Below are 112,786 nucleotides of genomic sequence, written 5' to 3' on the forward strand. Positions count from 1 at the left end.
AACTGCCGAAATCCAACGTCGGGAAAATTTTGCGGCGAGAACTGCGTGACGAAGCGCGCGCTAAAGTGGACAATAAAGGCTGAGTAACGAATGAGTCGCCAGACGCCGGCTACGCCGGCGTTTTTTATGGGCGCAAGTTAAGAGAGTATGCTTTGAACTATCAGATGATCACCACCGACGATGGCCTGCGCGCTGTCTGCGAAGCGGCAAGCGCGGCCTCCGCCGTCGCTCTGGATACGGAATTTGTCCGTACCCGCACCTATTACCCGCAGCTGGGCCTGCTGCAGCTGTTCGACGGCCACCAGGTCTCTCTGATCGATCCCTTGACGATTAACGACTGGGCGCCGATGCGCGACCTGCTGCTCAATCCGGATGTGACCAAATATCTGCATGCCGGCAGCGAAGATTTAGAAGTCTTCCTCAACGCGTTCAACCTGATGCCGCAGCCGCTGATCGACACCCAGATCCTGGCGGCCTTCTGCGGTCGGCCGATGTCCTGGGGCTTTGCCTCGATGGTGGAAGAGTATTCCGGGGTCGCGCTGGACAAAAGCGAATCCCGCACCGACTGGCTGGCGCGACCGCTGACCGAGCGTCAGTGTGAATACGCTGCGGCCGACGTCTGGTACCTGCTGCCGATCGCCAGCCAATTAATGGCGGAGACCGATCGCGCGGGCTGGCTATCGGCGGCACTGGACGAATGTCGCCTGATGCAGCAGCGCCGTCAGGAGGTGGTCGACCCGGCCGAGGCCTGGCGCGATATCGGCAACGCCTGGCAGCTGCGTACCCGCCAGCTGGGCTGCCTGCAGCTGCTGGCGGAGTGGCGTCTGCGCAAAGCGCGTGAGCGCGACCTGGCGGTGAACTTTGTGGTGCGGGAAGAGCATCTGTGGAGCGTGGCGCGCTATATGCCCACCAGCCTCGGCGAGCTCGACAGCCTCGGGTTGTCCGGTAGCGAAATTCGCTTCCATGGCAAAACGCTGATCGGCCTGGTCGAGAAAGCCCAGGCGCTGCCGGAGTCGTCGCTGCCGGCGCCGCTGCAGAATCTGATCGACATGCCGGGCTACCGCAAAGCCTTTAAAGAGATTAAAGCGCTGGTGCAGGAAGTGAGCGCGGAGAAGGGCGTAAGCGCGGAGCTGCTGGCGTCGCGTCGACAGATCAACCAGCTGCTGAACTGGCACTGGCAGCTGAAAACGCAGGCCGCTGAACCTGAGCTGATTTCCGGTTGGCGTGGTGAGCTGATGGGCGAACGGCTGAAGAGGCTGTTAAACGACTATCCGCGCTAGCGGGCGGTCTGGTTCAGGCTGTAAAAAAACCGGCGGCGCGTGGCGTAGCCGGTTTTTTTTCGGGATGGAACAGCAGGTCAGGGTTTCGACTCTTCCGTTTCGGGTAGGGTCACGTTCAGCTCAAGAATGGAAATATCACCGTCCCGTTGCTCCAGCTGCACGCTGACCATCTCCGGGTCGATCTGCACGTATTTACAGATCACTTCCAGGATATCTTTGCGCAACTGCGGCAGGTAATGCGGCTCCGCGTCCCCGCGGCGGCGCTCGGCGACGATGATTTGCAGGCGTTCTTTCGCAATATTAGCCGTGTTCTTTTTTCGCGAGAGAAAAAAGTCGAGTAAAGCCATAATTTATCCTCCGAACAGGCGTTTGAGGAATCCTTTCTTCTCTTCTTCAATGAAGCGGAAAGGGCGTTCTTCTCCGAGCAGACGTTCAACGGTATCGGCATAGGCTTTGCCTGCGTCCGACGCGGCATCGAGGATCACGGGCTCACCCTGGTTGGATGCGCGCAGGACTGACTGGTCTTCCGGGATCACGCCCACCAGGTTGATGCGCAGAATCTCCAGCACGTCTTCCATGCTCAGCATATCGCCTTTATTGACGCGGCCTGGATTGTAGCGGGTCAGCAGCAGGTGCTCTTTGATCGGCTCTTCGCCATTTTCCGCGCGGCGGGATTTGGAGGCGAGAATGCCAAGGATACGGTCGGAGTCGCGAACGGAGGAGACTTCCGGGTTGGTGGTGATAATGGCTTCATCAGCGAAATAGAGCGCCATCAGCGCACCGGTTTCAATGCCTGCCGGGGAATCACAGACGATGAAATCGAACTCCATCTTCTTCAGTTCTTCGAGAACTTTGTCGACGCCTTCGCGGGTCAGGGCGTCTTTATCCCGGGTCTGGGAAGCCGGGAGAATGTAGAGGTTTTCCGTGCGCTTATCTTTGATCAGCGCTTGGTTCAATGTGGCATCGCCCTGGATGACGTTGACGAAATCATAAACGACGCGACGTTCGCAGCCCATAATCAGGTCGAGGTTACGCAGGCCGATGTCGAAGTCGATAACGACGGTTTTCTTTCCCTTCTGGGCCAAACCTGTAGCGATGGCCGCGCTGGAGGTGGTCTTGCCAACGCCCCCTTTACCCGAAGTCACAACAATAATGCGTGCCATAGAAATTCCTTGTTAAAAAGGGATTAATTTAACGGTTGAATTGTCAAAGCGCTTTCGCCTAAACGCAGGCGTGCCGCTTTGCCATAAAATTCGGCCGGGATGTTATCGCTCAGCCAATATTCCCCGGCGATGGAGACCAGCTCCGCCGCAAGGTGGGTACAAAATATCTGGGCGTCTCTGTCGCCACCGGCGCCTGCCAATGCGCGTCCTCGCATCATGCCATATACATGGATATTGCCGTCAGCGATAAGTTCCGCGCCGGCACTCACATGATTTGTAACAATAAGATCACAGTGTGGCGCATAAATGCGCTGACCGGAACGTACCGGCTGGTCAATCAAACGCGTTTTTGTGATCTGGTTAGCAACTGGCGGCGGCGGGGCAGGTTCGGACGGTGCCGGACGAGGGGCTTTTTCTTTCCCTTCGGTTAATAACGGGATACCGGCGCGGTCGATTTCGGTTTTCAGGCGCGGGATTTTGCATCCGCTGACGCCCATAATACGTAAACCGGTCGCGGCGATAGCCTCGTTGACGGCGCGCCATTCGACACTCTCCTCGACGCTGGCGATATTCACCACCACCGGAGCATGGCGTAAAAAGGCGGGAGCCTGGGCGATTTTGTCTTCTAACGCCTGACGAATAACCTCGGGATTTGCATCGTGCAAATGAACGACAGATAACGTGAAGCTACTGCCTTTAAGTTCGATTGGCGTATTTGACATCCTGGCCTTACTCAATTTGCTGTTTATCGACCGCCGAAGTGCGGTGATATTCCGAAGACTAAAAGGCATGTTATAGTCACTCATATATTGAGGCAAGTGACCACGGGTCTAATTCCGAGTAAAACTATGTTTTGTGTGATCTATCGAAGTACTAAACGTGAACAAACCTATTTATACGTCGAAAAAAAGGACGATTTCTCACGCGTTCCTGACGAGCTGATGCGCGGCTTCGGCACGCCGCAAATGGCGATGCTGCTGCCGCTGGATGGGCGCAAAAAACTGGTTAACGCCGACCTCGAAAAAGTGAAACAGGCGTTAAGCGAACAGGGCTATTACCTGCAACTTCCTCCGCCGTCTGAAAATCTACTAAAGAAACACCTGGCGGAACAGGGGAAACAATCCGATTAACCCACGAGGGAAAATAATGTACCAACATCATAACTGGCAGGGAGCGCTCCTGGATTATCCGGTGAGCAAAGTGGTTTGCGTCGGCAGTAATTATGCAAAGCACATCAAGGAAATGGGCAGTGCGACGCCGGAAGAGCCGGTGCTGTTTATTAAACCTGAGAGCGCGCTGTGCGATCTCCGTCAGCCGTTGGTGCTTCCTGAGGGGCTGGGCTCGGTGCATCACGAAGTCGAGCTGGCGGTGCTGATCGGCGGTACGCTGCGACAGGCGACGGAAGAGCATGTGCAGAAAGGGATTGCCGGCTATGGCGTCGCATTGGATCTCACCCTGCGCGACCTGCAGGCGAAGATGAAAAAGGCCGGGCAGCCGTGGGAAAAAGCCAAAGGCTTCGATAACGCCTGTCCGATCTCCGGCTTTATTCCGGCCGCCGAGTTCCACGGTGACCCGCAGAATACGCCGTTAAGCCTGAAGATTAACGGCGAGGTGCGCCAGCAGGGCACTACCGCCGACATGATCCATAAGATCGTGCCGCTGATCGCCTATATGTCGCGCTTCTTTACTCTCAAAGCCGGGGACGTGATCCTCACCGGCACCCCGGAAGGGGTAGGGCCGCTGCACAGCGGCGACGAGCTGGTGGTCGGCTTCAACGGCCTGTCGCTCACCACCCGGGTACTGTAAGCGTGGTTTGCCGCCTTTTGGGGCGGCAAAACTTGCATCGTCGTGCCAGACTGGTTATAAGGTGCACCCTTAACTGGCAACGACGGACACTTCGATGAGCGAACAACCTTTCTGGCAACAAAAAACCCTGGATGACATGACCGACGCGGAGTGGGAATCGCTGTGTGACGGTTGCGGCCAGTGCTGCCTGCATAAGCTGATGGATGAAGATACCGATGAGATCTACTTCACCAACGTCGCCTGCCGTCAGCTCAATATCAAAACCTGCCAGTGCCGTAACTACGAGCGTCGCTTCGAATATGAGCCGGACTGCATCAAGCTCACGCGCGAAAATCTGCCGACTTTCGAATGGCTGCCGCCGACCTGCGCCTATCGCCTGCTGGCGGAAGGCAAGCCTCTGCCGGCCTGGCACCCGCTGCTGACCGGCTCAAAAGCGGCGATGCACGGCGAACGCATCTCCGTCCGTCATATTGCGGTGCCCGAGTCCACCGTTGTCGACTGGCAGGACCACATCCTTAATCTGCCTGACAGGGCGCGGTAAGCGCCGTCACGCTTTTTTCGCGTGGAACAGCCCGTTTTCACCGTCGGTTTCATCCGCCACCCAGAAGTGAATATTGAAGCGGGCATCGTCGCTGAGTTCGACGCGGTGCCAGTACTGCGGCGGACTGGTGGCAAACTGCCCGGCATGAATGACGACTTTTTTCTCCGGCTCCGTCGCCTGTTCATTGGCAAAACCGTAATAGGTCACCGTACCTTCCATGACGCACAGCTGACCGAAGACGCCGGCTGCGGTGTTGTGGTGGCTCAGCAGGGCGGCGGGGACGTTCTCTTTGGTAAAGAACGGGGTGGAGCGTTTAACTTTCCAGTCTGCGGGGATCAGTAAAGATGACATGTGAGCTCCTGTGGGGCTATATAAGATGTATTTAATATGCATCTTTTGATGGCCGTGGTCAACCGCAGACAGGAAACGATTCAGCGATGAACAGCAGGCACAAAAAAACGCCCCGGAGGGCGTTTCATGATGCGCGGTACTCACAGCGGCTTAGCGGCCAAACAGATCGCGCTTTTTCGCTTTAAAAGGCTGAGCAACGATCACCAGGATAGCCACCACCAGATAGGCCGCGAAAATGCCCACCAGCCATTGCGGCATCTCCAGCGACAGGAACTGCCACTGGCGTACCGAACAGTCGCCGGACGCGACAAACACCTGCGGCAACCATTTATCCAGCGGCAGCCAGCTCGGGAAGCGGGCGGCGAAATCACAGGTCTGGAACGGCGATGGGTGCAACTGGATCATCGTATGTTCCCACGCCAGCTGCAGCCCACGTACCGCGCTGTACAGCCAAATCAGCATGGCGACATAGCGCAGCGGCGTTTTGGGGGCAATGGCGCCCACCAGCCCCGCGCCCATGATGCCAAACAGGGCGCAGCGTTCATAAATGCACATCACACACGGCTGCAGCAGCATCACGTGCTGGAACCACAGCGCGACGAGTTCGAGAATGAACGCGGTCAATGCCATCAGGAGCCAGGCGCCGCGTCCCCGCGAGCACTGGTTTAAATATTGCAACATAATCATTTCCCTGGAAGATGCTAAATCATGGCAGTGTAAACGAAAACCGAACCGACGCCAGCGGCCCGGCGGAAAATATTACGTAACTGGTTATTGAATCGCCCGGGCGAACCCGGGCGACGGGTGGATCAGGGCAGGGTGGGGGTAACCAGCCAGCCGTGAGCCAGCAACCATTCGGTGACCGGCATCAGGGTGAACTCGACGCACAGCAGGCCGACCAGCGTCAGCACGAGGGTGTAGGGCAGAGCCATCCACACCATGCGGCCATAGGAGAGCCGGATAAGCGGCGCCAGCGCGGAAGTCAGCAGGAAGAGGAATGCCGCCTGGCCGTTCGGGGTGGCCACTGACGGCAGGTTGGTGCCGGTATTGATCGCCACCGCCAGCATCTCAAACTGCTTCAGGCTGATGGCGCCATGCTCGAGGGCGGTTTTCGCTTCGTTGATGTAGACCGTACCGACAAAAACGTTATCCGAGATGGAAGACAGCAGGCCGTTAAACAGATAAAACAGTGACAGCTGCGCGTGCGGCGAGGCCTGCAGAACAAACTCGATGACCGGCGTGAACAGCTGCTGGTCGATGATCACCGCCACGACGGCAAAGAATACCGTCAACAGCGCGGTGAAGGGCAACGCCTCGGTGAACGCCTTGCCAATCGCATGTTCATCGGTCACGCCGGTAAAGGTGGTAGCGAGAATGATCACCGACAGGCCAATGAGGCCGACTTCGGCAAGGTGCAATGCGAGGGCTGCGATCAGCCAGACGCCAATCAGCGCCTGGGCAATCAGCCGCAGCCGTTCCTGACGACTGCGCTGCGCGCGGCTGCGATCGTCAAAGTCCTGCAGCACCTTTCGGACCGCTGGCGGCAGCGGCTCGCCGTAGCCAAACAGGCGATACTTTTCCACCAGCAGACAGGTCAGCAGCCCGCAGACCAGCACCGGCAGCGTGATGGGCGACATGCGAATGAAGAATTCGCCAAAATGCCAGCCCGCCGCTTTGGCGATAATCAAGTTTTGCGGCTCGCCGACCATGGTCATGACGCCGCCGAGCGCGGTACCGACGCCGGCGTGCATCATCAGGCTGCGCAGAAAACCGCGGAACTGCTCCAGCACCTCGCGGTAGTGCTGATCGATATGGCTGTCGTCCTGCACATCGCTATCGTCGGGGCGCGCCGAGGCGACGCGGTGATAGATGCCGTAAAACCCGACGGCGACGCTAATCACCACCGCCACCACGGTGAGCGCATCGAGAAAGGCGGAGAGGAAGGCGGCGGCCAGGCAGAAGGCCAGCGACAGCAGCATTTTGCTGCGGATGCCGAGCAGCAGGCGCGTAAAGACGAAGAGCAGCAGCTGCTTCATAAAGTAGATGCCCGCCACCATGAACATCAGCAGGAGCAGCACTTCCAGGTTGCTGGCGATCTCTTCCCGCACATGACCCGGGCTGGTCATGCCGATCAGCACCGCTTCAAATGCCAGCAGCCCCCCCGGCAGCAGTGGATAGCACTTCAGCGCCATGGCGAGGGTAAAGATAAACTCAACCACCAGCAGCCAGCCGGCGACAAACGGCGCTAAGGCGAACACCAGCGGATTGATGATTAAGAAAATAATTAATGCCAGCTTGTACCAGTCAGGCGACTGGCCAAGAAAATTGCGCCACAGCGCGCGGCCATAAGAAATTTCCACGACAGAATCCTTCCCCGTCAATTAGTACATGATTTTGTGCGTAACGATTGGCAAGAGTATCAGCTGAGCAAAATGAGAAGCAACTTTCTTCGCAGCGCGGCGGCGGTTACGGGCGAGAAGGAAAAGCGTAAAGTAAAAACGGAAAATGAAACGGCGATCCCTTTTTAATTCACTTGCGATGCTATCTGCGCTATAGCGGCTCTGGTATGATGAGTGCAATTGCAACAATGTGTAATGGAAATATTATTATGGTCATTAAGGCGCAGAGCCCTGCGGGTTTCGCGGAAGAGTATATCATTGAGAGCATCTGGAATAACCGCTTCCCACCTGGATCGATTCTCCCCGCTGAACGCGAGCTTTCTGAGCTGATCGGTGTCACCCGCACCACTCTGCGCGAAGTGTTGCAGCGTCTGGCGCGTGACGGCTGGTTGACCATTCAGCACGGCAAACCCACCAAAGTGAACAACTTCTGGGAGACCTCCGGGCTGAATATCCTTGAAACGCTGGCGCGTCTGGATCACGACAGCGTCCCGCAGCTGATTGATAACCTGCTCTCCGTGCGCACCAATATTTCCACGATTTTTATTCGCACCGCGTTCCGTCAGCATCCGGATAAAGCGCTGGCGGTGCTGGACAGCGCCCGGGAAGTGGAAGATCACGCCGACGCCTTCGCCGACCTCGATTACAACATTTTCCGCGGTCTGGCGTTCGCCTCCGGCAATCCGATCTATGGTCTGATCCTCAACGGCATGAAGGGGCTGTATACCCGCATTGGCCGCCACTATTTCTCCAGCCCGGAAGCGCGCAGCCTGGCGCTGGGCTTTTATCATCAGCTGGCGAAGGTGTGCGAAGGCGGCCTGCACGATCAGGTGTATGAGCTGGTTCGTCGCTACGGCCATGACAGCGGCGAGATCTGGCACCGGATGCAGAAATCGCTGCCCGGCGATTTAGCCATGAATGTGCGTTAAGCTGGCTTTTCGCCATCGATAAACACAATAAGGGGGCCGATGGCCCCCTTCGTCGTTTTATACGTCCCGTAAAGCTATAGCGCGTTCGGCCGCGCCGGGCAGCGGTCCAGTAGCTCAATGCTGCCGTCGGCGTTCTGCTGCTCCAGCAGCACATCGAACCCCCACAGACGATGCACATGTTTCAGCACTTCGCGCCGCCCTTTGTCCAGCGGGACGCGGTTGTGCGGCACATAGCGCAACGTCAGCGAGCGGTCGCCGCGCAGGTCAACGTTCCACACCTGGATATTCGGCTCAAGATTGCTGAGGTTATATTGCGCTGAGAGCTTGTTGCGGATCTCGCGATAGCCCTCTTCGTTGTGGATCGCCGAGATCTCGAGATAATTGTTGTGGTCGTCGTCGAGCACGGTGAAGAAGCGGAAATCGCGCATGATCTTCGGCGACAGGAACTGGCTGATAAAGCTCTCATCCTTGAAGTCGCGCATGGCGAAATGCAGCGTTTCCAGCCAGTCGGAACCGGCGATATCCGGGAACCAGTACTTGTCCTCTTCGGTGGGCGACTGGCAGATGCGCTTGATGTCCTGGAACATGGCGAAGCCCAGCGCGTAGGGGTTAATCCCACTGTACCACGGACTGTTGTATGGCGGCTGGAACACCACGTTCGTGTGGCTGTGGAGAAACTCCAGCATAAAGCGCTCGGTCACTTTCCCTTCGTCATAGAGATGATTGAGGATGGTGTAGTGCCAGAAGGTGGCCCACCCCTCGTTCATCACCTGGGTCTGTTTCTGCGGGTAGAAATACTGGCTGACTTTGCGCACGATGCGCAGGATCTCGCGCTGCCACGATTCCAGCAGCGGGGCGTTCTTCTCCATAAAGTACAGCAGGTTCTCCTGCGGTTCGGAAGGGTAGCGGCGGGCGGACTCAATCGCCTTCTCCTCTTCGCGCTTCGGCAGGGTGCGCCACAGCATATTCACCTGGCTCTGCAGATACTCTTCCCGGCTTTTCTGCCGCGCCTTCTCCTCCTGCAGAGAGATTTTTTGCGGACGTTTATAGCGGTCGACGCCGTAGTTCATCAGCGCATGGCAGGAGTCGAGCAGTTTCTCCACTTCGTCGACGCCATAGCGTTCTTCGCACTCGGTAATGTATTTGCGGGCGAAGATCAGGTAGTCGATGATTGAGCTGGCGTCGGTCCAGCTGCGAAACAGGTAATTGTTTTTAAAGAACGAATTATGCCCGTAGCAGGCGTGCGCCATCACCAGCGCCTGCATGGTGATGGTGTTTTCTTCCATCAGGTAGGCGATACAGGGGTTGGAGTTGATGACAATCTCATACGCCAGGCCCTGCTGGCCGTGCTTATAGGCCTGCTCGGTCTCAATGAATTTTTTGCCGAACGACCAGTGCGGATAGTTGATGGGCATGCCGACGCTGGAGTAGGCGTCCATCATCTGCTCGGAAGTAATGACTTCGATCTGGTGCGGGTAGGTGTCAAGACGATAGAGCTTAGCGACCCGGTCCACTTCGGCCAGGTAGGTCTCCAGTAACTCAAACGTCCAGTCGGGTCCATCGCTTAAACGGGTGGTGTCCCTGTTCATGGAATCAATCGTAGCCATTAGCGCGCCCTCGTTGTTGTTGGTTTTCTCTGAACGGAAAACCTCTAAACAAGCATAGAACACCGCACAGCAAACTGTGTTGTCAGCCAATCGCTTTTCTTCGCGATTTCCCCATCTCAAAGCCGTTTTTTGCGCTTATTTACAGAATATAATGCTGGGTAAAAATAAAGCGCAGCATGAGATCGTAAATCTCGCAGCGCAGGGCTGGTGCGGTTTGCTGTGAGTTAAGTCACCATAAATAAAGCGTATGTTGAATAATATTTTCATCTGAGTTATCAATTTGTAATTAGATGATTGTTCTTTAACTGTTACGGAGTCGCTATGCGTGTCGTCATACTGGGAAGTGGGGTGGTTGGGGTAGCCAGCGCGTGGTATTTGAGTCAGGCGGGTCATGAGGTGACGGTTATCGACCGTCAGCCCGGTCCGGCAGAGGAGACCAGCGCGGCCAACGCCGGGCAGATTTCTCCCGGCTATGCGGCGCCCTGGGCGGCGCCGGGGGTGCCGCTGAAGGCGATAAAATGGATGTTCCAGCGCCATGCGCCGCTGGCGATCGGCCTTGACGGCACGTCGTTCCAGCTGAAGTGGATGTGGCAGATGCTGCGCAACTGCGACACCCGCCACTATATGGAGAACAAAGGCCGGATGGTGCGCCTGGCGGAGTACAGCCGTGACTGCCTGAAGGCGCTGCGCGACACCACCGGCATTCAGTATGAAGGGCGTCAGGGCGGGACGCTGCAGCTGTTCCGTACCGCCAAACAGTATGAAAACGCCACCCGCGACATCGCGGTGCTGGAGGACGCCGGCGTGCCGTATCAGCTGCTGGAGGCGAAGCGGCTGGCGGAAGTGGAGCCCGCGCTGGCGGAGGTCAGCCACAAACTGACCGGCGGCCTGCGTCTGCCAAACGATGAAACCGGCGACTGCCAGCTGTTTACCACCCGTCTGGCGGCGATGGCGGAACAGGCCGGGGTCACCTTCCGCTTCAACACCCCGGTGGACGCCCTGCTGCAGGAGGGCGATCGCATTGCCGGGGTGAAATGCGGCGATGAGATTATCAAAGGCGACGCCTATGTGATGGCCTTCGGCTCCTACTCGACGGCGATGCTCAAGGGGCTGGTGGATATTCCGGTCTACCCGCTGAAAGGCTATTCGTTAACCATCCCGATTGCCCAGGAAGACGGCGCGCCGGTTTCCACTATCCTTGATGAGACGTATAAAATCGCCATCACCCGTTTCGATCAGCGTATTCGCGTCGGCGGTATGGCCGAGATCGTCGGTTTTAACAAAGCGCTGCTGCAGCCGCGTCGGGAAACTCTGGAGATGGTGGTGCGCGACCTGTTCCCGCGCGGCGGCCACGTTGAGCAGGCCACCTTCTGGACCGGCCTGCGGCCGATGACGCCGGACGGCACGCCGGTGGTCGGGCGCACGGCGTTTAAAAACCTGTGGCTCAACACCGGTCACGGTACCCTCGGCTGGACCATGGCCTGCGGCTCAGGGCAGCTGATCAGCGATTTGATCTCCGGCCGCACGCCGGCGATCCCTTACGACGATCTGGCGGTCGCCCGCTACAGCCCCGGGTTCACCCCGGCGCGTCCGCAGCATCTGCATGGCGCACACAACTAAGGAGCTTGCATGACCCGTCCGGTAGTGGCCAGCATCGACCTGCTGGCCTTGCGGCAGAATTTACAGATAGTGCGTCGCGCGGCCCCCGGGTCGCGCCTGTGGGCGGTGGTCAAAGCTAATGCTTATGGCCATGGCGTGGCGCGGGTATGGAGTGCGTTGAGCGCGGCGGATGGTTTCGCCTTGCTCAACCTGGAAGAGGCGATCCTGCTGCGCGAGCAGGGCTGGAAAGGTCCGATCCTGCTGCTGGAGGGCTTCTTCCATGCCGATGAGCTGGCGGTGCTGGATCAATATCGCTTAACCACCAGCGTTCACAGCAACTGGCAGATTAAGGCGCTGCAGCAGGCGAAGCTGCGCGCGCCGCTGGATATCTATCTCAAGGTGAACAGCGGCATGAACCGGCTGGGCTTTATGCCGGAGCGGGTGCATACCGTCTGGCAGCAGCTGCGGGCGATAAGCAATGTCGGCGAGATGACGCTGATGTCGCACTTCGCGGAGGCGGAGAACCCGCAGGGGATTGTCGAGCCGATGCGCCGTATTGAACAAGCGGCGGAGGGACTGGATTGCCCGCGCTCGCTGGCCAACTCGGCGGCGACCCTCTGGCATCCGGAAGCGCATTTTGACTGGGTTCGACCGGGCATCGTGCTGTATGGCGCGTCGCCCTCAGGGCAGTGGCAGGACATCGCGAACACCGGCCTGAAGCCGGTGATGGCCCTGCGCAGCGAAATCATCGCCGTGCAGAACCTGCGCCCCGGCGAGGCGATCGGCTATGGCGGCCTGTATCGCACCACTCAGGAGCAGCGGATCGGCATTGTCGCCTGCGGCTATGCCGACGGCTATCCGCGGGTGGCGCCGAGCGGCACGCCGGTGCTGGTGGACGGCGTGCGGACTACCACCGTCGGGCGCGTGTCGATGGATATGCTGGCGGTCGATTTAACCCCCTGTCCGCAGGCCGGGATTGGCGCGCCGGTCGAACTGTGGGGCAAAGAGATTAAAATCGACGACGTGGCGGCCAGCTGCGGCACCGTCGGCTATGAGCTGATGTGCGCCCTGGCGCCGCGGGTGCCGGTTGTGACCCTGTAACGTATTCCGGGGCGGATCACTCCGCCTCGTCTTCCGCGACCCGGACCCCTACCTTCAGCACGTGATCGTTCTCTTTTTCCGCTACTGTCCACACCATCCCGGCGAACTCCACCTGGTCGCCCACCACCGGCGCGGCGCCCAGCAGCTGCTGAACCACTTCCCCCAGCGACTGCTGATGTTCGCGGAACTCCTCTCCGCCGTCGATGCCGTAGATTTGCGCCACATCGGCGAAGCGGGCCTCGGCATCAAGGATAAAGTCGCCGAAAAAGCGCTGATCGAGCGCCACCGGCGGCGACTGGCTGAACATTTTGCCCAGCGCAGGCAGGTCGTGTTCCCGGCCAATGACGCACAGGATATCGCCTTCCCGCAGGCGGGTGCTGCCGGTGGGGTGCAGCAGGACATTGTTGCGAAACAGCGCGGCAATCCGCGTCTCCGGCGGCATATGCAGGTCGCGCAGCGCCGCGCCGATGCACCATTTATCGGCCCCCAGCTGGTAGACAAACTGCTCCCACGGGTTTTCCGGGTGAATATCCAGCCCGACGCGGGAGATGGGCCAGCTGACGGGCGGCACCACCACTTTGGCTTTTTTCGCCGCCCACGATAGCGAGGTGCCCTGCAGCAGCAGCGACACCAGCACCACGAAGAAGGCGACATTGAAGAACAGGCGGGCGTTGTCCAGGCCGGCCATCATCGGGAACACCGCGAGAATAATCGGCACCGCGCCGCGCAGGCCAACCCAGCTGATAAACACCCGTTCACGGAGGTTAAACCCGCGGAACGGCAGCAGACCGGCAAACACCGACAGCGGACGGGCAATGAAAATCATCCACATCGACAGCAGCAGCGCCGGGATAGCGATCGGCAGCAGGTCGGAGGGCGTCACCAGCAGGCCCAGCACCAGGAACATGGCGATTTGCGCCAGCCACGCCAGACCGTCGAAGTTCTGCAGGATACCGTGCCGGTTGCGGATCGGCCGGTTGCCCAACAAAAAGCCGCAGAGATAGACGGCGAGGATACCGCTGCCGTCGAGGGTGGTGGTGACGGCGAAAATCATGATCCCGCCGCTCAGCGCCAGCAGCGGATAGAGCCCGGCGGGCAGCACGATGCGGTTGATCATCTGCAGCAGCAGGTAGCCGCCGCCGAGGCCGATGGCGATCCCGAGGCCAAACTGTTGAATGATATGCACGGCGAACATCCAGCTGAGGCCGGTCTGGTGCTGCTGGATCATTTCGATCAGGGTGATGGTCAGGAAAACCGCCATCGGGTCGTTACTGCCTGACTCTATTTCCAGCGTCGAGCCGACGCGCTCGTTGAGCCCCTTGCCGCCGAGCAGCGAGAAGACCGCTGCGGCGTCGGTGGAGCCGACAATGGCGCCGATCAGCAGGCCTTCGATCATATCCAGTTTGAACAGCCAGGCCGCCATCATCCCGGTGAGCGCCGAAGTGATCAGCACCCCGACCGTCGCCAGCGACAGCGCCGGCCACAGCGCCACGCGAAAGGAGCTGGCCTGGGTGCGCATCCCGCCGTCCAGCAGGATCACCGCCAGCGCCAGGTTACTCACCATGTAGGCGAAGGGGTAGTTGTCGAAGGGGATGCCGCCGATGCCGTCAATGCCTGCCAGCATCCCGATAGCCAGAAAGATGACCAGAATCGGGATGCCAAGGCGAGAAGAAAAGGAGCTCAATAAGATACTGCAGGTTACTAAAACAGAACCCAGAATAAACAGACTAATGACCGCAGCGGCGTCCAATGTTCACGTACTCCCTGACTGGCGTGAAAAAATGGCTAAAAGTGACACTATTTTAACAATTCGCAGGGGATCCGCCTATGCGTCTGACAAATTTATTCTGCCAGCACCGGGTGGCCGCTGATTGTCAGGGTGGTGGCCGCCGCCTGATTCACCAGCCGCGCGCGCGCCCCCAGCGGCAGGGTCACCGTGCGCTGCTCGTGACCAAACTCCAGTCCGCTAATCATCGGTACAGAGAGCTGCTGGCGCAGGTAATCAAAGACCTGCGGCAGGTCGTATCCCGCGTCATAGACGTTCGGCGTGCCGCCGGTGAAGCTGCCGAAGATCACCGCCTTCTGCGCCGCCAGTACGCCGCTGTGCAACAGCTGAAGCAGCATGCGTTCGACGCGGAACGGGTGCTCATTGATATCCTCCACCACCAGGATGCCGTCGCGGATCGCCGGCAGCCACGGGGTGCCGATAAGCGAGGTCAGCATCGCCAGATTCCCGCCCCACAGGGTGCCTTCCACCCGGCAGTTCGGCCCTTCGCCCGGCCATTCGAGGGTGAATTCCGGCTGGCGCAGCGCCTGCCAGAAATGGTGTTCGGTAAACGGATCGAGGGTCTCCGCGCCGAAGTTGCCCGCGAGCATCGGCCCGCTGAAGGTGACGACATTGCCCAGGGCCAGCAGGCCCGACTGGATGGCGGTGAAATCGCTGTGGCCGCAAATCAGCAGCGGGTCGCGCTGCTGGCGGGCAATCAGCCCCTGCCAGTCGATATGCGGCAGCAGACGACTGGCGCCGTAGCCGCCGCGCACCGCGAGAACGATCCGGTTGCGCCCGGGCAGCTGGGCAAGCTGGTTAATATCGGCCAGCCGTTCATGTTCAGTCCCGGCGAAACGCTGCAGCCGGCGGGGAATGACCTGCTGGTGGGCCACCTCGTGTCCGGCCTGCTGCAGACGCTCGACGCCGCGGGCCGCCGCTTGCTGGTTGATGCAATAACCGGATGGCGCGACCAGATAAAACTGAGACATGATAATTCCTTGCTATGAATGAAAGGGTTATGATGCCGCCTGGAATGGCGATTGTCATCTCCAGGTGGCTAACTTCAATCCGCACCCGTCATCCATCAGGCTGTCGGCGGGCGGGGGTCGTACCGCTGCCGTCGTTCTGCAGCATGATGGCGTTTGGGTAGATAAGGATAGATGTGTGAAATTGAGATGGTTGCTTATTTTAGTCGTTTTTCTGGCCGGTTGTAGTTCGAAACATGATTACACCAATCCGCCGTGGAACCCCGAGGTCCCGGTGAAGCGGGCGATGCAGTGGATGCCGATCAGTGAAAAAGCCGGCGCCGCCTGGGGCGTGGATCCGCAGCTGATCACGGCGATTATCGCCATCGAGTCGGGCGGTAACCCTGCGGTAGTGAGTAAATCCGGCGCCGTCGGGCTGATGCAGCTTAAGCCGTCGACCTCCGGACGCGATGTCTATCGGCGGATGGGCTGGCGCGGCGAGCCGTCGGTCAGTGAGCTGAAAAACCCGGAACGGAATATCTCGATGGGGGCCGCCTATCTGAGCATTCTGGAAAACGGCCCGCTGGCGGGGATCAAAGACCCGCAGGTGATGCGCTATGCGGTGGTGGTCTCCTACGCCAACGGCGCGGGCGCGCTGTTGCGCACCTTCTCGTCAAGCCGGCAGGACGCCATCGACGAGATTAACGATCTCGACGCCGATGAGTTCTTCGAGCATGTGGTGAAAAAACACCCGGCTCCGCAGGCGCCGCGCTATATCTGGAAGCTGCAGAAAGCGCTGGATGCCATGTAATCCCTCGTTTGGCCTCCGGGAGTCTCCCGGAGGCCACGTCCTCAGAAATCGTAGCCGACGGTAGCCATCACGCTGCGCTCTGCTCCCCAGTAGCAGTTGCCGGTGCCGTAGCAGCCGGAAACGTATTCACGATTGCCGATATTGTTGGCGTTAACCTGCACATAAGCGCCTTTCAGCCCCGGCGACCAGACGCCGAGGTCGGCCCGCATCATGGCATCCATCAACGTCACCGACGGCAGCCGCGCGGTGTTGGCATCATCCGCCCACTGTTTGCCGATGTAGCGGACGCCGGCGCCCACCGAGATCCCCGCCGGGAACTGATAGCGCGCCCAGAAGGAGGCCATCTGATCCGGGGTCAGCTGCGGCGTGTTGTTGTCGGTACCGTCCTTAGTGTCCTGGAAGCGAAGACGATTCCAGGTATACGAGGCGATAGTGCTCAGCTGCGGCGTGATCTGATGGTGCGCTTCCAGTTCGACGCCCTGGGAATGCACTTTCCCCGCAGGAATATAGGTGGCGGTGGCGATGTTCGGGTCGCGGGTGGCGACATCCTTTTGCGTCAGGTCGTAAATCGCGATGCTGTAGAGGTCGCTGCTGCCCGGCGGCTGGAACTTCAGGCCGGCTTCAAACTGTTCGGCGGTGGTCGGTTTCAATGGTTTGCCATCCGCGCCGGGCAGCATCGCCGGGGTAATCGCCTGACTGTAGCTCAGATAGGGTGAAAGCCCGTTGTCCAGAGCGAACAACAGCGAGGCGCGGCCGCTGATATGATCGTCTGAACGGCGGTTCGAGGTGCCTTGGGTGTCGCTGACCTGCTGGGAAACGATGCGATCATAGCGGGCGGAAACATCCATATGCCAGCGGTCCCAGACCATCTCATCCTGCAGATACAGCCCGGTCTGGTAATAGCGGCGATTATTGTCATCGCTGTAGGTCACGGTATGCCCGGTCTGGGCGGTATAGCCGGTAAACGGGTTAAGCGGCGCCGCGCCGCCGGCGCCGGTCCACAGATCGTTGCGGAAGCGATGATATTCGGCGCCGAGGATCAGGGTATGCGCCAGATCGCCAGTGTTGAAATCGGCGCGCAGGCGGTTATCGGTTGACCAGCCGTCCAGCGAACCGCGCGAGCCGCTGTAGCCGCGGGCCAGCCTATCGCTGTCATCTATCCAGCCGACCTGGTAGACCTGATCGAGGGAGACGTTGGTGTGGGTGTAGCTCCCGGCGGAATAGACCGACCAGACGTCGGTGAACTGGTGGTCAAACTCATAGCTGTAGATCTGCTGACGGCGCTGATAGCCATCTCCCGGATCGCCCTCGTTGGTGCTGGTGGAGAGCTTACGGCCATTGTGCGCGTAGCGGGTGCCGTCCAGCGGCAAAGAGCCATGATAGCCGCCGGAAGGATCTTTTTGCAGATAGGCGCGCAGCAGCAGCGAGGTGTCGCTGTCCGGCTGCCACAGCAGGGAAGGCGAAATGGCGTAGCGCTCTTCGCGGGTATGGTCATACTGCGTGTCGCTGCTGCGGGTCATACCGATCAGCCGCCATGCCCACTGCTCATTGATGGCGTCGGTGTAATCGAAGGCCGCGCCTTTGGTATTTTGCGTTCCGCCAGTCAGGCGGACGTGGCCCTGCTGACTGAACTGCGGGCGCTTGGAGGTCAGGTTGACCACGCCGCCCGGCACGCTTTGCCCGTAGAGCGCGGAGGAAGGGCCGCGGATCACATCGACGCGTTCGATAAACCATGGGTCGATCTGCACAACGTTATGGCTGCCGCCGTCGCTCATCAGGCGCATGCCGTCGAGGAACAGGTTATCGACGTCGCCGCCGTGGTAGCCGCGCAGGGAGATGGCGTCAAACCGGGTGGCGCCGCCGCCGAAGCTGGAGTAGACCCCTGGGGTATATTCCAGCGCCTGGCTGATGGTATTCGCCCCCTGATCCGCCATCTGCTGGCGGGTGACAACCGACACCGACTGGGCGGTGGTGATTAACGGCTGGTCGGTTTTCGTCGCCCCGAGCGAGGTGCTGGCGCTATAGCCTTCAGTCGGCGCGCTGGCAGACGCCGGCGGGCTGGCCGTCACCACCACCGTCTCTTCGGCCTGCGCGGTGAAGGGAAGTGCGACCGCGAGGGCGTACAGCAGCCCCGGGCGTTTTCGAGAAATAGCCACGTTCATAAGATCATCCTGAACCAGCGCGGTCTGGTACTCCTGTACGCCGCCGCGGGAAAAACGAATCTGTCATTATTCGTTAAAAAGTAATGCGAATTATTATTGTTTGTATTTGTGCAATCAAGCGAAAAGGTGACCTGTTCAGCGCGAGGGGGTGGAGAGGTGTTTCCCGCGAGCCGCAGAATGGGCCTGCGCGGGAGGGTCGTGACCAGGGAGACCGCTTCACCCCTACCGATTTTGGTAGGGGGAAGCGGAACAGCGTCAGGAGCCGGTCTTTTGCGGTGCCGCAGGGGCGGGGTCGTTAGCGGCGGGTTTGTCCTGTAGTGAAGGCGTTGTCGCCGGACGGGTGGCGGGCAGCGCATCGCAGGGTTTCTCCTGCGGGCAGATCAGGTCCAGCATCTTAAGGGTGACGCCGTTGGTCCAGCCAAAACCGTCCTGCAGTGGATATTCCCCACCGCCGCCGCCGGTGCCGGTCGAACTCACATCATACTTCTCCACCAGCTTTTGTTTGCTGTCATAGGTATGCTGCACGTTGGTCAGGAAACGCCAGCTGACCTCCATGGCGATCTTCTGCTGGCCATAGTTTTGCAGCCCCTCGACGGCCACCCACTGCAGCGGCGCCCAGCCGTTGGGGGCGTCCCACTGCTGGCCGCTGTTGATGGTGGTGGTGGTCAGCCCGCCGGGTTTGAGCAGCCGCGACTCGGCGGCGGCCGCCACTTTCGTCGCCCGCTCGCGTGACGCGGCATTGACGTACAGCGGGAACAGCGCCGCGGCGGTCAGCTGATTGCGCACCTTGTGGCTTTTCAGATCGTAATCGGCGTACCACCCCTCTTTTTCATTCCACAGGTATTTCTCGATAGCCTGCTGGCGGGTGTTGGCCAGCGCATCGTACCGCGTAGCGCCGGCGCTGTCCCCCGCAGCTTTACTGGCGCGGGCGAGGGTTTTCTCCAGATGGAACATCAGGGCATTGAGATCGACCGGGACAATTGAGGTGGTGCGAATGGTGGCGAGCTGCTGCGGATTGTCCATCCAGCGGGAGCTGAAATCCCAGCCGGAAGCGGCGGCGGAGCGCAGGTCGCGATAGATCTCGGTGGCCGGACGATTCGGGTTGCTTTTGGCGGTTTTGACGTCGTCAAGCCAGGACTCGGGGCGCGGGGTGTCGTTATCGTCCCAGTAGCGGTTGAGCAGCGCGCCATCGGCCATCCGCACCGCCCGTTTGTCGGCGCTGCCGGGAGCCAGCGCGTCCGCCCCTGCCATCCAGTAGCGATACTCTTTCTCCAGCTGCGGCTGGTAGGTTTTCAGCACCTGGTCGCCATCGTGCGTCGCCAGCAGGCTTACCATAAAGGAGAAGAAGGGGGGCTGCGAACGGCTGAGGTAATAGGTGCGGTTACCGTTGGGGATATGGCCCCAGGTGTCAATTTCCGCGGCGAAGTTGGCGACCATATCTTCGACTTTATCCCAGTGACCGCTTTCGGCAAGACCCAGCATGGTGAAATAGCTGTCCCAGTAATAGACTTCGCGAAAGCGTCCTCCGGGGACCACGTAGGGCTTAGGCAGCGGCAGCAGCGAGTCCCACTTTTCCACCTCGACGGTGCTGCGGGTCAGGACCGGCCACAGGCCGTCGATATGCTGACGCAGGGTTTGCCCTTTGGGCGGCACATAGGTGTCGTTCTCTTTCGGCAGCGTGAAGTTCAGCTCGACGAAGTGGCGCAGGTCGAAGCTGGCCTGGTTTTTTTGCATCCGGTAATCGGCAAGGATCATCAGCGGATCGCTGTTAGGGATCGCGTCGGCGAAGGTTTTTTGATCGGCAAAGAGCTTCGCGCTCTGGATATCATTGAACAACGGGCCCAGCAGAATATCCGGCGAGGGTGGCGGCGCGGTTTTGCCGTCTTCCGCCTGGACATTCAGGCTCATCAGGGCGAGCAGGGCGCCGCCGATCGCCAGGCGCAGGGAACAGGGCAAAGCAGCGGGACGATGTGCATCAGTACTCGTCATGGGGAGTTCTCCTTATCATTATCGACTGCGGGCCACGACGTTTGGCCATCCAAAAACCTTAGACGAATATCTGCCGCTGCGCGTGTCAGGGGTAACATTTTGCGCGAAAACAGAGGATTTACCTGCCTGGTTTTCTGCTACAACCGCCGGCAAAGCGATTAGTCTTACAGACAAGCCAACGCGCCCGGGCCACTGGCCACGGCGCGCTGGCGGCGAATACCAGCGGATCGAGAAGGGTTGTGAGGCCCGGCCTGCGGCACACTGGCTGACGGCGCTGGCGTCCACCATGGCGCAAAAATCGCCGCCCTGCCTCACGACGGTGCAACCGCAGGCGGGCGCAGGCGGCCATTGTGGCGATTTTTTGCACAATCAGACGGCGGGTCAGAACCGATTTGCACAACGCCGCGGCGGCGGATGACCTGGCATAATTAATGCTTATCTCTTACCGGGATTACCACAAAGTGAGTACAACCGGAGGAGACGGCCATGATAAAAATAACGCTTCCTGACGGGCATTATTATGACGAGATGCTGACCGCCCAGGGTGAACAGCGGCCGCACTATAATGCCTGGTGGCAATGGTTTCGCAACACCGATCAATTCTCTATCCGGCAGAAAAAAGCGCAAGCGGAACTGCTCTTTCACCGTATCGGCATCACTTTTAACGTTTACGGCGAGGATGAAGGGACCGAGCGGCTGATCCCGTTTGACAGCGTGCCGCGGATCATCCCCGCCGGGGAGTGGCAGCGCATTGACCGCGGTATACGCCAGCGGGTGAAAGCGCTAAACGCTTTTCTCTATGACATCTATCATGAGCAGAATATCCTGCGTGCGGGGCTGATCCCGGCCGAACAGGTGCTGGCCAACGAGCAGTATCAGCCGTGCATGCAGGGCATCAACCTGCCAAACAACACCTATGCCCATATCACCGGCGTCGATATGGTGCGCAATAACGACGGACAGTACTACGTGCTGGAGGATAATCTGCGCACGCCGTCCGGCGTCTCCTACATGCTCGAAAACCGTAAGATGATGATGCGCCTCTATCCGGAGATGTTCGAGCAGCATCACATTGCGCCGGTGGAGCGCTACCCGAGCTACCTCCTGCAGACCCTGCGCGAAAGTTCGCTGGTGGATGATCCCTGCGTCGTGGTGATGACGCCGGGTCGCTTCAACAGCGCCTACTTCGAGCACAGCTTCCTGGCGCAGCAGATGGGGGTTGAGCTGGTGGAAAGCGCCGACCTGTTTATTAAAAACGGCGCGGTGTATATGCGCACCACCGAGGGGCCGCGGCGGGTGGATGTGATTTATCGCCGCATCGATGACGCCTGGCTCGACCCGCTGGCCTTCCGCGCCGATTCGATGCTCGGCGTACCGGGGCTGTTGTCCGTTTATCGCGCCGGCGGCGTGGTGCTGGCCAACGCCATCGGCACCGGGGTGGCCGACGACAAATCGATCTACCCGTACGTCCCGGAGATGATCCGCTTTTACCTCGGCGAACAGCCGATCCTCAGCAATATCCCCACCTGGCAGTGCCGGAAAGCGGAGGACCTGCGCTACGTGCTGAGCAATCTGGAGCTAATGGTGGTCAAGGAGGTCCATGGCGCCGGGGGCTACGGCATGCTGGTCGGCCCGCGTTCCACCAAAGAGGAGCGGGAGGCCTTCCGCCAGCGCCTGCTGGCCAATCCGGCCAACTATATCGCCCAGGACACCCTCGCGCTGTCGACCTGCCCGACCTTCGTTGATGAAGGGCTGTCGCCGCGGCATATCGATTTACGCCCCTACGTGCTGTCCGGGCAGGAGATGCGGCTGGTGCCTGGCGGCCTGACCCGCGTGGCGCTGACCGAAGGGTCGCTGGTGGTCAACTCGTCGCAGGGCGGCGGAACCAAGGATACCTGGGTGATGGAGGATGACGCATCATGCTAAGTCGTACGGCGAGTGAACTGTTCTGGATGGCCCGCTATCTTGAGCGGGCGGAGAGCTACGCCCGGGTGCTGGACGTGACCTGGAAATTATCAATGATCCCCCGCCACAGTCAGCAGTCGCGGGATCTGGCGCTGCCGCTGAATTTGTCGATGACCCACGAGCTGTTTCAGGCGCGCCACGCCCGCTTTACCATGAGCAATCTGCTCAACTTTTTTGCCCTCGATGGCAACAACCCCTGCAGTATTTACAGCTGCGTGGAGATGGCGTGGAACAACGCGCACGCGGTGCGCGGCAGTCTGTCGGCCGAAGTGTGGGAGAGCATCAATGCCACCCGCATCGAGCTGCGAACCCTCCGCCAGCAGGGGCTGGGCGAGCTGGGGAGCGACGGCTTTTTCGAGTGGGTGAAAGAGCGGGTGCATCTGTTTCGCGGGGCGGTGATTGGCACGCTGCTTCGCAACGACGCCCTGAGCTTTATCGGTATCGGCACGCTGATCGAGCGTGCGTTCGCCACCACCCAGCTGCTGCTGATTAAGGATCAACAGCTGACCAACGATCCGGACCCGGTGCGCGAATACTACCGGCTGGATACCCTGCTCAATGCGGTCAGCGCCCGCGAAGCTTACAACAGCCTCTACCGCCAGCCGGTCAGTCGCGAAACGGTGATGGAGCTGCTGATCCTGCGTAACGATATTCCACGTTCGCTGCGCGCCAGCATTGCCGACCTGGTGGGCGAACTGGAGAAGATCGCCAACGATCGCTCCTATCAGCCGCTGCGCCTCGCCCATCAGCTCAACGTTGACCTGCGCTTCAGCACCCGTGACGACCTGGCGCAGGCGGACCTGCAGACCACGCTTAACGGACTGCTGGCGAGAATTAACGCCCTGTCCGACAGCATCAGACAAACCTATCTGGAGGCCTTATGAAACTGGTCATCGATCATCTCACCCGCTACGGCTACGATGAAGAAGTGAAGTTTTCCACCCAGTATCTGCGCCTGACGCCGCGCAGCACCGGACGGCAGACCATCACCGCCTGGACGCTGACCCTGCCGGACGGCGCGGCGGTGACCACCACCGACGGCTGGGGCAATGTGCTGCATGTGCTGACGCTGGATAACCCGCACAAAGAGATCACCATCCGCGCCAGCGGGATTGTCGATATCGCCGACGAGGGGGAAGAGACGCGTGATGAAGAGGCCGAGCTGCTGTCGCCGCTGGTTTTTCTGCGCTCTACGCCGCTGACCCGCGCCGATACGGCGATCCGCGAGTTTGCCCAGCGCCTCTATCGTCCCGATGCGGCGGAAGAGAGTTTGAATCAACTGATGGCGGATCTGCTGTTAAGAATGCCATACTCCCCCGGCGCGACCCAGGTGCAGGACTCCGCTGCCGACGCCTTCGCCCGGGCGAAGGGAGTGTGCCAGGATCATACCCATGTTTTTCTCGCCTGCTGCCGGGCGCTGGATATCCCGGCGCGCTACGTCAGCGGCTATGTCTACAGCGATAACGCCCAGCATGTGGCGATGCATGCCTGGGCGGAAGTGTGGCTCGACGGCCGCTGGCTGTCGTTTGATATCACCAATAATACCCGTCGTCTGAATCAGCATCTGCGGCTGGCGACCGGGCTGGATTATCTCGACGCCTGCCCGGTACGGGGCACCCGGTTGGGCGGCGGCGGGGAGATTATGTTAACCAACGCTGAAGTGCGCGAACACAGCCAGCAGGCGCAGCAGCAATAATACGGGAATAACCGCAATGACCTACTGTGTGGCCATGTGCCTGGCGGATGGACTGGTGTTTGCTTCCGACTCCCGCACCAACGCGGGCGTCGACCATATTGCCACTTTTAAAAAGCTGCACGTTTTCCATCAGGAAGGGGAACGGGTGCTGGTGCTGCAATCCGCCGGCAACCTGGCCACCACCCAGAGCGTGATAAGCCTGCTCAGCGCGCGGATCCGTACCCAGCAGGAGCCGAACCTGATGCAGGTAACTTCCCTCTACGACGCCGCCATGCTGATCGGGAAAACGCTGCTGGAGGTGATCCAGCGCGACAGCAGCAACCAGCAAAACTGCAGTAACACCAACTTCAACTGCAACCTGCTGCTTGGCGGCCAGATCGCCGGTGAAACCCATCGTCTGTTCCATATTTATCCGGAGGGTAACTTTATTGAAGCCACCCGCGACACGCCTTATTTCCAGATTGGCGAAAGCAAGTACGGCAAGCCGATCATCGATCGGGTGCTGACCATCGATACGCCGCTGGAGCAGGCGATGTGCTGCGCGTTGATCTCCATTGACTCGACGCTGCGCAGTAATCTGTCCGTCGGTCTGCCGCTGGATACGCTGCTCTACCGCAGCGGCAGCCTGAGCAGCGCCGGGCAGCATCGCATCACCGACAGCGATCCCTACTTCAACCGCATCCGCAAGGCGTGGTCGGAAGGGCTGTTGCACACCTTCCGGACCCTGCCGACCTGGACCCCAGCGGAGCGGGAAGAGGAGTAGCCCTGGAACACGACCTCGCCCGGAGCCCGGCCACACGGATGATGACCGGCTCCCTTCGCCCTTAGCGCGTCTCCGCCAGCCGCTCGCCGCTGGCGGCATCAAACAGATGCAGGTTTTCGCGGCGGAGAGTCAGCCCCAACGTCTGCTGCGCCGCGACCGCCACCCTGCCGGCAACCTGCACATGCACCGGAAAACCCTGCCAGTCGAGATGCAGCAGGGTGGATTCCCCCGTCACCTCCATGATGTTTACCGTTGCCGGCGCGCCATGCGCATCCGGCAGAATATCCTGCGGGCGCAGACCGACAATCAGCGGGGCATCGCCCTGCTGCGCCACGGCCTGATGCCAGCGTTCGGCCAGCGGAAACCACAGCGCACCGCAGGCGACGCCGGGCTGGCCGTCGCGCACGGCGCGCTGACCGGGCAGGAGATTCATCGGCGGGGAGCCGATAAAGCGGGCGACGAAGGTATTGCAGGGCTGGTCGTAAATGGCCAGCGGCGCCCCCTGCTGGACGATCTGCCCGTCGCGCATCACCACAATCTGATCGGCAAGGGTCATCGCCTCCACCTGGTCATGGGTGACATAGATCATGGTGGTATTGATACGCTGGTGAAGGGATTTGATCTCCGCGCGCAGCTCCATCCGCAGCTGGGCGTCAAGGTTCGACAGCGGCTCATCGAACAGGAAAACCTGGGGGTTTCTGACCATGGCCCGGCCCATCGCCACCCGCTGGCGCTGGCCGCCGGAGAGCGCACGCGGATAGCGAGCCAGCAGTTTATCAATCCCCAGCAGGCTGGCGACCTGCTGCACTTTGCTTTTCTGTAACTGCTTATCCACCTTTTTGACCTGCATATGAAAGGCGAGATTTTCCGCCACCGTCAGGTGGGGGTAGAGCGCGTAGCTCTGAAAGACCATCGCCACATCGCGGTCGGCCGGATCCAGATCGTTGACCGGCCGCTTGTTCATCAGAATGGTGCCGCCGGAAAGCGTTTCGAGACCGGCCAGCAGGCGCAGCAGGGTCGACTTGCCGCAGCCGGAAGGGCCCACCAGTACGGTAAAGCTGCCGTCGGGGATGGTGAGGTCCAGAGGCTGGAGCACCGTCTGTTTGCCGTAGCGCTTGGCGACATCGATCAGTTCAACACTGGCCATCGGTGGCCTCCTCAAGGTGATGTTGCAGGGTATGCCAGTCGGGATAGCGGCGCGGGGAGGTGCCGATCGCCTGCGCGGCGACGGTATTTCCCCAGCGCAGCGCGGCCGCCGCAGGTTTGCCGCTCAGCAGTGCGGCAAGAAATCCTGCGTTAAAGCTGTCACCAGCGCCGATGGTATCGATCACGGTGACTGGCCGGGTCGGCGCATGGTGATGGCCGTCGGTCGTCCAGCAGTCCGCGCCGTCGGCGCCGCGCTTTACCACGCACCCGCCGCGGCCGCTGAGCCGTGCCGCCAGGACTGCGGCGGCTGCGGCGAGGGTCGGGTGGCCGGCCAGCTGCAGGGTTTCAACGTCGTTGAGCAACAGCCAGTCGCAGTCGCCCAGCCAGCGGTCGACCTCATGACGCAGCGGGTCGCTCCAGCCCTGAGGCGGCCAGCCGGTATCGACGGCAAGGGTAAACCCGCGCTGGCGGAGCGAGGCGAGCAGCTGCGGATAGTCGGACAGCAGCCCGGTACAGAGAAAGGTACCGCAGAGCAACACGATATCGCCCTCGCCAGCGGCGGCCGGCAGCTGGCTCAGCACATCCCCGGCGGTCAGGCGGGTAATATGTCCATGGTTGCTGAGGAAGGAGCGCTCTTTGTTGGGATGGGTGATCGCCACCGTCAGTGAGGTTTCACAGGGATACTGCGGCCAGCGATCGCTGCCGCCGGGAAACTGTGCCGCCAGCCACGGAGTAAACGCGTCGTCGCCCTGGCAGCCGACCGCGCAGTGCGGAAGCTGCATGGCGGCGGCGGCCAGCGCGCAGTTGCCGGCAGAGCCGCCGGGCCGCAGCGCGCTGTGCTCGAGCATCATCTCAGTCCCCTGGGCAGGCCAGTGGATCAGGGTTCCCATCACTAAATCAATATTGTAATTGCCCACGATATAGAGCACAGGTGTCCTGGTGTTATCCATAGTTATCCTTTACTTCCCCCGTTGGTGAGGCCGCTGACCAGCGATTTTTGCAACCAGATAGCAATCAACAGCGGAGGGACTGAGGCCAGTATGCCGACCGCCGCCACCAGCCCGTCATCGGTGGCGCGGCCAGCGGTGAAGCCGGCGATGGTCACCGGCAGCGTTTGGGCGGCGAGGTTGCTGGTGAACAGTAGCGCATAGAAAAACTCGTCCCACGCCAGCAGCCAGCCGAACAGCGCGGCGGCGCCAAGCATCGGTTTCGCCAGCGGTAGAGTAATGCGCAGCAGGACCTGCCAGATGCGCAGACCGTCAAGCCGGGCCGCCTGTTCGATATCCTGCGGCAGGGTATCGAACTGGTTTTTGACCATCCACGTCAGAAACGGCACGATCAGCGAGCAGTAGACCAGCACCAGCCCGCTGCGGGTGTTGAGCAGGCCAAAGTGTTCAAGAATAAAATAGAGCGGCAGCACAAAGGCCACGGGCGGCACCATATAGATGCCGAGGCCGGCGTACAGCCAGCCGTCGCGGCCGGGATAACGCGAAAAGCTGAAGGCGGCAGGGATCGCCAGCAACAACGACACCAGCGTCGCCCCGGCGGCCACCAGCAGGCTGTTGCCCAGCGCGGGAAGAAACAGCGCCCCGGGTTCGCCAGGGGCCAGCGACAGCAGATGGCCATAGCGGCTGAAGTCCCACTGCCGCGGGAGCCACTCCAGCGGGACGCGGGTGAGGTCCGCGGTGGTGCTGACGCTCATCAAAAACAGCCACAGCATCGGGGCGAGGATCGAGATCGCCACCGCCAGCGCCGCCAGGTAACGCAGTACGATGTACCCTTTACGCTTCATCATCAATACTCCGGCGCCGCTGACGCAGCAGCAAAAACAGATACAGGGCTATCAGCACGGCGCACATCAGGCTCATCAGCATGGCGTAGGCCGCGCCGCTGCCGGCGCGCAGGTAGCTGAAGGACTCCTGATAGACAAAAAAGCTCAGCGTTTTGGTGCTGTCGAGTGGGCCGCCGCGGGTCATAACATAGATAATGTCGAACACTTTGAAGGCATCGATGGTGCGTAGCACCAGCGCGACGCCAAGGGGACCCACAATGGCCGGAAAGGTAATGGCGCGAAAACGCCGCCAGGCCGAGGCGCCGTCGAGCCGCGCCGCCTCGTACAGATCGTCGGGAACAGACTGCAGGGCGGCCAGCACCAGCAGGGTGACCAGCGGGTAGTTTTTCCAGATATCCGCCAGCATCACCGCGTGCAGCGCAGAATCCGGCGAGCCCAGCCAGCTGCGATAGCTGTCAATCAGCCCCAGCTGGCTGAGCAGAGCATTAACGCTGCCGTAGTCGGGATTAAAGTTAAGCCGCCACATCATGGCGTTGACGATAGTCGGCAACGCCCACGGCAGGATTACCAGCACCCGCAGGACATTTCGCCCGACAAAACGCTGATTCAACAACAGCGCCACCAGTACGCCGATCGCACCCTCAATCGCCACCGAGACCACGGTGAAATAGAGCGTTCGCGCGAAGGCCGCGCGAAAGTCCGGGTCGGTCAGGGCATAAAGATAATTATCCAGCCAGACGTAGTGGGTCGCCTCGCCGCTTCCGGCCAGCGCGGTATCGGTAAAACTCAGCCACAGCGTGCGCGCCAGCGGCCATGCGGTGAGGATAAACATCGCGATAAGCATGGGCGCTAACAGCACCCATGCCTGACGATGCTCGCGTCGTTGCAGACTCAGCATCATGCCTCCTTAACGCAGACGGGCCGCGCTGGTGTCGACCACCTTGAGGGCGACGTCGGGCGAGGCTTTACCCTGCAGTACCGACTGAAGCTGCTGTTGCAGGGTGTTTGACAGGCGCGAGTAATCTGCCGTTTCGGGACGAGAGAGCATCACGTTCAACGACTTGTCGGCGGCGGCGATCAGGCTCTCCTGGCCTTTGGCAACGGCAGGATCCTGGTACGAGGCTTTCCACACCGGCAAGCTCAGTTTGGCATACTTGTCCTGTACCGGCTGGGAGGTCAGATAGTGAATATACTGCCAGGCCTCTTCCGGATGCTGACTGGCTTTGGCGATGCCCAGGCCCATTGAACCGTTGACGGCGCCGGGTTTATCCGGGGTATCGCCTGGGGCGGGGACAATGCCAACATCACCTGCGACTTTACTCTGTTTCGGATCGTTGGCCATGTTGTACATATAGGTCCAGTTGAGCGCAAAGGCGGCGTCGCCATTGGAGAAAGCCTTACGCACATCCTCCTCAAGGTATTCACGTGATGCCGGGTTGCTCAGCCCCTGATCGAGCGAGGTTTTCATCAGCGTGACCGCTTTCAGCGAGGCGGGCGTCGAAAAATCGAGCTTGCCGTTCTGGTAAAAGCTCCCGCCGAAGCCGGAGACGAGGGTGGTGTAATCGCAGACCAGCGCTTCCGCTTGCGACCAGCTCCAGACCAGAGGATATTTGACGATCCCTTTGTCCTTAAGCACTTTGGCGTCGTCCATCACCTGCTGCCAGCTGGCAGGCGGCGTTTTGATCCCCGCTTTGTCCAGCATGGCTTTGTTGTAGTACAGATATTTGGTGTCGAGGATCCACGGCATGCCGAGGGTTTTGCCTTGATACACCACGGTATTCATCGCCCCGGGGAAAATCTTCTCGCGCTCGTCGGCGGCAATCCGTGAGGAGACATCCTGCAGCAGATCGAAGCGGCTAAACTCCGCCGGCCAGATCGCGTCGAACAGCACCACGTCGTAGCCGTTACCCCCTGCGCCGCGGGCGGCGACGATCTTGTCGTGCAGCGCTTCATAGGGGACGAATTCGAGATTGACCTTCACGTCAGGGTGTTGCTTTTCGAAGTCACTGGTCATCGCGCGAATGTCGTTTTCGCTATAGGCCGCCTGGGTCATGAACAGGGCATTAATCTGGGTCGCTGCGCTGACGCTCCCGCTGATAACGAGCATCGCCAGCAGACAGGCGTTGACCCGTAGTGCGCTGTGGTATTTCATCTTTGCTCTCCGCTGTGCTGTACTGAAAGGGGTTATGATTTATTAAATCAATTTGATTGATTTAATCAGGGCGACAATATCGGCAACATCTCCCGAGTGGTCCCAGCACTAAGCGTAGCAAAGGGTATGCCATCGCGAAGACCCGCCTGCGCGGGTCGTTGTCAGATCTGTGATGCCGGCTAAAATTTCACCAGTCCAGCCTGGAAGGGAAACGATGAAAACATCAGGTACAAACCTTGAACATGCCCGGGTGCATAACCGCCGGGTGATCATTGAGGCGGTGCGTTTACATGGCGAGCTGACCCGCGCCGAGCTGGCGCGGCTGACCGCGCTGACCCCGCAGACCGTGTCGAATATTGTGGCGGAGCTGGAGCAGATGGATCTCCTGACCAGCCACCAACCGCGGCGCGCCAGCGGCCGTGGACAGCCAGCGGTGCCGGTGAGCCTCAATCCCGCCAGCGCCTGGTCAATTGGCATCCATCTCGATCATCAGACGTTGATTGTGGTGCTGGTGGATCTGGCCGGCGAGGTCCATTTTCGCCGACTCATTCTGGTGCAAAAGCCCCAGCCTGGTGCGACCTTTGCCCGCCTCGCTGAGGTGCTGGATGAGATCCGTGCGCTGCCGACGCTGGACTGGTCGCGGGTGCTGGGGATGGGGGTCGTGATGCCGGGGCCCTTTGGCGTGGAAGGGATCTCGTCGACGGGGCCCACGACACTCAACGGCTGGGAAGGAATCGACGTAGCGGCGGAGCTCGGGCGACTCAGCGGCCTGCCGGTGACTCTCGAAAACGACGCCACGGTGGCCGCCATTGGCGAACGCTTTCACGGCGTGGCGCGGCAGCTCAACTCTTTTGTCTATCTCTATATTGGCACCGGTCTGGGCGCCGGTATTTTTACCGATGGTCATGTGTATACCGGCCATGCCCATAACGCCGGTGAGGTCGGGCATATCGTGGTCGCGCCGAACGGTCGCCCTTGCTATTGCGGGAATGAGGGATGCCTTGAGCGCTATGTTTCGCTGCAGGCGGCCTATGAGTTTTGCGGCCTCGACCCTTATCGCGCGCTGCCGGAAGATCTGCTGTCGGTGGACGCTGCGCTTTTCGACCAGTGGATCACCAGCATCCTGGCGCCGTTGCGTCAGGCGATCAATTTGCTGGAGTGCGTCTTCGATGCCGAGACGGTGGTGGTGGGCGGTATGATGCCCGCCCCCTTGCTGGAGAAAGTGCTGGCGCGGCTGCCGCCGCTGTATCAGTCTGTGCGCGGGCGTTACCTGCCGGCGCAGCGTGTCAAAATGGGGATGACCGGCACCGATACCGCCGCGCTGGGCGCCGCTGCGCTGCCAATCTTTGATGAATTTAATCCGCAGTTTCAGGTGTTGATGAAAGCGGTGAATACAAACGCGCTTTTTGGCAAAGCTAAGTAAATTAAATACTTTGTTATTTAACGTGTTATCTCACATCTTCGAAGGGAATGAGGCAACACGGCAAGGTATGGGAAGTGACGGAAAAGAAGACGGCTGTCTATGTGGATGACCAACAGCGCATCCTGATCCGCCAGCTGGCGCGCAGCTGGCTGTGGCGCAGCGAGCTGCCGACCTGGCTGCTGATTGTGACGGTTTACGGCGGCTGGTTTGCCTGTGTGACGAGCTGGCGGACGCTGGGACTGTTTCCGGCCACGCTGCTGCTAATCTGGTTTACCGCCTGGTATATGTCCTTACAGCATGAGCTGATCCATGGGCATCCCACCCGGCTGGCATGGTTCAACCAGCTGCTGGGGACGCTGCCGCTGGCGGTCTGGTATCCCTACGGCGTCTACCGCGACAGCCATCTGGCGCACCATCGCAACCATCTGCTGACGCACCCCGAGGACGACCCCGAATCGTACTATGTGACGGCGGAAAGCTGGCAGCGCTTCTCTGCCTGGCAGCGCCGCCTTATCCACCTGCGCAATACCTTCTGGGGGCGTCTGCTGCTGGCGCCGCTGATGGATATCGTTCACACCCTGCGTAGCGCGCTGCGGGCTTTCCGCGCGGGCGACTGCCGCGCCATTGCCATGTGGAGCCTGCATCTGTTTCTGTTGACGGGTCTGCTGGCCTGGATGGCGGCGCAGGGTTTTTCCCCGCTGTGGTTTGTGCTGGCGGTGAGCTACCCGGCGCTGGCCCTGACCAAAGTGCGCTCTTTTCTCGAACACCGGGCCGCGGATGACCCGCTGGCCCGCTCGGTGATCAACGAGGCCGGGCTCCCCTGGCGGGTGCTGTTCCTCAATCTCAACTACCATGCGGTACATCATGACCTGCCAGGGGCCCCCTGGTACGCTTTACGTCGGCTGTATCTGCATCGCCAGACGGCTTATCTACAGCGTAATCAGGGGTTCCTGGTGCGCGGGTACGGTGAGTGGCGACGCCATTTTAGCCGCCGGGCGGTGGCGGTGAACGCCCATCCAGGCTTTGGCGAACAGGCGCAGGCGGGAGGAGAACATGGCTGAACGTATGACCTTTCCTATGTATGCCATCCACCGACAACAGACCCAGGCCCTGTGGCTGGCGGTGCAGTCGCTGCTGGCTGAACGCGGCGTGAGGGTGGCGGAGGACCCTCCGGCGGCCGATCCCGAGGATCTGCTGGCCCACTGGCGCCAGCCGGGGCTGTTGCTGAGCCAGACCTGTGGCTATCCGCTGGTGACCCAGCTGCCGGAGGTGCAGACGGTGGGCTGCTTCCACTACGCCGCGCCCGGTTGCGAGGGGCGCCGCTACCGCAGCCTGCTGGTGGTTCGCGAAGCGGATAGTCACCGGATGCTGGCGGACTTTTTTGGCCGCCGCGCGGTGTGCAATGCCGAGCACTCGCAGTCTGGCTACAACGTGCTGCGCAAAATGGTCGCGCCGCTCTCCCGGCAGGGGCGATTTTTTTCGGCGGTGGTGTTCAGCGGCAGCCATCGGCAGTCGCTGCGCGAGCTGCAGCAGGAAAACGCCGATATCGCCGCCATCGACTGCGTGACCTACGCTCTGCTGCAGCGCCATCAGCCGCAGGCCCTGGCAGGCCTGGCGGCGATCGGCTGGAGCCCGGCCGCGCCAGGGCTGCCGCTGATCACCGCCGGCGCCACCCCGGCGGCGACGCTGAACAGCCTGCGCGAGGCGCTCCAGCAGCTGGTGAGCGATGCGCGCTATCGTCCCCTGTGCGACGCCTTTCTGATCTGCGGCTATAGCGATATGTCGCGGGAGGCCTATGCTCCGCTGCTGGCGTGGCGGGATGAGGCCGTGGCGCTGGGGGTCAGTCAGCTGTAGGTAAAATGCCCCGGCCAGCGATCTGCGCCGGGGCGGGCCATGGCAAGCTACGGCGTCGGCGGTAACGCGGGGCGGGTCGGGGCGGTGAAGCGGTTTTCCACCGCCGGCAGACCGAGCTTTTCACGCAGGGTGCCGGGCGGATAGCGGTCGCGCATGACGCCGTTACGCTGCAGAAGCGGTACCACCTGGTCAATAAAGCGGTCAAAGTCTCCCGGCAGCAGCGGGAACATCAGGTTGAACCCATCGGCGGCGCCCGCCTGCCAGGTCTCCGTTAAGGTGGCGGCAATCTCCTCGGCGCTGCCCAGCAGCAGCCAGCTATCAGAACTCTGTAATAACAACTTCCCCAACTCCAGCAGGGTGAGCTGCGGATCGTACTGGCGGATAAGCTTCAGCGCGGTACGGATGCCGTCAAAGCTCTCCTCATCGGGGAGCGGCGGCAGAGGTTGGTCCCGCGGCAGGGCGCTGAGATCCATTCGAAGATAAGAGGAGAGCAGATCGATAGCCATCTGGTCGCTCATGAGCTGCTCGTTAAGCTGCTGGCGGGCCGCCTTCTCCTCGCCGGCGTTCACCACCACCGGCAGGACCCCGGCGATGATTTTGAAATGGGCCGGATCGCGCCCGTGCTGGCGCAGCCGCTGGTTCATCTCTTCGCGATAGGCCAGCCCCTCGGCGACCGAATGAATAAACACGAAGTGCATATCAGACCAGGCGGCGGCCAGCGCTTTTCCCGCCTCCGAAGAGCCGGCCTGCACCAGCAGCGGATGGCCCTGCGGCGGGCGAGGTACGTTGAGCGGGCCGCGGACACGGAAGTACTCGCCCTGATAGTCGAGGTGATGCACCTTGTCGGCATCGGCGAAGACTCCGCGCGCTTTATCAAAGATTGCCGCGCCATCTTCCCAGGAATCCCACAGGCGAGTGACCACGTCGATGAATTCATTGGCCCGCTGGTAGCGGGTGCCGTGGCGGGGAAGCTGCTCCAGACCGAAGTTTGCCGCTTCTTCTTCCAGCCATGACGTCACTACATTCCAGCTTGCCCGGCCATTGCTGAGGAAATCCAGCGAGGCAAAGTAACGGGCGAGATTATAGGGTTCGTTATAGGAGGTCGACGCGGTGGCCATCAGGCCGATATGCTCCGTTACCGCGGCGAGGGCGGAGAGCAGCGTCAGTGGTTCAAGCCGGGCGTTGGCATAGTGGCTCAGGCCGCTGGGCACCGTATCCCACACCGCGATATGGTCGGCGACAAAGATAGCGTCCAGGGTCGCCGCTTCGGCCTTACGCGCCAGGCTGGCGTAATAGTCGAGGGTAAATATGTCCGCTTCAGGCGCGTCAGGGTGGCGCCAGGAGAAACGGTAATCCCCCTGTGGGTTATAAAAGAAGAGGTTCAGGATCATGTGTCGGTTAGACATAGCGTAGACTCGCGGCTGAACGCCATCCGTGGCGGGGTGACGGTCAGTGTTGGGATAGGTTGGCATTAACCCACTGTTCGGCGACGGCCGCCGGATCTTTATGCTGGAGATCCACCTGCTGGTTGAGGGCAATCAGCGTGGCATTGTCCAGTTTGCCGGAGACCTCATTGAGCACGGCGCCTATCTCCGGCGTCAGACTGGCTTTGCGCACCAGCGGCACCACGTTCTGACTCGGTTGTTCATGTTTATCATCCTCGAGGACCACCCATTTCTCCTTCGCCAGATTGCCCTGGGTGGAGACGACCGTCGCGACGTCGATTTTGCCCGAATTGAGCGCCAGCCGTGTGAGCGGCCCACCCATGTCCAGCGATTTCACCGCTTTGAACTCAAGACCATAGACGCGCTTCAGCCCCGGCAGGCCCAGGGCACGTACCGCCAGCTCCGGCGGTCCGCCGATCACCAGCTGCGGGGCGACGGGCTTCAGGTCGGAGAGGGTGCGCAGATGGTATTTCTCCGCGGTCTCGGCACGTACCGCCCAGGCGGTGATCGAGGTGGCCGGGGCCGGGTTCAGCAGGGTGAAATCGGCGGGCAGGGCCTGGGCCAGCTCTGCGCTGACGTCCTGCTGGCTGGTGGCCTCGGTTTTGCCGTTATAGAAATTGAGCAGGGCGCCAAGATATTCCGGAACGATATCGATCTCACCGCTCTGCAGCGCCGGAATAATAATTTCCCGGTTGCCGAGGTTGAGACGGGTGTTGGCCTCAATATGATTTTTCTTTAGCGCGCTGGCGTAGATGTTGGCGAGAATGGAACTTTCGGTAAAGTTGGCCCCGCCCACGGTGACGCCGGCGGCAAAGGTGTTAACGCTCAGACTGAAGAGCCCGGCGGCCAGCAGCGAGAGACGAAATCGACGGGCGGTGACGGCCTTGCCAAATAATTGCTTCATAATACCTCTTGTATTTTCAGGTTAATCAGCGCCAGGCGCTGAGGGTAATGTCAGGTACACGCTAATAAGGCGCGGCAATTCGGCGGTGGGTCAGGCGTCCGGCGCAGCGGGCGAAAAGCAGTTCGCCGCCTATCGCCAGCAGGGAAACCACCAGCGAGCCGCCGATCACCTGCGGGATATCCCGCTGCCCGAGGCCATCGATCAGAAAACGTCCCAGCCCGCCCAGGCCAGCATAGGCTGCGACTACCGCCGTGGCGATAAGCTGGACCAGCGCGGTGCGCATCCCGGCGAGGATCAGCGGCGCCGCCAGCGGGATCCGCAGCTGCCACAGGCTTTGCCAGGGGGTCATACCCAGCGCGATGGCCGCATCGCACAGCGGGCGGTCGGCGTGATAAATCCCCACCCAGGTGTTAGTGAGAATGGGCGGAATAGAAAGCGCGATCAGCGCCGCCAGCACCGGGATATCGTTAAAGCCGAAAACGATGATGCATAATAAAATCAGCCCTAACGAAGGGATGGCGCGGCCAAGATTAAACAGGTTGATCACCACGAAGGCGCCTTTGCGCCAGTAACCCAGGGCGATGCCGAGCGGCAGGGCAATGGCGCAGGCAACAGCCATGCTGACCAGCACGTAATAAAGGTGTTGGCCCAGGCGCAGCAGGATGCCATCGTCGCCCAGCCAGTGCTCCGGCTGGGTTAACCAGTGAAAGGTGGCGAGAAGCAGCGTCATCATTTCGTCCACGGAGTTAGCCAGTCGCCGAGACGGGCAATCAGCCCGTCAAAGACCAGCGAAAGTACAAGACTGAGGACCAGGCTGACGACAATCGGCGTCAGAAAGTCCTGATTAAAGCCCGCCATCAGCAGCTGCCCGAGCCCGCCCTGACCGATCAGCGCGGTGACAGTGACCAGGCCGACCAGCGTCACCGAGGCAATGCGCAGTCCGGCAAACAGAGAGGGCAGCAGCAGCCACAGCTCGATATCGAAGAAGCGGAAACCGCGGGTGTAGCCGAGCGCCCGCGCCGACTCCAGCGCCGCCTGCGGCAGCTTCTCCATGCCGGCCAGCACGTTGCGCAGCAGGATCAACAGCGAGTACAGCGTCAGGCCAATCAGCGAGGTGGTCAGCGACAGCCCGGTAAACGGCAGCAATAAAATAAACAGCGCCAGTGAGGGAATGGTAAACAGCACGCCGCAGAGGGTGATGAGCGGCTGCGCCGTCGTGGGCCAGCGCAGGGTAATGGCTAACAGGCCGCCGGTGAGCAGGGAGCCGAAAAACAGCGCCAGCAGGACCATCCGCGCATGCTGCCAGAGAAGATCGCCGATCATCGCGCGGTTATCGATAACCCAGCCCCAGTCAATCATGAGGTCTCACCCCCACCGCGCCGTCGAGCACCTGCTGCAGCAGGGCGTGGGACACCGCCCCCTGGTATTGTCCTTCGCTATCCACATGCACCAGCACGCCGGTCGCCACGTCGAGCAGCGCGCTGTAGGCGAAACGCAGGCTGTGGCTGCTGGCGAGCGGGCGCTCCACCGGCAGGGTGAGACCGTGTTGCGGATCGAACCAGTGCAGCGGACGTCGCTGGCGGTCAAGCACCAGGCGCAGCGGGCTGGCCAGCGGTGGATGGGCGCTGGCGATCGGCGTCAGCGCTTCGTCGAGCAGGGGGACATCGTGACGCGGCAGCTGGCCGACCTGAATCATACCCAGCCGTTTCAGATTGGGCTCCGGGCCGATAAAGCGGCGCACGAACTCGCTCGCCGGGTGGGCCAGAATACGGTCTGGCGTATCAAACTGCGCCAGCACGCCGCCTTCCTGGAAAATGGCGATTTTATCGCCGAGGCGGATCGCTTCATTGATGTCGTGGGTCACTAATACAATGGTTTTCTGCAGCCGCTGCTGCAACAGCAACAGCTCGTCCTGGAGGCGTTCACGGACCACCGGGTCGATGGCGGCGAAGGGCTCATCCATCAGTAAAATCGGCGGATCGGCGGCGATGGCGCGGGCGATGGCCACGCGTCCCTGCTGGCCGCCGGAGAGCTGATGCGGATAGCGGTGCAGCAGATGGCTGTCGAGCGACATCAACGCTACCAGTTCCTCAATGCGCGCGTTGATGCGCGCTTTGCTCCAGCCCGCCAGCCGCGGCACAGTGGCGATATTTTGCGCCACGGTACGATGGGGAAAGAGCGCGGCGCTTTGCATCACGAAGCCGATCTGGCGGCGGACCTGGATAATATCAGCGTCAGCGAGGCGGACGCCCTGAATATAGACGTCGCCGCTGTCGGGAATATCCAGCTGGTTGATCATCCGCAGGATGGTGGTTTTTCCGCAGCCGCTCGGGCCGACGAAAGTGCAGAATTCGCCATGATCAATATCCAGGCTGAGGTCACGAATGGCCGGCTGGGCGCTGCCTGAATAGGTTTTGAAAAGATGCGCTAATTTTATCATGGCGAAATTCAACACTCTGAATAATAAAGTCCTGACCCGGAAAAAGTGGCGCCGGGATCCTGGCTCAAACTACAGAGCGCCTGCGGGGAGGGCAAATACGTTATTTGCATTTGCATAGTGAAAAGCTGGTTAATCAGTTGCGGTGGAAGAGAGGCCGGGAGGTTGTTTTATGGATTTGTGATCGGCAACACAAATGACTGCCTGCCAGGCGCCGCAAAAGATAAATTGCCAGAGTTGATTTTAATCAAAGTATGACCGCCTGCGATATGGCGGAAAAAGCCGCCCCCTCCGCCGCACAAGAAAAACAAGATTGTGAATTTAATGTTTCTTTGCTGTAAATAATGCCTGCGCCTTTTTCCCGCCCGCCGCCGATAAAATGTGATGCCAAACCGACTTGTCGTTAAATAATGGCGTTGATTACGTCCGCTTTTTATTCTTTACAGCATTAATTTAATTTTCGCCTTTTTTATCGCCCTGACGGAGCGGGTCAAATAGCGTACAAAAAGCGTATTTTTTATCGCCATTTTGCCGTCGATGTTATCGCCATCAATTATTTTTATCCCCGCATTCGGTTACGGCAATAAACGCGCAAACGACGTTCGCTATGATCTTAATGCGTTGATTTTAAATGGATTGTTCTGGGTGGAGAATCCTGCTAATCGGCCACGGCGGAGCCTTTGTGAGAGCTCTCACATAACCCGCTAATCGCGATTTGTTACACTTTCCGCCGTCAACAAAGGAATGAAAGTGAGACGTGATGAATACTTTTTCTCTGCCTAAAACTCAGCATCTGGTGGTTTTCCAGGAAGTGATCCGCAGCGGGTCTATCGGGGCCGGAGCAAAAGCGTTAGGACTCACACAGCCGGCGGTCAGTAAAATCATTGGCGACATGGAAAGCTATTTTGGCAGCGAATTAATCGTCCGGCGAAATACCGGCGTCTCGCTCACCGAGGCCGGGCAGGTATTTCTGAACTGGTCAGAGGCGATCACCCGGGAAATGAAAAATATGGTCAATGAAATGAATGCGTTGACCAACAGCACGGTGGTGGATGTCTCCTTTGGTTTTCCCTCGCTGGTGGGGTTTACCTTTATGTCGGAGATGGTGCATCAGTTCAAAATGACCTTCCCCAAGGCACGGGTATCGATGTATGAGGCGCAGCTCTCTGCCTTCTTGCCGGCGATCCGCGACGGGCGCTTCGACTTCGCCATCGGGACGCTGAGCGATGAGATGAAGCTGCAGGACCTACACGTCGAGCCGCTGTTTGAGTCTGAGTTTGTGCTGGTGGCGAACCGGGCGCGGATCGGCAACGGCACCGTCCGCCTGGCCTCGCTCCAGCACGAGCAGTGGGTGCTGCCGGAGACCAATATGGGCTACTACAGCGAACTGCTGACCACCCTGCAGCGCAGCGGCATCCGCCGTGAAAATATCGTCAATACCGATTCGGTGGTGACGATCTATAACCTGGTGCTCAATGCCGATTTTTTGACGGTCATTCCCTGCGACATGACCACGCCGTTCGGCTCGAGCCAGTTTGTCACCATCCCCATTAAAGAGGCCTTGCCGGTGGCGCGCTATGCGGCGGTGTGGTCGAAAAATTACCGGCTGAAAACCGCGGCGGCGTCGCTGGTGGAGATGGCGAAACAGTATTCATCGGGGCAGGGCAACCGCCACTGGCAGCCAATAGAAATTGCCTGACTGATATTAATTAAATAATCCAACAACCATCCTCGCTGTTGTCAGCAGGATGACGCCCGGTCATTGACTTTATATTAAGATACAGAGGCCATAATGCATATTACCTACGATCTTCCGGTATCCATTGACGATATTCTCGAAGCGAAGCAACGCCTGGCAGGAAAAATATATAAAACGGGTATGCCGCGGTCGAATTATTTTAGCGAACGCTGCAAGGGTGAAATATTTCTTAAATTCGAAAATATGCAGCGCACGGGTTCATTTAAAATTCGCGGCGCCTTTAATAAGCTCTGCGGCTTAACCGCAGCGGAAAAACGCAAAGGGGTGGTGGCCTGCTCAGCGGGCAACCACGCCCAGGGCGTCTCGCTCTCCTGCGCCATGCTCGGCATTGACGGGAAAGTGGTGATGCCGAAAGGGGCGCCGAAATCGAAAGTCGCCGCCACCTGCGATTATTCGGCGGAGGTGGTGCTGCATGGCGATAATTTTAACGATACCCTCGCCAAAGCCAGCGATATTGTTGAACTTGAAGGCCGTATCTTTATTCCCCCCTATGACGATCCCCAGGTTATTGCCGGGCAGGGCACCATCGGTCTCGAAATATTAGAAGATCTGTATGACGTGGATAATGTCATTGTGCCGATTGGCGGCGGGGGCTTAATTGCCGGCATCGCGATTGCGATTAAATCTATTAACCCGACGATCCGCATTATCGGCGTGCAGTCGGAGAATGTTCACGGCATGGCCGCCTCCTGGTACGCCGGAGAGATCACCAGCCATCGCCACGCCGGCACCTTAGCCGATGGCTGCGATGTCGCCCGCCCGGGAAAACTGACCTATGAAATCGCCCGCCAGCTGGTGGATGACATCGTCCTCGTCAGCGAGGACGACATTCGCCAGAGCATGGTCGCCTTAATTCAGCGCAATAAAGTGATCACCGAAGGGGCCGGAGCGTTGGCCTGCGCCGCGTTATTAAGCGGCAAATTAGACAGCTATATCCAGAACCGCAAAACGGTCAGCCTGATTTCCGGCGGCAATATCGATCTCTCGCGGGTATCGCAAATTACCGGTTTTGTTGACGCTTAATTCAATACATAAGTGAGGACAGGATATGAGTACGACTGAGAGCATTGCATCCAGCCAGACAAGCCTTTCGTCCTGGCGTAAATCCGACACCACCTGGACCCTGGGCCTGTTTGGCACCGCCATCGGCGCCGGGGTGCTGTTTTTCCCTATCCGCGCCGGCTTCGGCGGGCTGATCCCTATCCTGGTGATGCTGGTGCTGGCCTATCCCATCGCCTTCTATTGCCACCGAGCGCTGGCGCGGCTGTGCCTGTCGGGAGCTAACCCCTCCGGCAATATCACCGAAACGGTGGAAGAGCATTTTGGCAAAACCGGCGGAGTGGTGATCACCTTTCTGTACTTCTTCGCCATCTGCCCGCTGCTGTGGATTTATGGCGTGACGATCACCAATACCTTCATGACCTTCTGGGAGAACCAGCTGCAGATGCCGGCCCTCAACCGCGGAGTGGTGGCGCTGCTCCTGCTGCTGCTGATGGCGTTTGTCATCTGGTTTGGCAAAGACCTGATGGTCAAGGTGATGAGCTATCTGGTGTGGCCGTTTATCGCCAGCCTGGTGGTGATCTCCCTGTCTCTGATCCCTTACTGGAATAGCGCGGTGATTGATCAGGTGAACCTCAGCGATATCGCCTTAACCGGTCACGACGGCATTCTGGTGACAGTGTGGCTGGGCATCTCCATTATGGTGTTCTCCTTTAACTTCTCGCCGATCGTCTCCTCGTTTGTGGTCTCCAAACGCGAAGAGTATGAAGCGCAGTTTGGCCGGGAGTATACCGAACACAAATGCTCGCAGATCATCTCCCGGGCCAGCATGCTGATGGTGGCGGTGGTGATGTTCTTCGCCTTCAGCTGCCTGTTTACCCTCTCACCGCAGAACATGGCGGACGCCAAGGCGCAGAATATCCCGGTGCTCTCCTATCTGGCGAACCACTTTGCCTCGATGTCGGGCGCCAAATCCACCTTTGCCACCCTGCTGGAGTATGGCGCGTCGATCATCGCCCTGGTGGCCATCTTCAAATCGTTCTTCGGCCACTATCTCGGCACCCTCGAGGGGCTGAACGGTTTGATCCTGCGCTTCGGCTATAAAGGGGATAAAACCCGGGTCTCCAGCGGCAAGCTCAATACCCTGAGCATGGTGTTCATCATGGGCTCGACCTGGGTGGTGGCCTATGCCAACCCCAATATCCTCGACCTGATTGAGGCCATGGGCGCGCCGATTATCGCCTCGCTGCTGTGCCTGCTGCCGATGTACGCCATTCGTAAAGCGCCTTCGCTGGCCAAATACCGTGGCCGTCTCGATAACCTCTTTGTGACCGCCATTGGTCTGCTGACCATCCTCAATATCGTTTACAAACTGTTCTAATCCGGCTCAGGCCACGCGGAGTACAACATGACTGAATTTCCGGTAGTGCTGGTGATCAACTGCGGCTCGTCGTCGATCAAATTTTCCGTACTGGACGCCGCCAGCTGCGACTGCCTGCTCAACGGCGTAGCCGAGGGCATCAACGCGGACCAGGCGTCTCTCTCGCTCAACGGCGGCGAGCCGGTGGCGCTGGCGCCGCGCGGCTACGAAGGCGCCCTGCAGGCGATTGCCGGGGCATTAGCCCAACGCGATCTTATCGACAGCGTGGCCCTGATTGGCCACCGCGTCGCCCACGGCGGCGACCTCTTCACCGAGTCGGTCATTATCAGCGAGGAGGTTATCGACAATATTCGCCAGGTATCGTCCCTGGCCCCGCTGCATAACTACGCCAGCCTTAGCGGCATCGCCTCGGCGCAGCGGCTGTTCCCGGGGGTCATGCAGGTGGCGGTCTTTGATACCAGCTTTCACCAGACCCTGGCCCCGGAAGCCTTTCTCTATGGCCTGCCGTGGGAGTATTACCAGAACCTCGGGGTGCGCCGCTATGGCTTCCACGGAACCTCCCACCGCTATGTCTCCCGGCGCGCCCTGGCGCTGCTCGGGTTGCCGGAGCAGGAGAGCGGCCTGGTGATCGCCCACCTGGGCAATGGCGCCTCGATCTGCGCGGTGCGCAACGGCCGCAGCGTGGACACCTCGATGGGGATGACGCCCCTGGAGGGGCTGATGATGGGCACCCGCAGCGGCGATGTCGACTTCGGCGCCATGGCGTGGATTGCCACGGAAACCCGGCAGACCCTCAGCGACCTGGAGCGGGTGGCCAACACCGCCTCCGGCCTGCTGGGGATCTCCGGCCTTTCCTCCGACCTGCGGGTACTGGAGCAGGCCTGGCATGAGGGCCATGCCCGCGCCCGCCTGGCGATCAAAACCTTCGTCCATCGCATCGCCCGCCATATCGCCGGCCACGCCGCCGCGCTGCAGCGTCTCGACGGCATTATTTTCACCGGCGGGATTGGCGAAAACTCGGTGCTGATCCGTCGGCTGGTGAGCGAGCGGCTGGCGGTCTTTGGCCTTGAGATGGACGCTGCCCGCAACCAGCAGCCTAATTCGGCCGGCGAGCGCCTGATCTCCGCCGACGGCAGCCGGGTGCGCTGCGCGGTTATCCCCACCAATGAAGAGCGCATGATTGCCCTCGATGCGATCCGCTTAGGCCGGATCCACACCGCGGCGGCGCTGGCCTGATTTTTTTATTCTGTAGAGAGACGATGTTCATGAAAGTAGATATCGACACCCACGACGCACGATACGCCGACGCCTGGCAGGGCTTTCGCGGTACGGCGTGGCAAACGCAAATTAACGTTCGCGACTTTATTCAGCATAACTACACCCCTTACGAGGGCGATGAGTCCTTCCTCGCCGACGCGACGCCGGCCACCACCGCCCTCTGGGAGCAGGTGATGGCCGGGATCCGCGTCGAGAACGCCACCCATGCGCCGGTGGATTTCGACACCACTGTCGCCACCAGCATCACCGCCCACGCGGCGGGCTATATCAACCAGCCGCTGGAAAAGATCGTCGGCCTGCAAACGGACCGGCCGCTGAAGCGCGCCCTGCATCCCTTTGGCGGCATCAATATGATCAAAAGCGCCTTCGAGGCCTATGGCCGCGAAATGGACCCCGATTTTGAGTATCAGTTTACGGCGCTGCGCAAGACCCACAATCAGGGCGTATTTGACGTCTATTCCCCGGATATGCTGCGCTGCCGTAAGTCCGGGGTGCTGACCGGGCTACCGGACGGCTACGGTCGCGGACGGATCATCGGCGATTACCGCCGCGTGGCGCTGTACGGCATTCGCTACCTGGTCCGCGAACGTGAGCTGCAGTTTGCCGACCTGCAGCCGGCCCTTGAACGCGGCGAGGCGCTGGAGTCCACCCTGCGCCTGCGCGAAGAACTGGCCGAACAGCGGCGCGCGCTGCAGCAGATGCAGGAGATGGCGGCCCGTTACGGCTGCGATATCTCCCACCCGGCGCGCACCGCCCGGGAGGCGGTGCAGTGGCTCTACTTCGCCTACCTGGCGGCGGTGAAGTCGCAGAACGGCGGCGCCATGTCGCTGGGACGCACGGCCACCTTCCTCGACATCTATATTGAACGCGATCTGCGCGCCGGTTTACTCAATGAGGAGCAGGCCCAGGAGCTGATTGACCACTTCATCATGAAGATCCGCATGGTGCGTTTCCTGCGTACCCCGGAATTTGACTCGCTGTTCTCCGGGGATCCCATCTGGGCGACGGAAGTCCTGGGCGGTATGGGGCTGGATGGCCGCACCCTGGTCAGTAAAACCACCTTCCGCTATCTGCATACCCTGCACACCATGGGTCCGGCGCCGGAGCCGAACCTGACCGTGCTCTGGTCGCAGGCGCTGCCGGTGGCGTTTAAAAAATACGCCGCCCGGGTCTCTATCGCCACCTCGTCGCTGCAGTATGAGAACGACGATCTGATGCGCAGCGATTTTCACAGCGACGACTACGCCATCGCCTGCTGCGTCAGCCCGATGGTGATCGGCAAGCAGATGCAGTTCTTCGGCGCCCGCGCCAATCTCGCCAAAACGCTGCTCTACGCGATTAACGGCGGGGTGGATGAGAAACTGAAGATCCAGGTGGGGCCGAAAACCGCGCCGCTGCGCGATGAGGTGCTGGACTACGACAGCGTGATGGCCAGCCTCGACCACTTTATGGACTGGCTGGCGGTGCAGTACATCAGCGCGCTGAACATCATCCACTGCATGCATGATAAGTACAGTTACGAAGCGGCGCTGATGGCCCTGCACGACCGCGACGTTTACCGCACGATGGCCTGCGGCATCGCCGGCCTGTCGGTGGCGGCGGATTCGCTGTCGGCGATAAAGTACGCCCGGGTGAAGCCGGTGCGCGACCATCACGGGCTGGCGGTGGACTTTGTCATTGAGGGGGATTATCCGCAATATGGCAACAACGACGATCGCGTCGATGCCATCGCCTGCGACCTGGTGGAGCGCTTTATGCGCAAAATCCAGGCGCTGCCCACCTGGCGCCAGGCGGTGCCGACCCAGTCGATCCTGACCATTACCTCCAACGTGGTGTACGGGCAGAAAACCGGCAACACGCCGGACGGACGTCGGGCGGGGACGCCGTTCGCCCCGGGGGCCAATCCGATGCATGGCCGCGACCGCAAAGGGGCGGTGGCGTCGCTGACCTCGGTGGCGAAACTGCCGTTTACCTACGCCAAAGATGGCATCTCGTACACCTTCTCCATCGTGCCGGCGGCCCTCGGCAAAGCGCCGTCGGCGCAGGAAAACAACCTGGTGGGGCTGCTGGACGGCTACTTCCATCACGAGGAGACGGTGGAGGGGGGACAGCACCTCAACGTCAATGTACTGAACCGGGAAAAGCTGCTCGATGCGATAGAACATCCGGAGCAGTATCCGAATCTGACGATCCGCGTCTCCGGCTATGCGGTCCGCTTTAACGCGCTAACCCGCGAGCAGCAGCAGGATGTGATCTCGCGAACGTTCACCAGCCAGCTCTGAGCGGCTGCCGGGCCACAGGGGAGCCCTTAACGGGCTCTCCTGTTATCATCTTCACATTACCGCAACAAAATAATCACCACTGTTGATCATATTCGCATTTTTGCACCACGCTGGCGCGCAGCGACCGCTAACTGCATCTATGTTTAGCTCACGGGCCGGTACGGATACCGCGTTGTCCGGCTCGCCACGTGATGGCAACCGATCTCCTGACCTGAAAGGGAATGCGCCCTTGCCGGATGCGGCACGGGTTGTCGTCGCGTGCGCACCGACCGGGGCGTCCGCTCTCCGGCGCGATCTCTCTACCTGGCGGGATTTTTGCTTCTTCCACCCTGGCCGTCCTGGCGCTGCGCCTGCGTCGGTACCACACGGTAAGTGATATTTTCTGCGTCATTCCATGACGCCAGGCTCTAAATCGCTGAGGAATATCCGAATGTCTTTGAAACTGAAAACAATGACGCTTCATGTTGTGATAGCAGGTTGTATGAGCATGGCCTTTTACGCCCAGGCTGACGTGAAGATCGGCGTCGCCGGGCCCTTCACCGGCCCCAACGCCACCTACGGCGCCCAGTACTGGAAGGGGGCCTCGCAGGCGGTGGCTGATATCAATGCCGCCGGCGGCATCAAAGGCGAAAAGATTGTGCTGGTGCAGGGGGATGACGCGTGCGAACCGAAACAGGCGGTAGCGGTGGCCAACCGGCTGGTGGACGAAGCGAAAGTCTCCGCCGTGGTGGGGCACTTTTGCTCTTCCTCAACGATGCCGGCCTCCGAGGTGTATGACGAAGCCGGGATTCTGACCATTACTCCCGGCTCCACCAACCCGCAGATCACCGAGCGCGGCATGAAGGATCTCTTCCGCATGTGCGGCCGCGACGATCAGCAGGGGGCGATTGCCGCCAACTATATGCTGGACGTGCTGAAGGCGAAGAAAATTGCCGTCATCCACGATAAAGACACCTATGGCCAGGGGCTGGCCGATGCCACCCGCGCGGCGCTGGCGAAGCGGGGCACCAAAGAAGTGTTGTACGAAGGCCTCTCCCGCGGTGAAAAAGACTTTAACGCCCTGGTGACCAAGATCGGCGCCCTCAAGCCGGACGTGGTCTATTTTGGCGGCTGCCACCCTGAGGCGGGCCCGCTGGTGCGCCAGATGCGCGAGCAGGGAGTGCAGGCGAAATTCTTCTCCGGCGACTGTATTGTCACCGAGGAGCTGGTGACGGCCGCCGGCGGGCCGCAGTTCACCAACGGCGTGCTGATGACCTTTGGTCAGGACCCGCGCACTCTCCCGGAAGGCAAAGCGGTGATCGAGAAGTTCCGCGCCAGCGGCTTTGAGCCGGAAGGCTATACCCTCTACGCCTACGCCTCCATTCAGGCTATCGCCGCCGCCTGGAACGCCGTCGGCACCGATAACGCCAAAGCCAGCGACTGGCTGAAGAGCCACGACGTCGAGACGGTGATGGGCAAAAAAGGCTGGGATGGCAAAGGCGACCTCAAGGTGTCGGACTATGTGGTCTATCAGTGGGACGACAAGGGCAAATATCACCAGCTCTGATCGGCTACCACCCAGGAACTATCCGTTGTTTTGATTGGCTAATCGTCTCACGACGGCGGTCGACCGGGTACCAATCCCGGCGGCCGTCGGCCTGGCGGCTGGAGGGGCTATGACGGCGTTTTTTCTGCAACAACTGATCAATGGGCTGACGCTGGGCGCGGTGTACGGCTTAATCGCCATCGGCTACACCATGGTGTATGGGATCATCGGCATGATCAACTTCGCCCACGGCGAGGTGTATATGGTCTCCGCCTACCTGTGCGCCATCGGCCTGGCGCTGCTCTCCTTCTTCGGGATCCATTCGTTTCCGCTGCTGATTTTCGCCACCCTGGTATTCACCATTGTGGTCACCGGCGTGTACGGTTGGGCGATCGAGCGCATCGCCTACCGGCCGCTGCGCAACTCGACGCGCCTGGCGCCGCTGATCTCGGCTATTGGAATGTCGCTGATCCTGCAGAACTATGTTCAGCTGAGCCAGGGGCCAAACCAGCAGGGGATCCCGACGCTGCTCAGCGGCGCGCTGCGTATGACGGTGGGCGATGGGGTAGTGCAGATCACCTGGACCAAGGTGTTTATTCTCGTCGCCGCGCTGGTGGGGATGCTGATCCTGACCTGGATTATCCAGTACACCCGGCTGGGGCGCATCTGCCGCGCCACCCAGCAGGACCGGCGCATGGCGGCGATCCTCGGCATCAATACCGACCGGGTGATCTCCCTGGTGTTTGTCATCGGCGCGGCGATGGCCGGCCTGGCCGGGGTGCTGGTGACCATGAACTACGGCACCTTCGACTTCTACATCGGATTTATTATCGGCATCAAAGCCTTCACCGCCGCGGTGTTGGGCGGGATTGGCTCGCTGCCTGGCGCGATGCTGGGCGGACTGCTGCTCGGGGTGGCCGAGGCGCAGTTCGCCGGAATGGTGAATTCGGATTACAAAGACGTTTTTTCCTTTGCGCTGCTGGTGGCGATCCTGATTTTTCGCCCGCAGGGGCTGCTGGGTCGTCCGCTGGTGGCCAAGGTCTGAGGGGGCTCTATGGGTGAACTGACGCGCCAGCCTGCGCGGGATATCAAAAGCGCGCTGATCGACAGCGTGCTGGCCGGTCTTTGCGCGTTAATTGTCTTTGGCCCGATCGTCGGCGTGGTGCTCAAAGGCTATGGCTTTACCCTCGCGCCCGTGCGGGTGGCGATCCTGGTGGCGGTGGTGATGGCCGGCAGACTGGCGCTCAGCCTGCTGCTGCAGAGCCGGCGGGGCAAGGCCTTGGTTGCCCGCTTTGAGGGGGCGGATGACGGGGTGTACGTCCGGCCCCCGGGCTACCGCTCGCGGCTGCGCTGGATAATGCCGCTGCTGGTGGGCCTGGCTATCGCCTTTCCGTTTCTCGCCAGCAAATACCTGCTGACCGTGGCGATCCTCGGGCTGATCTACGTCCTGCTCGGTTTGGGGCTGAATATCGTGGTGGGTCTCGCGGGGCTGCTCGATCTGGGCTATGTGGCGTTCTATGCTATCGGCGCCTACGGCCTGGCGCTGGGCTACCAGTACCTGGGCCTCGGCTTCTGGGCGATGCTGCCGCTGGGGGCGGTGATGGCGGCCCTCGCCGGGGCGTTGCTGGGCTTTCCGGTGCTGCGCATGCACGGCGACTATCTGGCCATCGTCACCCTCGGCTTTGGCGAAATCATTCGCCTGGTGCTTAACAACTGGGTGAGCTTCACCGGCGGCCCCAACGGCGTCCCGGTGCCATCCCCGACGCTGTTTGGCCTCGAATTTACCCGCCGGGCAAAGGATGGCGGTATCCCCATCCATGAGTTCTTCCACGTCAGTTACAACCCCAACCTGAAATTCATCTTCCTCTACGCCGTGCTGTGCATGGTGGTGATACTGGTGCTGCTGGTGAAGCATCGCCTGACGCGGATGCCCATCGGCCGCGCCTGGGAGGCGCTGCGCGAGGATGAGATCGCCTGTCGGGCGATGGGGCTCAACCATGTGCTGGTTAAGCTCTCGGCGTTCATGCTCGGCGCGTCGACCGCCGGCATCGCCGGAGTGTTCTTCGCCAGCTATCAGGGATTTGTTAATCCGACGTCGTTCACCTTTTTTGAGTCGGCGCTGATCCTGGCGATTGTGGTGCTGGGGGGAATGGGCTCCACCCTTGGGGTGGTGCTGGCGGCGTTTGTCCTGACGGTCACCCCGGAGCTGCTGCGCGGGTTTGACGAATATCGCGTGTTGCTGTTTGGCGTGCTGATGGTGCTGATGATGATCTGGCGGCCGCGCGGCCTGGTGCGCACCAGCCGCAGCGGGGTCGCGTTGCGAAAAGGAGTCGCGCCATGAGCGACAGCATCTTACGCGTTGAGCATCTGATGATGCATTTCGGCGGCATCAAAGCGCTGAATGACGTCAATCTGGAGGTGGAGCGGGGGTCGATCACCGCCCTGATCGGCCCCAACGGCGCGGGCAAAACCACGGTATTTAACTGCCTGACCGGCTTTTACCGGGCGACGGGGGGGAGTATCGTGCTACGGGCGCGGGAAAAGGTCACCGATGTCATTCAGGTGCTGGGGCAAAAGCTTCACCCGGACGATTTCCTCCACCCGGCGCAGCTGGGGCGGCGGATCTATTACAAGATGTTCGGCGGCACCCATCTGGTGAACCGCGCCGGTCTGGCCCGCACCTTCCAGAATATTCGCCTGTTCCGCGAGATGTCGGTGATTGAGAACCTGCTGGTGGCCCAGCATACCCAGGTTAACCGCCATCTGCTGGCCGGGATCCTCAACACCCGCGGCTATCGGCAGGCGGAAAGTCAGGCGCTGGATCGCGCGTTTTACTGGCTGGAGGTAGTGGAGATGGTGGACTGCGCCAACCGTCTGGCGGGAACGCTTTCCTACGGACAGCAGCGGCGGCTGGAGATCGCCCGCGCCATGTGCACCCGTCCGGAGATGATCTGTCTGGACGAGCCGGCGGCCGGACTCAACCCGGTTGAAACCCAGGCGCTGAGCCGGATCATCCGCTTTCTGCGTCAGCAGCACGGCATCACGGTGCTATTGATCGAACATGATATGGGGATGGTGATGGAGATTTCGGATCATATCATCGTCCTCGATCACGGGGACGTCATCGCCCGCGGCGCGCCGCAGGCGATTCAGGCCAACGCCAGCGTGATTGCCGCCTATCTTGGCGCTGAGGAAGAGGAGACGCGTCGATGAGCCAGCCACTGCTTGCCTTTGATGAGGTGGATGTCTTCTACGGGCCGATCCAGGCCCTGAAGCAGGTCTCCCTGACCGTCAACGAGGGGGAGACGGTGGCGCTGATCGGCGCCAACGGCGCGGGTAAATCGACGCTGTTGATGTCGGTCTTCGGGCAGCCGCGTATTGCCGGCGGGGAGATTTTCTATCGCGGGGAGGCGATCAGCCGGAAATCGACCCACTTTATCGCCAGCAACGGCATCGCCCAGGCCCCGGAAGGGCGGCGCATCTTTCCCGATATGACCGTCGAGGAGAATCTGCTGATGGGGACCATTGCCATTGGCAACCGCTATCAGGCCGAGGACAAGGCCCGGATGTACCAGCTGTTCCCCCGGCTGGAAGAGCGGCGGGGACAGCGGGCGATGACCCTCTCCGGCGGCGAACAGCAGATGCTGGCCATCGCCAGGGCGCTGATGAGCCGGCCGCGCCTGCTGCTGCTGGATGAGCCGAGCCTGGGACTGGCGCCGCTGGTGGTGAAGCAGATATTTCAGATCCTGCGCGAGCTGACGGCCCAGGGGATGACGCTGTTTCTGGTGGAGCAGAACGCCCGCCATGCCCTCAACCTGTCGGACCGCGCCTACGTGATGGTGAACGGCCAGATCCGCCTGAGCGGTAGCGGCCAGGCGCTGCTCAACGACCCGGAGGTGCGTAAGGCGTATCTGGGGATCAGCGGCTGAGAGGGTTAATCCCGCGGTTGGTTACGGGTTTTAATGTGCTGCCAGAAACGTTCGGCGGCCTGGTTAAGCCGCGAGCCGGAGCGGTAGAGCCAGGCGCCGATCGGCAGCGACAGGCTCTCATCGAGGATCGTCAGTCGGCCTTCGTCCAGCTCGCGCTGAATGGAGTACTGCGGCAGCCAGCCCACGCCGTCGCCATTGAGGATCATGCGCTTGAGCAGCTCGCTCATGGAAGAGACAAAGGTGAGGGAGAAGGTGATCTCCGGCGTGCGGTCGATGACCTGGTTCACCTGGCGCCCCATATAGCTGTCGTTGGCGTATTTCATCAGCGGCAGCACGCCGCGATGTAAATGAAACAGCGGCCGGCCATGTTCGTCGCAGGGGGAGACCAGGTGCAGGTAAGAATCAAAAATTTTATGATTAATAAACGGATAGTTCATTAATTCTTCATTATAGAAGGAGAGGATAAAATCGCTTTTACCCTCTTTCAGGTTAAATACGGCGTCGTTGACGTTAATCGATTCAACATGAAAAGTCTTATTTTTACGGTCGGTGTAACCGGCGATAATTTCCGGCAGCAATAACACCGACAGCGACGGGGCGGCGTCGATTCTTATTTTCTGCGTGGTGTTATTTAAACCTTTAATTCGGCTGATCTGAAAATCCATGTCGTCGAGCATATTTCGCGCATAGCCGACAAAAATTTTCCCGCGGTTGGTCAACTGCAGGGGGTTGGCGCTGCGGTCGAAGATGCTGAATCCGAGGGAAGCCTCCAGCGACTGGATGCGTCGGCTGAACGAGGACTGGGAGATATTGCGGGCTTTGGCCGCCAGGGTAAAGCTGCGTGACTCCTCGAGAGCAATCACATCATACAGCCATTTAACTTCCAGATTTGCCAACACCGATCCAGTCCTCAAAAACGCAATAAAGGCTATGCAATTTTAGCATAGCGCATAGAAACTATGCAATTAACATAATTATCGACAGGTGTTAACATTTTTTGGAAAGTTGAGATTTATGAATACGTATCGGCGACCCTACATGAGCACGATATGAAATCGCGACTCACGGTTATTTATTGCTTTATTTCATTACCCAGGATTTATCTTATTAAATAGCTGGCGACGATGACGAAAGCAATGAATAACCCAGGCCTCTTACCTTAAATAGTTTGTCAGGAGTTCCATGTCACAACAAATTGAATCAGTAAAAATGGCTCTGCAGGAGCTGGGGATTAATGCAAGCGGCGAATTGTTTTACAACCCTGATTACGATTTGCTTATTGCACATGAAACCGCTCCTGAGCTGACCGGCGCGGCCCGCGGCGTAATGACCGACTCTGGCGCTGTGGCAGTGGATACCGGCATCTTCACCGGCCGCTCGCCGCGCGATAAATATATCGTCAGAGACGAGCAGACGCGCGACACCGTATGGTGGGCTGACTCCGGCCTCGGCCGCAATGACAATAAGCCGTTATCGCCAGAAGTGTGGCGCAGCCTGAAAAGCCTGGTCGCAGGCCAGCTGAGCGGCAAAAAACTGTACATCATCGACGCCTGGTGCGGCGCCAGCCCGGACACCCGCCTTGGCGTGCGCTTCGTCACCGAGGTGGCGTGGCAGGCCCACTTTGTCAAAAACATGTTTATCGTGCCGAGCGCCGACGAGCTGGCCAGCTTTACTCCGGACTTCGTGGTGCTCAACGGCGCCGGCTGCACCAATGCCAACTGGCAGGCGCAGGGCATGAACTCCGAGAACTTCGTCGCCTTTAACCTGAGCGAGCGTATTCAGCTCATCGGCGGCACCTGGTACGGCGGCGAAATGAAAAAAGGGCTGTTCTCGGTCATGAACTACCTGCTGCCGCAGAAAGGCATCGCGTCGATGCACTGCTCGGCCAACCGCGGCGAAGCAGGGGACGTCGCGCTGTTCTTCGGCCTCTCCGGTACCGGCAAAACCACGCTGTCCACCGATCCGCATCGTCAACTGATTGGCGATGACGAGCACGGCTGGGACGATGATGGGGTGTTTAACTTCGAAGGCGGCTGCTACGCCAAGACCATCAATCTCGACCCGCAGGCGGAGCCGGAGATTTATGGCGCCATCCGCCGCAATGCGCTGCTGGAAAACGTGGTGGTGCGCGCCGACGGCAGCGTGGATTACGCCGACGGCAGCAAAACCGAGAACACCCGCGTCTCCTATCCGCTGTCGCATATCGACAATATCGTCAAGCCGGTGTCCCGGGCGGGCCATCCGTCGAAGGTGATTTTCCTTGCCGCAGACGCGTTTGGCGTCCTGCCGCCGGTCTCCCGTCTGACCACCGAGCAGATGCAGTACCATTTCCTGTCGGGCTTCACCTCGAAGCTGGCGGGCACCGAGCGCGGCATTACCCAGCCGACGCCGACCTTCTCCGCCTGCTACGGCGCGGCGTTCCTGCTGCTTCACCCGACCCAGTACGCCAGCGTACTGGCGGCGAAGATGGCGGAATCCGGTGCGGAAGCCTGGCTGGTCAACACCGGCTGGAACGGCGAGGGCAAACGCCTGTCGCTGCGCGATACCCGCAGCATCATCAGCGCGATCCTCAATGGCACCACCGGCCCGCTGCGCGATGAAGCGATCCCGGTGTTCAATCTTGCGATCCCGCAGAGCATTCCGGGCGTCGACAGCGCGGTGCTGGATCCGCGTAATGGCTGGAGCTCAGCGGATAAGTGGCAGGAGAAGGCGGAAAGTCTGGCTCAGCTGTTTATGGATAACTTTAAGCAGTACAGCGATACCGAAGCGGGCGCGCGTCTGGCGCTGGCCGGTCCGCAGCTGCAGAATAGCGCGGTCGAAGCCTGATCCGCGGCCAGCAGGTCGACGCCTGGCGCCGACCTGCTGGCGAGCCGCTTTACTCCGCAAAGGCCTGCAGCGCATCGCCAGTGAGGCGATAACGCACCCACTCATCCTGCGGCTGCGCGCCAATGCTCAGATAGAAATCAATCGCCGGCTGGTTCCAGTCGAGCACGCTCCACTCCAGACGCCCGCACTGACGCTGTACAGCATATTGCGCGATGGTTTTCAGCAGCGCTTTTCCGGCGCCGATCCCGCGATAGTCGGGGGTTACGTACAGATCCTCCATATAGATGCCGTTACGGCCAAGCCAGGTGGAGTAGCTGGTGAAGAACACGGCGTAGCCCACCGCTTTGCCCGCCACCTCGCAGATCAGCGCCTCGGTTTTGCTGCTGCTGGCAAACAGCGTCTCTCTGATCTCCTCTGCCGTCGTCACCACCTCTTCGGGGGCTTTCTCGTAGACCGCGAGTTCATAAATCATGTCATAAATAGCGGTGGCGTCGTCCGGGGTGGCCTGGCGGATCGTGATGCTCATGGGTCGTCCTGTCTGAATGGTATGAAAGAAAGCAAAATTGCTGACCCAGAGCATAAGCGGTATTGTGAAAAGAATTAAGTGCAATGAAATCAGCAAACGATGAATATTATGCATCCTGTCCTGCGCCGTATCGACCTCAACCTGCTGCCGGTCTTTGACGCGGTCTATCGCTCCCGCTCGGTGCGCCTGGCGGCAGAAGAGCTGGCGATGAGCACCTCGGCGCTGAGCCATGCGCTCTCCCGGCTGCGCAGCGCCCTCAACGACCCGCTGTTCTATCGGGAAGGTCACCGGATGTGTCCCAGCGTCTATGCCAGCCAGCTGGCGCCCTCTATCGCTTCGGCGCTGAAATTTCTCAATCAGGAGCTGACGCCGCCGGCGGCGTTTGTGCCGGCCGCCAGCACCGACTGCATGCAGATTGCGATCACCGATTTCACCGCGTTCTGCGTCTTTCCGACGCTGATGCACCACCTGCAGCGTGAGGCGCCCGGGCTGCGGTTTGAGCTCCGTTATCTGCCCCACAGCCCGGCGCTGACCGAGCTGCTGGCGGGGGAGGTCGATCTGGCTCTCGGGTTCAATACCCCTGACGAGCCAGTTCATCCCGATCTCGAGGAGATTAACTGGCTGCGGGACGAATATGTGGTTATCAGCCAGGCCGACCGAACGGCGCTCACCCTGGACGCCTACCTTGCGGCCCGTCATCTGGTGGTGACCCCGTGGAATGAGCGGCAGGGGGTGCTGGACTGTGAGCTGGAGCGGCAGGGCTATTCGCGGCAGGTGGCGGTGAAAACGCCCTCGATGCTGAGCGCTCCCTTTATTATTGAGCAGAGCGATCTGCTGATGGCGCTGCCCCGGCGGGCGGCGGAGACGATGGCTCGCGCCGCCCGGCTGACCATTTTCCCGCTGCCGTTTCCGGTTCCCCCGTTTGACGTCAAGATTTACGCCCACAAACGCAGCGGGAAACGCGAGGCCACCCGCTGGCTGATCTCCCTGTTGCAGACGCTGGGGAACGCCGTCGCGGCGCCGGCGCCCTGAGGTCACGTCCGGATTATTAACATCTCGCCGCTCCGCGTCGCGTTAACCCTGCCGGGCCGGGTATGTCTTTTACCGCCTGGCGCCCGGGGCGCAGCGGCGTACCCTGGCCTCGGTCACAAAACGGAAAACTCACCTTTTCATCCCTGCCGCCGACGCTGATGGCGTAGAGAGTGTTAAATGATTGTATATAAAAGTAATGTTAATTAGTTAAATGTTATTTATGCGTGAATTGCATCAATGGATGCGTTTATTACGCTTATTTCATTCCCGGTTCTGTTTCAGTCTTCAGCAACAGGCGCGCGACAACGCGTGGATAACAAACTGGAGACCTGCATGCATTCGACAACCTCACTGATGAGTACCCGTGACCGGCTCGGCGCCATTCTGCGCGTCACGTCCGGTAACTTTCTCGAACAGTTCGACTTTTTCCTGTTCGGGTTTTATGCCACCTACATCGCACATACCTTTTTTCCGGCGAGCAGTGAATTCGCCTCGCTGATGATGACCTTCGCGGTCTTTGGCGCCGGCTTTCTGATGCGGCCCATCGGCGCCATCGTGCTTGGCGCCTATATCGACAAGGTAGGGCGGCGCAAAGGGCTGATTGTGACCCTGTCGATCATGGCCACCGGCACCTTCCTGATCGTGCTGATCCCCTCTTACCAGGCCATTGGCCTGTGGGCGCCGCTGCTGGTGCTGATCGGCCGCCTGCTGCAGGGCTTCTCCGCCGGCGCTGAGCTGGGCGGGGTATCCGTCTATCTGGCCGAGATCGCCACCCCGGGCCGCAAAGGGTTTTACACCAGCTGGCAGTCGGGCAGTCAGCAGGTCGCCATTATGGTGGCGGCCGCGATGGGCTTTGCCCTCAACGCCGTGCTGGAGCAGAGCGCCATCAGCGACTGGGGCTGGCGTATTCCGTTCCTTTTCGGCTGCCTGATCGTCCCGTTCATTTTTGTGCTGCGCCGTAAGCTGGAGGAGACCCAGGAGTTTACTGCCCGCCGCCATCATCTGGCGATGCGCCAGGTATTCGCCACCCTTCTGGCGAACTGGCAGGTGGTCATCGCCGGGATGATGATGGTGGCGATGACCACCACCGCGTTCTATCTGATCACCGTCTATGCGCCGACCTTTGGCAAAAAAGTGCTGATGCTCAGCGCCTCGGACAGCCTGCTGGTCACGCTGCTGGTGGCGATTTCCAACTTCTTCTGGCTGCCGGTGGGCGGGGCGCTGTCCGACCGCTTTGGCCGCCGGCCGGTGCTGATTGCCATGACCCTGCTGGCGCTGGCTACCGCGTGGCCTGCGCTGACCATGCTGGCGAACGCGCCGAGCTTTTTGATGATGCTGAGCGTGCTGCTGTGGTTGTCCTTTATCTACGGCATGTACAACGGGGCGATGATCCCGGCGCTGACCGAAATTATGCCCGCCGAAGTGCGCGTGGCAGGCTTCTCGCTGGCCTATAGCCTGGCGACCGCGGTGTTTGGCGGCTTCACGCCGGTGATTTCCACGGCGCTGATTGAATATACCGGTGATAAAGCTTCCCCAGGCTACTGGATGAGCTTTGCCGCCGTCTGCGGCCTGCTGGCCACTTGCTACCTCTATCGCCGCAGCGCCGTTACGCTGCAGACGGCACGTTAATCAGGGAGATGATGATGCGTAAAACGACAGGAACCCTGCTGGCCACGCTGCTGCTGGCCGCCACCGGCGGCAGCGCGCTGTCCGCTGAGGTCACCGTGATGATCTCCGGCGGCTTCAAAGCGGCGCTGGAAAAGCTGGCCCCGGCATGGGAAAAACAAAGCGGCAACCACCTCGTGGTGATCCCCGGGCCGTCGATGGGAAAAACGCCGCAGGCGATCCCTAACCGCCTGGCGCGGGGCGAACACGCGGACGTGGTGATTATGGTCGGCGACGCGCTGACCAGCCTCGAGAAAGCGGGCCGTACGCAACCGGATTCGCGCCGGGAGCTGGCCGACTCGCCCATCGGCGTGGTGGTGAAAGCGGGAACGCCGCTGCCGGCTATCCGCAGCGCAGACCAGCTGCGGGCGGCGCTGCTGGCTGCGCCGTCGGTCGCGTACTCCGACAGCGCCAGCGGACGCTATGTCAGCTCGACGCTGTTCCACCGCCTGGGCATTGATGAGGCGATGCAGAGCAAAGCGCAGATGGTGGAGCGTATTCCGGTAGCCTCGGAAGTGGCGAAGGGACGGTATGCGATCGGTTTTCAGCAGGTGAGCGAACTGCTGCCGGTGCCCGGCGTGACCTTTGTCGGCGAACTGCCGGATAACCTGCAGTACATCACCCGCTTTGCCGGGGCGGTGACCGTCAGCGCCGACCACCCGCAGGAAGGAAAGGCGCTGCTGACGTATCTGGCCTCACCGGCGGCGCAGGAGACCATCCACGCCACCGGTATGCGAAGCGTAGCTGCCGCCGCGCCGGTCAGCCAGAAGGATACTGTTCAATAATCAGCTTCTCCAGCTCTGCCGCCACGTAGGACTGAATACGGCCGCTGAGGCGGATCAGACCTACCGTACGGGTGACCACCGGGTCGGTAAGCGGTACGGCGCGGAGAACGGAATGCTCCCCGGCGGGCATCGACATCGCGGGCACGGCGGCAATGCCGATGCCCGCTTCCACCATCCCCAGCATCGTGGTGACGTGGCGGGTTTCGCAAATGCTTGGCCGCGCCGGCGTCAGATGCGCCAGCTCCCTGTCGAGCAGCGTCCGGTTGCCGGAGACCCGATCGAGGCCAATATAATCCTGTTCAAAGTATGCCTGCCAGCTGAGGTGCGTCCTGCTCGCCAGCGGATGGTCGTGCCGACAGGCGGCGACATAGCGGTCGTCGGCCAGCGGGGTGAATTCGATGCTGGCCGGCAGGTTTTTGGCAAAGCAGAGGCCAAAGTCAGCCTGTCCGCTGCTCACCGCCTCAATGACATTCCCGGCGCTGCTGTCGATCAGTCGAATACGCACCTGGGGAAAGCGCGCCTGAAAGCTGCGGATGATTTCCGGCATAAAGTAGTAGGCGGCGGAAGGTACCGTCGCCACTGTCACCAGCCCGGTACGCGCCTTGCTGACCTGGCTGATATCCGCCAGCACCGTCTCGACGTGGGCCAGCAGCTGCTCCGAACGTTCGGCAAAATTCTGTCCATACAGCGTAAGGGTCACGCGGCGGGTGGTGCGCTCGAACAGCCGGTTGCCTAACGCGGTCTCCAGTTTTTCGATGCGGCGGCTGAGGGCCGACTGCGACAGGCAAATGGATTCTGCGGCCAGCCGAAAGCTGCCATACTCCATCAGGGCGCGAAAGGCATAGAGATCGTTGAAGTCAAAATTTACGGGCATGGCGGCGGCATCCTTATCGGCTGTCTGGCGCCTCGCCCCGTCCGGTGAGGGGCGATGGCGACGAAAATCGGCTCGGCAGGTGACTGGGCGCGCGGCTGACCGCACGCCGGGTCGTCATACCTTGAGCAGTTTTACCGTGGCATCGATATCGATTTCGTCTTCCGAGAAGATCAGGGTTGTCCCCTGAAAGGTGGTGATCGCCAGCTTTTTCACCGAGCGCATCTCTCCCGGCTGCACCGCGGATTTTGGCCGGATGCTGTTCATCAGCAGCCCGACCGACAGCACCGCGTTTTCTTTATCCACGCGGGTCTCGACCGGCTCTTCTTCCCGGTAAACCACATAGGATTTGATGGAGGTCAGCTTCAGCCGCTCGCCGGCGATATAGATATATTTGCTTTCCGGAATGACCTTCACCGCGTAGGCCGACAGCCCTTTATTGTTGGTGGTAGGTTCAAAAGTCACCGCCGCGTCTTTCTTGATGAGATCGGGATTGGCGACCTTAATCACATGAAAATACCGGTTTTCGCCGTTTTCATCTTTGATAAATCCAAAACCTTTATCTTTAAACCACGTTGTGATTGTTCCGTTCATCGCCATTACCGTTCTTACTCGTTGGTTAACTCAAATTTTGCAGCGCGCAGTGTAAAGCACATTGCCTGCGCAGACCATGCCTTTGCGATAAGTGTGGGTGATAAATGACGCCGCCGCGAGGGCGGATCGTGCGCCAGCGTCGTACCGGCGGGCAAAATGGGGTACTATCGCCGCCCAATCCTTCTTCGGGCCGTCTGATGTCCACCATTATCGATACCTTTGTCGCTCCGCCGTGCCGCGAGCAGATAACCCTCCTGTATCAGGACGAACACCTGCTGCTGATCAATAAACCTGCCGGGCTGCTGAGCCTGTCAGGCAAAGATCCGCGTAACCTCGACTCCGTGCATCATCGACTGGTCCAGCGCTTTCCGGGCTGCACCCTGGTACACCGCCTTGATTTCGGCACTTCCGGTCTGATGGTGGTCGCCCGCAACAAGGTGATTAACGCCGCGCTGTGCCAGCAGTTCAGTCAGCGCACGGTGGGTAAGGTCTATACGGCGCTGCTGTGCGGCCATTTGCCGGAAGATGAAGGGATAGTGGAGGCGGCGATCGCCAAAGACCCGGCCCGTTTCCCGCGCATGTCGATCTGCGCCCGGCACGGCAAACCGGCGCGTTCGCGCTACCGGGTAATTGACCGTATGTACCAGACGCGGGAAGGGGAGAGGGCGCTGGCGCTGACGAGGGTGGCGCTCACCCCGGAGACCGGGCGCACCCATCAGCTGCGGATCCACTGTCAGCTGCTGGGCTATCCGATCCTTGGCTGCGATCTGTATGGCGGCCGGGAATTGCCGGGCACGGAACAGGCTCCGCGGCTGATGCTGCACGCCAGCGAACTGCGTTTTCGCCACCCCGTCAGTCGCGAGCCGATGCATATCCAGCAGGCAAGCTCGTTCTGATCGCCTGCCGCCGGAAGCCCGCGATCACCACATCAGGTCGTCGGGCACCTTAAAGTCGGCGTACGGATCGTCTTCATCCTGCTCATCCTGGCTCAGGGCGCTGTGCAACACGATGCTGCTGGCATCGCGCTGGGCAATTTTCTCAGCCACAATCGCCGGAATAATTGCATATTCCCCTTCAGGTTTGTTATCCACCGCCAGGCGGGCAATCGCCAGGCGACCGTTAATCAGCTGGGTTTGGGTGGTCTTGTCGACCATGATTTTTTTGATCAGATTATTATCGGTAAAGTTAAAGCCGATATCGCCCCGGGCGACGGTAATGCGGTTCATCTCAATCAGCTGCTTGACCTGAGCTTTATACTCTTTCGCCAGCACCGCCTGCTTTTGCTGCTCGCTGAGCTGTTTATCGCGCTCCAGCTGGGCTTTTTTATTCTCTTCCACCGCTTCCCGGGCCTCACGGGCCTGCACGCGGGATTTTTTCGCCGTTCTCTGGACTTTGGCCATTTTTTTGCTGCTGACCAGGCCGGCTTTGAGCATCTGCTCTTGTAAGGTAAGTTTTGTCATTTGCGTATCTGAAGCTTAGGAAACATCTGGCAAGTATACCTGCATTGGCGGAAACGACGCCAGACCCGCGGACGTACTGGGCCGCTGTGCCCGGTAGCGCGAAACTGGCCGGGGATTACTCCCGGGGCTGGAGCTGATAAATCCAGGCGCTGACCTGCTGTCCATCGTCGGTAGTCACCTCCACCGACACCCGATCGTACCCCTCCTCAAAGTCGTCCAGCATGGGCCAGTGCGCCGCCAGCCGGTCGGACAGGAACAGATAGCCGTTGACCCGCGGGCCGTTGGCATCGAGGACGATCCCCGGAAAATCAGCGGCTGCGCCCCAGCCGCGCGCGTAAAAGGTACCGGTAACGTAGCCCGGACGCCACTCGCCCCCGATCGCCTCCAGAATATGCGCATTGCTGCGACCGGGACAGAGCGTCCCATAGACAAATAGCGGTTTCATTTTCTCTCTCTCGTTCGCCCTGATACCCGCCCCCAGCGGAGCGGAAAACCAAAATACGGGGTAATTCAGCGCCTGGCAATGGCCGGGTGGGGGTTAGGCGTCTCTCTGATACCGGGGGAGATTCAGGCGCCGGCGCTGTCGAGGATATATCGACTAAAGTGAAATTTTTATTATTAATCATATTTAAGATGAATATAAATAAGTCTGATAGAGGGATTAATTCGCTAATTACCCTTTAACGGCAAATTATAAGAGGAGAATACAATGCCTGTCGTTTTCGCCGCCTTCACTTGGGGGATGAAAGATAGCGAGCCTTGAATTCAGATATTATTTACCCCCTGGCAGCACCTGGCGCTAATTTTTCCCTTTATGATAAGCAACCATTAAAAAATAACTTGAAGCTTTCATCTGACGCAAAACCGCTGGCGGCTGCTACTGACCCCGAAGGATCTTATCCCGGCGAGACCGCGCATTATCGAAGCCAGCCAAAATCAACTGACGCTGCACCCGCTTAAGGAGAAGTGAAATGCCTCGTCCCTCCCTGTACGACATCCTCTACGGCAATTTCGCCGGCGGGCTGGACCTGAACAACGTCAGCGAAACGGATCAGGTCATCCTGTCGGTGCTCGATAACATGCAGCGCATCCTCAACTGTCGGGCCGGAACGCTGGCGCATTTGCCGGACTACGGCCTGCCGGATATGACCGCTATCCTCCAGGGCATGCCGGCGTCGGCGCATCAGCTGATGAGTACGCTGTCGGCGGTGTTGCTGAAATACGAACCGCGCCTGCAGCGGATCGCGGTGGTGATGCTCGATCAGGATGCGCCCGGCGAACTGCGCTATGCCATTGATGCTGAGCTGAAGGATATCGGTCTGGTACGTTACGGCACAGAGTTTATGCCTGAAGGCAGGGTGTTGATCCGCCACCTTAAACGTCAGCAGTACCTTGACGCCCGCTCCGCCCTCTAATCTCTCGCTGAAAGACATCATGATGACAACACATAAAGACCGCCGCTATAAAACCGGTGGCGACCCACGCACGCTGGCTGATTTTATTGCCCTGCGTGCGGAAATGAACAAGCTCAGCCACCCGGCGCGGCCGGATATTAACTGGCCGTATGCCGAGCAGCTTGCCCGTGCGCTGCTGGAGCATCACGGCGCGGATCTGCAGACTGTCGCCTGGTATACGCTGGCCCGCGCCCGGCTGGACGGCCTGGCAGGGATCAACGAGGGGCTATCGCTGCTGGAAACGCTGCTGGCCCACCAGGGTAAAAACCTGTGGCCGCAGGCGCTCCCGGCCCGCACCGAAATCTTCCGCACCCTGAGCAAGCGGCTGCGGCAGGTGATCCGCACCCTGAACCTCACCCCGGACGATCTTGCGTCGCTTAGCCAGGCTGAGTGTTCGCTGCAAACCTTCGACGCGGTGCTCCAGCGCCTTGAGATCGCGCCTGAAAACCCGCTGAATGACCTGCGGGCGCTGCTGCGCAGCACGGCAACCCGCTTTGAGAACCTCGACCCTGCGCCAGCGCCTCCCGTCGCGCCGCCGGTGGCGATGTCTGAGGCGGCACTTCCCGACGCTCTGGTCAGCGAAGAGGATGCTGCGAAGGCTGAGCCAGCGCCAGAACGACAACGTAGACCAGAGGCTGAGCCGCCGGCTCCGTCTTCACCAGCAAAGCGGCCCGCGCCAGGGATAGCATCGACTCCGGTCGCCGCGTCGCGCTGGAAGCCATTTATCGCCGGAATGGTCACTATGCTGGCGGTGTCGGGCATCGCCGTCGGCGGATGGCTGGCGTTGCGCCAGACCGATTTGCCGCCGACTGTGATGACGCAACAGGCCGGGCCGCTAGCGGACCTTCCGGGGGCATCTCCCCACGCGCCGGTCGATCTGCGCCAGGCGCAGCGCCAGCTTGACGATCTCGCCCGCCTGGCGCCGGACTGGGCGATAAGCTACGGCGACCGGCTGGTCCAGCTTGCCCTGAGCCGCTGGCCAGAACAGGCAAAGCCCCTGGCGCAGCAGTGGCAGCGGCAGCTAAGCGCTGCGGCATTGCCCGCGGAAAACCTCACCGGCTGGGCGGAGGGCATGCGTCAGCTGCAACGGCTCGCCGGTCAGCTCAATGCCCTCGACGAGCAGAAGGGGAAGTACCTGACGGTGAGCGAACTGAAAACGGCGGTGTTTGCCATTATGCAGTCGCTTAACCGCGCCGTTCCGCTGGAAGAGCAGCTGCGTGAGCTGGCCGCGCTCCCCGCAGGTCAACCCTGGCCAGCCGCCCGCGGCAGTCTCGCCGAACTGCATCTGCAACAGCTGATCGTGGAGTATGCCCTGCTGAAGCGAAAACAGCCGGCGCCACCGCCCGCTGCGCGACCCGCAACCGGTGGGCCCTCGGTGAGTGAGGCGGTGAAATAAAGTGTGCGCATGGCAACATTTTCTTTACATCATGATTGCAAGAACTCTACGCCCTTCGTAGTCTGAAAATGATTTAAATATACCGTTTAATTTTATATTGAAAATTTTATTTCAAACTCTGAGGGCATGCTATGAAGCACTGTAACATCATCCTGTTAGTTGGCCTTCTGGCCAGTTCCGCTTCGGCATTGGCGGAAAAGATCGGCGTCTCGATGGCTTACTTCGATCAAAACTTTCTCACCATTATTCGTCAGTCCATTGAGAAAGAAGCTCATGCCCGCCAGGTCGAGGTGCAGTTCGAAGACGCCCGCGGCGACACCGGACGCCAGGCCGATCAGGTGCAGAGCTTCATTGCCTCCGGCGTGGACGCGATCATCGTTGACCCCGTGGACTCCGCCAGCACCCCGCAGCTGACGAAGATGGCGCAGCAGGCCAGGATGCCGCTGGTGTATGTGAACCGGACGCCGGGGGACAAAACGTTACCGCCTGGCGTGGTGTTTGTCGGTTCGGACGAGCGGGAGTCCGGCACATTGCAGATGGAAGCGCTGGCGAAGCTGGCGAACTACAAAGGCAACGTCGCCATCATGATTGGTAATCTCACCGATGCCGGCGCGCTGCAGCGCACCAGGGACGTAGAGCAGGTGGTGGCCAAATATCCGGCGATGAAAGTGGTGCAGAAACAGCCGGCCAACTATTCCCGCAGCGAGGGAATGGATCTGATGCAGAACTGGACAGGCAACGGGGAAGCGATTGATATTGTGGCGGCGAACAACGACGAGATGGCGATTGGCGCGGCGATGGCGCTGGAGAAGAGCCAGAAGAAGCTGCTGATCGGCGGCATCGACGCCACGCCGGATGGGCTGAAAGCGTTGGCCAGCGATAAGATCCAGGTAACGGTTTTCCAGGATGCCGTTGGTCAGGGCAAAACGGCCTTAGCGGTGGCATTGAAGCTGATTAAAGGAGAAAAAGTCGAGTCCCATGTCTGGATCCCGTTTGAGTTAGTGACCAAAGAAAACATGCAGACCTATGTGGAAAAGAGTCATTAACGGCAAGGCAGAAATGTTCGAACTTTGCTGATAAAACCGGGCTGAGAATATGACGCCCGGGCAACGAAACCGGAGGAAAAGAGATGGCAACGGCAAAAAGCGGCTACACGCTGCAGGTGATAAAGGCAGGGCAGCAGGGGCATGTTGAAATGAGGTGGGGGCATCTCGCGGAAGTTGATACGCGCGTGGCGGCGGCGACCATCGCGCAGCATATCGGGCGACCCTCGTCTGCGGCGGATCCGCAGGAGATCAGCCTGTCGCTGACCAATGCCGCCAGCGGCATCTCGGTGGAGCTTCATCACCCGGCCTCAGGGGAAAGCGCCACCCCGGCTTTTATTGAGGACGAGTTAAAAAAGATTGTGCAGATCGTTGATGGCTACGAGGCGGCAGAAGAGACCCATATCGTGGAGTAGCGCGCCGCCTTGCGCACAGGAAAAAAAATCCACGCCGGAGCGTGGATTTTTTATTACTCGATGGCGGCAGAAACGCCAGCCAGCGGGATTAGACGTTGAACAGGAAGTTCATCACATCGCCATCTTTCACGATGTAGTCTTTACCTTCAGCGCGCATTTTACCGGCTTCTTTCGCGCCCTGTTCGCCTTTGTAGGCGATAAAGTCTTCATAAGCGATGGTCTGCGCGCGGATAAAGCCTTTTTCGAAGTCGGTGTGGATCTTACCGGCTGCCTGCGGCGCGGTCGCCCCGACCGGGATGGTCCAGGCGCGAACTTCTTTCACCCCAGCGGTGAAGTAGGTCTGCAGGTTCAGCAGGGCGTAGCCAGCGCGGATCACGCGGTTCAGGCCCGGTTCTTCGAGACCCAGCTCAGCCATAAACTCATCACGCTCTTCATCGTCCAGTTCGGCGATGTCCGCTTCAACCGCGGCGCACACCGGCACCACTACAGACCCTTCCTGCTCGGCGATAGCGCGAACCTGATCGAGGTATGGGTTGTTCTCGAAACCGTCTTCATTGACGTTCGCGATGTACATGGTCGGCTTGAGGGTCAGGAAGCTCAGATAGCGGATGGCCTCTTTCTCTTCTTTGGTCAGATCCAGCGCGCGCAGCATACCGGCGTTTTCCAGCTGCGGCAGGCATTTCTCCAGCGCGGCCAGCTCAACTTTCGCGTCTTTATCGCCGCCTTTGGCTTTTTTGGAGACGCGGTGAATCGCGCGCTCGCAGGTATCAAGGTCAGACAGCGCCAGCTCGGTGTTGATAACGTCGATATCTTCCGCCGGGTTCACTTTACCTGCCACGTGAATGATATTGTCGTTTTCAAAGCAGCGAACCACATGGCCGATAGCTTCGGTTTCGCGGATGTTGGTCAGGAACTGGTTGCCGAGACCTTCGCCTTTGGACGCGCCTTTCACCAGGCCCGCGATATCAACGAACTCCATGGTGGTCGGCAGGATACGCTGCGGTTTGACGATTTCAGCCAGCTTGTCCAGACGCGGATCGGGCATCGGTACGACACCGGTGTTCGGCTCAATGGTACAGAAGGGGAAGTTGGCCGCTTCAATACCCGCTTTGGTGAGCGCATTGAACAGGGTGGATTTGCCGACGTTGGGCAAACCGACGATACCGCATTTGAATCCCATGATTTAAATCACCTTAATCTTTGGATAATCAATCTGTTATCAGGAACAGATTGCAGAAAATTGAATAGCTTTGCCTATTATACACGGTGCGCGGCAAAAATGCCGCACGACAACGGCTTATTGCGCCTTAAAGGCGTGTAAACGGTTGGTCGCTTTAGTGAGACCATCCTTTAACCAGATTTCCGTACAGCGCGCCGCTTCGTCGACGGCATCATCAATCAGTTTCTGCTCGCTGGCCGGTGGTTTGCCGAGGACAAAGCCGACAACCTTGTTTTTGTCGCCCGGATGGCCGATCCCGACGCGTAAGCGGTGAAAGTTCGGGTTATTGCCGAGCTTGCTGATGATGTCTTTCAGGCCGTTGTGGCCGCCATGGCCGCCGCCAAGCTTAAATTTCGCCACGCCCGGCGGTAAATCCAGCTCATCATGGGCAACCAGAATTTCGTCCGGGTTGATGCGATAAAAGGTCGCCATCGCGGCCACGGCTTTACCGCTAAGGTTCATAAAGGTGGTGGGCACCAGCAGGCGAACATCCTCGCCCGCCAGGTTGATGCGCGAGGTATAGCCGAAGAATTTGCTCTCTTCGCGCAGCGGCGCGCGATGGCGATCCGCCAGTAAATCCACATACCAGGCGCCAGCGTTGTGCCGGGTGGCGGCATATTCCGCACCGGGGTTGGCCAGGCCGACAATCAGTTTAATGGTCACGTTTTCTTTCCTGCATGGGGCATTCTCTGCCGCGTAGTGTACTGTCTACGGGCGCGCTTGACAAAGTTCTGGCCTCGAGACAATACCAGCATTGATGATTTACTCTCTAAACCATTAGAATTTGATATTGTTCATAGGCTTATTTGTAAATTTTTGTCTATTTGCTGTTCACTAATGTGATCGTGGGCGCACTCCACAGAAGAGACCTTGTCTATACTACACCTATAAGATTTGGGGACATTCCCTGGCAACCCAAAGTCCGGAGGTGACACATGAAACGCAAAAACGCTTCGTTACTCGGTAACGTACTCATGGGGTTAGGGTTGGTGGTGATGGTTGTGGGGGTGGGTTACTCCATTCTGAACCAGCTTCCGCAGCTTAACCTGCCACAATTCTTTGCGCATGGCGCAATCTTAAGCATCTTCGTTGGTGCGGTGCTCTGGCTGGCCGGTGCCCGTATTGGCGGCCACGAGCAGGTCAGCGACCGCTACTGGTGGGTGCGCCACTACGATAAACGCTGCCGTCGTAATCAGCATCGCCACAGCTAACCGTAGCATGATCCCCCGCATCGGTCCCTGAAGACCGATGCGTTTTACTGTGCCTCTCGTTATCTCTTCTTCTTTTTCCCGCCATATGACGACCCCCATTCCGACCTGAGCTTCGTGATGCTATGGTTGCCGCCAAAAGTGAATATCAAGCGCGTTTTTCGCTTGACCCTGACGTTACGTCAGGCAGCAGAGTAGCGGACCTGGCCACAGAGAGGAGCAGTCATGTTAATTCAGGTGGGAGAGCTGGCGAAGCGCGCCGGGCTGACGGTGCGTACGCTGCATCATTATGAACAGACGGGGCTGTTAACGCCTTCGGCCAGAAGCGAGGCGGGCTATCGGCTCTATAACCTGTCCGCGGTTCAGCGCCTGCATATGATCAAGGCGCTGGCGCAGACCGGGCTGACGCTCGCCACCATCAAGGACTATCTCGATCGGCGAACGCTGTCGCTACCCGAACTGCTGACGCAGCAGATAGAGACGCTTAATGACCAACTGCGCGATGTCGGCAGGCTGCGCGACCGGCTGTTGGCGCTGCGCGAGGCGCTGGCGAGCGGCAATGAACCCGATCTGGAGTCCTGGCTACAGACGCTGGAGTTAATGAAAATGTACGATCGTTGGTTTAGTCAACAGGAGTTAGCCGTGCTGCCGTTTGCGGCACAGGATGAACAGCGCGCGCAGGCGTGGCGCGAGCTAACAGAGGAGGTGCAGACGCTGATGGCGAGCGGCTGCCCGACGGACAGTCCGCAGGCGATGAGTCTGGCGACGCGCTGGATGGAGCGCCTGGAGCAGGATACGGCCGGGCGCCCGGAGTTTCTGACCCGCCTGAACGAGATGCATGCCGCCGAGCCGCAAATGGTTGAACAGACCGGCGTCACCCCGGCCATCATTGCCTTTATCACCGAAGCCTTTGCCGAAAGCAAACTGGCTATCTGGGCGCGGTATCTCGACGACGAGGAGATGGCGTTCACCCGCCGGCACTACTTCGACCGGCTACAGGAGTGGCCAGCGCTGGTGGCGAAGCTGCATCAGGCGTGCCGTGAGGGCGTAGCGCCGGACTCGGCGTCGGGTCAGGCGCTGGCCCGGGCGTGGCTTGAGCTGTTTCAGTCCTACGCCGGCACCCGGCCGCAGACGTTGCAGAAGTTTCGTCAGGCAATGGAGCAGGAGCCGCATTTGATGAAGGGCACCTGGATGACGCCGGCGGTGCTGAGCTGGCTGCAGCAGGCGACCGGAGCCTTGATGCGGCAGGCGCAGGGGCCTGCCGCCGGGTGATCACAGGTCAGCCAGCGCGGCCTGACGATCGGGGTAGAAGCTCAGGCGTCCGGGCAGCGGCTTGACGCCGGCGCGCGCTAACGTGCGTAGCGGCTGAAATTCGAGGTTAGATACGCGTAATTCACAGCCTTCCGGCAGCTTGTTCACAAAGCGCTGGAAGGCATCCAGACCGCCGGCGTCGAGAACCGGCACCGCGTCCCACTTCAGCACCACGATGCGCTTGCCGGCGATCCGGGTCTCCAGGTCGTTGAATAGACCTTCGGCGGCGGCAAAGAACAGCGGACCGATCACCCGCAGCACCAGCACGTCGTCTGGCACTTCGACGTTGACCGGCGCCAGATGGGTCATGCGCGCGATACGGCGCATAAACAACAGCGAAGCCAGCACGATCCCGACGCTGATGGCGATCACCATATCAAACAGCACCGTCAGCGACATGCACATCAGCATCACCACGATGTCGTCCTTCGGCGCGTGGCGTAGCAGATTGATGACTTTATGCGCCTCGCTCATGTTCCATGCCACCATCAGCAGCAGGGCGGCCATCGCCGACAGCGGCAGCCAGGAGAGCAGCGGGGCGAGGATCAGCAGCGCCATGATCACCAGCAGGGCGTGGATCACGGCGGCGATCGGCGATGTGGCGCCGGCGCGGACGTTCGCCGCCGAGCGGGCAATCGCCGCGGTGGCGGTGATCCCGCCGAAGAACGGCGCAACGATGTTGCCCAGCCCCTGGCCAATCAGCTCGCTGTTGGCTTTATGTTTGGTACCGGTCATGCCGTCGAGCACCACCGCGCACAGCAGAGATTCAATAGCGCCCAGCATCGCCATGGAGAAAGCCGCGGGCAGCAGCGCCTGCAGCGAAGCCCAGCTCAGGGTAAAGTTGGAACCCGGCATATCCCAGGGCAGCACCAGCTGCGGCAGCAGCTGCGGAATGCCGTTGCCCTGAGTGCCGTCCGCCAGCTGATAGTGGAACTGCGAGCCGATCGTCGCCACATCGCCGCCGAGCAAGTTGACGACCAGCATCACCCCACAGCCGGCCAGCAGCGCCGGGAGGTGGCCCGGCAGACGGATACCCAGCCGCGGCCAGAGGATCAGGGTGCCGAGGGTGACGACGCCGATGGCGGCGTCCCCGACGTTAATGGTCGGCAGGGCCATCGCCAGCGCCGCCACTTTCTGCAGATAATGCTCCGGCACATGGGGCATCTGCAGGCCGAGGAAATCTTTAATCTGCATGGTACCGATGGTGATACCGATCCCGGAGGTGAAGCCGAGGGTGACCGACAGCGGGATATATTCGATCAGGCGGCCAAAGCGCGCCAGGCCGAAAAGCATTAAAAAGATCCCCGACATCAGCGTCGCCACCAGCAGCCCCGCCAGGCCGAACTGCTGGGAAACCGGATAGAGGATCACCACAAAGGCGGCGGTCGGTCCGGAAACGCTAAAGCGCGATCCGCCGGTTAAGGCGATCACAATCCCTGCCACCGCTGAGGTATAGAGGCCGTACTGCGGCGGCACACCGCTGCCAATCGCCAGCGCCATCGCCAGCGGAATCGCAATGATCCCGACGGTGATCCCGGCGATCAGGTCGCGGGTAAAGCGGGCAGTGGTGTACTTTTCTTTCCAGCAAGCGTCGATGAGGGCGCGGAAAGGCATCACATGTGAGGAAAATAATCTGTTCACAATAATGTTTCATCCATGAGCGCATCATCTGTCAACTGAATGGCAGGTGAAGGAGGCATCGGTCATTGCCACATCATCCTTCGGGATGCCTCTGTGTTGGCTGCGTTCATTTATCCCGGTCACGTACTGCCTGTACGCTCCCGGGGATTCATTCACTTGCCGCCTTGACGCATGCCGAATGATTTTGTGGAAGAATTAAAAATTCAGAGACAAAAAAACCCGCCGCAGCGGGTTTTTGTGCTCGGCTCGATTAATGTTCGAACATAGCAGAGATTGATTCTTCATTGCTGATACGGCGAATAGCTTCAGCCAGCATACCGGAGAGCGTCAGAGTACGCACTTTATCCAGCGCTTTAATTTCTGGTGCCAGCGGAATGGTATCGCAGACGACAAATTCATCGATCACAGAGTTTTTAATGTTCTGGATAGCGTTGCCGGAGAAGATCGGGTGCGTCGCGTAGGCGAATACGCGTTTCGCGCCGCGCTCTTTCAGCGCTTCTGCCGCTTTACACAGGGTGCCGCCGGTGTCGATCATATCGTCGACCATCACGCAGTCACGACCCGCGACGTCGCCGATGATATGCATCACCTGGGAGACGTTGGCGCGCGGACGGCGCTTGTCGATGATAGCCATATCGGTATCGTTCAGCAGTTTAGCGATAGCGCGAGCACGAACCACGCCGCCGATGTCCGGAGAAACCACGATCGGGTTGTCCAGGTTCAGCTGCAGCATATCTTCCAGCAGGATTGGGCTGCCGAACACGTTATCAACTGGCACATCGAAGAAGCCCTGGATCTGTTCTGCGTGCAGGTCAACGGTCAGCACGCGGTCAACGCCGACGCTGGACAGGAAATCTGCCACCACTTTCGCGGTGATTGGCACACGAGCAGAACGAACACGACGGTCCTGACGAGCATAACCGAAGTAAGGGATAACGGCGGTGATACGACCTGCCGAAGCACGACGCAGAGCATCAACCATAACAACCAGTTCCATCAGGTTGTCATTGGTGGGAGCACAAGTGGACTGGATGATGAAAATATCACCACCGCGTACGTTTTCATTGATTTGTACGCTGACTTCGCCGTCGCTAAAACGACCTACAGCGGCGTCGCCAAGAGAAGTGTACAGGCGGTTGGCAATACGTTGTGCTAGTTCCGGGGTGGCGTTACCAGCAAAAAGCTTCATATCAGGCACGAGAAGAACCTCAGGCATGCGTCCAGTGGTGGATGAATGGGCCAATAATGTGCGGGCTGGCGCCATTCGATCCAGTCGGTGTATTTAAAGAGCACGATGCAACGTCTGGAACAGGGTGACGTTGTCACCGTAACTCAATTTCCCCGGCTGACTCATGAACGATGCGCCCTCACGGCGCAGGATTCAGAGCAGGGCCTGCTTGAGCGGCGAGAGGTTTACTCCGCGCGCCACAAAGCCATTTAGCCATGCCGGGGCAGTGTCCAGCACCTGACGGGCAGCGGATTCGGTGTTAAATTCAGCAAACACACAGGCCCCTGTGCCGGTCAGGCGTGACGGCGCATATTCTAACAGCCAGGAAAGCGCGGCATCAACCTCGCGAAAACGTTTTCTTGCGATAAGCTCGCAATCGTTGCTGAATTCACAATTTAATAACGTATTAATTGACCGGCGCGGGGTATTTCGTGGTAGCTCCGGGTCGCGAAAAATGATCGGCGTCGGAATACTGACGCCCGGATGGGCCACCAGGTACCATTTTTCCTCAGGCTCCACCGGCGTCAGAATTTCACCCACCCCCTCGGCAAAGGCGGCATGGCCGCGCACAAAGACCGGCACATCGGCCCCCAGCTGCAGGCCAAGGGTCGCCAGCTCATCTTCCGAGAGTCCGCAGCCCCAGAGATGGTTGAGCGCCACCAGCACGGTGGCGGCATTGGACGAGCCGCCCCCCAGACCGCCGCCCATCGGCAGGCGCTTATCGATACTGATATCGGCGCCGCTGCCCGCCGGCAGGCGGCCGCTTTCGCCGGCGGCGCGCATCAGCAGACGCGCGGCGCGAACGATCAGATTCTCTTCGTCCGGCACCCCGGCCACCGGCGTCAGCAGGCGCAGTTCGCCGTCAGCGCGCGGTTCGATGGTCAGCGTATCGCCGTAGTCGAGGAACTGAAACAGCGTCTGCAGGGTGTGGTAACCATCAGCCCGCTGGCCGGTGATATATAAAAACAGATTCAGTTTTGCAGGTGAGGGCCAGCGGCTCATCATTTCACGATCCAGTTATCCATCTTCAGCTTGATGCGCTGGGCGCCATTGTTCAGCTCGACATTAGACGGCAGGGCGGGCTGGGTATCGCTGGTGTAGCCGCCGTAGGTGACGTGCCAGGTTTTGCCGTTTTGCGTGTAGTTCAGTTCACGCAGACGGTACCGATCGTCCAGCGAATAGTCGGTGGCGTCGCCCGGCAGGCCGATGATCCACTGGCGCAGGCTGTTCAGCGGGATCGGCATCCCGGTCAGGCGGCCAATCATCTCTTCGGCATCGGTGGCGGTGTAGGTCTGGCCTTTGTTGTCGATCAACTGCACGCTGCCAGGCTGCGCGGTCAGCGACAGCTCGGTGCTGCCCAGTGGGTTGGTCAGCAGCAGGCGATAGCGGTCCTGGCCGGTCTGCTGCCAGAAGAAGCGGGCATAGACTTTTTGCTCATCGGAGAGATAGGCAAACGCCCCGCGGGTCTGGAACTGGTTGAGGCTGCGAACAGCCTGCTGGTGCTGGCGCCACTGCGGCGAATCCGGGCTTTTGCCAGGCCCCTCGGGGGTATGAACAGAACAAGCGGTCAGGACGAGGCTGGCCAGCGGCAGCAGGCGGAACAGTCGATTCATAATGATGACAAATCCTTGATGTCTACAGTGAAATTCGGCGGCAGGGGAACAGCGGGCCGATTTGTGTAGCAGGTTACATTTATAATCCTTAATGCTAGCGTCGCCGGGCGATAGCGTCTACGTTCAAGTTGTCTGAAATCAAAAAATTAACCTTAATGGCGGTCTTGCTTTGGCTATTACTCCAAAAGGGGAGCCTCTCTTTTATTGATTACGCGCATCCTGTATGATGCACTCAGACTAACCTTAGCAACGCTGGTACTACTCCCTCACAATGACCCTTTTAGCTCTTGGCATCAATCACAAAACAGCGCCGGTCGCCCTGCGAGAACGCGTTGCGTTTTCGCCGGAAACGCTCGATAAGGCGCTGGAGAGCTTGCTGGCTCAGCCGATGGTGCAGGGTGGGGTGGTGCTGTCGACCTGCAACCGCACGGAACTCTATCTCAGCGTAGAAGAGCAGGATAACCTGCAGGAAGCGCTGATCCGCTGGCTGTGCGATTACCACGGCCTCAATGAAGAAGACCTGCGTAAAAGCCTCTACTGGCACCAGGATAACGATGCCGTCAGCCATCTGATGCGCGTCGCCAGCGGCCTTGATTCGCTGGTGCTGGGCGAACCGCAGATCCTCGGTCAGGTGAAAAAAGCCTTCGCCGATTCCAGCCGCGGCCATCTTAACGTCAGCGAACTGGAGCGGATGTTCCAGAAATCGTTCTCGGTGGCCAAGCGCGTGCGTACCGAAACCGATATCGGCGCCAGCGCCGTTTCCGTCGCGTTCGCCGCCTGTACCCTGGCGCGGCAAATCTTTGAATCCCTGTCGAGCGTGACGGTGCTGCTGGTCGGCGCCGGTGAAACCATCGAACTGGTGGCGCGCCATCTTCGCGAACATCACGTGCGCAAAATGGTGATCGCCAACCGCACTCGTGAACGCGCCCAGGCGCTGGCGGAAGAAGTGGGCGCCGAGGTGATTGCCCTCAGCGATATCGACGAACGGCTGAAAGAGGCCGACATCATTATCAGCTCCACCGCCAGCCCGCTGCCGATCATCGGCAAAGGCATGGTGGAGCGTGCGCTCAAGGCGCGGCGCAACCAGCCGATGCTGCTGGTGGATATCGCCGTCCCGCGCGACGTCGAACCGGAGGTCGGCAAACTGGCTAACGCTTACCTCTACAGCGTCGACGATCTGCAAAACATCATTCAGCATAACCTGGCGCAGCGTAAGGCCGCGGCGGTGCAGGCGGAATCGATCGTCGAGCAGGAGACCAGCGAATTTATGGCCTGGCTGCGCGCGCAGAGCGCCAGCGAGACCATTCGCGAATACCGTTCTCAGTCCGAGCAGGTCCGTGAGGAGCTGACGGCGAAGGCGCTGGCCGCGCTGGAGCAGGGCGGTGATGCCCAGGAAATTATGCAGGATCTGGCGCGTAAGCTCACCAACCGCCTGATCCACGCGCCAACCAAATCACTTCAGCAGGCCGCCCGTGACGGGGACGACGAACGCCTGCATATTCTGCGCAACAGCCTCGGGCTGGAATAGCGCACCTTTCTCTTATTTTCAGGACAGGGTGAATTCACGCCTATGAAGTCTTCTATTGTTGCCAAACTGGAAGCGTTGTACGAGCGCCACGAAGAAGTGCAGGCGCTGCTCGGCGATGCCGCGACGATTGCCGATCAGGATAAATTCCGCGCGCTGTCGCGGGAGTATGCTCAACTAAGCGATGTGGCGCGCTGCTATACCGACTGGCGTCAGGTGCAGGAGGATATTGAAACCGCGCAGATGATGCTCGACGATCCGGAAATGCGCGAAATGGCGCAGGAAGAGCTGCGCGACGCCAAAGATAAAGGCGAACAGCTGGAGCAACAGCTACAGGTCCTGCTCCTGCCGAAAGATCCTGATGACGAGCGTAACGCCTTCGTGGAAGTGCGCGCCGGGACCGGCGGCGACGAAGCGGCGCTGTTTGCCGGCGATCTGTTCCGCATGTACACCCGTTACGCGGAATCGCGCCGCTGGCAGGTGGAGATCCTCAGCGCCAACGAAGGTGAACACGGCGGCTTTAAAGAGGTGATCGCCAAGATCAGCGGCGACGGCGTCTATGGCCGGCTCAAATTTGAATCCGGCGGCCATCGCGTGCAGCGCGTGCCGGCCACCGAGTCGCAGGGGCGTATCCACACCTCCGCCTGTACGGTGGCGGTGATGCCGGAGCTGCCGGAGGCGGAAATGCCGGATATCAACCCGGCGGATCTGCGCATCGATACGTTCCGTTCCTCCGGCGCGGGCGGTCAGCACGTTAACACCACCGACTCGGCGATCCGTATTACCCACCTGCCCACCGGCATCGTGGTGGAGTGTCAGGACGAACGTTCCCAGCATAAAAACAAAGCCAAGGCGCTGTCGGTGCTGGGGGCGCGGATCCGCGCCGCCGAAGTGGCCAAGCGTCAGCAGGCGGAAGCCTCCACGCGCCGCAACCTGCTGGGCAGCGGCGACCGCAGCGATCGCAACCGTACCTACAACTTCCCGCAGGGCCGCGTGACCGACCACCGCATCAACCTGACCCTTTACCGTCTCGATGAGGCGATGGAGGGCAAACTCGACATGCTGATTGAGCCGATTGTCCAGGAACACCAGGCCGATCAGCTGGCGGCGCTGTCCGAGCAGGAATGATGACCTTTCAGGCCTGGCTGCAGCAGGCAATCGCCCGCCTGGCGGAGAGCGACAGTCCGCGACGCGACGCCGAGATCCTGCTAGGACACGTCACCGGTCGGGCGCGCACCTGGATCCTGGCCTTCGGCGAAACGACGCTGTCCGCCGACGAGGCGACGACGCTGGAGGCGCTCCTGCAGCGACGCCAGCGCGGGGAGCCCATCGCCCATCTGGTCGGGCAGCGGGAGTTCTGGTCGCTGCCGCTGTTTGTCTCCCCGGCGACGCTGATCCCCCGCCCGGATACCGAATGTCTGGTGGAGCAGGCGCTGGCGCGTCTGCCCGTCGCGGCGTGCCGTATTCTCGACCTCGGCACCGGGACCGGCGCCATTGCCCTGGCGCTGGCCAGCGAACGTCCTGACTGTGAAGTGATCGCGGTGGACGTGATGCCGGACGCCGTGGCGCTGGCGTTGCGTAATGCCGCCCATCTGGGCATTGCTAACGTGACGATACGGCAAAGCGACTGGTTCAGTGCGCTGGCCGGGCAGCGCTTCGCCATGATCGTCAGCAATCCCCCCTATATCGACGCCGCCGACCCGCATCTTGCCGAAGGCGATGTGCGTTTTGAGCCGTTGACGGCGCTGGTGGCAGGCGACCAGGGGCTGGCCGATCTGGCGCAGATTATCCGCGAGGGGCGGCAGTATCTGCAGCCCGGCGGCTGGATGCTGCTGGAGCATGGCTGGACCCAGGGCGAAGCGGTACGCGCCCTGTTCCGCGAGGCGGGCTATCTGGATGTCGCGACCTGCCGCGACTACGGCGACAATGAGCGTCTGACCCTCGGACGTTTACCCGACATGGAGAACGTTGGCTGATGAACTTATTCACGGCTGTCCTCTACCTGCACATCGCCAGCGTGGTGGTGTCGGTAGGATTGTTCGTTTTACGTTACTGGTGGATGTATCACCAGAGCCCGCTGCTGAACCAGCGGTGGGTGCGAATTGCGCCGCACTGCAGCGATACGCTGCTGTTTCTCAGCGGTGCGGGATTAATGGCGATAACGCACTACCTGCCGTTCACAGAAGACGGCGCATGGCTGACTGAAAAGCTGTTTGGCGTTATCATTTACATCGCATTAGGTTTTATCGCGCTGGGCCGTCGTCGTCCGCGCAGCCAGCAGAGCCGCTTTATCGCGTTCCTGCTGGCGCTGGTGGTGTTGTTTATCATCATTCAACTCGCCATCACAAGAATACCGATACTGGGGTAGGTCATGGGGTCATTAGCGGATTTCGAATTTAACAAAGCGCCATTGTGTGATGGCATGGTCCTCATTTCTGAACAGGTCCGCGACGATTTTCCGACGCGTTTTGTCGAGGAAGAGCTGCAGCGGCTGCTGGGCCTCGCGCAGGAGGAGATTGCGCCCTCATGGGACCAGGAACGCCAGATAGAACGCCTGCTGGGGCTGTTTTACGAGGAGTGGGGCTTTGGCGCCTCGCAGGGCGTTTATCGTCTATCCGACGCGCTATGGCTCGATAAAGTGCTGGTCAACCGCCAGGGGAGCGCGGTGTCATTAGGCGCGATCCTGCTGTGGATCGCCCAGCGCCTGGGGCTGCCGGTAGTGCCGGTGATCTTCCCGACCCAGATGCTGCTGCGCGCGGACCCGGAAACCAGCGAAGAGATGTGGCTGATTAATCCGTTCAACGGCGAAACCCTCGACGAACATACCCTGGAGGTATGGCTGAAGGGCAACATCGGGCCGGTGGCGGAACTGTTTAATGAAGATCTCGACGAAGCGGATAACGCCGAGGTGATCCGCAAGCTACTGGACACCCTGAAGTCGGCGCTGATGGAAGAGCGGCAGATGGAGCTGGCCCTGCGCGCCAGCGAAGCGCTGCTGCAGTTTAACCCGGAAGATCCGTATGAGATCCGCGACCGCGGGCTGATATACGCCCAGCTGGATTGCGATCACGTGGCGCTGCTGGACCTGAGCTATTTTGTCGAACAGTGTCCGGAGGATCCGATCAGCGAGATGATCCGCGCACAAATCAACACGATTTCGCACAAACAAATTACATTGCATTAGTCTGGAACCATTCCGGTTACACCCTGATAAGGCGAATTTATGAAACAAAAAGTGGTTAGCATTGGTGATATCAACGTAGCGAACGACCTGCCGTTCGTGCTGTTCGGCGGGATGAACGTGCTGGAGTCACGCGATCTGGCGATGCGCATCTGCGAACATTACGTCACCGTTACGCAGAAGCTTGGCATCCCCTACGTCTTCAAAGCCTCCTTTGATAAAGCCAACCGTTCCTCCATTCACTCCTATCGTGGGCCGGGTCTGGAAGAAGGGATGAAGATTTTCCAGGAGCTGAAGCAGACCTTTGGCGTGAAAATCATCACCGACGTTCATGAAGCCAGCCAGGCGCAGCCGGTGGCTGACGTCGTGGACGTGATCCAGCTTCCCGCCTTCCTCGCGCGCCAGACTGACCTGGTGGAAGCGATGGCCAAAACCGGAGCGGTGATCAACGTCAAGAAACCGCAGTTCGTCAGCCCGGGCCAGATGGGCAACATCGTCGATAAATTCATCGAAGGTGGTAACGACAAAGTGATCCTCTGCGACCGCGGCGCGAACTTCGGTTACGACAACCTGGTGGTGGATATGCTCGGCTTCGGCGTGATGAAGAAAGCCTCCAACAACTCGCCGGTTATTTTCGATGTCACCCACGCGCTGCAGTGCCGCGACCCGTTTGGCGCTGCCTCCGGCGGTCGCCGCGCGCAGGTGAGCGAGCTGGCCCGCGCCGGTATGGCGGTGGGTATCGCCGGTCTGTTTATCGAAGCGCATCCGGATCCGGACCACGCGAAATGCGACGGCCCGTCCGCGCTGCCGCTGGATAAACTGGAGCCGTTCCTCAAGCAGATGAAAGCGATTGACGATCTGGTGAAAAGCTTCGACGAGCTGGATACCAGCAAGTAAGCCTGACCGCATCACTGAAAAAGCCTGCCGGCGTCAAAACCGGCAGGCTTTTTTTTTCGCCCGGACTCCGCCGGACGGGAAAGCGGGGTCAGGCGAAAATGGTCATCAGGTAGGCGGCGAACAGCGCCAGATGGGCCGCGCCGTTCAGCACATTGGTGCGTCCGGTGGAGAAGGAGATATGGCACAGCACCAGCGAGGCGACCATCACCACCATCTCCGGCGCGCCAAGGCCAAAGCGCAGCTCATTGCCGGTCAGGAAGGCGATGAGGGTGACCACCGGGACCGTCAGCGAGATGGTGGCCAGCACGGAGCCGAAGAACAGGTTCATCGCCCGCTGTACCTGATTGTTGAGCACCGCTTTGAGCGCGCCAAGGCCTTCCGGCGACAGGATCAGCAAGGCCACGAGGAAGCCGGTGAAGGCCACCGGGGCATTCATGCTGGTCAACAGCGTTTCCAACGGGTTGGCGTTCATTTTAGTGACGGCGATCACCGCCACCAGGTGCACCAGCAGCCAGGCGGTATGCCACCCGCTGCTGTGGGCGGACGGTTTACCGTGGTGCGGGTCGTCATCATCGCCGTCGTCTTCATGCTCATAAACAAACAGACTCTGATGGGTTTTGGTCTGAATAAGCAGGAAAACGCCGTACATGGCCGCCGAAATCACCGCCACCAGCAGCGATTGCCCGGTGCTGAAGTTCGCGCCCGGCAGCGCCATGGGAAACACCAGCACGATAATCGCCAGCGGAAACAGGGCGATAAGGTACTGCTTAATGCCGAACAGATTCATATATTGGGTGGCGAATTTACGCCCGCCCAGCAGCAGGGAGAAACCGACCAGACCGCCGGTGACGATCATAATGATGGAGTAGAGCGTATCACGCATCAGGGTCGGCGCAGCGTCGCCGGTGGCCATCAACGCGGAGATCAGACTGACCTCAAGGATAACCACCGACAGGCTGAGAATCAGGGAGCCGTAGGGTTCGCCCAGGCGGTGGGCGAGGACGTCGGCGTGGCGGACCACGCTGAAGGCGCTGCTTAAAATACCGACCAGCGCGAGGATATTAATCGCGATAACCACTGGCAGTGACTGGCTGCTGCCCCAGAAAAACAGCACTGCCAGCGCCAGCACCGGAAAGACGAGGGAAGACTCCTTATGGCGGGTTTTTACCGCCTCATGTGCATGGGTCATGAACCATCTCCATTTATGCAGGTGTTATAATTATAAAAACGCAGGGCGATAAAGTAACAGATTTCGCTAAATTTCTGCTGTATTTTTACTTAAGTTTACGGGTATCGAGAGATATCTTGATTAGTTTATTATAATTTGCGATTACGCTATTTTTATACTTACTATTCAGATAATTACTAAAATTCATTTTTAACTCATCATCGGCTTGATAGCCTGCCGCCTGCGTTCCAGACTTAAATTTTATGCTCAAACAGGAGGTCATTATGCCCTATAACAGTAAACAAGAGCTCCCCGACAGCGTTCAGCATGTTCTGCCTGCCCATGCGCAGGAAATTTATAAAGAAGCGTTTAACAGCGCCTGGGATCAATATAAAGATAAAGACGAGCGGCGCGATGACGCCAGCCGTGAAGAGACGGCGCACAAAGTCGCCTGGGCGGCGGTGAAGAACAGCTACGAGAAAGGCGATGACGATAAGTGGCATAAGAAAAAATAATTGCTGACGCCGCTTTTATGCTTGCCAGCGCCCCGCTGATTGCTTATTGAAAGATAAAGCTGGATAATATTTCAGCAATATTGACGGATGCATGAGACGAACGCCGGGAAGCGGGCAGTGGCGGAGGTAGTAAACAGTGTTAACTCGTGATTTCTTGATGAATGCGGATTGTAAGACAGCGTTTGGCGCTATTGAGGAATCGCTACTCTGGTCGGCAGAACAACGCGCAGCCTCGCTGGCGGCGACGCTGGCCTGCCGCCCGGATGATGGCTCAGTATGGATCTTTGGCTACGGTTCGCTTATCTGGAACCCGGCGCTCAATTATCGCGAGTCCTGCACTGGCACGCTGCCGGGCTGGCACCGCGCGTTTTGCCTGCGGTTGACCGCCGGGCGCGGGAGCGCCTGCCAGCCGGGACGCATGCTGGCCCTGAAAGAGGGCGGTCGAACCACCGGCGTCGCTTATCGTCTGCCGGACGACACGCTGGAAGAAGAGCTGACGCTGCTGTGGAAACGGGAGATGATTACCGGCTGCTATCTGCCCACCTGGTGCAAGCTGGAGCTGGACGACGGGCGGACGGTAAATGCGCTGGTGTTTATTATGGATCCGCGTCATCCGCTGTTTGAGCCGGATACCAGCGCCCAGGTCATTGCTCCGCTGATCGCCCGGGCCAGCGGGCCGCTCGGCACCAACGCCCAGTACCTGTTTTCGCTGGAGCAGGCGTTGAGTAAGCTCGGGATGCACGACGCCAGTCTTGATGATCTGGTGGCCAGCGTCCGCGCGCTGTTGGGCGACAGCCCGACGCCGGGCCTGGCCTGAGCGCGCGGAAAAGAAAAACGCCCGGCATGGCCGGGCGTGTGTTAAGGCAGTGACTGTCAGGCCGGAACGTAGCTGATGGAGTGCTCCAGTGACTGGCTGTGACTGTCGATAAGCACGTTCCAGGTGCCGCTGTAGGGCACCGTCAGATAGGCGCTGTCCCGATCCTGCACGCTCAGAATATCCGCATGGCTGTCGCCAGGAACCTTCGCGCTCATCAGATGAATATGGCAGCGCTCTGAGCACCGCACCACCAGTGTGTCACCGCCAAACAACGTCAAACTTGCTTTTACCATCGCCATTTTTGTACCCCGTTTCTGTCCCGCTACAGCATCCTGCCCACCCAGTCCTCGCGTGATATTGTTCACACTTTGCTCTGTGCATCACACCAAACGGCGCGGGTCGGGATGCTGATTTTGATCAAAAAAAAGGATAAAGATTAAACAAAAATGACGTTGTTCCTGAAAGCATTCAGCTAACGTTTTTTTCACCTCTTCAGGCGGCGAAACCTGATATTTCCTCCCGTTCGGCGGCGCAGATTTAGAAGGTCAGCACTTTATCTGCCGCCAGGGTCCACTGGGCCAGCTCAACGAGAGTGCCAACCTCCACCCCATCAACCAGCGGCAGTGCGCTGACCCCGCGGCCGTCCGCGCAGGTCTTGCACAGCTTCACGGGAACCTGCTGGGCGGTGAGGATCTCCAGCATCTGCTGCACATTATACCCTTCCGCCGGCTTCTGCCCGCGTAGCCCGGCGGTGACGGCGTCGGACATCAAAAACAGCTTGAGATCGAGGTCGGACTGCTGTTCGCGCAGGGCAATGGCCAGGCGCAGGCTGTTGAACAGGGATTCACTGCCGTAGGCGGCGCCGTTGGCGATAATCACAATACGTTGCATACAAACTCCTTCTTAAAGGCACGGTTATTGCTTTACCGCAGTATAAAGCGTTAACCCGGAGGAGGGGTATGAATAATACGACTGGTCACGCGGACGAGGCGACGGCCTGGCTGCAGCTGGCGCGCCGCCTGCAAAAACAACAGCTTCAGCAACTTTCCCGGCTGGGCGAGCTGGCAAGTCAGCTCAGCGCGCTGGTGCATATGCTGCAGTGCGAGCGCGGGGCGTCGAATATTTTTCTTTGCTCGGGCGGTCAGCTGTACGCGGCGGAGTGTCGGGCGGGCGGGGCGCTGGTTGATGAGCGGCTGGCCTTGTTCTATGCCGCCCTCGAACGGGCGCGCGCGGTCGCCGGCAGCGCGCTGTGCTGGCGCATCGCCCGGGCGGTCGGCGATCTGGCGCAGCTCCCGGCGCTGCGTGAGCAGGTCAGCCGCCGGCAGGTCGCCGCTGAAGCCGCGACGGAGCAGTTCAGCCGTATTATCCGCCATCTGCTGAATATCGTCCCGCAGCTCAATGACAGCATTGACGACCCGTCGGTAGCCGGGCGTATGGTCGCCCTGTACAGCTTTATGCAGGGAAAAGAGCTGGTGGGCCAGGAGCGCGCGCTGGGAGCATTGGGCTTTACCCGCGGCGAGTTCAGCGACAGCCTGCGCCAGCAGCTGGTGGACCGTATTGATGGTCAGCAGCCCTGCTTTGACAGCTTCCAGGCGCTGGGCAGTCCGGCGACGGTCCAGCTGTTTACGACCGAGTGCCAGGCCGGTCTGGACATCGAGCAACTGCGGCGGATCGCCTGCACCCGCCAGCCGGCGGCGGACGGCGGGGAAACGGCGCTGCGCTGGTTCGGCCTGCAAACCCAGCGGCTTGAGCAACTGCGCGAAGTGGAAGAGCAACTGATCGACGATCTGCTGGACGCCACCGACGCGCTGTTAGAAGACGACGCGCCTGGCTGGCTGGCTGGGGAGGAGAGCGACAGCGTGACGCCGCGGCTGGATAAACAGCTGCTGCCGCTGGTGCGCCAGCAGGCCTATGAGCTGCAACAGCTCTCCAGCCAGCTGGCTTCGCTGAAAGACGCGCTCGAGGAACGCAAGCTGATCGAAAAAGCGAAAAGCCTGCTGATGACTCATCAGGGGATGCCGGAGGAGCAGGCCTGGCAGACGCTGCGCAAGATGGCCATGGACAAGAATCAGCGGATGGTTGAGATAGCCCGCGCGCTGCTGATGGTGAAGGCGATCTGGCCATTAACCCCAAAGGAGTAGATGCACAATCGATGGGCATTCGCTGCCTGTCGGCGGTGCACTTTTGCCTGACAAACCGACCAGAGCGAAAGGAAAAGCCCGCCAGCGCGCCATAGCCAAAGCTGGCATCCCCTTTGCATTAGCATTAGTGAGTGAATAAAAGTCCGGGCGACGAACCAATGGCGGTTCGGGTGTCCGTGGATAAAGGCGTCCTGCAGTGCATATGCACTGTCGGGCGCTTTTTTTTTGCGCGTGTGGAGCGGATATGAGCGATAAGTTTTCAATTTCACGGCGGCGCTTGCTGCAGGCAGGGGCCGCGCTGGGCGGCGCGATGCTGCTGCCGGGCGTGATGCAGGCCGCATGGGCCGGCGGCTCGGACAGACCAGAGCAAACCACCGTGCGGGTAGGGTTTATTCCGCTGACCGACTGTGCGCCGCTGGCCATCGCCGCGGCGAAGGGGTTTGACAAAAAATATGGCATTACCCTGGCGCCGAGTAAGGAGGCCAGCTGGGCGGCGGTGCGCGACAAGCTGGTGGCCGGTGAACTGGACGCGGCGCATATTCTCTATGGCCTGCTGTACGGTCTTGAACTGGGGATCGCCAGCAAGCCGCAGGCGATGGCTAATCTGATGACCCTCAACCGCAATGGTCAGGCCATCACCCTCTCCAGCGAACTGCAGGAGAAAGGGGTGACCGACCTCGGCGGACTGAAGCGGCTGATCGACCGCAGCGCGCCGGGCAGCTACACCTTCGCCCATACCTTTCCCACCGGCACCCATGCCATGTGGCTTTACTACTGGCTGGCGAGCGCCGGCATCGATCCCTTTAACGATGTGCGCACCGTCGTGGTGCCGCCGCCGCAGATGGTGATGAACATGCGCATCGGCAATATGAGCGGCTTTTGCGTCGGTGAGCCGTGGAACGCCCGCGCCATTAACGACCGTATCGGCTTCACCGCGGCCACTTCCCAGGATATCTGGCCTGAGCATCCGGAAAAGGTGCTGGGCGCCCGTCGCGACTGGGTGGAACGCCACCCGAACACCGCCCGCGCGCTGGTGGCGGCCCTGATGGAGGCGCAGCGCTGGATCGCCGCCTCGGCGGAGAACACCCGGGAGACGGCCCGCCTGCTCGCCAGGCGCGGCTGGCTCAATACCAAAGAGCAGTACCTCACCGGCCGGATGCTTGGGGAGTATGACAACGGCCTCGGCCGCCGCTGGCAGGATGCCCATCCGATGCGTTTTTACGCCGAGGGAGAGGTGAGCTTTCCCTGGCTGTCGGACGGGATGTGGTTCCTCACCCAGTTTCGTCGCTGGGGGCTGCTGAAGCAGGCTCCGGATTACCTCGCGGTGGCGTCGCGCCTTAACCGCATCGACGTCTGGCAGGCGGCCGCCCAGGCGGTCGGCGGGGTCAGCACACCGGCAGCCACGATGCGCAGCAGCACACTGATGGACGGTACGGTCTGGAACGGGTCTGACCCGGAAGGCTACGCCCGCCATTTCGCTATTCAACGTAAGGGGGCATGAGATGAAGCAGGCACAACGTAAGCAACCGGTCGTCAGCGTGGAGAACGCGCCTGGCGAAGTCATTATCCTGCCGCCGGTGCAGGTCCGGCGCACCACGCCGACCGTCACGCGCTGGCTGCGTGAGCTCACCCAGCGCCTGCTGCCCCCGCTGCTGGGGCTGGGGGTGCTGCTGCTGGCCTGGCAGCTGGCGGCGATGCACAGCAAAGGCTTTCCCACCCCGCTGAGCACGCTGGACTCGGCGCTGACGCTGTTCGCCGATCCGTTCTATCAGGACGGGCCGAATGACATGGGGATCGGCTGGAACGTGCTGGCCTCCCTGCAGCGCGTGGCGGTGGGCTTCGGCCTGGCGGCGCTGGCGGGCATTCCGCTGGGGTTTTTGATCGGCCGCTCGCTGTTCTTCGCCCGCATGTTTAATCCGCTGATTGCTCTGCTGCGCCCGGTCAGCCCGCTGGCCTGGCTGCCGATTGGCCTGCTGCTGTTCCAGAAGGCGGAGCCAGCCTCCAGCTGGACCATTTTTATCTGCTCCATCTGGCCGATGGTGATCAACACCGCGGAAGGCGTGCGGCGGATCCCGCAGGACTATCTCAACGTCGCCCGCGTCCTCCAGCTCTCAGAGTGGACGGTGATGCGCAAAATTCTCTTTCCGGCGGTGCTGCCGGCGGTGCTCACCGGCGTGCGCCTCTCCATCGGCATCGCCTGGCTGGTGATCGTGGCGGCGGAAATGCTCACCGGCGGGCTGGGGATCGGCTTCTGGATCTGGAACGAGTGGAACAACCTCAATGTGGAAAACATCATCATTGCCATCGTCATTATCGGCGTCGTCGGCCTGCTGCTGGAGCAGGGCCTGATGCTGCTCGCCCGCCGCTTTAGCTGGCAGGACAAATAAGGAGCCAACATGAAACCATTAATTCAGGTGCAGGCCGTCAGCCAGCGCTTCAACACCGCCAGCGGCGAGTTTCTGGCGCTGCAGAATGTCTCCTTCGATATCGTCGAAGGGGAGACCATTAGCCTGATCGGCCACTCGGGTTGTGGAAAATCGACCCTGCTGAATCTGATCGCCGGGATCACGACCCCTACCGAGGGCGGACTGCTGTGCGATAACCGGGAAATCGCCGGGCCCGGGCCGGAGCGGGCGGTGGTTTTCCAGAACCACTCGCTGCTGCCGTGGCTGAGCTGTTTCGACAATGTGGCGCTGGCGGTGGATCAGGTGTTCCGTCGCACCATGAGCAAGCATGAGCGTCGGGAGTGGATTGAACACAACCTCGCGCGCGTGCAGATGGGTCATGCGCTGCATAAACGGCCCGGGGAGATCTCCGGCGGCATGAAGCAGCGGGTGGGTATCGCCCGGGCGCTGGCGATGAAGCCGAAAGTGCTGCTGCTTGATGAGCCCTTCGGCGCCCTGGACGCGCTGACCCGCGCTCACCTCCAGGACACGGTGATGCATATCCAGCAGGAGCTCAATACCACCATCGTCATGATCACCCACGACGTTGATGAAGCGGTGCTGCTTTCCGACCGGGTGCTGATGATGACCAACGGCCCGGCGGCGACGGTCGGCGAGATCCTCGCGGTCGATCTGCCGCGTCCGCGGCATCGCGTTCAGCTGGCGGACGACAGCCGGTACCACCATCTGCGCCAGCAGATCCTCCATTTCCTGTATGAAAAACAGCCGAAAGCGGCATAAGGAGGCGGTCATGACGCGGCGACTGGTGGTGATCGGTAACGGCATGGCGGCCACCCGGCTGGTGCAGCGGCTGGTTGAGCGCGACCCTGCGCGGTTTGCCATTACCGTCGTCGGCGACGAGCCGCACCCGGCCTATAACCGCATCCAGCTCTCGCCGCTGCTGGCTGGCGAAAAAACGGCATCGCAGATCCCGTTGCTGCCGGCGGAGTGGTACACCCGGCACGGGGTGTGTCTGCGGTCTGGCGAGGCAGTGGATGAAGTGGATGTTGCGCAACGGCGGCTGCGCATCGCTGACGCCTGGCTGCCGTGGGACGAGCTGGTTTTCGCCACCGGCTCGCGGCCCTTTATCCCGCCGCTGCCGGGTATTGAACGTCCGCAGGTTATGCCCTTCCGCACCCTGGCGGACGTGGAACGTATTCTGGCGATACCCGGCCCGGCGGTGGTGATTGGCGGTGGGGTTCTGGGCGTGGAAGCGGCGGCGGCGCTGCGTCGCCGCGGCGGGGAGGTCACACTCCTGCATCGCGGCAGCGGATTAATGGCGCCGCTGATCGACGCCTTTGCCGCCGATGAGCTCAGGCAGCAGCTTGAAGCGCGCGGTATTCGCTGCGTGCTGGAGTGCCGGATCGCCGCCATTGACGCCGACGGCGTGCGGCTGGCGGACGGGCGGGTATTCCGCGCCGCCAGAGTGGTGCTGGCGACCGGCGTGCAGCCCAACAGCCGTCTCGCGGCGCAGTCCGGCGTGCTGTGCCAGCAGGGGATCGTGGTTGACCGCCAGATGGCCGCCTCGCTGCCGGGGATCAGCGCCATTGGCGAGTGTTGCGAAATTGACGGCCAGACCTGGGGGCTGGTGGCTCCCTGCCTGCGCCAGGCCGAGGTGCTGGCGGATCGCCTGTGCGGCGCCCCCGGCGCGGGCTTTGTCTGGCAGGACGCCGGGACCCGCCTGAAGGTCACCGGCATTGAACTCTTTAGCGTCGGCGAACAGCAGGCCAGCGAACAGGATGACATCTATACCAGCTGGGATCCCATCGACCGGCACTATCGTCGCCTGCTGCTGCGCGACGGCCGCCTGCGCGGCGTGCTGCTGATGGGCGACTGTACCACCGCCGCCGCGCTCACCGCGCGCCTGGAAAGCGACGAGCCCGCCACCGCGGACTGGCTTTTTGACCCTTCTTCAACGCAGCCGCAGGCTGCAGGAATAATGACGATGACGAAACCTGTATTAGTGCTGGTGGGACATGGCATGGTCGGCCACCATTTTCTCGAACAATGCGTGAGCCGCAACCTGCATCAGCAATATCGTATCGTGGTGTTTGGCGAAGAGCGTTACGCCGCCTACGACCGGGTGCATCTCTCCGAATATTTCGCCGGACGCAGCGCCGAATCGCTGTCGCTGGTGGCCGATGATTTCTTTCACCAGCACGGCATCGAACTCCGCCTCGGCAAGGCGGTGGCGACGATCGACCGCGACGCCCGGCTGGTGCGGGACGCCGAGGGGCATGAAACCCACTGGGATAAACTGGTGCTGGCGACCGGCTCCTATCCCTTTGTTCCGCCGATCCCTGGCAACGATCTCGACGGGTGCTTTGTCTATCGTACCCTTGACGATCTCGACCGTATCGCCGCCCATGCCGCCGCGGCGAAGACCGGGGTGGTGATCGGGGGCGGCCTGCTCGGGCTGGAGGCCGCCAACGCCCTGAAACAGCTGGGGCTGGAGACGCACGTGGTGGAGTTTGCCCCGAACCTGATGGCCGTCCAGTTGGATAACGGCGGGGCGGCGATGCTGCGGGAGAAGATCGTCGCCCTCGGCGTGGGGGTGCATACCAGCAAAGCCACCACCGCCATCGTGCGCGAGGCCGATGGCCTGCGGCTGAACTTTGCCGACGGCGGCACGCTGGCGGCCGACATGGTGGTCTTCTCGGCAGGGATCCGCCCGCAGGACGCGCTGGCCCGCGGCTGCGCGCTGCAGGTTGGCGAGCGCGGGGGGATTGGCATCGACGGCCAGTGCCGCACCACTGACCCGGACGTGCTGGCGATAGGCGAATGCGCCCTGTGGGATAATAAAATTTACGGCCTGGTGGCGCCGGGTTATCAGATGGCGCGGATCGCCGCGGCCACCCTTGCAGGAGAGGACGCCTGCTTTAGCGGCGCCGACATGAGCACCAAACTGAAGCTGCTGGGGGTTGACGTAGCCTCGTTTGGCGATGCGCAGGGGCGCACGCCGGGCTGCCAGAGCTATCAATGGACCGACGGTCCGCAGCAGGTTTACAAAAAAATCGTCGTCAGTCAGGACGGCAAAGCCCTGCTTGGCGGCGTGTTGGTGGGGGACGCCAGCGACTACGCCACGCTGCTGCAGATGATGCTGAACGGCATGGCGCTGCCGCCGCGTCCGGAGAGCCTGATCCTGCCGGCGCTGGAGGGGGCCGCGCCGAAGGCGCTGGGGGTGGCGGCGCTGCCCGACAGTGCGCCGATCTGCTCCTGCCATAGCGTCAGCAAAGGCGATATCTGCCAGGCGGTGAACAATGGCGCGGGGGATATGGCGGCGATAAAAAGCTGCACCAGAGCGGCCACCGGCTGCGGCGGCTGCAGCGCGCTGGTGAAACAGGTGATGGAGTACCAGCTGGCGGCGCAGGGCGTCGAAGTGAAAAAAGACGTCTGCGAGCATTTCCCGTGGTCGCGTCAGGAGATCTACCATCTGGTGCGGGTCAACCATATCCATACCTTCGAGCAGCTGATTAGCCGCTACGGCCAGGGGCACGGCTGCGAGGTTTGTAAACCGCTGGTGGCCTCGGTGCTGGCCTCCTGCTGGAACGAATATCTGCTGAAGCCGGCGCACCTGCCGCTGCAGGATACCAATGACCGCTATTTCGCCAACATTCAGAAGGACGGCACCTATTCGGTGGTGCCGCGGATGGCGGCGGGGGAAGTGACGCCGGACGGGCTGATCGCCATCGGGCAGATCGCCAAACGTTACCAGCTCTACAGCAAAGTGACCGGCGGCCAGCGCATCGACCTGTTTGGCGCGCGGCTGGAACAGCTGCCGGCGATCTGGCGCGAGCTGGCCGACGCCGGGTTTGAAACCGGCCACGCCTATGGCAAGTCGCTGCGCACGGTGAAGTCCTGCGTCGGCGCAACCTGGTGTCGCTACGGCGTGCAGGACTCCACCGGGCTCGCGGTGCGGCTCGAGCATCGCTATAAAGGGCTGCGCGCCCCGCACAAAATCAAGATGGCGGTCTCCGGCTGCACCCGCGAATGCGCCGAAGCCCAGGGCAAAGACATCGGGGTGATTGCCACCGACAAAGGCTGGAATCTCTACGTCTGCGGCAACGGCGGAATGAAGCCGCGTCACGCCGACCTGTTTGCCAGCGACCTCGACGAAGCGACGCTGATCCGCAGCATCGATCGTCTGCTGATGTTCTATATCCGCACCGCCGATCGCCTGCAGCGGACCAGCACCTGGATGGACAACCTGGAGGGCGGCGTGGCCTACCTGCGGCAGGTGGTGCTGGAGGACAGCCTCGGCATTGGCGAGGAGCTGGAACAGGAGATGGCCCGCATCGTCGACAGCTACCAGTGCGAGTGGCAGACCACGCTCAACGATCCCCAGCGCCTGGCGCTGTTCCGCTCCTTCGTGAACAGCGACCAGCCCGACGAGGCGGTGCAGCGCCACGATCTGCGCGGTCAGCCGCAGCCGTTGCCTGCTGAAGCGTTGCCTGAAGGCGAACTCCCATCCCGGCCGTGGCAGGCGATTTGCGACCTTGACGCCATCCCGGCGCAGGCGGGGATCGGCGCCCGGTTAGGGGAGCGGCAGATCGCCCTGTTCCGCTTTGGCGATCGGGTGTATGCCCTGGACAACCGCGAGCCGGGCAGCGCGGCCAACGTGCTGTCGCGGGGGCTGTTAGGGGACGTCGGCGGGGAACCGGTGGTGATCTCCCCGCTGTACAAACAGCGGATTCGCCTGCGCGACGGCTGGCCGTGCGACGGCGGTGAACAGGCAGTGCGCGCCTGGCCGGTGAAAGTGGAAAACGGCAAAGTGTGGGTGGGCAGCCAGCAGCTGCTGGCGCGAGCGGAGGCCTCCTGATGAAGACCATCCGAACGACCTGTCCCTACTGCGGCGTAGGCTGCGGCGTGCTGGCGAGCGTGGATGACGCGGGTCAGGTGAGCGTGCGCGGCGACGATCAGCACCCGGCCAACCTCGGCCGCCTGTGCGTCAAAGGGGCGGCACTAGGGGAGACCACGGGCCTGGCGGGGCGGCTGCTGGCGCCGGAGGTGGACGGCCAGCCGGTGGCCTGGTCTCAGGCGCTGGCGGAGACCGCTTCCCGCCTGCAACAGGTTATCGACCAGCACGGTCCGCAGGCGGTGGCCTTCTACGCCTCCGGCCAGCTGTTAACGGAGGATTACTATGCCGCCAACAAGCTGATGAAGGGATTTATCGGCGCGGCGAACATCGACACCAATTCGCGGCTGTGCATGTCGTCGGCGGTAACCGGCTACAAGCGGGCCTTTGGCGCCGACGTGGTGCCCTGTAGCTATGAGGATGTGGAAAACAGCGATCTGGTGGTGCTGGTCGGCTCGAACGCCGCCTGGGCGCACCCGGTGCTGTACCAGCGTCTGGCGCAGGCGAAGCGGGATAATCCCCGGCTGCAGATCGTGGCGATAGACCCCCGGCGCACCGCCACCTGCGAGATCGCCGATCGCCATCTGGCGCTGGCGCCGGGAAGCGACGGCGGGCTGTTCGTGGGGTTGCTTAACGCCCTGGCGCAGGCCGGGGCCTGCGTCGACGGTTTTCGCGACGGCCCGCAGGCGCTGGCCGCCGCCCGCGGCTGGGACGTGGCGAAAGTGGCGGCTTTTTGCGGCCTGCCCGCCGATGAGGTGGCGGGTTTCTATCGCGATTTTATCGCCGCCCCGCGGGCCATCACCCTCTACACCATGGGAATTAACCAGTCAGCCAGCGGCAGCGACAAATGTAATGCCATCATCAACGTCCATCTGGCCAGCGGAAAGTATGGCCGCCGAGGCTGCGGCCCCTTTTCGCTGACCGGTCAACCCAACGCCATGGGCGGGCGCGAAGTCGGCGGGTTGGCGACGATGCTGGCGGCGCACATGGATTTTGTGCCAGACGATCTGCAGCGTCTGGCCCGCTTTTGGGGAACCGAGCGGCTGGCGCAGACCCCGGGGCTGACCGCCGTGGAGTTGTTTGCCGCCATCGGCCGCGGCGAGGTGAAAGCGGTGTGGATCATGGGCACCAACCCGGTGGTGTCGCTCCCCGACAGCCACGCGGTGAGCCAGGCGCTGGCCGGCTGTCCGCTGGTGATCGTCTCGGATGTCGCCGCTGAGACGGATACCGGACAATTCGCCCACATTCGCTTTCCGGCGCTGGCCTGGGGCGAGAAAAATGGCACGGTCACCAACTCGGAGCGGCGCATCTCCCGTCAGCGCAGCTTCCTGCCGCCGCCGGGGGAGGCGAAAGCGGACTGGTGGATCATCGCCAGAGTGGGGCAGGCGCTGGGGTATCGCGAGGCGTTTGCCTGGCAGCATCCGCATGACGTCTTCCGCGAGCATGCGGCGCTGTCCGGTTTCGAAAACGACGGCCAGCGGGCGTTTGATATCGGCGCGCTGGCGGATCTCAGCCGCGAGGCTTGGGACGCCATGGCGCCGGTACGCTGGCCGGTCAGCCGCCGCCGCGCCGCCTGGGATGTTACGCGCGGCTGGCATAGCGATGGCAGGCTGCGGATGGTGCCAGTGACGCCTCAGCCGACCCGGGCGGCAACCGATGTCTTTTATCCGCTGATCCTCAACAGCGGGCGGATCCGCGATCAGTGGCACACCATGACCCGCACCGGCGCCGTGCCGCGGCTGATGCAGCATATCGCGGAGCCGGTGGTGGAGGTGGCGCCGCAGGACGCCGTTCGCTACCAGCTTGTCGCCGGCGGGCTGGCGCGGATCTGGTCGCGCCATGGGGTGATGGTGGCGAAAGTGGCGATCAGCGAAGGCCAGCGCCCCGGCTCGCTGTTTGTCCCAATGCACTGGAACAATCAGTTCGCCCGCCAGGGGCGGGTGAATAATCTGCTGGCCGCCGTCACGGACCCGCATTCCGCCCAGCCGGAGAGTAAACAGGCGGCGGTGGCCATCGCCCCCTGGCAGCCTGCCTGGCATAGCGAACTGTTTTGTCGCGAACCGCTGCCGTTTCCTGCGGCCTGGCACTGGCGGCGGCGGGCGGCGGCGGGCGTATTGCACTACTCGCTGGCCGGGGAGGCGTCAGCCCGACAGTGGCTCAGCGTCTGGTGCGCGCAGCGCGGCTGGCAGCTGCAGATAGCAGACGGCGGCGCGGTGTGGAACCTGCTGGCGTGGCATCAGGGGAGGCTGATGCTGGGCTGGTGGAGCAATTCGCGCGAGCCGGCGGTGGATAGCGCAGGGATAAGCGCCGCCTTCGCCGCGCCGCCGTCCGACGCCGCCCGGCGCCATGCGTTGCTCAGCGGCCGACCGGACGCCGCCGCCGCGCCGCCGGGGCGGATCGTCTGCAGCTGTTTTGGGGTGGGGGAGCGGGCGATCGGCGAGGCCATCGCCAGCGGCTGCGCCAGCGTTGGGGCTTTGGGCGCCAGGCTTAAGTGCGGGACCAACTGCGGCTCCTGCGTGCCGGAGCTCAACGCGCTGCTGACGGCGCAACCGGCCCGCGCCGGGGCGTAACGGCGCGGCGGCACCCTCTGTGGTTGGGCGACTATTTGCCCAACCGGTTTCAGCATATTCCTGGAATTGTCCGCAGGGCTGCGGGAGAAGGGAAAAAACGATAAACTAAAACTATCTTCCAATTTTTTCTGCGAGCCCGCGCAAAACCTGTTGATGCCTGTGTCGTACCGTTTGCTGCCATCCCTGATCTTTCTCCTGCTGCTGCCGGGCGCTCCCGTCTGGGCGCTGACCACCAGCGACACCGCTCTCACGCCCCAGGGAGAAGATCCCTTGCCCGATTTGGGGATCGCCCCGCAGGTCGATGACGACGCCAGACACTTTGCCGAAGTGGCGAAGAAGTTCGGCGAGGCCAGCATGAGCGATAACGGACTGACGGCGGGCGAGCAGGCGCAGATGTTCGCCATCAACAAACTCGGCAATGAAGTGAGCCACCAGCTGGAGAGCTGGCTCTCGCCGTGGGGCAACGCCAATGTCGACCTGCTGGTCGATAAAGAGGGGAAGTTCACCGGCAGTAAAGGGAGCTGGTTCGTGCCATTGCAGGATAACGATCGCTACCTGACGTGGAACCAGTATTCGGTAACCCGGCGCGAGAACGATCTGGTGGGCAATATTGGGCTTGGCCAGCGCTGGCGGGTCGGCGGCTGGCTGCTGGGCTATAACTCGTTTTATGACAAGGTGCTGAGCGAAAGCCTGGCCCGCGGCAGCGTCGGCGCCGAGGCGTGGGGGGAATATCTCCGCCTGTCGGCGAACTACTATCATCCGCTGGGCGACTGGCAGCTGCGGGAGAATCAAACTCAGGAGCAGCGGATGGCCGCGGGGTATGACGTTACCGCCCAGGCGCGGCTGCCGTTTTATGAGCACATCAACACCAGCTTCAGCGTCGAACAGTACTTCGGCGACAGCGTCGATCTGTTTCACACCGGCACAGGCTACCATAACCCGGTGGCCGTCTCCGTCGGGCTCAATTATACCCCGGTCCCGCTGGTCACCGTGACCGCCAAGCATAAGCAAGGGGAAAATGGCGTCAGCCAGAACAACGTTGGCCTGAAGCTCAACTACCGCTTTGGCGTGCCGCTAAAGCAGCAGCTGGCGGCGGACGAGGTGGCGTTCAGTAACTCGCTGCGCGGCAGCCGCTTCGACAGCCCGGAGCGGGATAATCTGCCGGTGGTGGAGTATCGGCAGCGCAAAAATCTGACGGTCTACCTGGCCACGCCGCCCTGGGATCTACAGTCCGGGGAGACGGTGCAGCTGAAGCTGCAGATCCATAGTCTGCACGGCATCAAGTCGCTGCACTGGCAGGGCGACACCCAGGCGCTCAGCCTGACGCCGCCGGTGGATGCCAGCAGCCCCGATGGCTGGAGCGTGATTATGCCGGTGTGGAACAGTGAACCGGGCGCCGCGAACCGCTGGCGCCTGTCGGTGGTGGTAGAGGATAAACAGGGGCAGCGCGTCTCCTCCAATGAGATCGTCCTGACGCTGACCGAGCCGCTGATCAAGTTCACCGCGCCTGGCGTCTCGTGGACGGACTCGCCTTAAAAAATTCGCTCCTGGTGGACCCATACCGCGGCTTCCACCCGGGATTTGAGCTTCATTTTCTTCAGCATGTGCTTGACGTGCACTTTGACGGTGCTTTCGGTGATATCCAGCCGGCGGGCTATCATTTTGTTCGGCAGCCCCTGGGCGATCAGCTTGAGGATGTCGCGCTCGCGCGGGGTCAGCTGGCTGATGTCGCGATCGGAGGTGGCGCGGTTGGCGCGCAGGCTGGCGGCCAGCACCGGGGTTAACGCTTCGCTTAATACCATCTCGCCGGCGGCGGCCTGCTGCAGCGCTTTCAGCAGATCTTCCGGCTCCATGTCTTTCAACAGATAGCCATCGGCACCGCGCTTGAGGGCGGTAACAACGTCCTCTTCATGGTTAGAGACGCTGAAGACCACCACCCGGCCAGACAGCGATTTCTCACGCAGTTTGTCCAGCGTTTCCAGACCGTTCATGCCCGGCATATTGAGGTCCAGCAGGATCAGGTCCGGATCCAGCGACTCCGCCAGCTCGATACCTTGCGCGCCATTGCTGGCTTCGCCAATCACCTGGATGTCCGGCGCCATGCTGATCAGTTGTTTCACGCCGGTGCGCAGCATCGGATGGTCGTCAATGAGAAGGATGGTTGCCCGTTCCTGTTGACTCATGGGGGTCTCCTTATTGGATGGAAAACGTTTTTTCCGGGATAAACGTGACGATCACTTCGGTCCCGCCGGTTTCCCGGCGCCGAACCTGACAGTCGCCGCGCAGACTTTGCGCGCGATCCCGCATAATGATTAAACCGTAATGGTTACTCCGCTCGGCGTGGTCCGGCACGCCGCGGCCGTTATCCGCCACCACCAGACGGACCTGATTATCGCGTTGTGACACCGTCACGGTGACTTGGGTCGCGCTGGCATGCTTCAGGGCATTGCTTAACGCTTCGCGGGCGATCTGCAGCAGGTGAATGGCCTGATGCGACGGCACAAAGCGCGGCGGGAGCTGATAATCAAGCTGCACCGTGAAGCCGAAGTGGGCGCTGTACTCCTGACAGCTGGCCTCCAGCGCCGGGCGCAGGCCCGGCTCGGTCAGCTGCAGGCGGAAGGTGGTCAACAGCTCACGCAGCTGGGCCCAGGAGGTATTCAGCTCGTTACGTATCTGCCCCAGCAGCTGACGGCTCTCCGCCGGCAAGGCATCGCCCTGCATCTGCAGGCAGCTGACCTGCATCTTCATACAGGATAGCGACTGGGCGATGGAATCATGCAGCTCACGGGCGATAGTGGCCCGCTCTTCCATAACGATCAGCTGCTGCTGTTTCTCCTGATGGCGGTCCAGCGCCAGGGTGCTGGTCAGTTGTTCAACCACAGTATCCACCAGCTGCTGCTGATCGTGGCTGAGATGACGGCCAACCGGCAGCGTCGCCAGCAGGATGCCGTACTGATTATGCGCATCCGACAGCCGCCACTTCAGCGTCGTTCCGCCATCCGGCAGCGGCGGCAGGTTGCGTGGGCAGAGGTAGCAGCCCATGTCGTCACATTCATTATCCGAGTGGCAGGTAAACTCCTGATGGTTGTCTTCATCTTCCAGATCGTAGACCCGCACCTCGATATCGCGCAGCAGCGTCAGACCCTGCAGGCCGTTCAGCACCGGCGAAATGCGTTCACAGAGCGGGGCGTTGGCGTGCAGCCGGCGGTTGGCCTGCCATAAGAAGGCGAGGATCTCGTTCTTCTGTTCCAGCCCGGCGGTCTTCTCCTGCACCCGGCGCTCGAGCACGGCGTAGCTTTCCGCCAGCTCTTCCGACATGTTATTTAGCGCCATGCCGAGGGTCGCCATTTCGTTGCGTCCGCTGATGTGCGCCCGCTGGGTGAAATCACGCTGGCTCACCGCTCGCGCCATGCTCAGCAGCTGTTTCCATGGCCGCAGCAGGCGGGCGCGTAGCCAGATGATGGTGAAGATCAGCAGCAGCGCCATGCCGATGGCGAGGAGGCGATGGATCCAGACCACCCGTTCGATACGCTGCTCGGTGGTATGGTCGAATGCGGTGACCAGCTGGTCGATACGATCGACAAAGTCGGCGACATCCTGGGCGACCTCCGCCTGGTTGACCGCGCGCTGCATGCCGGGAGCCAGCGCCAGCTGCCAGTACTGCTGCAGGGCCTGCAGCTGGCGCTCCTGCCCGTCGCGGCGGGCGGAGTTTTGCAGCTCCGGACTGAAGACGGTGGCGGTCATATCATCGACCAGCTTTTGGTCGTGTTCATTCAGCGGGATCGCCGCCAGCAGCCGGTAGCTCTGCATGCGTAATGACCCGGCTTTGTTAATGGCGTGCGCGCTGCCCTGCACGCCGTTGACCAGGCGCGCGGAGATCGCCATACCGGCGACGCCAGTAAGGGTGGCAAGCAGGACGATCAACGCCAGTTGATTGACCAGCGTCAGCGGGGTAAAAAGACGTTTTAACATGGAATGCGTGGCTCCTGACCGGTCGTGTCCCCGGGAGTGGCGCTTATTCTCGGCTATCCCCTGGAGTATACCCATACCCACAAAGAGTTACTCCTTAATTGTCGGTGGTAGGCGCCGTTGGGAGAGGGGTTAGACGCATCCCGGCAGCCGTGTGAAAAACCACACTTTTTTTCCCACCATTCTCTACTCACTTCGGAGCATGGTTTATTTTCGCACAAATTAGCGCGCGCTTTTCCTTTGATTTATATCAACTTACCGCCCGGGGCAACCCCTAAGGTAGCGGCAGGAAAAATGAATAATCAGAGGTATCTATGAGTCAATCTTCCCTCCCGGAGAAGGCTAACCGCTCGGTCATTACCGACTGGCGGCCTGAAGATCCTGAATTCTGGCAACAGCGCGGCCACCATGTGGCGAGCCGCAATTTATGGATCTCCGTTCCCTGTCTGTTACTGGCGTTCTGCGTGTGGATGTTGTTCAGCGCCGTTGCCGTTAACCTCAACAAAGTGGGCTTTCAGTTTACGACCGATCAGCTGTTTATGCTGACCGCGCTGCCGGCGCTGTCAGGCGCTTTGTTGCGCGTGCCTTACGCTTTCATGGTACCGCTGTTCGGCGGCCGCCGCTGGACGGCGTTCAGTACCGGGATCATGATTGTGCCGTGCGTGTGGCTGGGCTTTGCGGTCCAGGATACCTCCACGCCGTTTAGCGTCTTCGTGATCATCTCTCTGCTGTGCGGCTTCGCCGGGGCCAACTTCGCCTCCAGTATGGCCAATATCAGCTTCTTCTTCCCGAAAGCGAAGCAGGGCGGGGCGCTGGGCGTCAACGGCGGCCTTGGTAATATGGGCGTCAGCGTGATGCAGCTGGTCGCGCCGCTGGTGGTGTCGGTCTCGGTGTTTGCCATTTTTGGCGGGACCGGCAGCGAGCAGCCGGACGGCTCAATGCTGTATCTGGAAAACGCCGCGTGGATCTGGGTACCTTTCCTGATTATTTTCACCCTGGCGGCGTGGTTCTTTATGAACGACCTGTCCGCTTCTAAAGCCTCGCTGAGCGAACAGCTGCCGGTGCTCAAACGCCTGCACCTGTGGATCATGGCGCTGCTCTATCTGGCGACCTTCGGCTCCTTTATCGGTTTCTCCGCCGGTTTCGCCATGCTGTCAAAGACCCAGTTCCCGGACGTGCAGATCCTGCACTACGCCTTCTTCGGTCCGTTTATTGGCGCGCTGGCGCGTTCGATGGGCGGGGCGATCTCCGACCGTCTCGGCGGTACCCGCGTGACGCTGGTCAACTTTGTGGTGATGGCTGTCTTCTGTGCGCTGCTGTTCCTGACCCTGCCGACCAACGGCCAGGGCGGTAACTTCATCGCCTTCTTCGCGGTGTTTATGGTGCTGTTCCTGACCGCCGGGCTGGGGAGCGCTTCCACCTTCCAGATGATCTCCGTGATCTTCCGTAAGCTGACCATGGACCGGGTGAAGGCCCAGGGCGGCAGCGAAGCCCAGGCGATGCGCGAGGCGGCGACCGATACCGCGGCGGCGCTGGGCTTTATCTCCGCCATTGGCGCCATCGGCGGCTTCTTTATTCCGAAGGCGTTCGGTATCTCGCTGGATCTGACCGGCTCGCCGGCCGGCGCGATGAAAGTCTTCCTGATCTTCTATATCGCCTGCGTGATCATCACCTGGGCGGTATACGGCCGTAAGCGTCAGTAATTCGCCATCGTCGATGTTGCTTCGTATAGGCGTACTCCCGGAGGAGGCGCCTTTTTTTACCGGCCTATTTAGTTACAACATACTAATGGGTGATAGGATACGTATTGGCCACTGAGCCGTGAAGGGACGGCTTGCCAGCGTCACTGCTCTACCCCTTAATACCTCCCTGGTGAACAATTCCGCGCCTGGCGACCCATTTTTCGATAAAAACCATTAAAAAACATGCAGTTAAAAAATCGAGATTACTACCACCTTGGTGGTAAATGCCAATTTCCGCCGCGATAACAAGCCAGTCCGTATTGATCGCTATCAATTCCCGTCCGCTTTCATAGCGTTACCTTCGCTGCAAATCCAGCAATGTCGATTTATCAGAGAGCCGTCAGGCTCCATATCAGGAGAAACCCGATGAGTAAATTCCTGGACCGGTTTCGCTACTTCAAACAGAAGGGTGAAACCTTTGCCGATGGGCACGGCCAGCTTCTAAACACCAACCGGGACTGGGAGGATGGATACCGTCAACGTTGGCAGCATGACAAAATTGTGCGTTCCACTCACGGTGTCAACTGCACCGGTTCATGCAGCTGGAAGATTTATGTCAAAAACGGACTGGTGACCTGGGAAACCCAGCAAACGGACTATCCGCGCACCCGTCCGGACCTGCCAAACCACGAACCACGCGGCTGCCCGCGCGGCGCCAGCTACTCCTGGTATCTGTACAGCGCGAACCGCCTGAAATACCCGCTGATGCGCAAACGCCTGATGAAGATGTGGCGGGAAGCGAAGGTCCAGCATAGCGATCCGGTTGAGGCATGGGCCTCGATCATCGAAGACGCCGACAAAGCGAAAAGCTTCAAGCAGGCTCGCGGTCGCGGCGGGTTTGTCCGCTCCTCCTGGCAGGAAGTAAATGAGCTGATTGCCGCCTCCAACGTCTATACCGTGAAAACTTACGGTCCGGATCGCGTGGCCGGCTTCTCGCCGATCCCGGCGATGTCGATGGTCTCCTACGCCTCCGGCGCTCGTTACCTGTCGCTGATCGGCGGTACCTGCCTGAGCTTCTACGACTGGTACTGCGACCTGCCGCCGGCCTCGCCGATGACCTGGGGCGAGCAGACCGACGTGCCGGAATCCGCCGACTGGTACAACTCCAGCTATATCATCGCCTGGGGCTCCAACGTGCCGCAGACCCGTACCCCGGATGCGCACTTCTTTACCGAAGTTCGCTATAAAGGGACCAAAACTGTCGCCATCACCCCGGACTACGCCGAAATCGCCAAGCTCTGCGATCTGTGGCTGGCGCCGAAGCAGGGTACCGATGCCGCGATGGCGCTGGCGATGGGCCACGTGATGCTGCGTGAGTTCCATCTTGATAAACCGAGCCAGTACTTCACCGATTACGTGCGTCGCTACACCGACATGCCGATGCTGGTGATGCTTGAGGAGCGCGACGGCTATTACGCCGCCGGCCGCACGCTGCGCGCGTCCGACCTCGTGGATTCCCTTGGTCAGGAGAAGAATCCGGAATGGAAAACCGTCGCCTTTGATGAGAAGGGCGATCTGACCGTGCCGAACGGTTCCCTCGGATTCCGCTGGGGCGACAAAGGCAAATGGAACCTCGAACAGCGCGACGGTAAAACCGGCGAAGAGATTGAGCTGCGTCTGAGCCTGCTGGGCAGCCATGACGAGGTCGCGGACGTCGGCTTCCCGTACTTCGGCGGCGAAGGTTCTGAACACTTCAACAAAGTCGCGCTGGAAAACATTCTGCTGCACAAACTGCCGGTTAAACGCCTGCAGCTGGCCGACGGCTCCACCGCCCTGGTGACCACCGTGTACGACCTGACCATGGCCAACTATGGCCTGGAGCGCGGTCTGAACGATGACAACTGCGCCGCCAGCTATGATGAAGTGAAAGCCTACACTCCGGCCTGGGCGGAGAAAATTACCGGCGTCTCCCGCGCGCATATTATCCGTACCGCCCGCGAGTTTGCCGATAACGCCGATAAAACCCATGGTCGGTCGATGATTATCGTCGGGGCGGGTCTCAACCACTGGTTCCACCTCGACATGAACTACCGCGGTCTGATCAACATGCTGATCTTCTGCGGTTGCGTCGGCCAGAGCGGCGGCGGTTGGGCGCACTATGTGGGCCAGGAAAAACTGCGTCCGCAGACCGGCTGGCAGCCGCTGGCGTTCGCCCTTGACTGGCAACGCCCGGCACGTCATATGAACAGCACCTCGTACTTCTATAACCACTCCAGCCAGTGGCGCTATGAAAGCGTGACCGCGCAGGAGCTGCTCTCGCCGATGGCGGATAAATCCCGCTACAGCGGCCATCTGATCGACTTCAACGTCCGCGCCGAGCGGATGGGCTGGCTGCCGTCGGCGCCGCAGCTGGGCGTAAACCCGCTGCGCATCGCCGATGAGGCGAAAAAAGCGGGCATGACGCCGGTGGATTACACCGTCAAATCTCTGAAGGAGGGATCGATTCGCTTTGCGGCAGAGCAGCCGGAAAACGGAAAAAACCATCCGCGTAACCTGTTTATCTGGCGTTCCAACCTGCTGGGCTCCTCCGGTAAAGGCCATGAGTACATGCTCAAGTACCTGTTGGGTACGGAGAACGGCATTCAGGGTAAAGACCTTGGCAAGCAGGGCGGCGTGAAGCCGGAAGAAGTCGAATGGCGCGATAACGGCCTCGACGGCAAACTGGACCTGGTGGTGACCCTCGACTTCCGTCTGTCGAGCACCTGTCTCTACTCCGACATCGTGCTGCCGACCGCCACCTGGTACGAAAAAGACGACATGAATACCTCGGATATGCATCCGTTTATTCATCCGCTGTCGGCGGCCGTTGACCCGGCCTGGGAATCGAAGAGCGACTGGGATATCTATAAAGGTATCGCGAAGAAATTCTCTGAAGTGTGCGTGGGCCACCTCGGTAAAGAAACCGACGTCGTTACGCTGCCGATCCAGCATGATTCCGCCGCGGAAATGGCGCAGCCGCTGGACGTCAAAGACTGGAAGAAGGGCGAATGTGACCTGATTCCGGGGAAAACCGCCCCGCATATTATTCCGGTCGAGCGTGATTATCCGGCGACCTATGAGCGCTTCACCTCCATTGGCCCGCTGCTGGAAACCATCGGCAACGGCGGGAAAGGCATCGCCTGGAATACCCAGAGCGAAATGGACCTGCTGCGTAAGCTCAACTACACCAAGGCCGAAGGCCCGGCGAAAGGTCAGCCGAAGCTGGAAACGGCCATCGACGCCGCGGAGATGATCCTCACCCTGGCGCCGGAAACGAACGGTCAGGTGGCGGTGAAGGCGTGGAAAGCGCTGAGCGAAATCACCGGCCGCGAGCATGCGCACCTGGCGCTGAACAAAGAAGACGAGAAGATCCGTTTCCGCGATATCCAGGCGCAGCCGCGGAAAATTATCTCCAGCCCGACCTGGTCCGGGCTGGAAGACGAACACGTCTCCTATAACGCCGGATACACCAACGTTCACGAGCTGATCCCATGGCGTACCCTGTCCGGTCGTCAGTCGCTGTATCAGGATCACCAGTGGATGCGCGACTTTGGCGAGAGCCTGCTGGTTTATCGTCCGCCGATTGACACCCGCTCGGTGAAAGCGGTGATGGGCGAGAAGTCCAACGGCAACCCGGAGAAGGCGCTGAACTTCCTGACGCCGCACCAGAAATGGGGTATCCACTCGACCTACAGCGATAACCTGCTGATGCTGACCCTGTCACGCGGCGGTCCGATCGTCTGGATGAGCGAGGCGGATGCGAAAGATCTGGGTATCGAAGATAACGACTGGATCGAAGTGTTCAACGCCAACGGCGCCCTGACGGCGCGCGCGGTGGTGAGCCAGCGCGTGCCGGCCGGGATGACCATGATGTATCACGCGCAGGAACGCATCGTGAACCTGCCTGGCTCTGAAGTCACCGGTCAGCGCGGCGGGATCCATAACTCGGTTACCCGTATTACGCCGAAACCGACCCATATGATCGGCGGCTATGGCCATCTGGCCTATGGCTTTAACTACTACGGCACCGTCGGCTCCAACCGCGATGAGTTTGTGGTGGTACGTAAGATGAAGAACATTAACTGGTTAGACGGCGAAGGCAATGACCAGGTACAGGAGAGCGTAAAATGAAAATTCGTTCACAAGTCGGCATGGTGCTGAATCTCGATAAATGCATCGGCTGCCACACCTGCTCGGTAACCTGTAAAAACGTCTGGACCAGCCGGGAAGGGATGGAGTACGCCTGGTTCAATAACGTGGAGAGTAAGCCTGGCGTCGGTTTTCCGAACGACTGGGAAAACCAGGAGAAATGGAAGGGCGGCTGGATCCGCAAAATCAACGGCAAGCTGCAGCCGCGCATGGGCAACCGCGCGATGCTGTTAGGTAAAATCTTCGCGAACCCGCATCTGCCGGGCATCGATGATTACTACGAGCCGTTCGATTACGACTACCAGAACCTGCATAACGCCCCGGAGAGTAAACACCAGCCGATCGCCCGTCCGCGCTCGCTGATCACCGGCCAGCGGATGGACAAGATCACCAGCGGTCCGAACTGGGAAGAGATCCTCGGCGGCGAGTTTGAAAAGCGCGCCAAAGACCAGAACTTCGACAACATGCAGAAGGCGATGTACGGCCAGTTCGAAAACACCTTCATGATGTATCTGCCGCGCCTGTGCGAGCACTGCCTGAATCCGGCGTGCGTCGCAACCTGCCCGAGCGGCGCCATCTATAAGCGTGAAGAAGACGGCATCGTGCTGATCGACCAGGACAAGTGCCGCGGCTGGCGGATGTGCATCACCGGCTGCCCGTACAAGAAGATCTACTTCAACTGGAAGAGCGGGAAATCTGAGAAGTGCATCTTCTGCTACCCGCGTATTGAATCCGGAATGCCGACGGTATGCTCCGAAACCTGCGTGGGCCGAATCCGCTACCTCGGCGTCCTGCTGTATGACGCGGACGCGATCGAAAATGCCGCCAGCACCGAGAACGAGAAAGATCTCTATCAGCGTCAACTGGACGTGTTCCTCGATCCGAACGACCCGAAAGTGATTGAGCAGGCGCTGAAAGATGGCGTGCCGCAGGGCGTGATTGAAGCCGCGCAGCAGTCGCCGGTCTGGAAAATGGCGATGGACTGGAAGCTGGCCCTGCCGCTGCACCCGGAATATCGCACCCTGCCGATGGTTTGGTACGTGCCGCCGCTGTCGCCGATTCAGTCCGCCGCCGATGCCGGCGAACTGGGCAGCAACGGGATCCTGCCGGACGTGGAAAGCCTGCGTATTCCGGTGCAGTATCTGGCGAACCTGCTAACCGCCGGCGATACCCAACCGGTCCTGTTGGCCCTGAAGCGGATGCTGGCGATGCGTCACTATAAGCGGGCGGAAACCGTTGACGGCGTTGTCGATACCCGCGCGCTGGAAGAGGTGGGCTTAAGCGAAGCGCAGGCTCAGGAGATGTACCGCTACCTGGCGATCGCCAACTACGAAGATCGTTTCGTGGTGCCGAGCAGCCATCGTGAACAGGCGCGGGAAGCGTTTCCGGAGAAAAATGGCTGCGGCTTTAGCTTTGGCGACGGCTGCCACGGCTCTGACAGCCAGTTCAACCTGTTCAACAGCCGTCGCATCGACGCCATCGACGTGACCAGCAAAACGGAGCCGCACGCATGATTGAACTTGTGATTGTATCGCGTTTGCTCGAATACCCTGACGCTGCCTTATGGCAGCATCAGCAGGAGATGTTCGAGGCGCTCGCGTCATCGGAGAAACTCAGCAAAGAAGATGCTCACGCGCTGGGCGTTTTTCTGCGCGATCTGCTGGCTCAGGATCCGCTGGATGCCCAGGCGGCCTACAGCGAACTGTTTGACCGCGGACGGGCCACCTCGCTGCTGCTGTTTGAACACGTGCACGGCGAATCCCGCGATCGCGGGCAGGCGATGGTTGACCTGATGGCGCAGTATGAGCGCCACGGTCTGCTGCTCGATAGCCATGAGCTGCCGGATCATCTGCCGCTGTATCTGGAGTATCTGGCGCAGCTGCCGGAAAAGGAAGCGCTTGGCGGCCTGCGGGACGTTGCGCCGATCCTCGGCCTGCTCAGCGCGCGCCTGCAGCAGCGCGAGAGCCGCTATGCGGTGCTGTTCGAGCTGCTGCTGAAGCTGGCCAACACTCAGGTCGACAGCCAGAAGGTGGCGGAGAAGATTGCCGACGAAGCCCGCGACGATACGCCGCAGGCGCTGGACGCAGTCTGGGAAGAAGAACAGGTTAAATTCTTTGCCGACCAGGGCTGCGGCGAGTCGGAGATTTCCGCTCACCAGCGTCGTTTTGCCGGAGCCGTGGCCCCGCAATATCTGAATATCTCTAACGGAGGACAGCAATAATGCACTTCCTGAATATGTTCTTCTTTGACATTTATCCGTACATTGCGGGCTCGGTGTTTCTGATCGGCAGTTGGCTGCGCTATGACTACGGTCAGTACACCTGGCGAGCGGCCTCCAGCCAGATGCTGGACCGTAAAGGGATGAATCTGGCGTCGAACCTGTTTCATATCGGCATCCTCGGCATTTTCGCCGGCCACTTCCTCGGCATGCTGACGCCGCACTGGATGTATGAATCCTTCCTGCCGATCGACGTCAAGCAGAAGATGGCGATGATCGCCGGCGGCGCCTGCGGCGTGATGACCCTGGTGGGCGGTTTACTGCTGCTCAAGCGCCGTCTGCTCAGCCCGCGCGTTCGCGCCACCACCACCGGCGCGGATATTCTGATCCTCTCCCTGCTGATGGTGCAGTGTGCGTTGGGCCTGCTGACGATCCCGTTCTCAGCCCAGCATATGGACGGCAGCGAAATGATGAAGCTGGTCGGCTGGGCGCAGTCGGTGGTCACCTTCCACGGCGGTGCGTCGCAGCACCTGGATGGCGTGGCGTTTATCTTCCGCGTCCACCTGGTGCTGGGTATGACCCTGTTCCTGCTGTTCCCGTTCTCCCGTCTGGTTCATATCTGGAGCGCGCCGGTAGAGTACCTGACGCGCAAATACCAGATTGTTCGCGCCCGTCGCTAACTGGCCCGCGACCGCTGACTGACCCCGCTCTGGCGGGGTTTTTTTTCGCCCCAGCCGAGGTTATTCCCCGCGGCGGCAAACAGAATCAGCATCCCGCCGCACCACTGCACAGGGGTTAACGCATGGTGGAAGACCAGATAGTCGACCCCCATCGCCACCAGTGGATAAATAAAGGAGAGTGAACCGGTAATGGGCGTTGGCAGCTTCTGTATCGCGCTATATAAAAGCTGATACATGATCCCGGTATGGACGACGCCGAGGATCAGCAGATAGCGCCAGGGAAAGCTGGCAGAAAACTCGGGCATTTGCACCAGCGGCAGCAGCATCACGACGCCGACCAGCACCTGAATAAAGGCAATATGCTGAGCAGGGAGCGGATGCAGTTTGCGGGCGATAATGGCGGTCAGAGCATAGAAAAATGCTGCGCCTAATGCCAGCAAAACGCCGGTCGCGAGACTATCGCCGTGCGCCGGGGCAAGCTCGCTTGACAGCAGGATCACCACGCCGCCGAAGGCCAGCAGTAACCATCCCCATTTTACGGCGCTGACCCGTTCCCCCAGCACCATGCCCATCAGTACCAGCATAAACGGCTGGGTGTTGTAGACCACCGTGGCCATGCCAATTGAAATACGCGAGTAGGCGGCAAAAAGCAGCAGCCAGTTGATGACCAGCGCAATGCCGCCAAGCACCGCGAGGGCGAGGGTGAAGCGCGTGAGGCGACTGAAGGGTTGGCGGCTGAGAACGATAAACAGCAGCAGGGTGAGCGCGCCAATCAGGCAGCGCCAGAACACCACATCAATTACCGGCAAACCAGAGAGCAGCACGAACGCGCCGATCGAGCCAGAAATGATCATCGCCAGGCTCATTTGCCAGACGCCGCGGGTAAGTTGCATATTTCACCTCCAGAAGTTTTCCATTATTGTGCGAAAAATCCTGACAGCCTGACATGGCTGAATTAAGGTAACCAGGGGGAAATTCCTTTCATAATTAGGTAAAAACCATGAATGACTTACTTGATGAAATTGACCGGGCGATCCTCGCTTGCCTGACTCAGGACGCCAGAGTCTCGTTGAAGGTATTGAGCGCGCGGGTGGGGCTGACTTCGCCGAGCACCGCCGAGCGTGTGAAGCGCCTGGAGGAGCGGGGGGTGATCCAGGGCTATGGGGCGCGGGTGAATCTCGCCGCGCTGGGCTACAGCCTGCAGGCGCTGGTGCGGGTCCGGCCGCTGCCTGGTCTGCTGCAGAAGGTGGATAAATATATCCAGGCGATGCCGGAGTGCATCGAAAGTGACAAAGTGACCGGAGAGGATTGTTTCGTGATGCGACTGGTGGTGCGTGATATTACCCAACTGGATACGCTGCTTGACGGCCTGGCTGAATTTGCTCAGTGCAATACCTCGGTGGTGAAAAGTTCGCCGGTGAAGAGACGACTGCCCCCGCTGTGAGTTTCCCGGAGGCGGTGCGGCGCACCAGTCCGGGCTGCCGGTCGGCACCACCTGTAGCCTCGCTAAGCGAAGCGCGAGCGAGGAGGTAGCAGTACAGGTGGTTGCAGAGAGCGCGAGAATGGTGGGGGAAGGATAACTCGGCGCTAAAGCGCCTCGCCCTTCGGGCCGTTGCCTGCGGCAACGTTCTCTCGCTACGCTCGAGTCGAACCTTGGTCGAAACTTCTCATCCTCCCCCGTAGGGGAGAATATAGCATGTAGCCTCGCTAAGCGAAGCGCGAGCGAGGAGATAGCAGCACAGGTGGCTGAAGAGAGTGCAACAGTAGTGGGGGAAGGATGACTCGGCGCTAAAGCGCCTCGCCCTTCGGGCCGTTGCCTGCGGCAACGTTCTCTCGCTACGCTCGAGTCGAACCTTAGTCGAAGCTTCTCATCCTTCCCCGTAGGGCAGAATATAAAAGATCGTCGAGTAGTCGAATTGGGAAGTTTTTTAAGAAGATGGTGGTGGGGGAAGGATTCGAACCTTCGAAGTCGATGACGGCAGATTTACAGTCTGCTCCCTTTGGCCGCTCGGGAACCCCACCAGGGGTAAAATCAAATTGTAGGCTATTCAGCAAAGTGAATGGTGGTGGGGGAAGGATAACTCGTCGCTATCGCTCCTCGCCCTTCGGGCCGTTGCCTGCGGCAACGTTCTCTCGCTGGCGCTTGAGTCGAACCTTAGTCGAAGGTTCTTACCCTTCCCGCTAAGTGCAAACATCGTTTACGCCTGCCGGGGAAACCCTATCACTGTAGTGAATAATGGTGGTGGGGGAAGGATTCGAACCTTCGAAGTCGATGACGGCAGATTTACAGTCTGCTCCCTTTGGCCGCTCGGGAACCCCACCACGGGGTAATGCTTAGTACTGGCCTGCTTCCTTCTCGGGAAGCGGGGCGCATCATACCAAATGATGCGCCCCTGTAAAGCATTCCTTTGACAAAAATAAACTGGTTGCCTGATTTTTACCCGTAACGCCGGAAAGCTAACCAATTCATTTCTCAGTCGATTAAAGAATAATCGTCCGGTTACCGTAGACGAAGACGCGCTGCGCCAGGACCTGATACAGCGCCCGGCTCAATACGTTTTTTTCGACATCGCGCCCGGCACGCATCATATCTTCTGCGGTATAAGTATGATCGACGTGAATGACGTCCTGCATAATGATGGGACCTTCGTCCAGGTTATCATTCACGTAGTGGGCGGTGGCGCCGATGATCTTCACACCGCGCTCATAGGCCTGATGATACGGACGCGCGCCGATAAACGCCGGCAGGAACGAGTGGTGAATATTAATGATCTTGTTCGGGAAACGAGCGACAAATTCCGGCGTAAGAACGCGCATATACTTGGCCAGCACCACGTAATCCGGTTCGTGGGCGGCAATCGCGTCGCCCATCTGCTTGTCGTGCTCTTCGCGGCTCAGCCCTTCATGGCTGACCAGTTCAAACGGGATGCCAAAACGTTCCACCAGCGGGCGCAGGGTGTCATGGTTGCCAATAACCGCGGCAATGTCGACATCCAGCCCGCCGTAGTTGGCTTTCATCAGCAGATCGCCGAGGCAGTGCGCCTCTTTCGTCACCAGAATCACTACCCGGCGGCGGCCTGCCGGATTGAGTTCACGAATCGAGCCTTCCGGCAGGGCGCTGTCCAGATCGGCCAGCAGAATAGCGTCGTTGAAGATGCCTTCCAGTTCGGTGCGCATAAAGAAACGACCGGTACGGTGGTCAACAAATTCGTTGTTCTGCACAATGTTAAGTTCGTGCTTGTAGCAGATATTGGTGATACGCGCGATGAGGCCTTTCTGATCAGGGCAAATAGTGCGTAGTACTTTACGTTGTAATGAATGCATCGCGAGGAAAATCCTGTAGTGTTTGCAAGCGCTGCGGTAGCGTTACTGGCCGCAGCATTTTTTAAATTTTTTACCTGAACCGCAAGGGCAGGGGTCGTTACGGCCAATCAGCGGCCGTGTCCCGTCGATATAGTACCACTGTCCATTTTCTTTTAAGAATCTGGAACGTTCAATAATGGCGCCCGGGCGGTTATTGTCATTAAAGCGGGCGATAAAGCTGACAAAGCCTTCATTGGCGGCTCGTCCATCATCGCTGGCGAACAGGGTTAAGCCCAGCCATTCGGTGTGGGCAAAGCCTTTCTCCAGTTCGGCGCGAAACTGCTGCGCCTGACAGGACGGATGCCAGGTTTTGATCAGATAGTCGGCATCTTTCATGACGAACGCGCTGTAACGGGAGCGCATAAGCTGTGACGGGCCTGGCGCAAGCTCAGCGCCGGACAGATATCGCTGGCAACATGAGCTATACTCCAGTGCGCTGCCACAGGGGCATAATTGCGACAAAATTGCCTCCATGGAAGAAAGAGTAACGGCGCTTCTACGCCAAAGGGCTTTATGTTAACTGAGCCGTGACAATGTTGCCACGCTCAGAGTGGAAGGATAGTTATCAGTACTAATGAGAAAGCTAAAAATTGGTCTGGCGTTAGGTGCGGGCGCCGCCCGCGGATGGTCGCATATTGGCGTCATCAACGCCCTCCAGCAGGCCGGCATTGAGATTGATATCGTGGCCGGTTGCTCTATCGGTTCGCTGGTAGGGGCGGCGTATGCCTGTAACCGACTCCCGGCCCTTGAGTCCTGGGTCTGCTCTTTCAGTAACTGGGACGTTCTGAAACTGATGGACCTCTCCTGGCGCCGCGGTGGACTATTGCGGGGTGAAAAGGTGTTCAATCATTATCGCCGCATCATGCCCGTGACCGATATCGAACACTGCGAACGGCGATTTGCCGCCGTCGCGACAAATTTAAGCACTGGCCGGGAGCTGTGGTTTACCGAAGGCGATCTGCACTTAGCGATTCGAGCCTCCTGCAGTATGCCGGGGTTAATGTCGCCGGTCAGGCATAACGGTTACTGGCTGGTCGATGGCGCGGTGGTCAATCCGGTTCCCGTATCGCTTACGCGGGCAATGGGGGCGGATATCGTGATTGCCGTGGATTTACAACATGATGCCCACCTTATGCAGCAGGATTTATTCTCCCTCGAAACGCCGCGGCGGGAAGCCGAAGCGAAGGAGGGGCCATGGCATACTCGTCTGCGCGCACGCTTGACGCAAATGAGTTCCCGCCGTACGGCCGTGACGCCGACGGCGATGGAGATCATGACCACCTCTATCCAGGTCCTGGAGAACCGTCTTAAACGCAATCGTATGGCGGGTGACCCGCCGGATATCCTGTTGCAACCGTACTGTCCGCAAGTCTCGACGCTTGATTTCCATCGCGCCGGCGAGGCGATTACCGCAGGGCAGTTGGCGGTAGAAAAGAAAATGGATGAATTATTACCCTTAGTGCGTACCGCGATTTGACGCACGAGTACCTGACTTAAGCAAATTCTGACAGGCGATAGTGAGAATAGCGTGCCACTATTGAATTATCGTCAGCCAGGGGAGATATCATGACGCAGCCATTGGCGGGAAAACAGATTCTGATAGTTGAAGACGAACCCGTTTTCCGCTCACTCTTGCATGGATGGCTGACCTCGCTGGGAGCAACAACCTTCCAGGCGGAAGATGGCAAGGATGCCCTGCATAAAATGACGGAGGTGCATCCGGACCTGATGATTTGCGACATTTCGATGCCGAGAATGAACGGTCTGGAGCTGGTGGAGACGTTGCGTAATCGCGGCGAGCAGCTACCGATCCTGATGATTTCCGCTACCGAAAACATGGCCGATATAGCCAAAGCGTTGCGGCTTGGCGTTCAGGACGTGTTGTTAAAGCCAGTAAAAGATTTCGATCGCCTGCGCGAAACCGTTTATGCCTGCCTCTATCCTGCGATGTTCAGTTCACGGGTGGAAGAGGAAGAGCGTTTATTTGAGGACTGGGACGCGCTGGTCAGTAATCCCACTGCGGCTTCACGATTACTGCAGGAATTACAGCCGCCGGTGCAACAGGAAATGTCGCACTGCCGCATTCATTATCGCCAGCTGGTGTCGGCGGATAAACCCGGTCTTGTACTCGATATCGCGCCGCTCTCGGACAATGATTTGGCCTTCTATTGTCTGGATGTCACACGGGCAGGAGATAATGGCGTCCTGGCCGCTTTATTATTGCGCGCGTTGTTCAATGGCTTGCTACAGGAGCAGCTGGCGCATCAGGGACAACGGCTACCAGAAATGGGGAGTCTGCTAAAACAGGTGAATCAACTCCTGCGTCAGGCAAACCTTCCCGGCCAGTTTCCTTTGTTAGTGGGGTATTACCACAGCGGACTGAAAAATTTAATTCTGGTGTCGGCGGGACTTAATGGCACGCTGAATACCGGTGAGCATCAAATTCAGATTAGCAATGGCGTTCCTTTGGGCACCCTGGGTGATGCTTACCTTAATCAAATTAGTCAACGCTGTACCTCATGGCAGTGCCAAATTTGGGGGGCGGGAGGCCGTTTACGCTTAATGTTGTCTGCGGAGTGAGCAATTGCGTTTATATCTAAGCAGACGGGATTACCCGTTGTCCTTTAGCGGTGGTAACATCGAGCAGTTTTATGCGTAAAAGTCCTAATTCGAGGCTATCGGAAGCTTTTCAGACCAGTGAATACGCGGTTGACTGATATACTCGACACGTTATTTGTAACGAGAAGTTTAAAAAACAAACAGTCCAGGAGATTTCAATGGCTGCCCTTAATTCTAAAGTCAGAAAAGCGGTTATCCCGGTTGCGGGATTAGGCACCAGGATGCTGCCGGCCACCAAAGCGATTCCAAAAGAAATGCTGCCGCTGGTAGATAAGCCGTTAATTCAGTACGTTGTTAATGAATGTATCGCTGCAGGAATTACTGAAATTGTTCTGGTAACGCACTCGTCCAAAAACTCTATCGAAAACCATTTCGATACCAGTTTTGAGCTGGAAGCGATGCTGGAAAAACGTGTGAAACGCCAGCTGCTGGAAGAAGTGCAGTCTATTTGTCCGCCGCACGTAA

105 protein-coding genes, 2 tRNA genes, 3 other RNA genes and 1 pseudogene (2 of these 111 only partly in view) are annotated in these 112,786 nt (G+C 60.2%); 63 read left to right on the forward strand and 48 right to left on the reverse strand.

All coding sequences use genetic code 11. The annotated features are described in order from the left end of the window. On the forward strand, positions 1 to 83 hold the end of the coding sequence (gene fadD / locus ACLH1U_RS01120; protein WP_085551111.1) for a long-chain-fatty-acid--CoA ligase FadD. Its footprint begins 1,603 nt before the window's first position; only the last 83 of its 1,686 coding nucleotides appear in the window; its start codon lies beyond the left edge, outside the window; it ends in the stop codon at positions 81 to 83. A gap of 81 nt (positions 84 to 164) precedes the next feature. Further along, the gene (gene rnd, locus ACLH1U_RS01125) at positions 165 to 1,280 is read left to right on the forward strand and encodes a ribonuclease D (RefSeq protein WP_023290210.1); all 1,116 of its coding nucleotides are present in this window, start codon (positions 165 to 167) and stop codon (positions 1,278 to 1,280) included. Positions 1,281 to 1,357: 77 nt separating this feature from the next. Here rnd and minE read toward each other — a convergent pair whose 3' ends face one another. Genes minE through minC form a run of 3 tightly spaced genes read right to left on the reverse strand, consistent with a single transcriptional unit; the run spans position 1,358 to position 3,165 of the window. Then, positions 1,358 to 1,627: a cell division topological specificity factor MinE gene (minE, locus tag ACLH1U_RS01130; RefSeq protein ID WP_004103270.1), complete on the reverse strand. Its 270-nt coding sequence runs from the start codon at positions 1,625 to 1,627 to the stop codon at positions 1,358 to 1,360. Positions 1,628 to 1,630: 3 nt separating this feature from the next. Further along, positions 1,631 to 2,443 (reverse strand): septum site-determining protein MinD, encoded by an 813-nt coding sequence (gene minD, locus ACLH1U_RS01135; RefSeq protein WP_002910900.1) that lies wholly within the window; start codon positions 2,441 to 2,443, stop codon positions 1,631 to 1,633. Between the two features lie 23 nt (positions 2,444 to 2,466). Further along, positions 2,467 to 3,165 (reverse strand): septum site-determining protein MinC, encoded by a 699-nt coding sequence (gene minC / locus ACLH1U_RS01140; RefSeq protein WP_023290209.1) that lies wholly within the window; start codon positions 3,163 to 3,165, stop codon positions 2,467 to 2,469. 126 nt (positions 3,166 to 3,291) lie between these two features. Between minC and ACLH1U_RS01145 the strand changes: the two genes are divergently transcribed. From ACLH1U_RS01145 to ACLH1U_RS01155, 3 genes are all read left to right on the forward strand, one after another. Further along, the gene (locus ACLH1U_RS01145) at positions 3,292 to 3,573 is read left to right on the forward strand and encodes a YcgL domain-containing protein (RefSeq protein ID WP_004203320.1); all 282 of its coding nucleotides are present in this window, start codon (positions 3,292 to 3,294) and stop codon (positions 3,571 to 3,573) included. A gap of 16 nt (positions 3,574 to 3,589) precedes the next feature. Next, entirely contained in the window at positions 3,590 to 4,249 is a 660-nt protein-coding gene (locus tag ACLH1U_RS01150) for a fumarylacetoacetate hydrolase family protein (protein ID WP_023290208.1), read from the forward strand. A gap of 94 nt (positions 4,250 to 4,343) precedes the next feature. Beyond that, a complete protein-coding gene (locus tag ACLH1U_RS01155; RefSeq protein ID WP_017900197.1) occupies positions 4,344 to 4,790 on the forward strand; it encodes a YcgN family cysteine cluster protein in 447 nt (148 codons plus the stop codon). A 6-nt stretch (positions 4,791 to 4,796) separates the two neighbouring features. On the opposite strand, the gene ACLH1U_RS01160 is transcribed toward ACLH1U_RS01155, so the two are convergent. The 3 genes from ACLH1U_RS01160 to nhaB all read right to left on the reverse strand — a co-directional run bounded on the left by ACLH1U_RS01160 (position 4,797) and on the right by nhaB (position 7,501). Further along, entirely contained in the window at positions 4,797 to 5,141 is a 345-nt protein-coding gene (locus tag ACLH1U_RS01160) for a DUF1971 domain-containing protein (RefSeq protein ID WP_032453353.1), read from the reverse strand. A 150-nt stretch (positions 5,142 to 5,291) separates the two neighbouring features. After that, positions 5,292 to 5,822, reverse strand: coding sequence for a disulfide bond formation protein DsbB (gene dsbB, locus ACLH1U_RS01165; RefSeq protein ID WP_004203315.1), 531 nt, complete (start codon positions 5,820 to 5,822; stop codon positions 5,292 to 5,294). A 128-nt stretch (positions 5,823 to 5,950) separates the two neighbouring features. Continuing rightward, positions 5,951 to 7,501, reverse strand: coding sequence for a sodium/proton antiporter NhaB (gene nhaB / locus ACLH1U_RS01170; protein ID WP_023290206.1), 1,551 nt, complete (start codon positions 7,499 to 7,501; stop codon positions 5,951 to 5,953). A gap of 248 nt (positions 7,502 to 7,749) precedes the next feature. Here nhaB and fadR point away from each other — a divergent pair, with 248 nt between their 5' ends. Then, a complete protein-coding gene (fadR, locus tag ACLH1U_RS01175) occupies positions 7,750 to 8,469 on the forward strand; it encodes a fatty acid metabolism transcriptional regulator FadR (RefSeq protein ID WP_004203311.1) in 720 nt (239 codons plus the stop codon). A 74-nt stretch (positions 8,470 to 8,543) separates the two neighbouring features. Here fadR and ACLH1U_RS01180 read toward each other — a convergent pair whose 3' ends face one another. Further along, positions 8,544 to 10,076 (reverse strand): SpoVR family protein, encoded by a 1,533-nt coding sequence (locus tag ACLH1U_RS01180; RefSeq protein ID WP_004203310.1) that lies wholly within the window; start codon positions 10,074 to 10,076, stop codon positions 8,544 to 8,546. Positions 10,077 to 10,152: 76 nt separating this feature from the next. Here ACLH1U_RS01180 and ACLH1U_RS01185 point away from each other — a divergent pair, with 76 nt between their 5' ends. The 3 genes from ACLH1U_RS01185 (at position 10,153) to dadX (ending at position 12,776) form a co-directional block, all read left to right on the forward strand. Further along, positions 10,153 to 10,299, forward strand: coding sequence for a hypothetical protein (locus tag ACLH1U_RS01185; protein WP_032428909.1), 147 nt, complete (start codon positions 10,153 to 10,155; stop codon positions 10,297 to 10,299). 98 nt (positions 10,300 to 10,397) lie between these two features. After that, a complete protein-coding gene (locus ACLH1U_RS01190; RefSeq protein ID WP_044523951.1) occupies positions 10,398 to 11,696 on the forward strand; it encodes a D-amino acid dehydrogenase in 1,299 nt (432 codons plus the stop codon). A 9-nt stretch (positions 11,697 to 11,705) separates the two neighbouring features. Then, positions 11,706 to 12,776, forward strand: coding sequence for a catabolic alanine racemase DadX (dadX, locus tag ACLH1U_RS01195; protein ID WP_023290204.1), 1,071 nt, complete (start codon positions 11,706 to 11,708; stop codon positions 12,774 to 12,776). Between the two features lie 16 nt (positions 12,777 to 12,792). Here the strand turns inward: dadX and ACLH1U_RS01200 are convergent, their stop codons facing one another. Both ACLH1U_RS01200 and ldcA read right to left on the reverse strand, forming a co-directional pair. Continuing rightward, positions 12,793 to 14,526 (reverse strand): potassium/proton antiporter, encoded by a 1,734-nt coding sequence (locus tag ACLH1U_RS01200; RefSeq protein ID WP_049013408.1) that lies wholly within the window; start codon positions 14,524 to 14,526, stop codon positions 12,793 to 12,795. 92 nt (positions 14,527 to 14,618) lie between these two features. Further along, entirely contained in the window at positions 14,619 to 15,533 is a 915-nt protein-coding gene (gene ldcA / locus ACLH1U_RS01205) for a muramoyltetrapeptide carboxypeptidase (protein WP_065805727.1), read from the reverse strand. A 175-nt stretch (positions 15,534 to 15,708) separates the two neighbouring features. On the opposite strand from ldcA, the gene emtA reads away from it, so the two are divergent. Next, positions 15,709 to 16,320 carry a membrane-bound lytic murein transglycosylase EmtA gene (emtA, locus tag ACLH1U_RS01210; protein ID WP_032453347.1) on the forward strand — a complete coding sequence of 204 codons (612 nt, stop codon included), beginning with the start codon at positions 15,709 to 15,711 and terminating at the stop codon, positions 16,318 to 16,320. Positions 16,321 to 16,361: 41 nt separating this feature from the next. On the opposite strand, the gene ACLH1U_RS01215 is transcribed toward emtA, so the two are convergent. Beyond that, positions 16,362 to 18,482 carry a TonB-dependent siderophore receptor gene (locus ACLH1U_RS01215; protein WP_065805725.1) on the reverse strand — a complete coding sequence of 707 codons (2,121 nt, stop codon included), beginning with the start codon at positions 18,480 to 18,482 and terminating at the stop codon, positions 16,362 to 16,364. Between the two features lie 255 nt (positions 18,483 to 18,737). Continuing rightward, entirely contained in the window at positions 18,738 to 20,471 is a 1,734-nt protein-coding gene (locus tag ACLH1U_RS01220) for an alpha,alpha-trehalase (RefSeq protein ID WP_411298998.1), read from the reverse strand. Positions 20,472 to 20,957: 486 nt separating this feature from the next. Here ACLH1U_RS01220 and ACLH1U_RS01225 point away from each other — a divergent pair, with 486 nt between their 5' ends. From ACLH1U_RS01225 to ACLH1U_RS01240, 4 genes are read left to right on the forward strand one after another with little or no spacing between them, the layout of a single operon-like run. Beyond that, positions 20,958 to 22,397 carry a circularly permuted type 2 ATP-grasp protein gene (locus tag ACLH1U_RS01225; RefSeq protein WP_004180417.1) on the forward strand — a complete coding sequence of 480 codons (1,440 nt, stop codon included), beginning with the start codon at positions 20,958 to 20,960 and terminating at the stop codon, positions 22,395 to 22,397. Continuing rightward, positions 22,391 to 23,320 carry an alpha-E domain-containing protein gene (locus ACLH1U_RS01230; protein ID WP_002910835.1) on the forward strand — a complete coding sequence of 310 codons (930 nt, stop codon included), beginning with the start codon at positions 22,391 to 22,393 and terminating at the stop codon, positions 23,318 to 23,320. Before ACLH1U_RS01225 ends, ACLH1U_RS01230 begins: the two co-directional genes overlap by 7 nt. After that, positions 23,317 to 24,132 (forward strand): transglutaminase domain-containing protein, encoded by an 816-nt coding sequence (locus tag ACLH1U_RS01235; RefSeq protein ID WP_032453344.1) that lies wholly within the window; start codon positions 23,317 to 23,319, stop codon positions 24,130 to 24,132. Before ACLH1U_RS01230 ends, ACLH1U_RS01235 begins: the two co-directional genes overlap by 4 nt. 16 nt (positions 24,133 to 24,148) lie before the next feature. Further along, positions 24,149 to 24,895: a proteasome-type protease gene (locus ACLH1U_RS01240; protein ID WP_032453343.1), complete on the forward strand. Its 747-nt coding sequence runs from the start codon at positions 24,149 to 24,151 to the stop codon at positions 24,893 to 24,895. A gap of 61 nt (positions 24,896 to 24,956) precedes the next feature. On the opposite strand, the gene ACLH1U_RS01245 is transcribed toward ACLH1U_RS01240, so the two are convergent. From ACLH1U_RS01245 to ACLH1U_RS01265, 5 genes are read right to left on the reverse strand one after another with little or no spacing between them, the layout of a single operon-like run. Next, a complete protein-coding gene (locus tag ACLH1U_RS01245) occupies positions 24,957 to 26,042 on the reverse strand; it encodes an ABC transporter ATP-binding protein (RefSeq protein WP_008804321.1) in 1,086 nt (361 codons plus the stop codon). Next, positions 26,029 to 26,991 (reverse strand): carbohydrate kinase family protein, encoded by a 963-nt coding sequence (locus tag ACLH1U_RS01250; RefSeq protein WP_048297796.1) that lies wholly within the window; start codon positions 26,989 to 26,991, stop codon positions 26,029 to 26,031. Before ACLH1U_RS01250 ends, ACLH1U_RS01245 begins: the two co-directional genes overlap by 14 nt. Before the next feature lie 2 nt (positions 26,992 to 26,993). Next, positions 26,994 to 27,833 (reverse strand): carbohydrate ABC transporter permease, encoded by an 840-nt coding sequence (locus tag ACLH1U_RS01255; RefSeq protein WP_008804323.1) that lies wholly within the window; start codon positions 27,831 to 27,833, stop codon positions 26,994 to 26,996. Next, a complete protein-coding gene (locus ACLH1U_RS01260) occupies positions 27,823 to 28,731 on the reverse strand; it encodes a carbohydrate ABC transporter permease (protein ID WP_017899871.1) in 909 nt (302 codons plus the stop codon). The genes ACLH1U_RS01255 and ACLH1U_RS01260 overlap by 11 nt, the downstream gene beginning before the upstream one ends. Positions 28,732 to 28,740: 9 nt before the next feature. Beyond that, positions 28,741 to 29,985 (reverse strand): extracellular solute-binding protein, encoded by a 1,245-nt coding sequence (locus tag ACLH1U_RS01265; protein WP_255890349.1) that lies wholly within the window; start codon positions 29,983 to 29,985, stop codon positions 28,741 to 28,743. 214 nt (positions 29,986 to 30,199) lie between these two features. On the opposite strand from ACLH1U_RS01265, the gene ACLH1U_RS01270 reads away from it, so the two are divergent. The 3 genes from ACLH1U_RS01270 (at position 30,200) to ACLH1U_RS01280 (ending at position 33,262) form a co-directional block, all read left to right on the forward strand. Further along, on the forward strand, positions 30,200 to 31,408 hold the full coding sequence (locus tag ACLH1U_RS01270) for an ROK family transcriptional regulator (RefSeq protein ID WP_048297795.1): 1,209 nt from the start codon (positions 30,200 to 30,202) through the stop codon (positions 31,406 to 31,408). 74 nt (positions 31,409 to 31,482) lie between these two features. Continuing rightward, on the forward strand, positions 31,483 to 32,469 hold the full coding sequence (locus tag ACLH1U_RS01275) for a fatty acid desaturase (RefSeq protein ID WP_411298999.1): 987 nt from the start codon (positions 31,483 to 31,485) through the stop codon (positions 32,467 to 32,469). Then, positions 32,462 to 33,262, forward strand: a complete 801-nt coding sequence (locus ACLH1U_RS01280; protein WP_194859638.1) for a phosphate/phosphite/phosphonate ABC transporter substrate-binding protein — start codon at positions 32,462 to 32,464, stop codon at positions 33,260 to 33,262. The genes ACLH1U_RS01275 and ACLH1U_RS01280 overlap by 8 nt, the downstream gene beginning before the upstream one ends. Positions 33,263 to 33,309: 47 nt before the next feature. On the opposite strand, the gene ACLH1U_RS01285 is transcribed toward ACLH1U_RS01280, so the two are convergent. The 6 genes from ACLH1U_RS01285 to ACLH1U_RS01310 form a co-directional block, all read right to left on the reverse strand. After that, complete coding sequence (locus ACLH1U_RS01285) at positions 33,310 to 34,734, reverse strand: LLM class flavin-dependent oxidoreductase (RefSeq protein ID WP_308298421.1); 1,425 nt, start codon at positions 34,732 to 34,734, stop codon at positions 33,310 to 33,312. Further along, on the reverse strand, positions 34,712 to 35,611 hold the full coding sequence (locus ACLH1U_RS01290; protein ID WP_023290194.1) for an ABC transporter substrate-binding protein: 900 nt from the start codon (positions 35,609 to 35,611) through the stop codon (positions 34,712 to 34,714). Before ACLH1U_RS01290 ends, ACLH1U_RS01285 begins: the two co-directional genes overlap by 23 nt. Positions 35,612 to 35,672: 61 nt before the next feature. Beyond that, positions 35,673 to 36,341 carry an ABC transporter permease gene (locus ACLH1U_RS01295; protein ID WP_023290193.1) on the reverse strand — a complete coding sequence of 223 codons (669 nt, stop codon included), beginning with the start codon at positions 36,339 to 36,341 and terminating at the stop codon, positions 35,673 to 35,675. Beyond that, positions 36,341 to 36,970, reverse strand: a complete 630-nt coding sequence (locus tag ACLH1U_RS01300) for an ABC transporter permease (protein ID WP_411299000.1) — start codon at positions 36,968 to 36,970, stop codon at positions 36,341 to 36,343. The genes ACLH1U_RS01295 and ACLH1U_RS01300 overlap by 1 nt, the downstream gene beginning before the upstream one ends. After that, positions 36,963 to 38,051: an ABC transporter ATP-binding protein gene (locus ACLH1U_RS01305; RefSeq protein WP_023290191.1), complete on the reverse strand. Its 1,089-nt coding sequence runs from the start codon at positions 38,049 to 38,051 to the stop codon at positions 36,963 to 36,965. Before ACLH1U_RS01305 ends, ACLH1U_RS01300 begins: the two co-directional genes overlap by 8 nt. A gap of 437 nt (positions 38,052 to 38,488) precedes the next feature. Further along, on the reverse strand, positions 38,489 to 38,611 hold the full coding sequence (locus ACLH1U_RS01310; protein WP_411299122.1) for a hypothetical protein: 123 nt from the start codon (positions 38,609 to 38,611) through the stop codon (positions 38,489 to 38,491). Positions 38,612 to 38,808: 197 nt separating this feature from the next. On the opposite strand from ACLH1U_RS01310, the gene tdcA reads away from it, so the two are divergent. The 5 genes from tdcA to pflB all read left to right on the forward strand — a co-directional run bounded on the left by tdcA (position 38,809) and on the right by pflB (position 45,747). Further along, positions 38,809 to 39,747 (forward strand): transcriptional regulator TdcA, encoded by a 939-nt coding sequence (gene tdcA, locus ACLH1U_RS01315; protein ID WP_411299001.1) that lies wholly within the window; start codon positions 38,809 to 38,811, stop codon positions 39,745 to 39,747. 93 nt (positions 39,748 to 39,840) lie between these two features. After that, positions 39,841 to 40,830 carry a bifunctional threonine ammonia-lyase/L-serine ammonia-lyase TdcB gene (tdcB, locus tag ACLH1U_RS01320; protein ID WP_023290189.1) on the forward strand — a complete coding sequence of 330 codons (990 nt, stop codon included), beginning with the start codon at positions 39,841 to 39,843 and terminating at the stop codon, positions 40,828 to 40,830. Between the two features lie 25 nt (positions 40,831 to 40,855). After that, a complete protein-coding gene (tdcC, locus tag ACLH1U_RS01325) occupies positions 40,856 to 42,187 on the forward strand; it encodes a threonine/serine transporter TdcC (protein ID WP_032453337.1) in 1,332 nt (443 codons plus the stop codon). A gap of 27 nt (positions 42,188 to 42,214) precedes the next feature. Beyond that, on the forward strand, positions 42,215 to 43,423 hold the full coding sequence (tdcD, locus tag ACLH1U_RS01330) for a propionate kinase (protein WP_194859636.1): 1,209 nt from the start codon (positions 42,215 to 42,217) through the stop codon (positions 43,421 to 43,423). 29 nt (positions 43,424 to 43,452) lie between these two features. Beyond that, positions 43,453 to 45,747 (forward strand): formate C-acetyltransferase, encoded by a 2,295-nt coding sequence (pflB, locus tag ACLH1U_RS01335; protein WP_194859931.1) that lies wholly within the window; start codon positions 43,453 to 43,455, stop codon positions 45,745 to 45,747. 51 nt (positions 45,748 to 45,798) lie between these two features. Here the strand turns inward: pflB and ACLH1U_RS01340 are convergent, their stop codons facing one another. After that, complete coding sequence (locus ACLH1U_RS01340) at positions 45,799 to 45,945, reverse strand: hypothetical protein (protein ID WP_004225356.1); 147 nt, start codon at positions 45,943 to 45,945, stop codon at positions 45,799 to 45,801. Positions 45,946 to 46,234: 289 nt separating this feature from the next. Here ACLH1U_RS01340 and ACLH1U_RS01345 point away from each other — a divergent pair, with 289 nt between their 5' ends. The 5 genes from ACLH1U_RS01345 to ACLH1U_RS01365 all read left to right on the forward strand — a co-directional run bounded on the left by ACLH1U_RS01345 (position 46,235) and on the right by ACLH1U_RS01365 (position 51,201). Then, entirely contained in the window at positions 46,235 to 47,293 is a 1,059-nt protein-coding gene (locus tag ACLH1U_RS01345) for a branched-chain amino acid ABC transporter substrate-binding protein (protein ID WP_075206763.1), read from the forward strand. Between the two features lie 109 nt (positions 47,294 to 47,402). Next, positions 47,403 to 48,317, forward strand: a complete 915-nt coding sequence (locus ACLH1U_RS01350) for an ABC transporter permease subunit (RefSeq protein ID WP_023290184.1) — start codon at positions 47,403 to 47,405, stop codon at positions 48,315 to 48,317. 9 nt (positions 48,318 to 48,326) lie between these two features. Beyond that, positions 48,327 to 49,613 carry a high-affinity branched-chain amino acid ABC transporter permease LivM gene (gene livM, locus ACLH1U_RS01355; protein ID WP_072420769.1) on the forward strand — a complete coding sequence of 429 codons (1,287 nt, stop codon included), beginning with the start codon at positions 48,327 to 48,329 and terminating at the stop codon, positions 49,611 to 49,613. Continuing rightward, positions 49,610 to 50,485, forward strand: a complete 876-nt coding sequence (locus ACLH1U_RS01360; protein ID WP_044523916.1) for an ABC transporter ATP-binding protein — start codon at positions 49,610 to 49,612, stop codon at positions 50,483 to 50,485. The genes livM and ACLH1U_RS01360 overlap by 4 nt, the downstream gene beginning before the upstream one ends. Beyond that, a complete protein-coding gene (locus ACLH1U_RS01365; RefSeq protein ID WP_023290181.1) occupies positions 50,482 to 51,201 on the forward strand; it encodes an ABC transporter ATP-binding protein in 720 nt (239 codons plus the stop codon). The genes ACLH1U_RS01360 and ACLH1U_RS01365 overlap by 4 nt, the downstream gene beginning before the upstream one ends. Before the next feature lie 5 nt (positions 51,202 to 51,206). On the opposite strand, the gene ACLH1U_RS01370 is transcribed toward ACLH1U_RS01365, so the two are convergent. Further along, positions 51,207 to 52,100 carry a LysR substrate-binding domain-containing protein gene (locus ACLH1U_RS01370; protein WP_023290180.1) on the reverse strand — a complete coding sequence of 298 codons (894 nt, stop codon included), beginning with the start codon at positions 52,098 to 52,100 and terminating at the stop codon, positions 51,207 to 51,209. Between the two features lie 283 nt (positions 52,101 to 52,383). Between ACLH1U_RS01370 and pckA the strand changes: the two genes are divergently transcribed. Next, entirely contained in the window at positions 52,384 to 54,027 is a 1,644-nt protein-coding gene (gene pckA / locus ACLH1U_RS01375) for a phosphoenolpyruvate carboxykinase (ATP) (RefSeq protein ID WP_023290179.1), read from the forward strand. 49 nt (positions 54,028 to 54,076) lie between these two features. Here the strand turns inward: pckA and ACLH1U_RS01380 are convergent, their stop codons facing one another. After that, a complete protein-coding gene (locus ACLH1U_RS01380; protein ID WP_065813351.1) occupies positions 54,077 to 54,553 on the reverse strand; it encodes a GNAT family N-acetyltransferase in 477 nt (158 codons plus the stop codon). Between the two features lie 99 nt (positions 54,554 to 54,652). On the opposite strand from ACLH1U_RS01380, the gene ACLH1U_RS01385 reads away from it, so the two are divergent. The 3 genes from ACLH1U_RS01385 (at position 54,653) to ACLH1U_RS01395 (ending at position 58,035) form a co-directional block, all read left to right on the forward strand. Further along, on the forward strand, positions 54,653 to 55,585 hold the full coding sequence (locus tag ACLH1U_RS01385) for a LysR family transcriptional regulator (protein WP_032453330.1): 933 nt from the start codon (positions 54,653 to 54,655) through the stop codon (positions 55,583 to 55,585). 333 nt (positions 55,586 to 55,918) lie between these two features. Next, positions 55,919 to 57,214: an MFS transporter gene (locus ACLH1U_RS01390; RefSeq protein WP_044523912.1), complete on the forward strand. Its 1,296-nt coding sequence runs from the start codon at positions 55,919 to 55,921 to the stop codon at positions 57,212 to 57,214. Positions 57,215 to 57,225: 11 nt separating this feature from the next. Next, positions 57,226 to 58,035, forward strand: a complete 810-nt coding sequence (locus tag ACLH1U_RS01395) for a substrate-binding domain-containing protein (protein WP_374014604.1) — start codon at positions 57,226 to 57,228, stop codon at positions 58,033 to 58,035. Here ACLH1U_RS01395 and ACLH1U_RS01400 read toward each other — a convergent pair. Next, entirely contained in the window at positions 58,010 to 58,909 is a 900-nt protein-coding gene (locus ACLH1U_RS01400) for a LysR family transcriptional regulator (RefSeq protein WP_044523908.1), read from the reverse strand. The two genes, ACLH1U_RS01395 and ACLH1U_RS01400, sit on opposite strands and share 26 nt — an antisense overlap. A 114-nt stretch (positions 58,910 to 59,023) precedes the next feature. After that, the gene (locus tag ACLH1U_RS01405; protein WP_032453327.1) at positions 59,024 to 59,506 is read right to left on the reverse strand and encodes a cold-shock protein; all 483 of its coding nucleotides are present in this window, start codon (positions 59,504 to 59,506) and stop codon (positions 59,024 to 59,026) included. 191 nt (positions 59,507 to 59,697) lie between these two features. On the opposite strand from ACLH1U_RS01405, the gene ACLH1U_RS01410 reads away from it, so the two are divergent. Continuing rightward, complete coding sequence (locus tag ACLH1U_RS01410) at positions 59,698 to 60,396, forward strand: RluA family pseudouridine synthase (RefSeq protein ID WP_032428902.1); 699 nt, start codon at positions 59,698 to 59,700, stop codon at positions 60,394 to 60,396. 24 nt (positions 60,397 to 60,420) lie between these two features. Here the strand turns inward: ACLH1U_RS01410 and ACLH1U_RS01415 are convergent, their stop codons facing one another. Together ACLH1U_RS01415 and ACLH1U_RS01420 are read right to left on the reverse strand one after the other, a co-directional pair. Continuing rightward, on the reverse strand, positions 60,421 to 60,960 hold the full coding sequence (locus ACLH1U_RS01415) for a DUF2058 domain-containing protein (RefSeq protein WP_023290173.1): 540 nt from the start codon (positions 60,958 to 60,960) through the stop codon (positions 60,421 to 60,423). Positions 60,961 to 61,075: 115 nt separating this feature from the next. Beyond that, on the reverse strand, positions 61,076 to 61,405 hold the full coding sequence (locus tag ACLH1U_RS01420; protein WP_023290172.1) for a gamma-glutamylcyclotransferase family protein: 330 nt from the start codon (positions 61,403 to 61,405) through the stop codon (positions 61,076 to 61,078). Positions 61,406 to 61,813: 408 nt separating this feature from the next. Between ACLH1U_RS01420 and ACLH1U_RS01425 the strand changes: the two are divergent. The 5 genes and pseudogenes from ACLH1U_RS01425 to ACLH1U_RS01445 form a co-directional block, all read left to right on the forward strand. Next, positions 61,814 to 61,930, forward strand: a pseudogene (locus tag ACLH1U_RS01425) (type VI secretion system lipoprotein TssJ); the annotation flags it as partial. A gap of 1 nt (position 61,931) precedes the next feature. Next, a complete protein-coding gene (gene tssE / locus ACLH1U_RS01430) occupies positions 61,932 to 62,375 on the forward strand; it encodes a type VI secretion system baseplate subunit TssE (protein WP_048297773.1) in 444 nt (147 codons plus the stop codon). Between the two features lie 19 nt (positions 62,376 to 62,394). After that, positions 62,395 to 63,810: a VasL domain-containing protein gene (locus tag ACLH1U_RS01435; protein WP_102002543.1), complete on the forward strand. Its 1,416-nt coding sequence runs from the start codon at positions 62,395 to 62,397 to the stop codon at positions 63,808 to 63,810. Positions 63,811 to 63,941: 131 nt separating this feature from the next. Continuing rightward, positions 63,942 to 64,856 carry a sugar ABC transporter substrate-binding protein gene (locus tag ACLH1U_RS01440; protein ID WP_032453309.1) on the forward strand — a complete coding sequence of 305 codons (915 nt, stop codon included), beginning with the start codon at positions 63,942 to 63,944 and terminating at the stop codon, positions 64,854 to 64,856. Positions 64,857 to 64,939: 83 nt separating this feature from the next. Continuing rightward, on the forward strand, positions 64,940 to 65,269 hold the full coding sequence (locus ACLH1U_RS01445; protein WP_044523884.1) for a DUF1869 domain-containing protein: 330 nt from the start codon (positions 64,940 to 64,942) through the stop codon (positions 65,267 to 65,269). 88 nt (positions 65,270 to 65,357) lie between these two features. Here the strand turns inward: ACLH1U_RS01445 and ychF are convergent, their stop codons facing one another. Continuing rightward, positions 65,358 to 66,449 carry a redox-regulated ATPase YchF gene (ychF, locus tag ACLH1U_RS01450; protein WP_002910443.1) on the reverse strand — a complete coding sequence of 364 codons (1,092 nt, stop codon included), beginning with the start codon at positions 66,447 to 66,449 and terminating at the stop codon, positions 65,358 to 65,360. A 117-nt stretch (positions 66,450 to 66,566) separates the two neighbouring features. After that, positions 66,567 to 67,151, reverse strand: a complete 585-nt coding sequence (gene pth, locus ACLH1U_RS01455) for an aminoacyl-tRNA hydrolase (protein ID WP_004180389.1) — start codon at positions 67,149 to 67,151, stop codon at positions 66,567 to 66,569. 272 nt (positions 67,152 to 67,423) lie between these two features. Between pth and ychH the strand changes: the two genes are divergently transcribed. Then, the gene (gene ychH, locus ACLH1U_RS01460; RefSeq protein ID WP_002910437.1) at positions 67,424 to 67,699 is read left to right on the forward strand and encodes a stress-induced protein YchH; all 276 of its coding nucleotides are present in this window, start codon (positions 67,424 to 67,426) and stop codon (positions 67,697 to 67,699) included. Positions 67,700 to 67,921: 222 nt separating this feature from the next. Continuing rightward, on the forward strand, positions 67,922 to 68,968 hold the full coding sequence (locus tag ACLH1U_RS01465) for a MerR family transcriptional regulator (RefSeq protein ID WP_048297769.1): 1,047 nt from the start codon (positions 67,922 to 67,924) through the stop codon (positions 68,966 to 68,968). On the opposite strand, the gene dauA is transcribed toward ACLH1U_RS01465, so the two are convergent. From dauA to lolB, 4 genes are all read right to left on the reverse strand, one after another. Beyond that, complete coding sequence (gene dauA / locus ACLH1U_RS01470) at positions 68,969 to 70,648, reverse strand: C4-dicarboxylic acid transporter DauA (RefSeq protein WP_064157472.1); 1,680 nt, start codon at positions 70,646 to 70,648, stop codon at positions 68,969 to 68,971. It abuts the gene before it with no gap. A gap of 250 nt (positions 70,649 to 70,898) precedes the next feature. Continuing rightward, complete coding sequence (gene prs, locus ACLH1U_RS01475) at positions 70,899 to 71,846, reverse strand: ribose-phosphate diphosphokinase (RefSeq protein ID WP_002910407.1); 948 nt, start codon at positions 71,844 to 71,846, stop codon at positions 70,899 to 70,901. Positions 71,847 to 72,029: 183 nt separating this feature from the next. Beyond that, the gene (gene ispE, locus ACLH1U_RS01480) at positions 72,030 to 72,878 is read right to left on the reverse strand and encodes a 4-(cytidine 5'-diphospho)-2-C-methyl-D-erythritol kinase (RefSeq protein WP_072413462.1); all 849 of its coding nucleotides are present in this window, start codon (positions 72,876 to 72,878) and stop codon (positions 72,030 to 72,032) included. After that, positions 72,878 to 73,489: a lipoprotein insertase outer membrane protein LolB gene (gene lolB / locus ACLH1U_RS01485; RefSeq protein ID WP_023290149.1), complete on the reverse strand. Its 612-nt coding sequence runs from the start codon at positions 73,487 to 73,489 to the stop codon at positions 72,878 to 72,880. The genes ispE and lolB overlap by 1 nt, the downstream gene beginning before the upstream one ends. Before the next feature lie 271 nt (positions 73,490 to 73,760). Here lolB and hemA point away from each other — a divergent pair, with 271 nt between their 5' ends. Genes hemA through kdsA form a run of 6 tightly spaced genes read left to right on the forward strand, consistent with a single transcriptional unit; the run spans position 73,761 to position 79,092 of the window. Continuing rightward, positions 73,761 to 75,017 (forward strand): glutamyl-tRNA reductase, encoded by a 1,257-nt coding sequence (gene hemA / locus ACLH1U_RS01490; RefSeq protein ID WP_023290148.1) that lies wholly within the window; start codon positions 73,761 to 73,763, stop codon positions 75,015 to 75,017. Between the two features lie 42 nt (positions 75,018 to 75,059). Further along, complete coding sequence (prfA, locus tag ACLH1U_RS01495; protein ID WP_004203214.1) at positions 75,060 to 76,142, forward strand: peptide chain release factor 1; 1,083 nt, start codon at positions 75,060 to 75,062, stop codon at positions 76,140 to 76,142. Continuing rightward, complete coding sequence (gene prmC / locus ACLH1U_RS01500) at positions 76,142 to 76,990, forward strand: peptide chain release factor N(5)-glutamine methyltransferase (protein WP_050533460.1); 849 nt, start codon at positions 76,142 to 76,144, stop codon at positions 76,988 to 76,990. The genes prfA and prmC overlap by 1 nt, the downstream gene beginning before the upstream one ends. Beyond that, positions 76,990 to 77,382, forward strand: a complete 393-nt coding sequence (sirB2, locus tag ACLH1U_RS01505; protein ID WP_008804389.1) for an invasion regulator SirB2 — start codon at positions 76,990 to 76,992, stop codon at positions 77,380 to 77,382. The genes prmC and sirB2 overlap by 1 nt, the downstream gene beginning before the upstream one ends. A 3-nt stretch (positions 77,383 to 77,385) precedes the next feature. Then, positions 77,386 to 78,198, forward strand: a complete 813-nt coding sequence (sirB1, locus tag ACLH1U_RS01510; RefSeq protein ID WP_374014605.1) for an invasion regulator SirB1 — start codon at positions 77,386 to 77,388, stop codon at positions 78,196 to 78,198. Positions 78,199 to 78,237: 39 nt separating this feature from the next. Next, positions 78,238 to 79,092 carry a 3-deoxy-8-phosphooctulonate synthase gene (gene kdsA / locus ACLH1U_RS01515; RefSeq protein WP_002910393.1) on the forward strand — a complete coding sequence of 285 codons (855 nt, stop codon included), beginning with the start codon at positions 78,238 to 78,240 and terminating at the stop codon, positions 79,090 to 79,092. Positions 79,093 to 79,180: 88 nt separating this feature from the next. On the opposite strand, the gene chaA is transcribed toward kdsA, so the two are convergent. Further along, complete coding sequence (gene chaA, locus ACLH1U_RS01520) at positions 79,181 to 80,281, reverse strand: sodium-potassium/proton antiporter ChaA (protein ID WP_004203207.1); 1,101 nt, start codon at positions 80,279 to 80,281, stop codon at positions 79,181 to 79,183. A 263-nt stretch (positions 80,282 to 80,544) separates the two neighbouring features. Here chaA and chaB point away from each other — a divergent pair, with 263 nt between their 5' ends. After that, positions 80,545 to 80,775 carry a putative cation transport regulator ChaB gene (gene chaB / locus ACLH1U_RS01525; RefSeq protein WP_023290145.1) on the forward strand — a complete coding sequence of 77 codons (231 nt, stop codon included), beginning with the start codon at positions 80,545 to 80,547 and terminating at the stop codon, positions 80,773 to 80,775. A 136-nt stretch (positions 80,776 to 80,911) separates the two neighbouring features. After that, positions 80,912 to 81,592, forward strand: coding sequence for a gamma-glutamylcyclotransferase (locus tag ACLH1U_RS01530; protein WP_023290144.1), 681 nt, complete (start codon positions 80,912 to 80,914; stop codon positions 81,590 to 81,592). 56 nt (positions 81,593 to 81,648) lie between these two features. Here ACLH1U_RS01530 and ACLH1U_RS01535 read toward each other — a convergent pair whose 3' ends face one another. Further along, positions 81,649 to 81,891 (reverse strand): DUF1883 domain-containing protein, encoded by a 243-nt coding sequence (locus ACLH1U_RS01535; RefSeq protein ID WP_002910387.1) that lies wholly within the window; start codon positions 81,889 to 81,891, stop codon positions 81,649 to 81,651. 238 nt (positions 81,892 to 82,129) lie between these two features. Then, complete coding sequence (locus ACLH1U_RS01540) at positions 82,130 to 82,483, reverse strand: DsrE/DsrF/TusD sulfur relay family protein (protein ID WP_002910380.1); 354 nt, start codon at positions 82,481 to 82,483, stop codon at positions 82,130 to 82,132. A 68-nt stretch (positions 82,484 to 82,551) separates the two neighbouring features. Between ACLH1U_RS01540 and nasR the strand changes: the two genes are divergently transcribed. The 7 genes from nasR (at position 82,552) to ACLH1U_RS01575 (ending at position 95,138) form a co-directional block, all read left to right on the forward strand. After that, positions 82,552 to 83,733, forward strand: coding sequence for a nitrate regulatory protein NasR (gene nasR, locus ACLH1U_RS01545; RefSeq protein ID WP_048297764.1), 1,182 nt, complete (start codon positions 82,552 to 82,554; stop codon positions 83,731 to 83,733). A gap of 244 nt (positions 83,734 to 83,977) precedes the next feature. After that, positions 83,978 to 85,234: a CmpA/NrtA family ABC transporter substrate-binding protein gene (locus ACLH1U_RS01550; protein ID WP_065806135.1), complete on the forward strand. Its 1,257-nt coding sequence runs from the start codon at positions 83,978 to 83,980 to the stop codon at positions 85,232 to 85,234. Between the two features lies 1 nt (position 85,235). After that, positions 85,236 to 86,120 carry a nitrate ABC transporter permease gene (gene ntrB / locus ACLH1U_RS01555; protein WP_032453295.1) on the forward strand — a complete coding sequence of 295 codons (885 nt, stop codon included), beginning with the start codon at positions 85,236 to 85,238 and terminating at the stop codon, positions 86,118 to 86,120. A 9-nt stretch (positions 86,121 to 86,129) separates the two neighbouring features. Continuing rightward, positions 86,130 to 86,918 (forward strand): ABC transporter ATP-binding protein, encoded by a 789-nt coding sequence (locus ACLH1U_RS01560; protein WP_032453294.1) that lies wholly within the window; start codon positions 86,130 to 86,132, stop codon positions 86,916 to 86,918. A 10-nt stretch (positions 86,919 to 86,928) separates the two neighbouring features. After that, the gene (gene nirB / locus ACLH1U_RS01565; RefSeq protein WP_411299002.1) at positions 86,929 to 90,996 is read left to right on the forward strand and encodes a nitrite reductase large subunit NirB; all 4,068 of its coding nucleotides are present in this window, start codon (positions 86,929 to 86,931) and stop codon (positions 90,994 to 90,996) included. Next, positions 90,996 to 93,602, forward strand: a complete 2,607-nt coding sequence (locus tag ACLH1U_RS01570) for a nitrate reductase (RefSeq protein WP_151819758.1) — start codon at positions 90,996 to 90,998, stop codon at positions 93,600 to 93,602. Before nirB ends, ACLH1U_RS01570 begins: the two co-directional genes overlap by 1 nt. A gap of 153 nt (positions 93,603 to 93,755) precedes the next feature. Beyond that, on the forward strand, positions 93,756 to 95,138 hold the full coding sequence (locus tag ACLH1U_RS01575; protein ID WP_374014608.1) for a YchO/YchP family invasin: 1,383 nt from the start codon (positions 93,756 to 93,758) through the stop codon (positions 95,136 to 95,138). Here ACLH1U_RS01575 and narL read toward each other — a convergent pair. Both narL and narX read right to left on the reverse strand, forming a co-directional pair. Further along, positions 95,135 to 95,785: a two-component system response regulator NarL gene (gene narL / locus ACLH1U_RS01580; protein WP_002910198.1), complete on the reverse strand. Its 651-nt coding sequence runs from the start codon at positions 95,783 to 95,785 to the stop codon at positions 95,135 to 95,137. The two genes, ACLH1U_RS01575 and narL, sit on opposite strands and share 4 nt — an antisense overlap. A 10-nt stretch (positions 95,786 to 95,795) precedes the next feature. Further along, positions 95,796 to 97,574 carry a nitrate/nitrite two-component system sensor histidine kinase NarX gene (gene narX / locus ACLH1U_RS01585; RefSeq protein ID WP_032428899.1) on the reverse strand — a complete coding sequence of 593 codons (1,779 nt, stop codon included), beginning with the start codon at positions 97,572 to 97,574 and terminating at the stop codon, positions 95,796 to 95,798. A gap of 311 nt (positions 97,575 to 97,885) precedes the next feature. Here narX and ACLH1U_RS01590 point away from each other — a divergent pair, with 311 nt between their 5' ends. The 5 genes from ACLH1U_RS01590 to narI all read left to right on the forward strand — a co-directional run bounded on the left by ACLH1U_RS01590 (position 97,886) and on the right by narI (position 106,339). After that, positions 97,886 to 99,274, forward strand: a complete 1,389-nt coding sequence (locus tag ACLH1U_RS01590; RefSeq protein ID WP_023290135.1) for a NarK family nitrate/nitrite MFS transporter — start codon at positions 97,886 to 97,888, stop codon at positions 99,272 to 99,274. A 405-nt stretch (positions 99,275 to 99,679) separates the two neighbouring features. Further along, positions 99,680 to 103,423 (forward strand): nitrate reductase subunit alpha, encoded by a 3,744-nt coding sequence (locus tag ACLH1U_RS01595; protein ID WP_023290134.1) that lies wholly within the window; start codon positions 99,680 to 99,682, stop codon positions 103,421 to 103,423. After that, positions 103,420 to 104,955: a nitrate reductase subunit beta gene (narH, locus tag ACLH1U_RS01600; protein ID WP_023290133.1), complete on the forward strand. Its 1,536-nt coding sequence runs from the start codon at positions 103,420 to 103,422 to the stop codon at positions 104,953 to 104,955. Before ACLH1U_RS01595 ends, narH begins: the two co-directional genes overlap by 4 nt. Continuing rightward, complete coding sequence (gene narJ / locus ACLH1U_RS01605; protein WP_072413348.1) at positions 104,952 to 105,662, forward strand: nitrate reductase molybdenum cofactor assembly chaperone; 711 nt, start codon at positions 104,952 to 104,954, stop codon at positions 105,660 to 105,662. The genes narH and narJ overlap by 4 nt, the downstream gene beginning before the upstream one ends. Then, positions 105,662 to 106,339 (forward strand): respiratory nitrate reductase subunit gamma, encoded by a 678-nt coding sequence (narI, locus tag ACLH1U_RS01610; protein WP_002910189.1) that lies wholly within the window; start codon positions 105,662 to 105,664, stop codon positions 106,337 to 106,339. Before narJ ends, narI begins: the two co-directional genes overlap by 1 nt. Here narI and ACLH1U_RS01615 read toward each other — a convergent pair. After that, positions 106,336 to 107,232, reverse strand: a complete 897-nt coding sequence (locus ACLH1U_RS01615; RefSeq protein ID WP_065805448.1) for a DMT family transporter — start codon at positions 107,230 to 107,232, stop codon at positions 106,336 to 106,338. The genes narI and ACLH1U_RS01615 overlap by 4 nt on opposite strands. A gap of 107 nt (positions 107,233 to 107,339) precedes the next feature. On the opposite strand from ACLH1U_RS01615, the gene ACLH1U_RS01620 reads away from it, so the two are divergent. Then, positions 107,340 to 107,783 carry an Lrp/AsnC family transcriptional regulator gene (locus ACLH1U_RS01620; RefSeq protein WP_032453279.1) on the forward strand — a complete coding sequence of 148 codons (444 nt, stop codon included), beginning with the start codon at positions 107,340 to 107,342 and terminating at the stop codon, positions 107,781 to 107,783. A gap of 116 nt (positions 107,784 to 107,899) precedes the next feature. Here the strand turns inward: ACLH1U_RS01620 and ACLH1U_RS01625 are convergent. The 7 genes from ACLH1U_RS01625 to ACLH1U_RS01655 form a co-directional block, all read right to left on the reverse strand. After that, positions 107,900 to 108,031, reverse strand: a non-coding RNA gene (locus tag ACLH1U_RS01625) — RtT sRNA. 69 nt (positions 108,032 to 108,100) lie between these two features. Then, a non-coding RNA gene (locus tag ACLH1U_RS01630) (RtT sRNA) lies at positions 108,101 to 108,232 on the reverse strand. Positions 108,233 to 108,276: 44 nt separating this feature from the next. Continuing rightward, positions 108,277 to 108,361, reverse strand: a tRNA-Tyr gene (locus tag ACLH1U_RS01635). A 39-nt stretch (positions 108,362 to 108,400) separates the two neighbouring features. After that, positions 108,401 to 108,533, reverse strand: a non-coding RNA gene (locus ACLH1U_RS01640) — RtT sRNA. A 43-nt stretch (positions 108,534 to 108,576) separates the two neighbouring features. Further along, a tRNA-Tyr gene (locus tag ACLH1U_RS01645) sits at positions 108,577 to 108,661 on the reverse strand. A gap of 159 nt (positions 108,662 to 108,820) precedes the next feature. Next, positions 108,821 to 109,663 (reverse strand): formyltetrahydrofolate deformylase, encoded by an 843-nt coding sequence (purU, locus tag ACLH1U_RS01650; RefSeq protein ID WP_004203178.1) that lies wholly within the window; start codon positions 109,661 to 109,663, stop codon positions 108,821 to 108,823. A 42-nt stretch (positions 109,664 to 109,705) separates the two neighbouring features. Next, positions 109,706 to 110,164 (reverse strand): YchJ family protein, encoded by a 459-nt coding sequence (locus ACLH1U_RS01655; RefSeq protein WP_032428898.1) that lies wholly within the window; start codon positions 110,162 to 110,164, stop codon positions 109,706 to 109,708. 112 nt (positions 110,165 to 110,276) lie between these two features. Between ACLH1U_RS01655 and rssA the strand changes: the two genes are divergently transcribed. From rssA to galU, 3 genes are all read left to right on the forward strand, one after another. Then, the gene (rssA, locus tag ACLH1U_RS01660) at positions 110,277 to 111,179 is read left to right on the forward strand and encodes a patatin-like phospholipase RssA (RefSeq protein ID WP_004203175.1); all 903 of its coding nucleotides are present in this window, start codon (positions 110,277 to 110,279) and stop codon (positions 111,177 to 111,179) included. An 89-nt stretch (positions 111,180 to 111,268) separates the two neighbouring features. Next, positions 111,269 to 112,282, forward strand: a complete 1,014-nt coding sequence (rssB, locus tag ACLH1U_RS01665; protein ID WP_032453277.1) for a two-component system response regulator RssB — start codon at positions 111,269 to 111,271, stop codon at positions 112,280 to 112,282. A 197-nt stretch (positions 112,283 to 112,479) separates the two neighbouring features. After that, on the forward strand, positions 112,480 to 112,786 hold the 5' end (the start) of the coding sequence (galU, locus tag ACLH1U_RS01670) for a UTP--glucose-1-phosphate uridylyltransferase GalU (RefSeq protein WP_023290127.1). The gene runs 596 nt beyond the window's last position; the window shows 307 of its 903 coding nt (coding positions 1-307); its start codon is at positions 112,480 to 112,482; its stop codon lies beyond the right edge, outside the window.

Source organism: Klebsiella sp. 1SOBk5mer (genome assembly GCF_046603115.1).
GTDB lineage: Bacteria > Pseudomonadota > Gammaproteobacteria > Enterobacterales > Enterobacteriaceae > Klebsiella > Klebsiella quasipneumoniae.

Bases quoted from the DNA above. Each gene is read 5' to 3' on its own strand.
- rnd (WP_023290210.1), top strand. From the start codon at position 165: ATGATCACCACCGACGATGGCCTGCGCGCTGTCTGCGAAGCGGCAAGC.
- minE (WP_004103270.1), bottom strand. From the start codon at position 1,627: ATGGCTTTACTCGACTTTTTTCTCTCGCGAAAAAAGAACACGGCTAAT.
- minD (WP_002910900.1), bottom strand. From the start codon at position 2,443: ATGGCACGCATTATTGTTGTGACTTCGGGTAAAGGGGGCGTTGGCAAG.
- minC (WP_023290209.1), bottom strand. From the start codon at position 3,165: ATGTCAAATACGCCAATCGAACTTAAAGGCAGTAGCTTCACGTTATCT.
- ACLH1U_RS01145 (WP_004203320.1), top strand. From the start codon at position 3,292: ATGTTTTGTGTGATCTATCGAAGTACTAAACGTGAACAAACCTATTTA.
- ACLH1U_RS01150 (WP_023290208.1), top strand. From the start codon at position 3,590: ATGTACCAACATCATAACTGGCAGGGAGCGCTCCTGGATTATCCGGTG.
- ACLH1U_RS01155 (WP_017900197.1), top strand. From the start codon at position 4,344: ATGAGCGAACAACCTTTCTGGCAACAAAAAACCCTGGATGACATGACC.
- ACLH1U_RS01160 (WP_032453353.1), bottom strand. From the start codon at position 5,141: ATGTCATCTTTACTGATCCCCGCAGACTGGAAAGTTAAACGCTCCACC.
- dsbB (WP_004203315.1), bottom strand. From the start codon at position 5,822: ATGTTGCAATATTTAAACCAGTGCTCGCGGGGACGCGGCGCCTGGCTC.
- fadR (WP_004203311.1), top strand. From the start codon at position 7,750: ATGGTCATTAAGGCGCAGAGCCCTGCGGGTTTCGCGGAAGAGTATATC.
- ACLH1U_RS01180 (WP_004203310.1), bottom strand. From the start codon at position 10,076: ATGGCTACGATTGATTCCATGAACAGGGACACCACCCGTTTAAGCGAT.
- ACLH1U_RS01190 (WP_044523951.1), top strand. From the start codon at position 10,398: ATGCGTGTCGTCATACTGGGAAGTGGGGTGGTTGGGGTAGCCAGCGCG.
- dadX (WP_023290204.1), top strand. From the start codon at position 11,706: ATGACCCGTCCGGTAGTGGCCAGCATCGACCTGCTGGCCTTGCGGCAG.
- ldcA (WP_065805727.1), bottom strand. From the start codon at position 15,533: ATGTCTCAGTTTTATCTGGTCGCGCCATCCGGTTATTGCATCAACCAG.
- ACLH1U_RS01215 (WP_065805725.1), bottom strand. From the start codon at position 18,482: ATGAACGTGGCTATTTCTCGAAAACGCCCGGGGCTGCTGTACGCCCTC.
- ACLH1U_RS01220 (WP_411298998.1), bottom strand. From the start codon at position 20,471: ATGACGAGTACTGATGCACATCGTCCCGCTGCTTTGCCCTGTTCCCTG.
- ACLH1U_RS01225 (WP_004180417.1), top strand. From the start codon at position 20,958: ATGATAAAAATAACGCTTCCTGACGGGCATTATTATGACGAGATGCTG.
- ACLH1U_RS01230 (WP_002910835.1), top strand. From the start codon at position 22,391: ATGCTAAGTCGTACGGCGAGTGAACTGTTCTGGATGGCCCGCTATCTT.
- ACLH1U_RS01235 (WP_032453344.1), top strand. From the start codon at position 23,317: ATGAAACTGGTCATCGATCATCTCACCCGCTACGGCTACGATGAAGAA.
- ACLH1U_RS01240 (WP_032453343.1), top strand. From the start codon at position 24,149: ATGACCTACTGTGTGGCCATGTGCCTGGCGGATGGACTGGTGTTTGCT.
- ACLH1U_RS01245 (WP_008804321.1), bottom strand. From the start codon at position 26,042: ATGGCCAGTGTTGAACTGATCGATGTCGCCAAGCGCTACGGCAAACAG.
- ACLH1U_RS01250 (WP_048297796.1), bottom strand. From the start codon at position 26,991: ATGGATAACACCAGGACACCTGTGCTCTATATCGTGGGCAATTACAAT.
- ACLH1U_RS01255 (WP_008804323.1), bottom strand. From the start codon at position 27,833: ATGAAGCGTAAAGGGTACATCGTACTGCGTTACCTGGCGGCGCTGGCG.
- ACLH1U_RS01260 (WP_017899871.1), bottom strand. From the start codon at position 28,731: ATGCTGAGTCTGCAACGACGCGAGCATCGTCAGGCATGGGTGCTGTTA.
- ACLH1U_RS01265 (WP_255890349.1), bottom strand. From the start codon at position 29,985: ATGAAATACCACAGCGCACTACGGGTCAACGCCTGTCTGCTGGCGATG.
- ACLH1U_RS01270 (WP_048297795.1), top strand. From the start codon at position 30,200: ATGAAAACATCAGGTACAAACCTTGAACATGCCCGGGTGCATAACCGC.
- ACLH1U_RS01280 (WP_194859638.1), top strand. From the start codon at position 32,462: ATGGCTGAACGTATGACCTTTCCTATGTATGCCATCCACCGACAACAG.
- ACLH1U_RS01285 (WP_308298421.1), bottom strand. From the start codon at position 34,734: ATGCCAACCTATCCCAACACTGACCGTCACCCCGCCACGGATGGCGTT.
- ACLH1U_RS01290 (WP_023290194.1), bottom strand. From the start codon at position 35,611: ATGAAGCAATTATTTGGCAAGGCCGTCACCGCCCGTCGATTTCGTCTC.
- ACLH1U_RS01295 (WP_023290193.1), bottom strand. From the start codon at position 36,341: ATGACGCTGCTTCTCGCCACCTTTCACTGGTTAACCCAGCCGGAGCAC.
- ACLH1U_RS01300 (WP_411299000.1), bottom strand. From the start codon at position 36,970: ATGATTGACTGGGGCTGGGTTATCGATAACCGCGCGATGATCGGCGAT.
- ACLH1U_RS01305 (WP_023290191.1), bottom strand. From the start codon at position 38,051: ATGATAAAATTAGCGCATCTTTTCAAAACCTATTCAGGCAGCGCCCAG.
- tdcA (WP_411299001.1), top strand. From the start codon at position 38,809: ATGAATACTTTTTCTCTGCCTAAAACTCAGCATCTGGTGGTTTTCCAG.
- tdcB (WP_023290189.1), top strand. From the start codon at position 39,841: ATGCATATTACCTACGATCTTCCGGTATCCATTGACGATATTCTCGAA.
- tdcC (WP_032453337.1), top strand. From the start codon at position 40,856: ATGAGTACGACTGAGAGCATTGCATCCAGCCAGACAAGCCTTTCGTCC.
- tdcD (WP_194859636.1), top strand. From the start codon at position 42,215: ATGACTGAATTTCCGGTAGTGCTGGTGATCAACTGCGGCTCGTCGTCG.
- pflB (WP_194859931.1), top strand. From the start codon at position 43,453: ATGAAAGTAGATATCGACACCCACGACGCACGATACGCCGACGCCTGG.
- ACLH1U_RS01345 (WP_075206763.1), top strand. From the start codon at position 46,235: ATGGCCTTTTACGCCCAGGCTGACGTGAAGATCGGCGTCGCCGGGCCC.
- ACLH1U_RS01350 (WP_023290184.1), top strand. From the start codon at position 47,403: ATGACGGCGTTTTTTCTGCAACAACTGATCAATGGGCTGACGCTGGGC.
- livM (WP_072420769.1), top strand. From the start codon at position 48,327: ATGGGTGAACTGACGCGCCAGCCTGCGCGGGATATCAAAAGCGCGCTG.
- ACLH1U_RS01360 (WP_044523916.1), top strand. From the start codon at position 49,610: ATGAGCGACAGCATCTTACGCGTTGAGCATCTGATGATGCATTTCGGC.
- ACLH1U_RS01365 (WP_023290181.1), top strand. From the start codon at position 50,482: ATGAGCCAGCCACTGCTTGCCTTTGATGAGGTGGATGTCTTCTACGGG.
- pckA (WP_023290179.1), top strand. From the start codon at position 52,384: ATGTCACAACAAATTGAATCAGTAAAAATGGCTCTGCAGGAGCTGGGG.
- ACLH1U_RS01380 (WP_065813351.1), bottom strand. From the start codon at position 54,553: ATGAGCATCACGATCCGCCAGGCCACCCCGGACGACGCCACCGCTATT.
- ACLH1U_RS01385 (WP_032453330.1), top strand. From the start codon at position 54,653: ATGAATATTATGCATCCTGTCCTGCGCCGTATCGACCTCAACCTGCTG.
- ACLH1U_RS01390 (WP_044523912.1), top strand. From the start codon at position 55,919: ATGCATTCGACAACCTCACTGATGAGTACCCGTGACCGGCTCGGCGCC.
- ACLH1U_RS01395 (WP_374014604.1), top strand. From the start codon at position 57,226: ATGATGCGTAAAACGACAGGAACCCTGCTGGCCACGCTGCTGCTGGCC.
- ACLH1U_RS01400 (WP_044523908.1), bottom strand. From the start codon at position 58,909: ATGCCCGTAAATTTTGACTTCAACGATCTCTATGCCTTTCGCGCCCTG.
- ACLH1U_RS01405 (WP_032453327.1), bottom strand. From the start codon at position 59,506: ATGGCGATGAACGGAACAATCACAACGTGGTTTAAAGATAAAGGTTTT.
- ACLH1U_RS01410 (WP_032428902.1), top strand. From the start codon at position 59,698: ATGTCCACCATTATCGATACCTTTGTCGCTCCGCCGTGCCGCGAGCAG.
- ACLH1U_RS01415 (WP_023290173.1), bottom strand. From the start codon at position 60,960: ATGACAAAACTTACCTTACAAGAGCAGATGCTCAAAGCCGGCCTGGTC.
- ACLH1U_RS01420 (WP_023290172.1), bottom strand. From the start codon at position 61,405: ATGAAACCGCTATTTGTCTATGGGACGCTCTGTCCCGGTCGCAGCAAT.
- tssE (WP_048297773.1), top strand. From the start codon at position 61,932: ATGCCTCGTCCCTCCCTGTACGACATCCTCTACGGCAATTTCGCCGGC.
- ACLH1U_RS01435 (WP_102002543.1), top strand. From the start codon at position 62,395: ATGATGACAACACATAAAGACCGCCGCTATAAAACCGGTGGCGACCCA.
- ACLH1U_RS01440 (WP_032453309.1), top strand. From the start codon at position 63,942: ATGAAGCACTGTAACATCATCCTGTTAGTTGGCCTTCTGGCCAGTTCC.
- ACLH1U_RS01445 (WP_044523884.1), top strand. From the start codon at position 64,940: ATGGCAACGGCAAAAAGCGGCTACACGCTGCAGGTGATAAAGGCAGGG.
- ychF (WP_002910443.1), bottom strand. From the start codon at position 66,449: ATGGGATTCAAATGCGGTATCGTCGGTTTGCCCAACGTCGGCAAATCC.
- ychH (WP_002910437.1), top strand. From the start codon at position 67,424: ATGAAACGCAAAAACGCTTCGTTACTCGGTAACGTACTCATGGGGTTA.
- ACLH1U_RS01465 (WP_048297769.1), top strand. From the start codon at position 67,922: ATGTTAATTCAGGTGGGAGAGCTGGCGAAGCGCGCCGGGCTGACGGTG.
- ispE (WP_072413462.1), bottom strand. From the start codon at position 72,878: ATGAGCCGCTGGCCCTCACCTGCAAAACTGAATCTGTTTTTATATATC.
- lolB (WP_023290149.1), bottom strand. From the start codon at position 73,489: ATGAATCGACTGTTCCGCCTGCTGCCGCTGGCCAGCCTCGTCCTGACC.
- hemA (WP_023290148.1), top strand. From the start codon at position 73,761: ATGACCCTTTTAGCTCTTGGCATCAATCACAAAACAGCGCCGGTCGCC.
- prfA (WP_004203214.1), top strand. From the start codon at position 75,060: ATGAAGTCTTCTATTGTTGCCAAACTGGAAGCGTTGTACGAGCGCCAC.
- prmC (WP_050533460.1), top strand. From the start codon at position 76,142: ATGACCTTTCAGGCCTGGCTGCAGCAGGCAATCGCCCGCCTGGCGGAG.
- sirB2 (WP_008804389.1), top strand. From the start codon at position 76,990: ATGAACTTATTCACGGCTGTCCTCTACCTGCACATCGCCAGCGTGGTG.
- sirB1 (WP_374014605.1), top strand. From the start codon at position 77,386: ATGGGGTCATTAGCGGATTTCGAATTTAACAAAGCGCCATTGTGTGAT.
- kdsA (WP_002910393.1), top strand. From the start codon at position 78,238: ATGAAACAAAAAGTGGTTAGCATTGGTGATATCAACGTAGCGAACGAC.
- chaA (WP_004203207.1), bottom strand. From the start codon at position 80,281: ATGACCCATGCACATGAGGCGGTAAAAACCCGCCATAAGGAGTCTTCC.
- chaB (WP_023290145.1), top strand. From the start codon at position 80,545: ATGCCCTATAACAGTAAACAAGAGCTCCCCGACAGCGTTCAGCATGTT.
- ACLH1U_RS01535 (WP_002910387.1), bottom strand. From the start codon at position 81,891: ATGGCGATGGTAAAAGCAAGTTTGACGTTGTTTGGCGGTGACACACTG.
- ACLH1U_RS01540 (WP_002910380.1), bottom strand. From the start codon at position 82,483: ATGCAACGTATTGTGATTATCGCCAACGGCGCCGCCTACGGCAGTGAA.
- nasR (WP_048297764.1), top strand. From the start codon at position 82,552: ATGAATAATACGACTGGTCACGCGGACGAGGCGACGGCCTGGCTGCAG.
- ACLH1U_RS01550 (WP_065806135.1), top strand. From the start codon at position 83,978: ATGAGCGATAAGTTTTCAATTTCACGGCGGCGCTTGCTGCAGGCAGGG.
- ntrB (WP_032453295.1), top strand. From the start codon at position 85,236: ATGAAGCAGGCACAACGTAAGCAACCGGTCGTCAGCGTGGAGAACGCG.
- ACLH1U_RS01560 (WP_032453294.1), top strand. From the start codon at position 86,130: ATGAAACCATTAATTCAGGTGCAGGCCGTCAGCCAGCGCTTCAACACC.
- nirB (WP_411299002.1), top strand. From the start codon at position 86,929: ATGACGCGGCGACTGGTGGTGATCGGTAACGGCATGGCGGCCACCCGG.
- ACLH1U_RS01570 (WP_151819758.1), top strand. From the start codon at position 90,996: ATGAAGACCATCCGAACGACCTGTCCCTACTGCGGCGTAGGCTGCGGC.
- ACLH1U_RS01575 (WP_374014608.1), top strand. From the start codon at position 93,756: ATGCCTGTGTCGTACCGTTTGCTGCCATCCCTGATCTTTCTCCTGCTG.
- narL (WP_002910198.1), bottom strand. From the start codon at position 95,785: ATGAGTCAACAGGAACGGGCAACCATCCTTCTCATTGACGACCATCCG.
- narX (WP_032428899.1), bottom strand. From the start codon at position 97,574: ATGTTAAAACGTCTTTTTACCCCGCTGACGCTGGTCAATCAACTGGCG.
- ACLH1U_RS01590 (WP_023290135.1), top strand. From the start codon at position 97,886: ATGAGTCAATCTTCCCTCCCGGAGAAGGCTAACCGCTCGGTCATTACC.
- ACLH1U_RS01595 (WP_023290134.1), top strand. From the start codon at position 99,680: ATGAGTAAATTCCTGGACCGGTTTCGCTACTTCAAACAGAAGGGTGAA.
- narH (WP_023290133.1), top strand. From the start codon at position 103,420: ATGAAAATTCGTTCACAAGTCGGCATGGTGCTGAATCTCGATAAATGC.
- narJ (WP_072413348.1), top strand. From the start codon at position 104,952: ATGATTGAACTTGTGATTGTATCGCGTTTGCTCGAATACCCTGACGCT.
- narI (WP_002910189.1), top strand. From the start codon at position 105,662: ATGCACTTCCTGAATATGTTCTTCTTTGACATTTATCCGTACATTGCG.
- ACLH1U_RS01615 (WP_065805448.1), bottom strand. From the start codon at position 107,232: ATGCAACTTACCCGCGGCGTCTGGCAAATGAGCCTGGCGATGATCATT.
- ACLH1U_RS01620 (WP_032453279.1), top strand. From the start codon at position 107,340: ATGAATGACTTACTTGATGAAATTGACCGGGCGATCCTCGCTTGCCTG.
- purU (WP_004203178.1), bottom strand. From the start codon at position 109,663: ATGCATTCATTACAACGTAAAGTACTACGCACTATTTGCCCTGATCAG.
- rssA (WP_004203175.1), top strand. From the start codon at position 110,277: ATGAGAAAGCTAAAAATTGGTCTGGCGTTAGGTGCGGGCGCCGCCCGC.
- rssB (WP_032453277.1), top strand. From the start codon at position 111,269: ATGACGCAGCCATTGGCGGGAAAACAGATTCTGATAGTTGAAGACGAA.